Raw genomic sequence first — 115,343 nt, 5'->3', positions numbered from 1 at the left:
CGCCATCGCTCCCGCGCTCGTCATCCCGAGCCCGGCCGCCGGCGTAGCGGCGCCGAAGGTCGGCTTCGTCTCGCTTGGCTGCCCGAAGGCGCTGGTCGATTCCGAGCAAATTCTCACCCAGCTGCGCGCCGAAGGCTACCAGACCGCCAATTCCTATGACGGCGCGGACCTGGTGATCGTCAACACCTGCGGCTTCATCGACGCGGCGGTGCAGGAATCGCTGGATGCGATCGGCGAGGCGCTGGCCGAAAACGGCAAGGTGATCGTCACCGGTTGCCTGGGCGCGAAGAAGGATGCGGACGGAGCAGACATCATCACCAAGGTGCACCCGAAGGTGCTGGCCGTGACCGGCCCGCATGCGGTGACCGAAGTGATGGAATCGGTCCACCTGCACCTGCCGAAACCGCAGCACAATCCTTTCCTCGACCTGGTGCCGGATACCGGCGTCAAGCTGACCCCGAAGCATTACGCCTACCTGAAGATTTCCGAAGGCTGCAACCACCGCTGCAGCTTCTGCATCATCCCGTCGATGCGCGGCGACCTCGTGTCGCGCCCGATCCACGAGGTGCTGCAGGAAGCCGAGAATTTGTTCAAGGCCGGCGTCAAGGAACTGCTGGTGATCTCGCAGGACACCAGCGCCTATGGCGTGGACGTCAAGTTCCGCCTGGGCTTCTGGAAGGGCCGCCCGGTCAAGACTCACATGACCCAGCTGGCCGAAGCCCTGCGCGAGATGGCGCGCGAGCACGGCGCCTGGGTGCGCATGCACTACGTCTACCCGTACCCGCACGTCGACCAGGTGATCCCGTTGATGAGCGACGGCCACCTGCTGCCTTACCTCGACATCCCGATGCAGCACGCCCATCCGGATGTGCTCAAGCGCATGAAGCGCCCGGCCAGCGGCGAGAAGAACCTCGACCGCATCCTGGCCTGGCGCAAGATGAACCCGGACCTGACCATCCGCTCGACTTTCATCGCCGGTTTCCCGGGCGAGACCGACGAGGAATTCGAATACCTGCTGGACTTCCTGCGCGAAGCCCAGATCGACCGCCTGGGCTGCTTCGCCTATTCGCCGGTGGAAGGCGCGACCGCCAACGAGCTGGCCAACCCGGTGCCGGAAGCGGTGCGCGAAGAACGCCGCGCCCGCGTGATGCTGCTGCAGGAAGAAATCTCCCTGAAGCGCATGCAGGCCAAGGTCGGCCGCACCATGCGCGTGCTGGTGGACGAAGTCGGTGCGCGCGAAGCGATTGCGCGCTCTAGCGCGGATGCGCCGGAAATCGACGGCGTGGTCCACATCAAGCGCTCGCTCACCCCGGGCAAGGCCAAGCCGGTCGTCGGCCAGTTCATCGACGTCGTGATCACCCGCGCCGACGCCCACGACCTGTGGGCCAGCGTCGCCTGATCAAGCACTAATCAACCGAAGCCGCGAGGGCGCAGCCGCATGAAGAAGAAGTCGGTCCAGACCTCCCTGATCCATAGCGATTACACTCCTCCCGCCGGCTTCGACGCCTTCCCGCCCGGCATCCACCACGCCTCGACCGTCCTGTTCGAGAACGTGGCTGCGATGCGCTCGAGCCAGTGGAAGGACAAGACCGGCTATACCTACGGCCTGCACGGCACCCCGACCACATTTACGCTGGAAGCGCGCCTCGTCGATATTGAAGGCGGCAGCCACTGCCTGCTCGCGCCTTCGGGCCTGGCCGCGATCGCGATGGTCGACTTCGCACTGCTGAAAAGCGGCGACGACGTGCTCCTGCCCGACAACGTATACAACCCGAACCGCGAACTGGGGCGCTGGCTGTCGCAGGACTTCGGCATCACCGCGCGCTTCTATGACCCGATGATCGGCAGCGGTATCGCGGGACTGATCGGGCCGAACACGAGGCTGATCTGGGCCGAGGCGCCCGGTTCGGTGTCGATGGAAGTGCCGGACCTGCCCGCGATTTGCCAGGCCGCGAAAGAGAAGGGCGTGCTGGTCGCGCTGGACAACACCTGGGCCGCCGGCCTGGCGCTGCGTGGGTTCGATGTCGGCGCCGACATCGTCATGCATGCACTGACCAAGTACCAGTCGGGCGGGGCGGACCTGTTGATGGGCGCGGTGATCACGCGCGACCGTGCGCTGAACGACAGGCTGGCGCAGGCGCACATGCGGCTCGGTTACGGGGTCGGCGCCGACGATGCATATTTGGTGATGCGCGGGCTGCCGACCATGAAGCTGCGTTTCGATGCGCACGATGCTGCTGCCCGCGAGATCGCCACATGGCTCAAGGCGCGTCCGGAGATCACGAAGGTGCTGCATCCGGCTTTCGCCGATTGTCCTGGTCATGCAACCTGGAAGCGCGATTTCAGCGGCGCCGGCGGTCTGTTCTCGGTGTTGTTCGACGCGCGCTATTCAGAAGAGCAGGTCGACCGTTTCGTCGACGCGCTGCAGCTGTTCGGCATCGGCTACAGCTGGGGCGGACCCAACAGCTTGGTGATGCCTTACCGGATCCGCGCCATGCGCTCAGGCTGGAAAGAAGCCGGCGTGCTGGTGCGGCTGAACATCGGCCTGGAAGCTACCGGCGACCTGATCGCCGACATCGGGCAGGCGCTCGCCAGCCTCGCGTAATTTTTACCAATTGGCAAAAAAGCCACCTTCGGGTGGTTTTTTTTCGTCTTTACGCAACAGTTGGCCCCGGCTGGAACAGGGGAGTGTGGCCATTGTGCATAGTCATTTCCATGTGGAAACTTTCATGTTACTATTTCCCAATAGTAAGTTAACTTGCGTTTTGGAAAAGCCTGTCAGAGGCTCAACAAGGAAAAACATGACCACCACTACCGCTTCCGTCACCACCACGCTGAACTCCGTCACCGATGACCTGGTACTGACCGGCACTGCCGACATCAACGGTACCGGCAATTCGCGCAACAACGTGATCACCGGTAACTCGGGCGCCAACGTCCTGAACGGCCTGGCAGGTGCGGATACCCTGGTTGGCGGCGAGGGCGACGATACCTATATCGTCGACAGCGGCGCCGACGTGGTGGTGGAAAAGGCGGGCGAGGGCACCGACACGGTCCAGGCGAGCGTCAGCACCACGCTGTCCGAGAACGTCGAGAACCTGGTCCTGACGGGCAACGCCAGCACTGCCGGCAGCGGCAATGCGCAAGACAACAGCATCACCGGCAACAACGGCAGCAATGCCTTGAACGGCGGCGGCGGCAACGATACCCTGGTGGGCAATGGGGGCAACGATGCGCTCGACGGCGGCAGCGGCGCCGACAGCCTGCAGGGCGGGACCGGCGACGACAGCTATGTGATCGACGACGCCGGGGACGTGGTGAGCGAAGCGGCCGGCGCCGGCAACGACACGGTCCGCTCCAGCATCAGCTACGGCCTGACCGACAATGTCGAACAGCTGATCCTGACGGGCGACGCGGCCATCGACGGCACCGGCAACGCCCTGGACAACGTCTTGACCGGCAATATCGGCAACAACAGCCTGAGCGGCGGCGCCGGCAATGACAGCCTCATCGGCGGCCAGGGTGCGGACCAGATGGATGGCGGCACTGGCAACGACAGCTATGTGGTCGACAACGCCGGCGACCTGGTGATCGAAGCGGCGGGTGCCGGCACCGACACCGTCCAGTCGAACATCAGCTACACCCTGACCGGCAACGTCGAGAACCTGGTGCTGACCGGCCTGCTGGGCATCGACGGCAGCGGTAACGAACTCAATAACAGCATCAGCGGCAACGGCGCCTCCAACACCCTGTATGGGCTGGACGGCAACGACAGCCTCGACGGCGGCCTCGGCGCCGACAGCCTGGTGGGCGGCAGCGGCGACGACACCTATGTCGTCGAGAACGCGGGCGACGTGGTGGTGGAGAACGACGGCGAAGGCAGCGACAAGGTGATGGCAAGCGCCAGCCACACCCTGGGCGCCTTCGTGGAGAACCTGACCCTGACCGGCGCCGCCGCGATCAGCGGCACCGGCAACGAACTGGATAACACGATCACCGGCAACGGCGGCAGCAACGCCCTGCTTGGCGGCGCCGGCAACGACACCCTGGTCGACAATGGCGGCAACGACACCCTCGACGGCGGCCTGGGCGCCGATACCATGCAGGGCGGCCTCGGCAACGACGTATACGTCGTCGACGACGCGGGCGACCTGGTGGTCGAAGCCTTCAATGGCGGCCTCGACACCGTGCAGTCGGGCATCGACTACGTGCTGACCGAAGGCGTCGAGAACCTGGCCATGACCGGCACGCAAGACCTGAAAGGCGCCGGCAACGCGCTCAACAACACCATCACCGGCAACGCCGGCAACAACACGATCAACGCCGATGCGGGCGTGGATACGGTCAATGCCGGCGAGGGCGACGACACGGTCAACGGCGGCGACGGCAACGACCTGATCAATGGCGAAGGCGGCAACGACACCCTGTACGGCGACGCCGGCAACGACCGCATCGACGGCGGCCTGGGTGCTGACCGCATGCTTGGGGGCATCGGCGACGACACCTATGTCGTCAACGACGGCGGCGACCTGGTCGGTGAAGACGAAGGCGCGGGCATCGACCTGGTCGAGTCCAGCATCACTTATACGCTTACCTCGAACACCGACAACCTGACCCTGACCGGCACTGCCGAATTGAACGGCGCCGGTAATGTCCTGAACAACGTCATCAACGGCAATGCGGCCAACAACAGCCTGGATGGCCTGGAAGGCAACGACACCCTCCACGGCAATGCAGGCAACGACAGCCTGGTCGGCGGCGAAGGCAACGACTTCCTGAATGGCGGCACTGGCGCCGACAGCATGGCCGGCAACACCGGCGACGACACCTATGTGGTCGACAACGCGGGCGACGCGGTGAACGAAGCCGCTGGCGAAGGCCTGGACACCGTCCAGTCGAGCATCGACTACAGCCTGACGTCCGAGGTCGAGAACCTGACCCTGACCGGCAACGCGCTGGTCAGCGGCACGGGCAACGAGCTCGACAACACCATCATCGGCAACATCAGCAGCAATGCGCTGTATGGCGGCCTGGGCAACGATACGCTGACGGATGCCGCCGGTAACGACCGCCTCGACGGCGGCCTCGGCGCCGACAGCATGTCCGGCGGTGCGGGCAACGACACCTATGTGGTCGACAACGCGGGCGACCTGGTCACCGAAGGCGTGAACACGGGCGTGGACACGGTCGAATCGAGCATCGACTACACGCTGGCGGCCAACGTCGACAACCTGGTCCTGACCGGCTCCAGCGACCTGGTCGGCCACGGCAATGCGCTGAACAATGTCATCACCGGCAATAGCGGCAACAACATCACCAGCGCCGGCGCCGGCATCGATACGGTCAACGCAGGCGAGGGCAACGACGTGGCCAGCGGCGGCGACGGCAACGACGCGCTCAACGGCGAAGCGGGCGACGACCAGCTCGACGGCGATGCCGGCAACGACCTCCTTAACGGCGGCCTGGGCAGCGACCGCATGGCCGGCGGCCTGGGCGACGATACCTTCGTGGTCGACAACGACGGCGACATCGTGCTGGAAGCCGGCACTGCCGGCACCGACGTGGTCAACTCCAGCATTACCTACACCCTGACCGACAATGTCGAGAACCTGGTCCTGACCGGCGCGGCCGACATCAACGGCAGCGGTAACGAACTCAACAACATCATCAACGGCAACCTTGGGGCCAACGTCCTCGACGGCAAGGCCGGCAACGACACCATCAACGGCAATGTCGGGGCCGACACCCTGGTCGGCGGCGAAGGCAACGACGCCCTGAGCGGCGACGCGGGCGACGACGCACTCAATGGCGATGCCGGCAACGACGTGCTCAATGGCGGCGTTGGCGCCGACACGATGGCCGGCGGCAGCGGCGACGACACCTATATCGTCGACAGCGCCGCCGACGTGGTCAATGAGCTGGAAGCCGAAGGCCTCGACACCGTCCAGGCCGGCGTCAACCACACGCTGGCCGACAACGTCGAGAACCTGGTCCTGACCGGCACCGTCAACACCAATGGCGCCGGCAATGCGCTGGATAACGTCATCACCGGCAATGCCGGCAGCAACCAGCTGAATGGCGGCGCCGGCAACGATACGCTGCTGGCGGGCATCGGCAACGACACCCTGGACGGCGGCACTGGCGCCGACAACCTGCAGGGCGGCGCAGGCAACGATGGCTACGTCGTCGACGAAGCCGGCGACGTGGTGCTTGAAGCGCTCAACGCGGGCACCGACACCGTTACCTCGAGCATCGACTACGTGCTCGGCGCGAACCTGGAGAACCTGGTCCTGGCCGGCCTTGACGACCTGGACGGCACCGGCAATGCCCTGGGCAATATCATCACCGGCAATGCCGGCGCCAACCTGATCGACGGCGGCGCGGGCGCCGACAGCATGAGCGGCGGCGCCGGCGACGACACCTTCATCGTCGACGTCAGCAGCGACCTGGCCAACGAGGCAGTGGGCGGCGGCACCGACACCGTCCGTGCCGGCGCCAGCTTCACGCTGGGCGCCAACGTCGAGCACCTGGTGCTGACCGGCACTGCCGCGAGCAACGGCACCGGCAACGCCCTGGACAACACCATCACCGGTAACGACGCGGCCAATACCCTGGCCGGCGGCGCCGGCAGCGACACCATCAACGCAGCCGGCGGCAACGATACGGTCGACGGCGGCCTCGGCGCCGACGCCATGAGCGGCGGCACCGGCAACGACAGCTACGTGGTCGACGACGCGAACGACACGACCATCGAAATCGCAGGCGAGGGCCTTGATTCGGTACTGGCCGGCATCAGCCACAGCCTGGCTGCGCATATCGAGAACCTGACCCTGACCGGCACCGGCGCCATCGACGGCAGCGGCAACGAACTGGATAACGCCGTCACCGGCAACGCCGGCGCGAATGCGCTGCTTGGGGGCGCCGGCAACGACACCCTGGCTGGTGCGGCCGGCAACGACACCCTGGCGGGTGGCACGGGCGACGACACCTACCGCTTCAATCGCGGCGACGGCGCGGACCGCGTGAATGACACGCAGGGCGCCGACGTGCTGCGCTTTGGCGCGAACATCGTCCAGGGCGACCTGGTCGCCACCCAGTCGGGCAACGACCTGGTGCTGGGCATCAAGGGCACCGCCGACAGCGTGGTGCTGACCGGCTGGCTGGGCCAGACTGAAGGCGTGAACCGCATCGTGTTCGACAACGGCAGTTCGCTCGACCGAGCCGGCATGGTCGGCCTGCTGGGCGGCGTGCCGGTGGCGCTCGCCGACAGCGTGACCGCGCGCGAAGATGGCGGCGTGGTGCAGATCGCCGCGGCTGACCTGCTGGCCAACGACACCAACCCGGCCGCGCGCCTGGTCTCGGTCGGCGCCTCCACCCTCGGCGCGACCGTGGCGCTGGCTGGTGACACCGTCCAGTACGACATCGGCGCCCGCTTCCAGGAACTGGCGCAGGGCGAAGTCCTGAAGGACAGCTTCACCTATACCGTCCGCGACAACCTGGGCCGCACCTCGACCGCGGTCGTCAACGTCCAGGTCACGGGCAGCAACGACGGCCCGGTGGCCACGCTCGACAAGGCCACCCTCGACGAAGCCCAGGCCAAGGCCGTGAACGGCAATGTGCTGGCCAACGACACCGACATCGACAAGGGCACCGTGCTGCAGGTGGCGAATGCCGGCAGCTTCACCGGCGCCTACGGCACCCTGGTACTGGCACAGGACGGCAGCTATACCTACACCCTCGATGCCTCGATCGCCACGGCGCCTGCCGGCGGCGTGCTGACCGAGCGTTTCGACTACACCGCCACTGACGGCATCGCCACTTCGGCCTCGACCCTCGAAGTCAAGGTCACCCGCGCCAACCAGGCGCCGGGCGCCGGCGTCGATGCAGTCCAGGTGCTTGAGGACGGCGCGGCAACCGGCGGCAACCTGCTCGCCAACGACAGCGATGCCGATGCCGGCACGACCCTGAAGATCGCGGCCCCGGGCAGCTATGCCGGCACCTACGGCACCCTGGTGGTGGTGGCCGACGGCAGCTACAGCTACACGCTGGACAACGGCGATGCGCGCGTGCAGTCGCTGGCCCAGGGCCAGCAACTGGTCGAGACCTTCGGCTATGCCGTCACCGACGGCGTCGCCAGCACCGGTTCCACCTTGACGGTCACCATCGCCGGCACCAATGACGCCCCGGTCGTGACCGCGGACGTGGCGCAGGCCCTTGAGGGCGGCGCGGCAGCCAGCGGCAACGTGCTCGCCAACGACAGCGATGTCGATGCCGGCACGGTCCTGGCGGTTGCGGCGCCGGGCAGCTATGCCGGCACCTACGGCAAGCTGGAGATCGCGGCCGACGGCAGCTACAGCTACACCCTGGACAGCGGCAACGCGCAGGTACAGGCGCTGGCCCAGGGCCAGCAGTTAGAGGAGAGCTTCGGCTTTGCCGTTACCGACGGCATCTCGGCTACCAGCTCGTCGCTGAAGATCACCATCGCGGGTTCCAACGGCGCGCCAAGCGTGACCGCAGATGCCGCGCAGGCCAGCGAAGACGGCCCGGCAGCCAGCGGCAACGTGCTGGCCAACGACAGCGACATCGATGCCGGCACGAGCCTGAAGGTGGCGGCACCTGGCAGCTACGCCGGCGCCTACGGCACGCTGGAGATCGCGGCCGACGGCAGCTACACCTACATCCTGGACAACGGCGCTGCCGCCATCCAGTCGCTGGCCCAGGGCCAGCAGCTGCTGGATACCTTCAGCTACGCCGTCACCGATGGCATCGCGAACACCGGCTCGACCCTGCAGGTCACCATTGCCGGCACCAACGATGCCCCGGCCGTGACTGCCGATACGGCGCAGGCCAGCGAAGGCAGCGCTATCGCCAGCGGCAATGTGCTGGCCAACGACAGCGACCTTGACGCAGGCAGCAAGCTGGCCGTCGCCGCACCAGGCAACTACACCGGCACTTACGGCGTTCTGGAAATCGCAGCGGACGGCAGCTATGTCTACACCCTGGACAGCGGCGACGCCAGGATCCAGGCGCTGGCCCAGGGCCAGCAGCTCGAGGAAAGCTTCGGCTTCTCCGTCACCGACGGCATCGTGGCGACCGGCTCCTCGCTGAAGATCACCATTGCAGGCAGCAATGACGCCCCGGTCGTCAGCGCGGATACCGCGCAGGCCAGCGAAGACGGCGCCGTCGCAGCCAGCGGCAATGTACTGGACAATGACAAGGATGCGGACGCCGGCGCCCAGCTGGCCGTCGTCGCCCCCGGTACCTACGAAGGCGCCTACGGCACCCTGGTGCTGGCCCTCGATGGCAGCTACACCTACCGCCTGCACAACAATGACGCAAAAGTGCAGTCGCTGGCCCAGGGCCAGGTCGTGGTCGACAGCTTCAGCTACGCCGCCACCGACGGCAGCATCGCGAAAGAGGCAGTCCTGCAGGTCACGATCACCGGCGCCGACGACGCGCCAAGCGTGAGTGCGGATGCGGCAGCCGTCGCCGAAGACGGCGCAGTCGCCGCCACCGGCAACGTGCTGGCCAACGACAAGGATGCGGACGCCGGCGCCCAGCTGGTGGTGGGCACGCCGGGGAGCTACGAAGGCGCCTACGGTACCCTGGTGCTGGCCGTCGATGGCAGCTATACCTACAGCCTGCACAACGACGACGCGAAAGTGCAGTCGCTGGCGCAAGGCCAGTCGGTAGTCGACAGCTTCACCTACGCCGCCACCGACGGCGCCGGCTCGACCAGCGCCGCGCTGGAATTCACGATCACCGGCGCCAATGACGCTCCGGTCGTAAGCGCCGACGTGGCGCAGGTCGCCGCAAACGGCGCAGTCTCCGCCAGCGGCAACGTGCTGGCCAACGATACCGACCGCGACGCCGGCGCAAGCCTGGTCCTGGCCGAAGCGGGCAGCTTCGCCGGCACCTACGGCAGCCTGGTGCTGGCGCAGGACGGCAGCTACACCTACACGCTGGACTCGGACGGCGCCGCGGTACGCGCGCTGGCTGCGGGCCAGTCGGCCGTCGACAGCTTCGCTTACGCGGCGACCGACGGCATCGCATCGATCCTGTCCAGCCTGGCGATCACCGTGAACGGCGCCAACGAAGCACCGGTCGTGGCCCTCGACACGGCAGCGGTCGCGGCAGGCGGCCCTGGCGCCAGCGGCAACGTGCTGGCCAACGACCGCGATGCCGACGCTGACACCCAGCTCAGGGTCGCCACCGCCGGTACCTACGCGGGCAAGTACGGCAGCCTGGCGCTGGCCGCGGACGGCAGCTACACCTATGTGCTGGATAGCGCATCGGCCCGCGTGCATGCGCTGGCGCAGGGTGAGTCGGTGGTCGAATCGTTCAGCTATACCGCTACCGACGGCGTGGTGCAGGTCGTGTCGGGACTGGATATCACGGTCACCGGCACCAACGATGCCCCGGTCGTGGTGGCCGACGCAGGCCAGGTCGGCGCCGGCGGCAAGGCGCCGGTCACCGGCAACGTGCTGGCCAACGACCGCGACGTCGATACCGGCACCAAGCTTACGGTCTCCACCGCAGGCTCGTACGCCGGCATCTACGGCACGCTCGAACTGGCGCAGGACGGCAGCTACAGCTACGTGGTCAACAGCGAGAACGCGGTCGTCAAGGCGCTGGAACTTGGCCAGTCGCTGGTCGAGACCTTCCTCTACAAGGCCAGCGACGGCATCGTCAGCAAGGCGGCAAACCTGGAAATCACCATCAATGGCGAAGCCCAGAAGCCGGTGCTGCAGGCCGATACCGCATCCATCACCGAAGACCAGTTCATCATCCTGGGCAATGTGCTGTCGAACGACAGCGGCAAATCGCTGAAGGTGGTGACGGACGTCGATTTCGGCAACTACGGCGTGCTGACGGTGCTGCCGAACGGCAGCTTCGTCTACGCACTGGCGAGCCTGACCGACAAGGTGCAGTCGCTGGGCCGCAATGCCTCGGTGGTCGATCATTTCGACTACACCGTGATGGATGGCCGCACCGCGATCGCCTCGTCGATGGACGTGACGGTACTGGGGCGTAACGATGCGCCGGAACTGGCGAAGGCGCTGTCCGACAAGTACATCAACTTCAACAAGGCCTTCTCGTTCCAGCTGCCGGCCAACAGCTTCACCGATATCGACAAGGGCGATACGCTGACCTACTCGGCCAAGCTGGCCAATGGTGCGGCCCTGCCTTCGTGGCTGAAGTTCGATGCCGCCACCGGCACCTTCTCCGGCATGGCGCCCAAGACGACCAGCACGATCGAGGTGCGCGTCACCGCCACCGACAAGGTCGCGGCAACCGGCAGCACCGCCGGCAGCATGTCGGTGTCGGACGTGTTCAAGCTGTCGGTCAGCCATGGCAACAACGGCTGGGGCAACGGCGAAGACGCGCCGCCACCAGGCAAGGATACCGACAAGGACGACTTCGGCGGCCTGGCGGACCTGTGGGTCAACCTGCTGGGTGGTTCGAGCAAGCTCGAGGTGTCGCTGCCGGGCCAGGATGCTGCGGGCAGCGGTACCGATGGCCAGGCTGCGATGCTGGTGGGTGTGCAGGCCCAGGACGGCTTCGGCTTCCCGGTCTATTAAGCACAGGGCCGGTCCGGTTTCCGGGCTGGCTGTCGCGGCAAGCCTGACGAAAAACGGGCGCGTCACCCAGGTTCATTGCCTGGATGACGCGCCCGTTCTTTTGGCGCGTGCTTGACGATCTGCTGCCTTACACCGGCATCGGCTTGTTGCTGTTCAGGTCGAGGAAGCCGCGGATGATGCGGTAGGCCATCCACAGCCAGGCCAGGGCCCAGATCACCATCGCGATCGGGATGCCGATCAGGGTGACCCACAGGACACCGCCCGCGACCATCCACACCAGGTACCACCAGAAGGAACGAATCATCCAGGTGTGGTGCGAATAGACGATCGTGCCATGGGTGTCGGGGCGCTTGACGTAGTTCACGATCAGCACCAGGATCGACAGGGTGCCGACCGAGAAGAAGAAGGTGAGGGCGTGCGCGATGTACAGGATGCGTGCGAACTGCTTGGCATCCTCCACGTTGCGGTCCAGGACGAGTTGCTGGGACATTGCGTTCTCCGGTTAAAAAGTAAGTAAGAACCGTGGGCGAGCTGGCCTGCAGTTGCTCGAATGATAACCCAAGAGCGCTAGCCGTGGGGCAGTTGTGCCTGCACCCAGGCGGCGATGCCCCTGGCATCCATCGCCCCGGCCTGGCGCGCGATTTCGCTGCCGCCCCTGAACAGTGCGATGGTCGGGATGCTGCGGATCGCGAAGCGCGCCGACAGTTCCTGGTGGCGCTCCGTATCCACCTTCAGCAGCCGCACCGCCGGCTCGAGCTGCGCGGCCGCCTGGGCAAAGTGGGGCGCCATCATCTTGCACGGCCCGCACCACGGGGCCCAGAAATCGACCAGCACCGGCAGGTCGTTGCGCGCGACGTGTTTCGTGAACCGGGCACTGTCGACCTCGAGCGGCTGGCCTGCAAACAGCGCCTGCGCGCATTTGCCGCAGACCGGCGCATCGCGCAGCCGCTGCTGGGCCAGGCGGTTGACGGCGTCGCACTGGGGGCAGACGACATGGATCGGGTCACTCATCGGGTACTCCTTCGTTCTGTGGCAGTGCGATTATTCTAAGCCGATCGCCGGTTTGCCGCAGTCTGCCGTGGCCAGCCATGCGCCGCGCCGGCGGGGTAACTCTTAGAATCAGCGCATTGTCACTTTGAACACCCACATGACGAAACACGATTTCTCGACCCCGCGCCTGCTGGCCGGCTGCGCAGGCTGGAGCCTGCCCAAGGCCTCGGCCGGCTCCTTCCCCGAAGCGGGCAGCCACCTGGAGCGCTACGCCGCCGTATTCCCGGCGGTGGAGATCAACTCGTCCTTCTACCGGCCGCACCGCCCGGCCACCTACGCCAAATGGGCCGACTGCGTGCCCGAGGATTTCCGCTTCGCGGTCAAGGTGCCGCGCGCGATCACGCACGATGCGCGCATGGAGAATGTCGAGGAGCAGCTCGTGCAGTTCGCGTCCGAGGCGGGAGAGCTGGGCGAGAAGCTGGGCTGCCTGCTGGTGCAGCTGCCGCCCAAGTTCGGCTTCGTCGACGAGACCGCGCGCGAGTTCTTCCGCCAGCTACACGGGATCTTCGGCTGCAGCGTCGCCTTCGAGGCGCGCCATCCGGGCTGGTTCTCGGAGGCGGCCACCGAGCTGCTGCTCGAGAGCCGCGTGACGCGCGTGATCGCCGACCCGGCGGCCGGCCAGCCGGGCCCGCACGTGCCGACCAGCAGCGATGCGGTTTACGTGCGCCTGCATGGCACACCGCGCATCTACTATTCGCGCTACACGCCGGAATACGTCGAGTCGGTACGGCGCGCCCTGGCGCAACGCGCCGCCGCCGGCAGCACCTGCTGGTGCATCTTCGACAATACGGCGTCCGGCGAGGCGACCGCCAACGCACTGGAACTGGTGCACGGCCCGGCGGGGCTGCAGCTCGACGAGGAGGCCATCCGGAACCCGCCATGGTGAGCGCCACCTTTCGTTTCTACGACGGGCTGAACGACTTCCTGCCGCGCGGGCGACGTGGCCGCGACATCACGGTGGCATGCGCGCGCGACGCCACCACCAAGCACATGATCGAGGCGCTTGGCGTGCCGCATACCGAGGTCGAGCTGATGCTGGTCAACGGCGAATCCGGAGGCTTCGACCACATCCTGCGCGAGGCCGACCGCGTTTCCGTGTATCCGGCCTTCGGTACGCTCGACGTGCAGCCGCTGCAGCGGCTGCGTACATGGCCCGCGCGGCGCCTGCATTTCGTGGCCGATGCCCACCTGGGCGGCCTGGCGCGGCTGCTGCGCATGGCCGGCTACGACACCCTGTACGACAACGGCTTCCATGATCAGGAGATCGAGCGGATCGCGCGCGAAGAAGGCCGCGTGCTGCTGACGCGCGACCGCGAACTGCTCAAGCGCCGCACGGTGGAACTCGGTTGCTATGTCCACGCGATCGACCCGCCGGGGCAGCTGCGAGAACTATTTTCCCGCTTGCGGCTGGGCGGCGGGGTACGTGCGTTTTCGCTTTGCCTGCACTGCAACCTGCCCTTGCGCGCGGCCGCCATTGAAGAGGTGCTGCAGCGCTTGCCGCCGCGGGTGGCGGCCACCCGCGACGAGTTCACCACCTGCGACGCCTGTGGCCGTGTCTACTGGAAGGGCTCGCACTACGAGCGCATGCGCAGCCTGCTCGGCGGCCTGGGCGCTGATGTAGAATTGGCCGCAACTCCCGGCTGCCCGGCTCCCGGCTCCCCGACCTTAGGCCCTCATTGTTGACAGCGTGACCGATCCCGTTTCACCACCGGCTTTTCCCATCCGCACTCAGTGCCCGCCGGGCGCCTGCGTGTGCGGCCGCGACCGCGTGCTGGCCGACCCGCAGGCCGACCAGCGCCCGCTGGCCCTGACGCGCCTGCAGGAACAGAAACTGATCGAACGCATCGAGCGCATCGAGACCTATGACGACCTGCGCCACGTGCAGGCGCTCATCCACAAGAACCTGGGCGCCGAGCTGCGCATCGAGCCGGGACCGAACGAGGTGCGCACCGTGCGCGGCATCATCGTCGTGCTGGAAGATAAGCCGGGGCTGTGCAAGAAGACGCGTCAGAACGTGCCGGCGGCGGTCAGGCGCTGCCTCAACGGGCGTCCCGAGATCGCCTATGCGCTGCTCGATGCGCACGACCTGTTCGGCGCGTCCCGTCCCGGCTGAGCACACGGTCCGGGCCCAGCCCACGCGTTCCCCCCCGTTCTTATAAAATCAGCACGACGCGGCGCTCGTCGTATACCTTGAACCATTGGGAGCACAATAATGTCGGGCTATAGCATCAATATCGAACAGAAGACCCTCGCCGGCAACAATTTCCGCGAGGTGCTTTATACCACCCAGCGCAGCCAGCTTGTCATCATGACCTTGCAGCCTGGCGAAGAAATCGGGATGGAGCACCACGAAGGCCATGACCAGTTCATCCGCGTGGAAGCGGGCCAGGGCGTGGCGATCCTGGACGGCGAGAAGCACGCGCTGGAAGACGGCGTCGCGGTCGTGATCCCGGCCGGCACCGAGCACAATGTCATCAATACTTCCAGCAGGGAGCCGATGCGCCTGTACACCTTGTACACCCCGCCGGAGCACCCTGACGGCATCGTCCATGCCAACAAGGCTGAAGCGGACGATTACGAACGCTCGCATGGGCACTGACCGGGCACTGAGGGGTCATTTAGCCGCGGTACGGACGAAAAAAAAGGCCGGCAATTGCCGGCCTCGCCGCATCAACGGCGGTAATGGAAGGGGAAGCGGGTCCCGATATGGCCGCCCCAGCCGCGATGGTGTCCCCAGCCGCGCCCGAAGTTGAAGCCGAGGCCGATCGAGACCGGCGGGTAGTAATAGCGCGGCTGGTACACCGGTTCGGGCACGTACACCGGCTGCGGCACATACACCGGGTTGGCGCCGTACACTGGTTGAGCTCCATACACCGGCTGCGCGCCATACACCGGTGCGCGCTGGGCATACACCGGTGCGCTGCTGTAGGTGGTGCCGGTCTCGCCGGCTGCGGCGGCGCGGGCGCCGGTACCGACCGGTACCGGCGTCACCGACACGACTTGCCACTGGCCGGGATCGGCAGGCTGGCCATAGCTACGGCTGCCGTACGGGTTCGGTCCCGGCGCGGCGCAGCCGGCCAGCACGGCCAGCGCTGCGGTAATAAAGATGAGTTTTTTCATGGCGGTCCTCCTGATTCCTCCATGATAAAAAACTTCGCCCAGATGTGCCGCGCGCTATTACAGAGTGTTACACACCGCGCGCGACCGGAAGCACCGCGCCGCGCGCCCGCCGTCAGACGATGAAGTTCGCCAGCTCGTCCAGCGGCACGGCGCCGGCCATGGCCTGGTAGCCCGCATCGTTCGGGTGCAGCCAGTCGCGGCTGTTGAAGGCGGGGTTCAGGCGGTCCGGCGCGTCGGGGTCGCGCAGCGCCAGGTCCCAGTCGATCACCGCATCGAATTCGTTCGATGAGCGCAGCCAGTTGTTGGTGCCGATTCGCACCGCTTCGCGCGCCGCGTTGTAGTAGACGAAGCCGTTCATCGGCGGCATGGTGGCCCCGAACATGGCGACGCCGCGCGCGTGGGCGCGCGCGATCAGCTGGCGGTAGCCGCCGACCAGGTCTTCCACCCTCACCAAGGTGGAGCCGGAACTGTAGACGATGTCGTTGATCCCGATGAGCATGATCACGGCCCGCACTCCGGCAGTGGCCAGCACGTCGCGATCGAAGCGCTCCAGCAGCTCGCGCCCCGGCAGCAGGAAATTCGGGTCGTCCGCCAGCAGGCGGTTGCCGGCAATCCCGCGGTTCGCCACGCCGATGCGTCCGAGTGAGCCGAGTTCCGCCTGCACGCGGCGCGCCAGGTAGTCGGGCCAGCGCCGGTTCAGGTTGGTCGAACTGCCCTGGCCGTCCGTGACCGAATCGCCGAGCGCGACGATGGAGGGCGCGCCGCCGTCGACGTCGACCTCGGTGAGGAAGGGCCAGGACGCGATGGTGCGCCCGACCGTGAACGCGGTGCTGGCAGCGAAGTTGCCGGTGGTGGACACGTAGCTGGCTTGCCAGGCATCGCGGTGGATGGTGGTGCCGCTGGCGGTGGAGGGGAAGTACAGGCTGATCGCCAGGTCGGCAAACGGCGTGACCTGCATGAACACCGGGTCCGACAGCACGGGCGATCCGGCCGGGATCGTAATCGAGGTGCGGCCGCCGAAGGTGAGCGGGTGGTTCGACCCGGCCACCACGGCAACACCGCTGTTGCGCCGGCCGATCTGGGCCGAACCGATCGTCAGCGGGGTGCTGCCCATTTCGTTCGACAGCCTGACCCGGACCCGGTTGCCGCCGATGCTGGCGCGGACGATCAGGCGCACGGTCTGGCCGCTGAAACTCATGGTGCTGCTCGAGGGCGGCGGCCCGGCCGGGGCGCAGCCCCAGGTTGCGCACCAGCCTTCAGAACGCCAGGACTGCGCGGAAACAGACGAGGGCGCGAGGGCGAGTGCGCCCGCCAGCGCCGGCACGCCGAGGAGTACGCGTCGACGGCTCGGGTCCAGCGCCGCACCATCGATGCGCGTCTGGAGGCGGGCGTCGGGAGGGATAGGCGACGACGCGCGGAAGGCCGGGTTAGTCATGGCAGGCTCCTGTCGATTGGATGCGACCGCGACGCGGCCGCACCGTCAACATAGCCCACCAGCGGGGCGCGTCCAATCGTGCGCCGCACGAGGTTTGCGCTGCGTCTGAGCTCTTTCTGTCTCCCTAGATTGCCAAATTGCGCGCCGTGTTTCCTTCAGTTCAGGGCAATGTCCTGAAAGCCCTGATGCGAAGAACGGTGACGGATGCAGCGGCCTGTGAATGGAGCTGCCTAGGCCTGCGAAAGGATGGTGAGCAGGCCGTCGAGGCCCGAGAAATTCAGCGCCACATTGGCCTGGCTGCGCACCACCGGCTTGGCGCGGAAGGCCACCGACAGGCCGGCGATGCCCATCATCCTGAGGTCGTTGGCGCCGTCACCCATCACGATGGCCTGGCGCGCATCGATGCCCAGGCCGGCGCACACGCGCTGCACGGTGCGCATTTTCTCTTCCGCATCGACGATCCCGCCCAGCACGCGGCCGGTCAGCTTGCCGTTCGCCACTTCGAGCACGTTGGCGTGGGTGTAGTCGAGCGCCAGGCGCTCTTTCAGGCGATCCGTAAAGAAGGTGAAGCCGCCCGAGACCAGCAGCGTCTTCAGTCCGGCCGCGCGCACCGCTTCCAGCATCGCCTCGCCGCCGGGCGAGATGCGCAGGCGCTCGTCGTAGACGCGCTGCAGGGCCGAAGCATCGAGTCCTTCGAGCAGCGCCACGCGGCGCGCCAGGCTGGCGGAGAAATCGAGCTCGCCGCGCATCGCCGCCTCGGTGATCTCGGACACCTGCGGTTTCAGTCCCTGCATGTCGGCGATCTCGTCGATGCATTCGATGGTGATCAGGGTCGAGTCCATGTCCATCGCCACCAGGCCGAAGTCCCCGAGCGAACGCCCGGCTTCGATGAAGCAGGCGTCGACCCCGGCCGCGAAGGCGGCGGCTTCGATGTCCTGCTTTACCTGCGCGGAAAACGCGACGTCTTCGCAGCGCAGGGCGTGGCCATCGACCTGCACAACGCGCGCTGCCCCGGCCAGTTGCGCGAGGCGTTCGAGCGTTTCGAGCGGGGCCTGCGGCCCCTGGAGTACCAATGTCATGGTCATGGAGTGGTCGATCGGCTAGGCAAGCAGTTGTTTGATGGTCTGTTTCAGTTGCGTTACGCGCGCGGACAGGTCCGGCATGCTGGCGGTGATGCGCAGCTTGTCCTGGCCGGCCAGCTTGATGTGGCGGTTCTTCTGGATCAGCGTGATGATCCTGATCGGGTCGATCGGCGGCTTTACCATGAACTGCAGGTTGGCCGCTTCGCCGTGGGCATCGATCTTGACGATGCCGACCGACTTGGCCGCGATGCGCAGGCGGTGGGTCTCGATCAGCGCCTTCACCGGCTCCGGCAGCTTGCCGAAGCGGTCGATCAGTTCTTCCTGCATGCCGTCGATCTTGTCCTGGCTTTCGCAATTGGCCAGGCGCTTGTAGATCGACAGGCGTTCGTGCACATCGCCGCAGTAGTCGGACGGCAGCAGGGCCGGCACGTGCAGGTTGATCTCGGTGGTGGTCGACAGCGGCGCGGCCAGGTCCGGCTCCTTGCCGGCCTTGAGCGAGCGCACCGCCTCGTTGAGCATGTCCGAATACAGCTGGAAGCCGATCTCCAGCATCTCGCCCGACTGGTTCTCGCCCAGCACTTCGCCGGCGCCGCGGATCTCGAGGTCGTGCATGGCCAGGTAAAAGCCGCTGCCCAGTTCTTCCATCGCCTGGATCGCATCCAGGCGGCGCTGCGCCTGCTTGGTCAGGGTCATCACGTCGCTCACCAAAAGGTAGGCATAGGCCTGGTGGTGCGAACGGCCGACCCGGCCGCGCAGCTGGTGCAGCTGGGCCAGGCCGAAGCGGTCGGCGCGGTGCATGATGATGGTGTTCGCGGTCGGCACGTCGATGCCGGTCTCGATGATGGTGGTGCACAGCAGGATGTTGAAGCGCTGCGCCACGAAGTCGCGCATCACCTTTTCCAGGTCGCGCTCGTGCATCTGGCCGTGTGCCACGCCGATGCGCGCTTCCGGCAAGAGTTCCTGCAAGGTGGCGCGGCGGTTCTCGATGGTCTCGACTTCGTTGTGCAGGAAGTAGATCTGGCCGCCGCGTTTCAGCTCGCGCAGGCAGGCCTCGCGAATCACGGAGCCGTCTTCGCTGCGGACAAAAGTCTTGATCGCCAGGCGCTTTTGCGGCGCAGTGGCGATAATGGAAAAGTCGCGCAAGCCTTCCAGCGCCATGCCGAGGGTGCGCGGGATGGGCGTGGCGGTCAGGGTCAGCACGTCGACCTCCGCGCGCAGGGCTTTCAGCGTTTCCTTCTGGCGCACGCCGAAGCGGTGTTCTTCGTCGATGATCACCAGGCCCAGGCGGGTGAACTTTACGTCCGGCGAAAGCAGCTTGTGGGTGCCGATCACGATGTCGAGGGTGCCGTCGGCCATGCCCTTGATCGCGTTGTTGATCTCCTTGCCTGTGCGGAAACGGGACAGCTCGGCGATTTTTACGGGCCAGTCGGCGAAGCGGTCGGCGAAGGTCTGCGCGTGCTGTTCGGCCAGCAGCGTGGTCGGCGCCAGAATAGCCACCTGCTTGCCGCCCATGACCGCGATGAAGGCTGCGCGCAGCGCGACTTCGGTCTTCCCGAAACCGACGTCGCCGCACACCAGGCGGTCCATCGGGCGGCCCGAGGTCATGTCCTTGATGACGTTGTGGATGGCCTCGGCCTGGTCCGGGGTTTCGTCGAAGCCGAAGCTGCCGGCGAAATTCTCGTAGTCGGTGCTCGAATATTCGAAGGCATGGCCCTGGCGCGCGGCGCGGCGAGCGTACAGGTTGAGCAGCTCGGCGGCGGTGTCGCGCACCTGTTCCGCGGCCTTGCGCTTGGCCTTTTCCCACTGGGCCGAGCCGAGCGAGTGCAGGGGCGCGTCCTCGGGCGAGCTGCCCGAATAGCGCGAGATCACATGCAGCTGCGATACCGGCACGTACAGGGTGGTCTCCTTGGCGTACTCCAGGTGCAGGAACTCGGTCTCGCCTTCGCCCAGGTTCATGCTCATCAAGCCCATATAGCGCCCGATGCCGTGGTTGATGTGGACCACCGGGTCGCCGATCTTCAGCTCGGACAAGTCGCGGACCATCGATTCGACCTGGCTGGTGGCTTCCTGCTTCTTCTTGCCGGCACGGCGGCCCGACCCTGCATACAGCTCGGTCTCGGTAATGAAGACCATTCGCCCGGCCTGGCTTTCGGTCAGTTCGAAGCCGGCCTGCAGCGGCGCCACGCCCAGCGCCAGTGTCGCCTCGGTGGCGCGCAGGCCTTCGAACCCTTCGACCGGCGCCAGCTCCAGCCCGTATTCGTGGAAGTACTGCTGCAGTGTCTCGCGGCGGCCGGCCGAGTCGGCGCAGATCATGACGCGCGCGCTGCTGGCCTGCAGGAAGGCGCGCAGGCTGGCCAGCGGGTCGTCGAGGCGGCGGTTCACCGAAATGTCGGGGATCGGCGCGCTCAGCTCCGAGGCCGGCAGGGCCGGGTCCCGCGAGATGGTCCAGCGCCCGTGCGGCTTGGCGCAGGTGAAGAACTGCTCCGCGCCCAGGAACAGCTCGCGCGGCTCCAGCAGCGGGCGTTCGCGGTCGCTCTTGAGGAATTTATAGCGCGATTCGGTATCGACCCAGAAGCGCCCGATGGCCGCCTCGATATCGCCCACCAGCGCCAGGGTCGCTTCTTTCGGCAGGTAGTCGAACAGGTTCGCGGTCTCTTCGAAGAACAACGGCAGGTAGTACTCGATGCCGGCCGAGGCGATGCCGCTGCCGATGTCCTTGTAGATCGGCGAGCGCGATGGGTCGCCTTCGAAGCGTTCGCGCCAGCGCCCGCGAAAAGCGGTCCTCGCCGCTTCGTCCATCGGGAATTCGCGGCCCGGCAGCAGGCGCACTTCCTTGACCGGGTAGAGCGAGCGCTGGGTGTCGGCGTCAAACGTGCGGATGGTCTCGATCTCGTCGCCGAACAGGTCGAGGCGGTAGGGCAGCACGGAACCCATCGGGAACAGGTCGATCAGGCCGCCGCGCACCGAGTATTCGCCCGGCGACATCACCTGCGACACGTGCGAATAGCCGGCCAGCGTCAGCTGGGCCTTGAGCCTGGCTTCGTCGAGGCGCTCGCCCTGGCGGAAGAAGAAGGTATAGGCAGCCAGGAAGGAGGGCGGGGCCAGGCGCAGCAGCGCGGTGGTGGCCGGTACAATCAGGACGTCGCACTGCCCGTTGCGGATCTCATGCAGGGTCGCGAGGCGCTCCGAGACCAGGTCCTGGTGCGGCGAGAACGCATCGTAGGGCAGGGTTTCCCAGTCGGGCAGCAGGTGGCAGGCCAGCTTGCCGTCCGCGAACCAGGGGATCTCATCGAGCAGGCGCTGGCCGTCGGAGGCATTGGCCACGATCACGGTCAGCATTTGCCCCTTGGCTTTCAGGGCCAGCGCGGCGGTGGCGAGCGCATACGAATCGCTCGAACCGTGCAGGTTGGGCAGGGCGAAACGGGTTCCGGGCTTCGGGAGGGTTTTCTGGAGGTCGAAAGGCATTGAGCGCGCGTGGATGCTTGCAAATAGGTTCGCAAAAGGGGCTGTCCATTATAGACGAAGGCGCCTGGAGCCGCCGTGCGCTACGCCCCGGCCGGGCCGCCCGTCCTAGGACAGCTCGGCAGCGCGGCGGTTGGCAATCCCGAAGGGCACGTGCACCATAGGGATGGTGCCGCCCGGCCCGGATTTCAGGTGGGTCAGCTGGTCGTCGAAGAAGATGTGCGGCCGGAATACCGACAGCACGCGCGCCTTGTCCATCCCGCCCAGGAAGAAGGTCTCGTCGGCCGACACGCCCCAGCTCTTGAGCGTGGTGACGACCCGCTCGTGCGAGGGCGCGCTGCGCGCCGTAATGATCGCGATGCGCACGATCTTGCGGTAGGACGGATCGCGGCGCTGGGCTTCGTCTTCCAGCCGCTGCATCATCGCCAGCTTCTGGAACATGTCGGCCAGCGGTCCTGGCTGGTGCGGGCGCGCCATGTGCAGGCGCTCGTGGGCGTGGAATTCGTCCAGGCCGTTCTGCTTGAATACCGTCTCCGATTCGTCGTCGGCCAGCACGCCGTCGAAGTCGAAGGCGACCCGCAGCTCGGCGTCGTCCTCGTCGTCGGCGATGCGCGAGGGCAGTACCAGCCCGGCCGGGTAGTCGATCGCGATCGCGCGCTTGACGTCTTCCTCGTGCGCGCTCAGGAACAGCGAGGCATTGAAGGCCGGCAGGTAGGAATAGGGCGTGCCGCCATTCATGAAGGCCGCGCGCGAGATATCGAGCCCGTAGTGGGCGATCGAGCGCATCACGCGCAGGCCGGTTTCGGGCGAATTGCGCGACAGGAGCACGACTTCGACCGGCGCCTCCTGGGGGAAGCAGCGGTTGATGTTCAGGAAGCGGCGGATGAAGGAAAACGCCACGCCCTTGCCGAGGATGACATCGAGGTTGCGCTCCTGGTAGCCGCGGTAGGCGTCCGGTCCCTCGTCCACATACACCTGGTGTGACTCGGACAGGTCGAACAGCGCGCTCGACGCCACCGCGATGACCAGTTTCTGCTCGATCTGGAACCCCATCAATCCTCCGCCTTGCTTAGTTTGTCGAAGATGCGCGCCTGCTCGCCGGTCAGCGCCGCGGCCGCCTCGTGCGCACCGTCCACGCCGGCGTCCAGCAGCAGGCGTAGCCTGGCCAGGCGGTCACCCTGGTAGAGCGCCTGCGCCAGCGGCGGCACGTCCAGCTGGCCGGCCTGCAGGATCGCCATGCTGACCGGCGGCGGCAGCTCCCACAGGGCCGCGATCCGCGCCGACAGGGTGCGCGCGCTGTCCTGCAGGGCCTGCGCAAATTCGTCGGAACGCGGCAGCGCGCCTGGGCCGGCCACCTGGTCGACCAGCCGGAAGGCGACGATCAGCCCGACATTCTGCATCAGTCCCGCGAGATAGGCTTCGAAGGGATCCGCCTCGAGTCCCGGCGCCGCCATCCCGGCGGCCTGTGCGCAAAGTTCGGACTGGCTCCAGATGTGCGGCGCCACCTGGCGTGCCAGGCGCCCGGTCTGGGCACTGATCACGGGACGGAAGGCCACCCGCGCCAGCAGCATGCGCAGGCCGTTCTGGCCGAGCAGCATGAGCGCTCCCTCGATCGTGCGCACCGGGGCGGTTGGCCGGTGGTAGGGGCTGTTGACCTCGCGGATGACTTCCGCCACCAGGGTCACATCCTGCGACACCTGGCGCGCCAGCTCGGCAGCCGACACGCCTTCGTCGCGCAGGCTGCGCAACAGTTGCGGGATGACGGCGGGTACGCGCGGCACCAGGCCGGCGGCCGACTCCGGCTGGCGTACCAGGCGCGCCAGCTCATCAAGGATCAATTGCTCCGGCGCTTCGCCGGCGTGCACGATGTCCCCGGACAACCAGCGATAAAACGCGACGTCGAGATCGAGCGGTGGTGGCGGATTTACAACGCCTTGATCCGCCGCGGCGGGAACATGCGGCGACCCATGGGCCGGCGCATCAACAGATAGCACGGGGGGCGCGGCCTGGCCAGGACGGGATGGACCGCCGAACCAGCGCGCAAACCAATTTTTCATAGAGGGAAGAGAGTCAGGCCAGTGGGCGTGACGATTCTACCCGAGTGCAGCGGCAGCAGGGACTTGCCGGGCAGGCGATGACGTCGCCGCCGGAGCCGGCAGGGAGAGCGGGGGCAGGGGCGATAGAGCAGGCGGGACGCCTGGCAGCGGGTTCGGGAGGAGCACGCGGATGGCTGCCACGGGGCAATGCCATCGCGCGTGGGGCTTGGACTCCCTACCAGCGTTTATCCGTGCCGGTGGGCGGCGGCGTGGTTGCTTGTGGCGTTGTGGTGGCAGGCGGAGGCATCGGGGCCGGCGTGGGGCTCATGACCTCGTTCGTGGTGCCGGTATTGGTGCCGCTTGCGCCCGCAGCGCCAGTGCTGCCAGAGCTCATCGACGAGCCGGTAGTCGAACTGCCGGTGGTCGTATCGGGATTGGTCGATGTGCATGCGCCCAGCGCCAGGGCCGTGCAGCCCGCCAGGAGGGCGCCTTGGAATGTGTTCTTCATGTGTTTTCTCCTCAGTTTGGATAGTGTCTCATCATGCGAGGAGGCTCCAACGAGCGAAATAGGAACACAGCGTTGTCGAATGTAGGACAGGGCGTACACTCACATGCGAAACATGCCTACAGCTGAGCTCGATTTGAGGGCAGGCCGTTTGGGGCTGGGTACGCACAGACGCGCTACGGCACCGGCAAGCGCAGGGGGGAACCCAACCGAGCGCTAACGGGGCTGCTCAGGCAAGGGCCTCCTGGTGGCTGGCCAACCAAGCCAGCAGGTCCCCAGCAGGCAGGGGCCGGCTAAAGAAATAGCCCTGGCCCTTGGCGCAGCACTGGGCCCGCACGACGTCGGCCTGCGACTGGGTTTCGATGCCCTCGGCCACCGTCTTCATGCCCAGGCTCTGCGCCACCTTCACGGTCGCCTCGATCAGCACGCGGTGATGGTGGCTGGTGTCGGCCTGGCTCACGAAGGAGCGGTCGATCTTGACCGTGTCCACCGGCAGCAGGTGCAGGCTCGAGAGCGACGAATAACCGGTGCCGAAGTCGTCGAGCGCGAGCTGGATGCCGAGCGCCTTGAGTTCGTGCAGGCGTTGCTGGATACCCTGGTCCTGCGCGGCCAGGCTTTCGGTCACCTCGAGCTGGAGCTGGCTTGGTGGCATGCCGGTCAGGTCCAGGATGCGGCGAACGCTGTCGATCCAGCCGGGCTGGCCCAGCTGGGCGCGCGACAGGTTCACCGCGATCAGGCGCGGGGCGGCTTCACCCAGGCGCGCCTGCCAGTCCATGAAGTCGCGGCAGGAGCGCTCCAGCACGAAGTCGCCGACCGCGCCGATCAGGCCGCATTCCTCGGCCACCGTGATGAACTCGATCGGCGGCACCACGCCGCGCTGCGGGTGGCGCCAGCGCACCAGCGCCTCGACGCCGGCCGAGTGGTCGGTGCCGCCGTCCGGCAGCAGGCCGACCACCGGCTGGTAGACCACGAACAGCTGCTCCTCGGCGATCGCCTGGCGCAGTTCGGCCTCGATGCCGGCACGCTGCGCTGCGCGTTCGCGCATGGTCGATTCGAAGACCAGGTGGCGCGCGCCGCCGGCGCGCTTGGCCTCGGCCATCGCGATGCTGGCGTCGCGCAGGACTTCGTCGGCGTCGAGTGCGCCGCCTGCGCCCCAGGCCAGGCCCAGGCTGGTGCCGCAGACCACTTCGTGACCCTGCACGCGGTAGGGCAGCGCGAGCGTGTCGAGCAGGCGGCCGGCGACGCGCTCGGCGTCCTCGCGCGAGCGCAGTCCATCGAGTACGACGACGAATTCGTCGCCACCGACGCGTGCGGCCAGCTGGCCGGTACCGCCGCGGGTCTCGATGCGGTCGCTCGGCGGGCGCAGCGCCCCGCGGATGCGTTCGCCGACCTGCACCAGCAGGGCGTCGCCCGCGGCCTGGCCGAGGGTGTCGTTGATGCGGCGGAAGCGGTCGCAATTCATGAACAGCACCGCGAAGCTCGATGCCGGCTGTTCGGCGCCCGGCGCCGGCCGCGCGATCATGCGCTCCAGCTCTTCGCGCACCGCCTCGCGGTTCGGCATACGGGTAAGAAGATCGGTGCGGGCCGCGTTGCGCAGGCGGCGCGACAGGGTTTCCTGCTCGCGCTGCACTTCGAGCGTGGCATCGGCCACCACCGCCATCAGGCGGTGGGTGTCGAGCTTCATCAGGCTGATGGCCAGCACCTGCGGGGCGCCGGGTGCCGTCATGGCAGGCGGCAGCACGGCACGCAGGCCTTCGCAGATCACGCCCGAGGGCCCGGCGAAGTCGCGCGCCAGCTGCGGCAGCTGGGGTGCGATCGGCGCGAGCACCGCGAACAGGTTGTCGAGGCCGCATTGGTTACCCGGCGCGCGAGCGAGCGGCATCAGGAGGTTCGAGGCCATCGGGTTAAGCATATCGACCGTACCCTCGAAGTTCATCTGGGCCAGCCCGATCGGGGCGCGGTACAGGAACTGCACCAGGGCTTCGTAGGCGTCACTCGGGTCAGGCATCATCGCTGGTTCCTTCAGGCTGCGGCAGGGGCCCGGGTGTGCGCGCGGGTGTGCCCTCCAGCTCCGGACGCCAGCGTTCGACACGGTTGCGGCCGGCGCGCTTGGCAGCGTACAAGGCCTGGTCGGCGCGCTTGAGCAGCAGGTCGATGCCGCCCTCGCCGTTGTCCACGCAGGCCACGCCCGCACTGACGGTGTAGCGGATGCGGCTGCCGTCGAAGTGCACGACCTGGGAGGCGATCGCGGAGCGCAGGCGTTCGGCCACCACTGCCGCGCGAGGCAGGTCGGTAGACGGCAGCAGCACGGCGAATTCCTCGCCGCCGATGCGCGCGACCACGTCGACTTCGCGGAAGGTTTCGGCCAGGATCGCGGCCAGGTGCTGCAGCACGGCGTCCCCGCCCGGATGGCCATGGCGGTCGTTGATGGCCTTGAAGTTGTCGGCATCGAAGGTGATCACGGAGGTCGAGCGCGGCACGACCCGGCTGCGCCCGAGCTCCTGTTCGGCAGCCTCAAAAAAGGCGCGGCGGTTGGCCAGTCCGGTGAGGTAGTCGCCAAAGGCTTCGCGCCGGCGCCGTTCGCTCGCTTCGCGCTTGTCGGTGATGTCGCGCAGGATCAGGCAATAGGCCGGGCCGTCCGGTTCGCGGTCAGGCAAGGGGGCAATCAGGGCGCTGCCCCAGAAACTGCTGCCGTCGGCGCGCGTGCGCTTGCCCTCATCCAGGCTCCAGCCGTCGTTGTCGGCCTCGCGCAGGCGGTCGAGCAAGCGTTCCGGCGTTATTGCGTCTGGCGGATAGAAGATGGAATACGGCTGGCCGACGGCGTCCTCGCCAAAGCCGGTGACGCGGCCGATGCTCGGGTTCCATTCGGTGATCGCGCCCTCGGCGTCGATGCCTGCAAGGGCATAGTCGGTGATGCCGGTCAGGATGGCGTTGAGCCAGGCGTCGTTCTGGCGCAGTTGGCGCTCGCGCCGCACCTGCAGCGTCACGTCGTCGATGACGGCCATCAGGCGCTGCGCGTCGAGCTTGAGCAGGGTGATCGCCAGGATTTGCGGGGTCTTTTTCCCGGTCTTGCCGGTAGACCCCGCGTTCAGGTGCACGTGCAGGCCGTCGCATATCTTTCCGGTCGGGCGGTCGTAGGCAAGGCACAGGTGGCGCAGGTCGGGCGCCACGCTTTCCAGCGCCGTGAACAGGTTATCCAGCCCGCCGCAGCGCGACAGCGGCATCAGCAGCTGGGCCGAGATCGGGTTCATCATGGCGATCGCCCCATCGATATCGGCCTGCACCAGGCCGACCGGCGCCAGGTACAGGAACTGGATCAGCGCCTCGTGCTCGGCGCGCAGTTGCTCGTTCTCGCTCACCTGGTCACGCACCGTCATCAGCGCGGCGCGCGCTGCACAAGCACGTAGCGGTTGGCGCTGCCCGGGCTGGCCAGCAGGCGCAGGGCAACCTTCACCGGGCGCATGCGCAGGGTCAGCACATAATCGATGGTGTCGTCCAGCACGCTACCCTCATCGTTAGCGTCGTCGAAGCGCTGTGCGACCATGAAATTATTCATGCAGGGCGCCACATTGGTAAACAGCGGCTGGCCGAGTACGCGCTCCGGCGACAGGCCGGCGGCCTGCGACTCGAAGGCGTTGTAAAGACGGACATTGGTCTCGGCATCGAACCCGATCACGCCGAAGTCGAGCTGGTCGAGCTGTTCAGGGGTGCAGTTGTCGAGTTGCGATGCCAGGTTGGCGGACGAAAACGACAGGGTGGCTGCATTCATGAATAGCTCCGGATGGGTGGGTTGATTTGAGGAAATTGATGTTGACATAGCGTCAGGGAGCTTGTCAATTAAATGCGCGGCGATTTGACACTTTCCGTTGTCGGATATCACTTTTGGCGGAAGTTGGGCGGAGGCATTGACAGCAGCAGGCCCGTGTGAACCAAGGGCGGCGGGCGCGGCAGGAGTGGCGGGCTTCGTCGGGGCCGTGACTGGTACGGATCTCGTCAGATTGCGCAGTTCCGCCTGGGGCATCCACGGACGCACGCATGCCGGGCGTGGATGCAAGTGCGGGTGGCTAGAGATCGACGATCATGTCGAAGCCGCCGTAAACCATGCGCTTGCCGTCGAAGGGCATGGCCTCGGGCTTCATGAGGTCCGTCATGCGCGGATCCTTCATGACCTTGTCGTTGACCTCGTCGCGCTTCTCGCGCGATTCGTAGACGATCCACGAGAAGATCACGGTTTCGCCGTCTTCCAGGTTGACCGCCTGCGGGAACGAGGTCAGCTTGCCCGGCTTGACGTCTTCGGCAATGCACTCGCGGAACTGTAGCGCGCCATGCTCGCGCCATATCTCGCCGCAGCGCGTGGCGACTTCGCGGTATTTCTCGATGTTGGATTTTGGAAGGGGAAGGATGAAACCGTCGACATAGGCCATGCTGATCTCCTCAGGTTATGTGGAACGCGAACCGCCCAATAACAGACCCGGGGGTGGCCCGCGGGTTCCCGCAAGCTCGATAAAGCGTGCGCAAGTCTTGCTGGAACCCGGTCAGGATAGCCTAGAAAAGCGGCGAGGGCGCGGGCGGTGGTGGCGATGCAACAGGTGCGACAGGTGCTGCAGGCGCCGGTACATTCCCGGGCTCTTCTCCTGGTTCCAGCTCATCGGGTTCTGCAGTGTCTTCCGGCGCCGGCTCGATGTCGATGGTGTGCAGGTCGGGCCGCTCCGCGAATTCGGCAAGGATCCAGTCGTCGTTCTCGCGTATCACGCCTTCCGGCTCGAGCCGCATTTCTCCTTCCTGTTGCGCGGGCACCTTGGGCAGCGCGACCCGCATGTAGTCGATCCAGATCGGCAGGGCCAGGGTGGCGCCGAATTCGCGCCCGCCGAGCGAACGCGGCTCGTCATAGCCCATCCAGGCCACCGCCACCACCTTGCCGCCGTAGCCGGCGAACCAGCCGTCGATCGCGTCGCTGGTGGTGCCGGTCTTGCCGGCGATGTCCGTGCGGCCCAGCTTCTGCACGGAGGCAGCACCGGTGCCGTAGCGGGTGACGTCGCGCAGCATGGAATCGAGGATGAAGGCATTGCGCGCATCCAGCACCCGGTCGCCGTCCTGCTTCGCGGCCGGCTTGTTTTCCAGGATGATACTGCCGTTGCCGTCGCGGATCTGCGAGATCAGGTAGGGTTTGACCCGGTAGCCGCCGTTGGCGAAGACCGCATACGCGCCGGCCATCTGCAGCGGGGTGACAGCGCCGGTGCCCAGGGCCAGGGTCATGTTCCTGGCGTGGCGCGGCAGGTCGAAGCCGAAGCGGCCCAGGTAATCGTGGGCGTAGTCGACGCCCACGGCGCGCAGCAGGCGCACGGTGGTCACGTTCTTCGAATGCGCCAGCGAATAGCGCATCGTGACCGGTCCGCTGAACACGCCATCGTCGTTCTGCGGCGACCAGGTGGCGCCGGCGTTCTCGCCCGGCATGTCGAGCTGTTCGTCGAGGATGCGCGTGCCCGGCGAGTAGCCCTTGTCGAGCGCCGCCGCATAGACGAAGGGCTTGATCGCGGAGCCGGGCTGGCGCCAGGCCTGGGTCACGTGGTTGAACTTCTGCAGGTTGTAGTCGAAACCGCCGACCAGCGCGTGGTAGGCGCCGGTATCGGCGTCGATGGCGACGAATGCAGCAGCGACCTGGGGCACCTGGGTGATGGCCCAGCCGTCTTTTCCACGCTTGCTGATGCGGATGACCGCGCCTGGGGCGATGGCGAGCGATTCCTTCGCCGCCGGCGCGAGGCCGCGCGCCGCAAATTTCAGGCCGGCGCCCTCGATCGTCAGCTCGTCGCCGGCCAGGGTTTCGACCCGCACCGCCTTGCTGGACGCGGCCAGGACCATCGCCGGCACCAGGCCGTCGCTCGAGGGACGCTTCTGCAGGGCCTCGACGATGGCTTCCTCGCGTTCTTCCGGGTCTTCCGGCAGCTCGATGCGCGCTTCCGGGCCGCGGTAGCCATGGCGCTGGTCGTAGTCCAGCACGTTGCGGCGCACCGATTCGTAGGCCGCATCCTGTTCGGCCTTGAGGATGGTGGTGGTCACCACGATGCCGCGCTCGTAGGCGGCTTCGCCGAACTGGGCGAACACGGCCTGGCGCGCCAGTTCGGCCACATAGTCGGCTTTTGTATCGAAGGCCTGGCCCCCGCGCTTGAGGCGCAGCGGTTCGCCAAGGGCCTGGCGGTAATCCGGCTCGCTGATGTCGCCCAGCTCGTACAGGCGCTTGAGCACCGCGTGCTGGCGCAGCTGCGCGCGCTTTGGGTTCACTACCGGGTTGTGGCGCGACGGGTTTTGCGGCAGGCCGGCCAGCATCGCGGTCTCGGCCAGGCTCAAGTCGTCGAGCGACTTGCCGAAATAGCTGCGCGCAGCGCTCGAGAAGCCGTAGGAGCGGTTGCCGAGGTAGATCTGGTTCATGTACAGCTCGAGGATTTGCTCCTTGGTCAGCGCATCCTCGATGCGGTAGGCGAGGGCGATTTCGGTGAGCTTGCGCGAAATGAGCTTTTCGCGCGACAGGAAGAAGTTGCGCGCCACCTGCATCGTGATGGTCGAGGCGCCCTGGCGGAAGCCCCCGCGCAGGTTGGATCTCGCGGCGCCGGCCGCGCGGATCCAGTCGATGCCCCCGTGTTCGTAGAAGCGCGTGTCCTCGATCGCCAGCAGGGCCGATTTCATCAGGGGCGGCACTTTCGCGATCGGTACGAACTCGCGGTGCTCGACGCCGAATTCGCCGATCAGCACATTATCGGCCGTATAAATACGCAGCGGGATCTTGGGCCGGTAGTCGGTCACCGCGTCGATGCTTGGGACGTTCGGCAGGATTGCCGACATCACGTAGATCGCGGCGCCCGCGATGATCAGGACCAGGGCGGCGAGCATCAGGAGGATGAATCCGCGGAGACGGCGGAGGCGCTGCGCCGGTAGCCGGGCGCTGTCGTTTGCATGCTTGGTCACTACTTTGCTCTCGATGCTGTGCTCTCGATATTAGGCCGGTGCTGCTACTGGCAGTCGGCAGTGATTCTACCCCGGCATTCTAAAACTAAACCGCTTTCATTCCATTTCGGCATGTGCGATAGTCACGGATTCAGTCCCTCCTAAGTATGCATTCCGAAGGAAGCCCATGCCTTACGATCCACCTCCCGATCACGCCGCGGCCGCGTTCAAACCCTATATCCCGGCCAGCGCGCAACTGCCTGAAATGACGCTGCGCGCCCTGGTCATGGGCGTCGTGCTGGGCATGATCTTCGGCGCCTCGTCGCTTTACCTGGTCCTGAAGGTCGGCCTCACGGTCAGCGCCTCGATCCCGGTGGCGGTCATCGCCATCACACTGTTCCACACCGCGAAGAAATTCGGCGCGCGCGAATCGACCATCCTGGAAAACAGCATCACGCAAACGGCCGGCTCGGCCGGCGAATCGCTCGCCTTCGGCCTGGGCGTGACCATGCCGGCGATCCTGATCCTCGGCTTCGACCTGGAGATCTCGCGCGTGATGCTGGTGGGCGTGCTGGGTGGCCTGCTGGGCATCCTGATGATGATCCCGATGCGCCGCACCATGATCGTCGACGCGCACCGCGAACTGAAATACCCGGAAGGCACGGCCTGCGCCGAAGTGCTCAAGGCCGCCGCCACCGAGACCTCGCGCGAAGCGGCCGGCGAAGTGCGCGAAGCCGGCTCGGATGCTGCCCGGGACGCCAAGCGCCGCGCCATGATCATCTTCGGCGGTTTCGGCATAGGGCTGCTGTACAAGACCCTGAGCGTGTCGTTCAAGGGCTGGCGCGATTACGTCAACTTCGAATTCGCGGCCCCGCTCAAGGGCGGTTCCGCCGGCGCCGAAGTCTCGCCCGAACTGCTGGGCGTGGGCTACATCATTGGCCCGCGCATCGCCTTCACGATGGCGGCCGGTGGGGTGCTGTCCTACCTGCTCATGATCCCGATGATCAAATTCTTCGGCGAGCTGCTCACGGTGCCGCTGTCGCCGGGAACTACCTTGATCCGCGACATGGGCCCGGACGATATCCGCAACGCCTACGTGCTGTATATCGGCGCCGGCGCAGTAGCCGCGGGCGGCCTGATTTCGCTGTTCCGCTCCATGCCCACCATCTGGAAAGGCCTTACCGGGGGCCTGTCGGGCATGGGCAAGGGCAAGGCCAACGCCGCGGGCGCTGCCGGCGGCCCGGTCCTGCGCACCGACCTGGACATCCCGCTCAAATGGGTGGTAATCGGCTGCCTGGCCATCATCGCCATCATCACGGTGGCCACCCCGCTGCACATGAATCTGCTGGGCGCGCTCTTGATCCTGGTGTTCGGTTTCCTGTTTGCGACCGTGTCCTCGCGCCTGACCGGCGAAGTCGGTTCGTCCTCGAACCCGATTTCCGGCATGGCGGTGGCCACGCTGCTGTTCACCTGCCTGATCTTCCTGCTGATGGGCTGGACCGGCGGCCAGTATTACGTCACCGCGCTATCGGTCGGCGCGATCGTCTGTATCGCCGCCAGCAATGCCGGCACCACCTCGCAAGACCTGAAGACCGGCTACCTGGTCGGTTCCACGCCGCGCATGCAGCAGTACGCGATCCTGTGCGGCGCCTTCGCCTCGGCCCTGATCCTGGGCCCGATCCTGCTCAAGCTGAACGACGCAGGCACGGTCTACGTGCCGGCGGCCCAGGTCGCGCCGGGATTGACGGTCGATGCGTCGAAGCTGACCCAGCTTGATAAGCTGCAGGGCCCGCAGGCCGCGACGGACACCAACACCTACAAGGTCTGGCAGAAGCGCGATACGGTCGGCGGCCCGGCTGGCAAATACCTGGTGACCGACGACGGCAAGCTGGCCTACCTGGTCGACCCGGGCATCAACGGCACCCACAAGACCCGCCCGGACGGCACCGAGGTGAAGAAATACGACGCGCCCAAGGCGGTCCTGATGTCCTACATCATCAAGGGCATCCTCGACCAGGAATTGCCATGGACGCTGGTGCTGTTCGGCGTGATGATCTCGGTGGTGCTGGAGATGGCTGGCGTGCACGCGCTGGCCTTCTCGGTCGGCGTCTACCTGCCGCTGATCTCCACGCTGCCGATCGCCGTCGGCGGCATGGTGCGCTGGCTGGCCGACCGCGGCAACAACAAGCTGCCGCAATACCAGAAGCTGAACGATGAAGAACGCCAGGCCGCGGGCGACCGCAGCTCCGGCACGCTGCTGGCCTCCGGCTATATCGCCGGCGGCGCACTGGCCGGCATCATCATCGCCATCACCGCCGGCGTGCTGACCGATTTCGACAGCACCATGGTCAAGTGGGCCGAGGCCTCGAACCCGTTCTTCGCGGGCGATAGCGCGAACGTGCTGACCCTGATCCCGTACGCACTGATCATCGCCGTCCTGTACTGGGTGGCGCGGGAAAAAGCGAAGCGCTAAATGAAAATGGCCCGGATCTCCGGGCCATTTTTACATCGCGAACATTCCTGCTCCTCGTAGGGTGGGCAGGTCCTCCTGCCCACGCGGTCAGACGTATGCCAAGTCGTGATGCCGGATGACGTCCTCCATCCACTCGTCGGTGTGCCCGAACCGATACCCCAGCGCCTTCGCCCGCGACGTATCCAGCACCAGCGGTTCAACGAAATCAAACGGCGACAATACCCCCGGCTGTACAGGCCCAGCCACCTTGACCGCCCGCGGCACGTCATCCAGCACCCGCGCCACCCGCGCATGCAAATCGAGCGCCGACAGCGCCCCGTCATCGCCCGCATTCACCGCCCCGGTGAACGCCTGCGCCCCCGCCCACACCAGGAAATCAGCCGCCCCCGACGCCTCCATGAACGACACCTTGGCCGCAGCATTCGTATAGCTCAAGAAAGCCCGCATCCGCACCAGGTCCACGTAATGCGCCAGCCGCCCGGTAAAGTCCTCCGGCCCGCCCAGCACATGCGCCAGGCGCACGGTCGCCAGCGGGAGACTGCCGTCGCGCACCAGGTAAGCCTCTGCCTGCACCTTGCCCGCGACATAGCTGTCGATGGCCAGTGCCGGGTCGTGCCACGGGTAGGCGCTGTCGATCGCCTGTGCCTGCACCTGCAGCGCGTCTTCCCGGAAGGCCAGGTCGCTTGGGGCCAGGCCGCGGTAGGCATCGATGGTCGAGGTCATGACATAGCGGCCCACCTTGCCGGCGAAGACACGCACCGAGATGGCGGCGTCCGGCGGCGAATAGCACATCTGGTCGTAGACAATGTCGAAGGAGGCGTGCCGGAACGCGTTGCGCATCGCATGCTCGTTGCGGCGGTCGACGCGCACGCGCGCGAATTGGTCGCCAAAGCGGTCGCCGAACGGATCGGGCGCATAGCCGCGCGTGGCGATGGTGACCTGGTGGCCGGCACGCAGCAGGCGCTGGACCAGGAGTTTGCCGAAAAACCGGGTGCCGCCGATCACCAATATATTCTTGCGCATGACTTTTTCCTTATAGGATCGAGTATATTTTCTGCAAAGCAGCAAATTTCATCAACCGAGAAAAAGCGTTGGCGTTGAATAAGAAAAACTTATGCATGGAGGGGTCATGAAACCCTTGCGCAGCCTCTCGGGGCTGATCGACTTCGATTGCGCGGCACGCTGGGGCAGCTTCAAGCTGGCCGCGCGCGAGCTGCACAAGACCCCGGCGGCGGTCAGCCTGCAGGTCAAACAGCTCGAGGAGAACGTCGGCTTTCCGCTGTTCGTGCGCCATCCGCGCCATATCTCGCTGACCGAGAAAGGCCAGGAACTGGCGATTGCCACCGGCCGCATGCTGGCCGACCTGCGCGCCAAGGTCGCGGCGCTGCAGCGTGGCGACGAGGAAGCGGTGCTGCGGATCTCGACCACGCATTCGTTCGCGATCAAGTGGCTGGTACCGCGCATGCACCGCTTCACCAAGCTGTATCCGGAACTCGACATCCGCATCGATTCGAACGACGCCCCGGTCGACCTGCAGGCCGACAGCACCGACGTGGCGGTGCGCTACGGACCGGTGAGCGACGGCGACCCGACGGTGCTGTTGCGCGAGCGCCTGGTGCCGGTGTACAGCCCCGAGCTGCTGGCGCCCGGGCAGGACGCCTTGAGCCTGGCCGACCTGCCGCAGCACAGCCTCCTGGTGGTGCAGTCGCCGGAAGCCTGGCTGCAGCTCTTGAACGAGAACCGCGCGCTCAAGGGCAAGTACGATTTCTCGCGTGGCTATACCCATTGGGGCGTGCTGGTGCAGGCAGCGGTGGCGGGGCAGGGCGTGGCCCTGGTGCCGTACGGGATCGCCTTCCAGGACATCGAATCGGGCGCGCTGCGGCAAATCTCCTGCAAGAGCGCGCCGTTTGCGAACGGCTACCGTTTCCTGGTCAACCCGCACAAGGAGCACATGCTCAAGGTGCAGCGCTTCAGGGAGTGGATGGTGGCAGAGATGGATGCCTTGCGGGCGACGATGGAGCGGGGTTGAGTTCCGGGTCATACACGCAAACCTGGATCCCCGCCTGCGCGGGGATGACGGAGCATAGTGTGAGGTGGATGGATAAGTACTTACTGCTCAAAGACCGTCATGCCCGCCACTGGCGGCCATGACTCCCGGCGAAGGCGGGAACAATGCCACTGGCATCGCTCCCTCCAAGTCCGTGGCACTCACGCAGCACACAAACAAAAACGGCGGCCCGCAGGCCGCCGTTTTCATTGGTACGTGATGACGCTTACTTCACGCCGTGCATCAGTTTCTGGATCAGCGGTGCGAGCAGGAACAGCAGCACGCCGCCGACCAGCAGGATCCAGAAGCCCGAGGTGTAGCCGTCCAGGGCCGAAGCCACCGACATGCCGGCATCGCCCGAGACGTGCGAGGCGAAGATGCCCGACAGGTTGTTGCCGATACCGGTCGACAGGAACCAGCCGCCCATGCCCAGGCCCACCAGGCGGGTAGGAGCCAGCTTGGTGACCATCGACAGGCCGATCGGCGACAGGCACAGCTCACCGATCGACTGGATCGTGTACACCGCCAGCAGGGTCCAGGCCGGGATCTGGCCGACCGGGTCCAGCAGCTGCGACAGCGCGTACATCAGCAGGCCGAAGGCCAGGCCGTTGATGATGATGCCCAGGCCGAACTTGCGCGGGATCGACGGGTTGGCGTTGCGCTTGCCCAGCATCACCCAGACGGCGGCGATGAGCGGCGCGAAGATGATGATCGCCACGGCGTTCACCGACTGGAAGTAGGCAACCGGGATCGAGAAGCCCAGGAAGTCGCGGTTGACGATCTGGTCGGCCAGGAAGGTGAACGAACTGCCGGCCTGCTCGAAGAAGCACCAGAACAGGATGTTGAAGAAGAAGATGATCATCATGGCGATGGTCTTGTCGCGCGCGACCTTGCCTTCGCGGACGCCTTCGACGATCAGCATCAGCGCCAGGATCACGAACATCACCGACAGCACGATCTGCAGCGTGGCGGCGCCCAGGCGCAGCAGCATGTAGACGACCGGGATGACGACCAGCGAGCCGACGATCACGCCGATCAGGCGCTTCGGGCTGGCCAGTTCGCCGACCGGCGCGCCGATGCCCTTGAGCTGCTTGCGGCCGATGAAGAACCAGACCAGCGCCAGCAGCATGCCGACGCCGGCAGCGGCGAACACGACCTTGTAGGCAGGGGTCGAGCCGTCGCCGAATTCCTGCGCCAGCAGGCCGGTGACGATCGGCGCGAAGAAGGCGCCGGCGTTGATGCCCATGTAGAAGATCGTGAAACCGGAATCGCGGCGGGTGTCGTGCAGCGAGTACAGCTGGCCGACCATGGCCGAGATGTTCGGCTTGAACATGCCGTTACCGACGATGATCGTGGCCAGGCCGAGCTTGAAGACATCTTCGTTCGGCAGCGTGATCATGAACAGGCCGGCCGCCATGAAGACAGCCCCGACCAGGATCGAGCGCTGGTAGCCGATGACGCGGTCGGCGACATAGCCGCCGAAGACGGCGCCGGCATACACCAGCGCGAGGTAGGAACCGTAAATCAGGTTGGCGTCGGCCTGGCCGACGGCGTCGCCGCCGTGGAACTGGGCGACGATGTAGAGCACGAGGGCCCAACGGATGCCGTAGAACGCAAAGCGCTCCCAGAACTCCGTCATGAACAGCATCCACAATGGCGCCGGATGGCCCATGATCTGTTTGAACTCTGGAATGGCCTTGTTGCCAGGTGTAGCAGCTGCACCGCTCATGCGGGTCCTCCCGAAATAGTTATCTGAATAGACGTTTTTTTAATGGAGCCATCGGTCGCCCGAAAATTCCAACTGGCACGCATTTTAGTGTAAATCGGTCATCGCAAGCGAACTTTTTCGGGTTGTGGTATTGACGATCGAAATTGGTGCGGGCCCTGTCGGGATATGCCCTTGTGCGGTGCTCCCGTATTGCCCTTATCGTGGGGGCAAAACCTTGGACTTTGGCGTATATTGGTAACCAGCCATACCGTTTCATCGCCAGATAGGGAAAACAAAATCATGACCCATGAAGTAGTCGATATCCTCATTTCTCCGGAAGGCCGCCTCGAAGTCCTGTCGAAAGCAGAAGTCACCAAGCTCCTGGACACCAGCAAGGGCGGTTTGTACGATATTTTCCGCAAGTGCGCACTTGCGGTGCTCAATAGCGGCAGTTCGATCGACGATGGCAAGGAGCTGCTTGAACGCTACCGCAGTTTCGACATCAGCATCCTGCAGCGCGAGCGCGGCATCAAGCTCGATATCCGCGGCGCCCCCGCAATTGCCTTCGTCGACGGCAAAATGATCCGCGGTATCCACGAGCACCTGTTCTCGGTGCTGCGCGATATCGTCTATGTCCATTTCGAAGTCACCGACAATCCGCGCTTCGATTTGAATCGCCCGGATGGCATCACCGACGCCGTATTCCATATCCTGCGCAATGCGAACGTGCTGCAGCCGCAGCGCAGCCCGAACCTGGTGGTGTGCTGGGGCGGACACTCGATCAGCCGCATCGAATACAACTACACGAAAGAAGTTGGCTATGCGCTGGGCTTGCGCGAGCTCGATATCTGCACCGGCTGCGGTCCGGGCGCGATGAAAGGGCCGATGAAAGGCGCGGCGATCGGCCACTCCAAGCAGCGCATGAGCGGCGGGCGCTACCTCGGCATTTCCGAGCCGGGCATTATCGCGGCCGAATCGCCCAACCCGATCGTGAATGATTTGGTGATCATGCCGGACATCGAGAAACGGCTGGAAGCCTTCGTGCGCACGGGGCACGGCATCATCGTATTCCCGGGCGGCGCTGGCACGGCCGAAGAGATCCTGTATATCCTCGGTATCCTGCTTCATCCGGAAAACGCAGAAACGCCCTTCCCGCTCATCTTCACGGGCCCGTCCACCTCGCGCGCGTATTTCGACCAGATCGACCAGTTCATCGGGCTGACCCTCGGCCCGGCGGCGCAGCGCCGCTACAAGATCATCATCGACGATCCGGCGCAGGTGGCCAGGGAGATGTCCGCCGGGATTGCCGAAGTGCGGTCCTTCCGCAAGGCGCACAGCGATGCGTATTACTTCAACTGGCGGCTCAAGATCGACCCGGAATTCCAGAAGCCGTTCCGCCCGACCCATGAAAACATGCGCAACCTGAAACTGCACCGCAACCAGGATGGGCACGTGCTGGCCGCGAACCTGCGGCGCGCGTTCTCGGGCATCGTTGCCGGGAACGTCAAGGAAGAGGGCATCCGCGCGATCGAGCAGTTCGGCAAGTACGAGATCCAGGGCGAAAGCGCGATCATGGGACCGATGGACGCGCTGTTGGCGTCGTTCGTGGAGCAGAGCCGGATGAAGTTGCCGGGCAAAGCCTATACGCCTTGCTACACCATCGTGCAATAACGATTATCGGTGCGCTCGAATATGCCGCGCATTGTAGGGTGGGCAAGTCTCTTGCCCACGCGTTCAAATCCCCTGTGAGCAGTCGCACGGGCTATTCATACGCAGGTTGAACGCGTGGGCGGCATAGCCGCCCACCCTACAAAAAAGGCGGCTCTGCTTTACGCACGCCGCCTTTTTTACGAGCATTCGAAATGCTTAGTCTTCTTTGCGCAAGTGCGGGAACAGCAGCACGTCGCGAATATTCGGCGAATCGGTAATCAGCATCATCAAACGGTCGATGCCGATGCCGCAGCCACCTGCCGGCGGCATGCCGTATTCCAGGGCGCGGATGTAGTCGGCGTCGAAGAACATCGCTTCTTCGTCACCGGCATCCTTGGCGGCGACCTGCGCCAGGAAACGCGCAGCCTGGTCTTCCGGATCGTTCAGCTCCGAGAAGCCGTTGGCGATCTCGCGGCCCACCATGAACAGCTCGAAGCGCTCGGTGATCCCTTCGCGCACGTCCGAGGCGCGTGCCAGCGGCGAGACTTCCACGGGATAGTCGATGATGAAGGTCGGCTCCCACAGCAGGGCTTCGGCAGTCTCTTCGAACAGCGACAGCTGGAGCGAACCCAGGCCGGCGGTGGCGAAAGGCTTGACGCCGAATTTCTTCAGTTCCGCCTTGATGAACTCCGGGTCGTTCAGCTGCTCCGGCGTATAGCCCGGCGCGTACTTGTCGATCGCTTCGACGATGGTCAGGCGCTGGAAAGGCTTGGACAGGTCCAGCTCACGGCCGCCATAGCTCAACACGGCGCTGCCGTTCGAATCGATGGCCGCCTGGCGGATCACCTGCTCGGTGAAGTTCATGATCCACTTGTAGTCGGTGTAGGCCGCATAGAATTCCATCATCGTGAATTCCGGGTTGTGACGGACCGACACGCCTTCGTTGCGGAAGTTGCGGTTGACCTCGAACACGCGATCGAAACCGCCCACCACCAGGCGCTTCAGGTAAAGCTCCGGTGCGATGCGCAGGTACATTTCCATGTCCAGCGCATTGTGGTGGGTGACGAAAGGCTTGGCCGCGGCGCCGCCCGGGATCGGGTGCAGCATCGGGGTCTCGACTTCCATGAAGCCGTTCTCTTCCATGAAGCGGCGCATCGACGACATCGCGGCGGTACGCGCCTTGAAGGTGCGGCGCGTGTCTTCGTTCATGATCAGGTCGACGTAGCGCTGACGGTACTTGGTTTCCTGGTCGGCCAGGCCGTGGAACTTGTCCGGCAGCGGGCGCAGCGCCTTGGCGATCAGGCGCAGCTTGCTGACCTTCACGGTCAGCTCGTCGACCTTGGTCTTGAACAGCGTGCCTTCGATGCCCAGGATATCGCCCAGGTCATAGGTGCGCAGCGCATCCATGGCTTCTTCGCCGGCGGAATCCAGCGTGACGTAGATCTGGATGCGGCCGCTGGCCGACGGGCCCGAACTGTCCTGCAGGGTGGCGAAGGCCGCCTTCTTCCCGGCTTCGCGGCGCAGCATCATGCGGCCCGCCATCACGACAGGAATCGGCTCGGCTTCCAGCTCTTCGCGGGTCTTGGCAACAAAGCTGGCCACCAGGTCGGCAGCCTTGTGCTGGGGGACGAAGTCGTTCGGGAAGGCGATGCCCTGCTGGCGGATGGTGGCCAGCTTGGCGCGGCGCTCGGCCATGATCTTGTTTTCATCGAGCGCCGGGACTGGCGACTGGTCTTGGTTTTCCGTAGTCATGATTGGATAGCAGTTCTAGTTTTGTTATTTAGGCGAAGAGCAGGTCTGCCGGCAGTGCGGAGAAGTCTGCTGCGATGGCGATGACGTTATCGAATTCGGCGAAGCTCGAGGCAGGCAGGGTGGTGGTCAAGACCACGCAGCGCATGCCTGCACGGCGCGCCGCTTCCACGCCCAGCGGCGCGTCTTCGAACACGATGCAATTCTCGGGCGCGACGCCGCACAGTTCGGCCGCCTTCAGGAACACGTCCGGATGCGGCTTGCCGCGCGCGACATCGGCGGCGCCGACGACCACGCCGAAGTGGCGGCGCAGGTCGAGGCCATCGAGGGTGAACTCGATGTTCGCCGGCGGGGCCGCGGTGGCCACGGCCAGCGCGATGCCATCGGCCTGCGCACGGGCGATGAGCGCATCGAAGCCAGTGACCGTCTTGCGGTGCGGTGCGTAGATTTCGCGGTAGACCAATTCCTTCTCGTGGTTGAGCAGGGCGACTTCCTCGTCATCCAGGTGCTCGCCCATCTCGGCGCGGATGATCTCCTTGCCCTGGCGGCCGGCGGTCGTGCGGAAAAATTCGTCCGCATCTACGCCCAAGCCGCGCCGCTCGAAGAAGGTGATCCAGGACTTCGTGTGGAAGTCCATGTTGTCGACGATGGTGCCGTCCATGTCGAAGATGAACGCACGCTTCATTTCCATCATGCGCCGACGCCCTGCTTGAGCGAGGCCGAAATGAAGTCGTCCAGGTCGCCGTCCAGCACGTTCTTGGTATTGCCGGTCTCGAAGCCGGTACGCAAGTCCTTGATGCGCGACTGGTCCAGCACGTAGGAGCGGATCTGGTGGCCCCAGCCGACATCGGTCTTCGAGTCTTCGAGTTTCTGCTGCTCGCTCATGCGGTTGCGCATCTCGAGCTCGAACAGCTTGGCGCGCAACATGTCCCAGGCTTCGGCCTTGTTGCGGTGCTGCGAACGGTCGTTCTGGCACTGCACGACAATGCCCGACGGGCCGTGCGTCAGGCGCACCGCGGAGTCGGTCTTGTTGATGTGCTGTCCACCGGCCCCGGACGCGCGGTAGGTGTCGATGCGCACGTCGGCCGGGTTGATCTCGATCTCGATCGAATCGTCCACTTCCGGATACACGAACAGCGAGGTGAACGAGGTGTGGCGGCCGTTGGCCGAGTCGAACGGCGACTTGCGCACCAGGCGATGCACGCCGGTCTCGGTGCGCAGGTGGCCATAGGCATACTCGCCATCGACCTTGATGGTCGCGGTCTTGATGCCGGCGACTTCACCGTCGGACTGTTCCAGGATCTCGGCCTTGAAGCCCTTGCGTTCGCAATAGCGCAGGTACTGGCGCAGCAGCATCGAGGCCCAGTCCTGGGCTTCGGTACCGCCGGCACCGGCCTGGATGTCGATGAAGCAGTTCGCGTGGTCCATCGGGTTGCCGAACATGCGGCGGAATTCCATCTGCTCGATGATCTTGCCGACCGCGTCGATGTCCGCGCTGACCGCTTCGATGGTGTCGTCGTCGCCTTCTTCGCGCGCCATGCCGAACAGGTCGGCGGCGTCCGCGAGGTCGGCCTTCGCTTTTTCCAGCGTGTGCACGACGCCCTCGAGGGCTTTTTTCTCTTTACCGAGATCCAGCGCCCGTTTCTGGTCGTTCCAGACGGTCGGATCTTCGAGTTCTTCGTTGACCTGCTCTAGTTTCTCTGACTTCCGATCGAAGTCAAAGATACCTCCGAAGTTCGGCCTCACGACCGGTCAGGTCGTTCAGCAGGGCGGAAATGGCGTTGATGCGTTCAGCTTCCATGGTCTCGGCAGTCTAGTGAGTGGGTTAAATCGAACCTTCGATTATACCCCAGGTGCGCCCCGGTCCGGCAGCACGGGTGGTCTCGCCGGGTGTATGCCTTGCTCCATCGCCGGGCGCTGCCTTATCATCGCCCGATTCTCCCATTCCAATCTGCCATGGCCACCTCCCTGCGTTATCAAATCTGCATCGCGCTGCTCCCAACGCTCATCAGCATGTCCGCCCTGGCCGCAAAGAGGCCGGCAGCCGGCACCTCCGCGACGCTGGCCGTGCTGGAGACCACCGACCTGCACGCGAACGTGGTCGGCTACGACTACTACAAGCTGGCGGCCGAGCCCTCGCATGGACTGGACCGTACCGCCACATTGATCCACCAAGCGCGCAAGGAATTCCCCAACACGCTCCTGCTCGACAATGGCGACACGATCCAGGGCAATGCGCTGGCCGACTACCAGGCGCAGGTAAAGCCGCTGGCTTGCGGCGAGACCCTGGGCATCTACAAGATCATGAACCTTTTGCGCTACGACGGCGCGGCGGTCGGCAACCACGAATTCAATTACGGCTTGCCCTTCCTCAGCCAGGTTACCGGCAGCCGCTTCCAGGTCGCCGGCGTGGACCAGCCGAAGCGCTGCGCCGGCCCGACCTTCCCGCTGGTGCTGGCCAACGTCTACAGCGTGAAGACGAAGAAGCCGCTGTTCAGCCCTTACACGATCATCGATAAACAGGTCAGCGCCGTCGACAAGGACGACAAGCCAGTGACCGCAAGCGTGCGGGTCGGGATCATCGGCTTCACGCCGCCGTCCATCATGTCCTGGGACAAACGCTGGCTCGCGGGCCGTGTGTACACCACCGGCGTGCGGGAAGCCGCGCAGAAGTACATTCCGGAGATGCGCGGGAAGGGCGCCGACCTGGTCATCGCCATCTCGCACGGCGGCCTCGATGCCGCTCCGTACACGTCTTCGATGGAAAACGCCAACTGGCACCTGGCGCAGGTGCCGGGGATCGACGCCATGCTGCTCGGGCACTCGCACCAGCTGTTCCCGAACGCGGCCAGCACGGTCCCGCAATTCCAGCTGCCAGGCGTGGACAAGGCCAGGGGACTGGTGCACGGCGTGCCGACGGTGATGGCCAACCTGTGGGGCAAGCACCTGGGCGTGGTCCAGCTGCACCTGAAGCACGACGGCAGGCGCTGGATGGTCGAGAAGGACAATACGCGCGTCGAAGCGCGTGCCGCGCAGACGGGCGACAAGGCCTTCGTCGATGCCGATCCTGCCGTGATGGCGCTGGTGAAGGACGAGCACGAGGCAACCATCCGCTACGTCAAGACGCCGGTCGGCTCGACCGGGTTCCGCATGTCGAGCTATTTCGCCGACGTGGGCGATGTCTCGGCCATCGAGGTCGTCAACCAGGCGCAGACCGACTACGTCGCGAACTATGTCGCGGCCAACCTGCCGCAGTACAAAGACCTGCCGGTGCTGTCGGTGTCGGCCCCGTTCAAGAGCGGCGCGGCCGGCCCGGCCGACTACACCGACGTGAAGCCGGGCGACCTGGCGCTGAACAATGCGGCCGACCTCTACCTGTATCCGAACGCGCTGTATGCCGTGAAGGTCAATGGCGTCCAGCTCAAGGCCTGGCTGGAGAAGTCGGCGCAGCGTTTCAATACCATCGATCCCGCGAAGCCTGAAGTGCAGCCGCTCGTCAATCCGGCGGTGCCGAGCTACAACTTCGACACCATCACTTCACCCGACGTGTCCTACGAGATCGACGTGACGCGCGTCCCGGGCGAGCGTATCCGCAAGCTGTCCTGGCGCGGCAAGCCGGTGGACGACGGGCAGGAGTTCCTGGTCGCGACGAATAATTACCGCGCCAGCGGCGGCGGTAATTTCCCGGGACTGGACGGCAGCCGCACCGTGATCGCTTCGCCGGACAATAACCGCGATGCCTTGATCAACTACGTGCGCAAGGTCAAGGGCTTGACCCGCGCGGCGCATGGGGCGGCACGCAGCTGGCGCTTTGCGCAGGTCAAAACCGCGGGCCCGGTAGTGTTTTACTCGGCGCCCGGGATGGTGGGCCTGGCGCACGAGGCGGGGCTGCACAACGTCAGCCAGATGGCGGCGGACGACGGCCGTGGCAAAGGTACCGCCCTGTACGCGGTCGACCTGTCGAAATGAAGCGTTTATTGATGGCCGCGCTGGCGGCGCTGGTGCTGGCCCAGCCCTCCATGGCCCAGCATGGGGATGAGGGCGATAGCGCGTTCCGGCGTGGCCTGGCACATCGCAGTGGCGACCCTGCGCTGGCGGTTCACTGGCTCGGCGTTGCCGCCTCGCGCGGCATGCCCGAGGCCATGTTCGTGCTGGCGAACATGCTGCTGGACGGGGAGGGCGTTCCGCGCGACGAAGCGGCGGCGCGGCGCTGGCTGGAAGCCGCAGCCGAGCTGGATTATCCGGAAGCCTGGCAGCAGCTGGCCTTGCTTGAACCCGATCCGCAACGGGCAGCCCAGCTCATGCGGCGGGCGGCGCATGCGCTCACCCATCGAAAATAGTTCCGGAATTCGCCGGTGCTTCGATTGATCGTTCGCGTCATCCGGCCGGGTCGCGGGAAGTACGCTGGGTGTTCCAGCCGGCTTGACTACCGTCAAAGTTAGGCTCACGCCTTAGGCTAATGATTTCAAGGACTTGGCTTGTGTGAGCCCAATAGGTCGAAGTCGTTTCGCCACAGTTAGACTCACAAATGTGGAGCGGGACCCTTCGCGCTAAATAGCGCCATCGGTTACTTCGCAGCAGAGCTCAAGTGAGGTACGTATTCAGAGCCAAGTATTGAAACGTCTGGCCTACGCGAACCGTGTGCAAGGTGATTGACGCTCCTGCAGTGCCTTTTATGGCTAGTTCAAGCGGCCATCAAGCCAGCGCGAGCGCCACAATGCCAAGCTGCTGCGAGCTATCGAAGATCGTCATGAGGCAAAAAGGCCTATGGATCGCCACGCGTTATTCGCGAGTATTTGATGCTGGACTGGCGTGCATTGAGAACCGCGTGACACGCCTTGTCAAGGCGGCAGGAATCCACGCCGAATTTGCTAGACCGGCAGCTTAAAGCGACTGCGCGCAGCTGGGGGAAGGCGCTGAGTCGTTCATCTGGCTCTGGCCCGGGTGGGACGTGCCTATGCTCAGCGCACGCAGTGCCGAATTAGCTGCTCTCCGAACCCGGGACCGGTTTGACCAGGCCGCGCGAAACGGCTTCATTGAAGAGGTCGCGCACGGTTTTGCCCACGGCGCGGTTTTCGGCCTCAAGCTGCTTGCCAATACCCCTCGTCTTTTTGCCCAGCGCGGCGAGCTGGCTGCTTGCGTCCTGTAGCTGCACGCCTGTCGATTCCGGACGCGCGCTGGCCCGTCCAATATCGCCCACAACTTTTCTGCTTGCGCAAGGTCTTCGCTCGGGATGCGCATGGCCGAAAGTAAGTTCAAGAGGTTTTCCAGCTCGATCCGGCAGGGTAGGTTCGACGCTGGTATATTGGAAATGAATTATCAACATACCAGCTATATAAATGCTTAATTTGCGAAAACTTGACCTGAACCTGCTGGTGACCCTTGACGTCCTTTTAACTGAACGTAACGTCACCCGTGCAGCACGGCGCCTTAACTTTTCTCAGCCATCTGTCAGCGTTCATCTCGCCAAGCTGCGAGATATTTTTGGGGACCCGCTTCTGCTACCCGGGCCGCGGGGAATGCAGCCCACCGCACGAGCAGAGGAATTGCTTGAGCCGTTGCGGCAAGCGTTAGAATCGCTCGAGCGCGCAGTTGCGCCAACCCGCCCTTTTAACCCGGCAGCGTCTGACCGTACATGGCGTGTCGCCGCTTCGGATTCGAGTGCATCGACTATCCTTCTACCTGCGATGGCCACCATCCGCTCGGTGGCCCCTTCAACTCGGCTCGCAGTGCTCGACTTAGTTCCTTCACATATTGCGAAGCAGGCGGAACAAGCCGAGATAGATATTGCCTTGCATACCGGCGAAGGTTCCCCGCTCCGACTTCGCCGCCGTACACTTTTCGCGGAGCGTTACGTACTTGCTGGCAGGGTGGACCATCCGCACCTGAGGCCGCAACTTACGCTTGCGCAATTCTGTGAGCTTGAGCACGTCATCGTGTCACCCGACGGCGGCGGCTTCTATGGAGTGACTGACGATGTCCTCGCCAAAGCTGGCTTGAAACGCAAGGTGGTTCTTTCTGTTCCAAACTTCTTGTTTATGATGTCCGTCCTGGCCAGTACAGACCTTGTCGCCATGTTGCCCTCGCGACTAGTACGCAGTACGAAAATGCTGCAGATTATCGAGCCGCCTGTAGATGTTCCCGAGTATGAAATGGTCATGCTTTGGCACGAGCGTTCCCATCGCGATCCTGCTCACCAGTGGTTGCGGGAGACGATCGCAACGTCGGTGTGAAAACTTGCCTGTCAAAAATCCCAGCGGAGCTGGCTGCATCGCGCATCGAGTACGAAATCGGTTCGCATCGAACTGCTGACGCGCCAGCCAACGATTTATCGAGGAACGATGTCGATCACGAAGGCTACGTAGGCGAAGCCTCGCCAAATCGAGAGGTAGGTAAAATCACTGACGCAGTAGTTCCGTCGCTGTGCGTTTGAACAGGCGGTTGACCCGGTCGAGTGGAATGTCGCCTTCGCATTGACTACTGCACTGCGCACGACCTTGCCACGCATGACACCGCGCGATGCGGCTTTGCGCATCAGACGCTCCACCCTGCAGCGAGCTCGTTCCATTTCCTCAAGCTGCAGCCGGCGCCGTACCTTATTTGCCCCCGTCGACCGGCAGGTTCGCCTGCCAAACCCGCAAGATGTCCGTGTTCAGCGCGTCGTCGCGCTGAACACGGACATAGCGCAATGCTGGGTTGCTCCGCCGGGAGGCGACAGTGGCCCGACGGCGCGACTTGAATCAACAGCGTAAGCTTGGCGGTACTGGTCGACAAATGCCCCGCGGCTTAACTGGCGACCGAGTTCGGCCAGGGCGAAAAAAGCACTCGCCAAGCGCGGTATCTCGTTTGCTTCGCGCAGCTCGCGCATTTCTCGCCCGAGCGCCTTAACGTGTTCTCTTCCTCGCCGGTAGTCGCCCTGGACGCTGGCAGGTATCACACTCCGCTGCGTACCCAGCCACGCAGCGTTCCTGCCGTGCAGCCGATCTTGGCCGCGATCTACACGATTGCATCCCATTGCAATTTGTTCGGCCTGCAGGTTCGTGGAACCGCTCGCGCGTTTCCTGAATTAAGAATCTTAATAGGTCGTATGTGGATAATTCATTTCCAATATACCAGCGTCGGACCTATTCTGCTCCCTCCCGCTTACATCGAAAGACCCAGTTATGAACATACTTCTCGTCCATGCGCATCCAGAATCGGTATCCCTAAACGGCGCGCTGAAGGATTTCACCGTGCAACGGCTGCAGAGCGCTGGACACTCAGTAAAGGTGTCTGATCTGTACGGAATGCAATGGAAAGCGGCTGTAGATGCTGACGATACCGCCCAACGGCTGTCCACGACCCGGTTCGATGTTGCCTACGAGTCCAAGCACGCTTTCGAAAATGGCTATCAAAGTGAAGACATCACGCGCGAGCAAGAGAAGCTGGTGTGGGCCGATGCAGTGATTCTTCAGTTCCCTCTATGGTGGTACTCCATGCCAGCGATTCTTAAAGGCTGGGTAGAGCGGGTATATGCATTCGGCTTTGCCTATGGCGTTGGAGAGCATTCCGATACGCACTGGGGCGATCGTTTCGGTGAGGGCACATTAGCCGGGAAGAGAGCTATGCTAATGGTGACCGCAGGTGGTTGGGAGTCCCACTACGGTCCACGGGGCATCAACGGTCCGATCAACGACATGCTCTATCCTATCCAGCACGGTATCCTGTTCTATCCGGGCTTCGATGTGATGCCGCCGTTTGTGGTGTATCGAGCTGGCAGCACAGATGAGAGCAGGTTTGCTCACCTTTGTGACGAACTGGGACAACGACTCGATACGCTCTTCAGCGCAGATCCCATCGCGTTTCGTCCTCAAAACAAGGGCGATTACGAAATTCCAGCGCTTACCTTGCGGCAAGACATTCTCCCTGGGCAAACCGGCCTATCGGTACACGTCTCGGATTTCAAGCACAAGAATCTGAAGTAATCCCGCATCCTGCAGTGGCCAGCGATCTGCTAAACACGAAGAAGGCAGAACAGGCAAAGAGGAATGCCCCGGCCACTGCCGCGGCCAAGAACACCGCCACGTTGGCGCTAAATACCGCCAAGAAGTAAGGACATGGAACTTCTCACGCTTCTTCGTCGACAAGCGGGTCTTCGCGGTCGTGCTATCGGTGATCGTCTTTGTCGGCGGCCTGATCGCGATTTTCCAGCTGCCGATTTCCGAATACCCCGAGTGGTACCGCCTTCCATGGTAGTGCGCGCCCAGTATCCCGGCGCGAACCCGAAGGTCATCGCCGAGACCGTGGCGGCGCCGCTGGAGAGCAGATCAACGGTATCGAGGACATGCTCTACATGAGCTAACAGAACACTTCAGACGGCGCCCTGACCCTGACCCTGACCTTCGCGATCGGCACCGATATCGACCGCGCCGAAAGCCAGGTGTAGAACCGGAGTGCGCTGAGATGAAAAACCAAGCGACGTGCTCACGGAGAGACTTTTGCCCCGGACACACGGGGTATTTACGGGCATAGATAGCCATGCACAATCAGCGTATGCAGCGCGCAAGACTATGACCGTTGTTATCGTTTTCAATAGTAGGCAACACCCTCCGCCAATTGATCAGGTTAATAGTCCGTATTTCAATAATTCATTTCCAACAAACCTATTTCGGACTTATTCTCCCGAACTTGCCTGCATGATCTACATATAATCGAGGACGTACTGATGACTGTTATAGAAAACAAAAACCTTATAAACCTTTTTCTCGGCCACTTTGAGAAGGGTAGTGTTGACCAAATTCTTGAAACTATGAGTGATGATTCGACTTGGTGGGTCAACGGCAAACCGCACTTGTTTCCGTTTGCCGGATTGAAAACCAAGGCGGAAATGCGGCCCGTCTTAAAAGAGCTTTTCACTATGTTTAATGGTGAACTGAAAATGGACTTGAAGAGCTCAATTGGCGAAGGCGATGCGGTAGCCGTGGAAGCACGCTCGCGAGGAGTAACTAGTAGCGGAAAAATATATGAGAATGAGTACCATATGCTATTCAGACTTCGCGATGGGAAAATTACTGAGGTTCGCGAGTACACAGATCCGATGCATGCGGTAGAGGTGATGGATTGAATAGTCATATTACTCGATGCCGTGGAAATAGCGCTAATCGGCGAACGCACGGAAATGCGAAAAAGTAAATCCAAAGATTTAGAAACTGATGTGCAGTGGTCCACTGAGCAGCTGCGGTTCTGATCAGGCGCTGCATGACTTATCGGTCGTGCGCCTAATAAACCTTAGGCAACACTAGACCCGCGGCAACCGCATGTCGAGCGCAACTTGCAAGGCCACGTACGTCTATGATGGCGCGGGCCGGCGTGTGAGTACGGTAGGTACCGATGGCGTCAATATATTTCCGTAAAATTTGCAGTTGCCAGAGTGGCTTAATTTCCGATCTCGGAACTTGATGCCATGATGGCGCAATGTTGCGCTGCTACCGTCGTTGCTGTTCGCCTTAGCATTTTGCCCGCCTCGGTTCGACCCCAGGATAGGAGATGGTGCGCCTCCGTAGGGCGATCATCTCCTATACGAGCCTGAAAGGTGTACAGGATCGCGCGGATTACCGGCCCGGCCGCGCTGTTCACGTGCGCGCGTTCTTTAAAAAACTCTGATGGGAAATTCATGGCATTCACTGCTGTATGCGTTATCTCCCTAATTTTTTGGACTTGTGTCTCAGCAATCACTGGGGTTGCGGAACCATGGGACCTGGCTACTTATTGGACCATCATTTATCCCGCAGCGCTTGCTTTGTCAGTGATCATGGGGGCGGTGCTTAAGCGTTCACAGTGGTCCGCAGGCGCCATTGTCATGTTCGCTCAAATCCCGGTGACTCTAGCGTCTTCGGGTGCTGCCGCAATGTTGGGCGCAGGAATCTTTTATGCCGCTATTATCTCAATTCCGGCTATTGCACTGTCATGGTTCGCAGGTAGATTACGGCAGGCTCACAGCAGTAAATGACTGCCAATTCTCTGATTGTAGGTCATGCGGAAGGGCTGCACAGTTGATTGTCACTAAGGGCTTGTCCTTGCGCCGGCTCCGGCTGTGAATGGCGCGGGCAAAGCGTTCCTTGCCGACGCCAGTCTCGCCCGACAGCAGCACGGTGACGCTGGTTTCAGCGGCGTTCTCGACCAGGCGATAGGCTTGCCTGAAGCTTGGCGACTCGCCGACCATGTCCTCCAAGCTGCGGTCTTTTTTGAGGCTGCTGCGCAGCGTCTCGACCTGGGAAGATAATTCCAGCAGCTGGCTCACAATGGATTCGGGTTCAAAGTAGGACGTATGGTCCTCTGCGTCGGGCCAATTCTCAACCGGCTTCCCGACGATCCTGCATTCGTCGTGCGAACAGCCGATGCACCTCTGGGAATGTAATCAAGTTGTTTCCTTATGCATCAGTCGCAGGGCAACTGAAAAGTTGTCCGTATTGATGATCTTAATTGTTTGGTGAACTGATCTGGACGCGAAAAGGAAAATTTACCATTTAATAGACGCGTCATCAGCGAAAAAGCTCACGGTTCATTGCGCCAAGAACTGTCCTTCTTTAAGCCGGTTTAAAGGCTTCATGAATTTGCTGCGATGCAGTATTCCGGCGTGTTTTGGGTCCTTGCCGGGGACTGGCACGCCGCTTGCAATATTGGTGTATGAAAGCGGCAGGTGCCGCGGACGTCCCGCGAGATTCCAGCATATCCTGGGCTCTCCATTCACCAACGAAAGGAATGATCATGAAATCCATTGCCACCATAACCGCCAGCGCCGCACGGCACACACTTTCCGCCACCGTGTTGTCGCTCAGCGCCGCAGCGCTGTTAAACCCAGTCGTGGCCATTGCACAGCCTGCAAGCAAGAGCGCCGCGCACCGCGAACCGGTCGCGGTTGTTAAGGAGTTTCTTGAAAACACCGCACCAGATAAGGTCGACGCGGCGGCCAAGCGCTTGGTTGCGCCGGACGCGACCTATATTTCGCTGACATTCGACAATCCCGAGCTGAAGAAAATCGAGCCGTGGGCGGGTAAGTCGACGGGGCCGGAAGGTTTTAGCACAACGTTCAAACGCGTCGCTAAGTACTGGAAGATCGAGGACTTCAAGGTGACGGACATGTTCGGAGCGGGAGAGAACGTCGCCGTGTTCGGAACGTTCACATACCGCTCGGTCGCTGTTGGCACGTCTTTCAGTTCGCCATTCTCCATCCATGCGAAGGTGAAGAATGGAAAGATCGCGTACTTCCAGTTCATGGAGGACACCTATGCGTCGGCCGCGTCCTTCAGGCAAAGCGGCAGCTGGACGGTGAAGACCGATCCGGATGCACCTGCGTTCGAAGTAGGCAAGGGCAAGTAAGGCCCAGGCCAGCGTTCCATTGGGAACGCTGGCGAATCCAACCACAAGATCGGCACCAATAGCGCAAGGCCGGCAACGCAGGCCCCAACTCTGCTTACTATACTGTCTACATCGCTGGGCATTAGGCGATCAGGAAACATTACAACATGGAGAAAGACATGGAAAACGGATATAGCAATGCTGGCGCTGCGCCCGTCAAGGCACCGCAAGATGGCGCCGCCTCAGCCGCAGTGTTGTTGCGGCGCGGCCTGAAGACCTTCCTGGCCAAAGACATCAAAGGCTTTGTCGAACTGTGCGATGTGAACGTCGTGTTCGGGTTTCCTTTCGCGCCTGACGAGGCGTCCAGAAAGATTGTCGGTCGCACGGCTATTTACGACTACCTAAAAGATTATCCCTCCATCATTGATCTGAAAAAGACGCGCACGATGACTATCTACGCCACCGACCATCCCCAACTTGCGATCGCCGAGTGGAGCGTCTCGGGTCAGGTGATCGGCAATGGCAATCCCTATGAAATGAGTTACGCCACCTTCGTCACTTTCAACAATGGCTTGATCGTTAATTACCGCGAGTATTGGAATCCGGCGGCCTTTATGGCTGCGATGAACGGCACGATGTTCTAGCAAATTGCCTGTGCAACACGGGTATCAGCAATGGAGGAAGGTATGAGCCAATTCAATTCAAACGACATTGCCGCTGCGACGACCCCGCGCCGAATTACGCACCGGACGCGCGGCTTCTTCCACGGTCCGATCACCCGGTTGATGAGTCCTGGCGATCTGGGCCAGACCCTCAAACCATTCGTCTTCCTCGACCTGTTCGAGCTGGATTTGCACGATTCGCGCACGCAGATGCCGATTCATCCGCATTCCGGACTGGCGACGATTACGGTGATTACGGAAGGAGACCTGCGCTTCGACGACCCTGCAGATGTATCGGGTTACATCGGATTCGGCGGCTTCGAGTGGATGCGCGCCGGCGGCGGTGTGTGGCATGGCAAGGAAATGTCAGCCGGGAATTCACCCACGGTCCAGGGCTTCCAGCTTTGGATTGCGTTGGGCCCGGAGCTCGAGCTCGAGGCGGTCGACAGTCAGTACGTCGAAGCGCAAAGCGTGCCAACCACCGGGCCCGCGCACGTGATCCTGGGTAGCTATGACGGCATGCGCAGTCCGGCGCGGTCGCCCGATGGCATTACCTATCTGCTCCTCAGGCTGCCAGTTGGTAGCCAATGGACCTTCGTGCCGCCAGCGCAGCAGACGGTGGCTTGGCTTGCGGTGGCACGCGGCGAACTGGAAGGGGATATTGGCGCCAGAGAGGGCGAGATGCTTCTCTTCGAGCAATCCGAACAAGCATTCAAAGTGCAAGCGTCTCCGAATGGCGAGGCGGTCATCGTCATCGGCAGTGCGGTCCCGCACGCGCATGAGCTTCACCTCGGCCGGTACTCCGTTCATACCTCTGCAGAGTCGCTCGTCACGGGCGAAGCCAACATCGAGCGCCTGCGCACACTGTTGGTCGAAGCCGGCGACCGCCGTCAGCAGGGCGGCAGTGTTCCGGTGTTTAAAGGCTGAGCTCGATGGCGGTGGGACCTGAGCTCGGCCGCGAGCCTGTTTAATTTTTTTCTAAAGGGGATCATCATGATTCGCAGACTACTGATCACATTGATGGCGGCGTTCGGCGTGACCGTCGCCCACGGGCAGGTCAAGCCAAATGCGCCCGGCGCAGACCTGATTGTTCACAACGCAAAAATTTTTACTGGAAATCTGGCGCAGCCCGAAGCATCGGCACTGGCTGTCAAGAATGGCCGCATTTATTCGGTCGGTACCGACGCCGAGATTCTGGCCTTGAAAGGCGCCAGTACCCGCATCATCGATTCGCGCAGCCGTCGGCTGATTCCAGGGATTATCGACTCCCATACCCACGTGCTCAACGAGAGCGGGTACAACTACAACGTGCGCTGGGACGGCGTGCCGACGCTGCGCCAGGCCCTGGCGATGCTGAGCGAGCAGTCCAAACGCACGCCTGAGGGGCAGTGGGTCAAGGTGATCGGCGGCTGGTCGCCTTACCAGTTCAAAGAGAATCGCTTCCCTACCATGGAAGAGCTGCGCAAGGCCGTTCCCAACCATCCACTTATCGTGCAATACGCGTACAACCGCGCATTTCTGAATCAAGCTGCGATGAAAGCTTTTGGCGTAGGCACCGACAAGTTTCCCGCTCTGCCCGGCACCGAATTCGAGAAAGACAGCAAAGGGAACTACACGGGTATCGTTGATGGCTACACCTTCACCTACATCGCAATGGAAACCATGGTGCCGCAGCTTACCCCCGCTGAAGAGGTGAGTTCGCTGATCCAGGTCGTCCACAATATGAATCGTTTCGGGGTCACGTCAGCCGTCGATGCCGGCAACAGGGGTTATCCACGGCTTCAGGCCAATGTCGATATCCTGGCCCGCGACAACCGGTTCAACCTGCGCATGCCGTTTGTCGACATGCAGTTCGGCGACGGCACGCCGATGAACATGGTCGATGCGCAAATTAATGCCATCACCAAGACCGCGCCGATCAGTCCCGGAGACAACCTGCATCCGACGCTGGCCCATGGCCTGGTCTATCGCGGTGCCGGCGAAGTGCTGCATCTGGATGTCCACGATCATGAGAACTTCGACCGGCCTGCGGTCATCATTCCGCCAGAGAAATGGCGCGAACTGGTCGATCAGGATGTGACCAAGCTGGTCCAGCGGCGCATTCCGTTCCGCTTGCACATCAGTTACGACGAGAACATCACGTCCTTCCTCGACGCCTTGGAGGGGCTGAACAAGAAAACGCCGCTCAACGGTTTGCGGTGGAGTATCGAGCATGCTGAGACGATCAGCGCGGCGAATATCGCCAGGGTAAAGGCGCTAGGCGGTGGCATTGCGCTGGACCCCAAGATGGCCTTGCATGGCGATGGATTCATCAAGACGCACGGCCGGGAAAAGGCACTGCTCACGCCGCGCCTGCGCAAGCTCGTCGATAGTGGCGTCAACGTGGCCATGAGCACTGACGCGTTCCGTGCCGCCACCTTCAACCCTTGGGTCGGCATTAGCTGGATGGTGTCTGGCAAATCGGTGTCCGGGTCCGAAGTCCTGGCAAAAGACAACCGCCTTACTCGGTCCGAGGCGCTGGACTTGTTCACGCGCCGGGCGGCCTGGTTCATGCACGCGGAGGACGAACTGGGCACGATCGCTCCAGGGCAACTGGCGGACTTCGCGCTGCTGGACAAGGACTACTTCACTGCGCCGGAAAATCAGATCAAGTCCATTGCATCGGTCCTGACGGTCATGAACGGCAAGGTGGTGTTCGGTTCGCAGGATTACAGCAAGCTTGCCCCGACGCTCCCCGCGATCCTGCCGGCCTGGTCCCCTGTGAAATATTTTGGAGGATATTACGAGGCCAAGTAAAAGCCTGTGCCTGATTGGCGGCCGAGTCCACCACTCAGGCGCGTGGATCTCGCGTGGTTCAAGCCCTGACGAAAGCATCAAATGATCACTCCTCGCCAACGTCGAACTCTGCGTCGATTCGCCACTGTCTTCTTGCTCGCCAATACCCCCGTTGCTGTCCAGGCGGCGCAGGTTGACGACAAGCCTGTCATGGCGAGCGCGCCCGGGACCAATGTCGATCGCGCCCCGACCTTGACTGTCGAGCGTTACCCGGAGGACTGGTCGCATCTCGCGCGTATCGGCGAGGGAGCAGGGCGCTGGACGGAACCGCTGAAGTACATCCCGTTGCGCGAGGATGGCGCGGTCTACCTCACGACGGGCATGGAGGCGCGGTCCCGTTATGAAGCATATCAGAATACAAACTGGGGATCGGCGCCCGACGATGGCTATGCCTGGCATCGGTTCATGCCCTATGCGGATCTGCATGCCGGCAGCATCAGGGTATTCGCCCAGCCAATCGTGACCGCGATCTCCGGCGCACACAGTCGCCCAAGGACGCCTGTCGATACCACGGGCGCCGATATGCTGCAGGCGTTCGCCGAAGTCGAAGCAGAGGTCGCCGAGGGGACGACGCTGCGGGTGTCCGTCGGCCGCAAGCTACTGTCGCTGGGCGCGGGACGTTTTGTCAGCACGCGCTACGGGCCCGGCATTCCCCAGGCGTTTGATGGGGTCGATGCGACGGTGAAGGGGCCGCGCCGCGAGGTAACGGCTTTCTATCTTCGCCCTGTAGATACTTCGCCAGACGATTTCGACGATCGGGGATCGCGCCAGAAGTCGACCTGGGGCTTCTACACGACGCACTGGCTGGGTGGCGGGCGCTCGTTCGGCGTCGATGCCTACTACCTTGGTTTACGGGATCGCAAAGCGGTCTACGACCAGGGGGCTGGAAAACACATCATCCATACCTTTGGGACCAGAGCTTTTGGCGACACCGGTTCCTGGCACTGGAACGTCGAGGCTGCTGTTCAGAGAGGGACATTCGCCGGCCAGCGCAGTCTGGCCTGGGGCGTAGCCACCGAGGTCGGCTATCGTTTTGCCACCGCGCCACTGCGGCCTGCTTTGCACCTGGCGGCCGACATCGTCTCTGGGGACAGAGACCGCGACGATTCGCGGCTGGGAACATTCAACCCGATGTTCCCGAACGGGAAGTTCCTGGGCGCATTGACGCCCGTTGGCCCGAGGAACCTGGTTCACGTCAAGCCGTCCTTCGCCATCCATCCTCGCGCCGACATGGCGGTCTCGCTTGCCGGCGCGGCCTTCTGGCGACAGAGCACGGATGACGGCGTCTACTCCGTCCCGGGCCAGCTTCTACGAGGCGGGAGCGAGAGTGACGCGCGCTTCATCGGCAAGCAGCTCGAACTGGCCATTGCCTGGCAAGCCACGCCAGAACTCAACCTCTCCGCGTCGGCGAGCGTGTTCGATCCAGGCAGCTTTATTCGCGACACGGGCTCATCGCGGCCAATCAGGATGGTCAGTGCGATGGCGAACTTCCGGTTTTGACAGGAGCACATTGGAAGGAGCGAAAATGGAAATCGAAATCGAAATCGACATCGACATCGACAGCGTCGCGGCCATCGGCCTTCCAGCGCGCATTCATAAATTGATGTAAATTTATTTACCTACAACCACATGGATCACATCATGTCCATCACCGTCACACGCGACCTGGCGCAACCCATGCGCCTCGTTGTTCACGTCAGAGCCCACGAGTTCGCCGTCGACGGTAGCCTTGCCGAGGGCGGTGGGGACACTGGTCCTGACCCTCACGACCTTTACGACGCCGCGGTCTCGGCCTGCAAGGCGCTGACCATGGTCTGGTATGCGCGCCGCAAGGAGATCCCGCTGACCGATGTGCGCATTGTCACAGAACGGGATAACAGCGAAGAACGCAAGGGCGTGTACCGCCTGCATACCGTGCTGCACCTGTCAGGCGACTTGCGCGAGGACCAACGACTGGACCTGCTGGCCGTTGCTGAAAAATGCCCGGTGCACAAACTGATGACCACGGTCACCACCCACATCACCACTTCACTCGCGTGACGCCATGACTATTTCTACTTTCTTCAAGTCCCACGAAAAAGACCTCGGCGGCGGCCTCAAGGTGCGCCGCGTGCTGCCCGCCGCGGCCAAGCAGGCCGTCGGTCCGTTCATTTTCTTTGATCACTTCGGTCCCCTGGATGCCCCGGCGGACGCCAACCATGATGTGCGTCCGCATCCGCACATCGGCCTGGCCACCGTGAGCTACCTGTACGAAGGCGCCATGGAGCACCGCGACAGCGTCGGCTCGGTGCAGCGCGTCGAACCGGGTGCGATCAACTGGATGACGTCCGGCAGCGGCATTGTCCATTCCGAGCGGGTGCCGGCCGATCTGGCCGGCCAGCCGCGCCGCAGTCATGGCCTGCAACTGTGGGCCGCGCTGCCCAAATCGCACGAGGAAGTGGCGCCGAGCTTCGCGCATACGCCAGCGAGCGCCATTCCGTCTGTTCGTTTCGACGGGGGCCATGCGCGCGTGTTGATCGGCTCGGCATTCGGCCTGACGTCGCCGGTGGTGACTTTCAGCGAGACGCTGTACCTCGACATCCGGCTCGATGCAGGGGGCGACCTGGTGCTGGCTGACCTGCCCGAGGAAGCGGCCATTTACGCGGTGGGCGGTGCAATCGACATCGACGGTGCGCCCCTGGCCGCGCATACGATGGCCTACCTCGAACCCGGCACGGGCGCGCGCATCAGCACCGAGGGCGGGGCGCAGTTCGTGGTCATCGGCGGTGAACCGCTGGACGGCCCTCGCTTCATCTTCTGGAATTTTGTTTCGTCGAGCAAGGAACGCCTGGCGCGGGCGGCCGACGACTGGGAACAGCAGCGCTTCGACAAGGTGCCGGGCGAAACTGAGTTTATTCCCCTGCCGAAACCGCCGCGTTAAACGAGAGGTCTTCCATGGAACTGACACTCACCAGTCCTGCATCCTTCCATCCGTACGCCGAGGAGGAGATCGACGTGGTGAGCATCCGCCTGTGGAACGCCAGGAACGCGACTGCCGTGCTCAGCGATTTCCACAGCACCGAACGTGTCCTTCTCGCGTGGGCGCAGGACGGCGCTTGCGGCGCGGTGCGCTTTGAAGTGAGCTTTGTCGACGGGTATGTGCTGCAGGGATGCCACGAGTTTTTCCACAACGGCAAGCGGACGTGCACCTTCAGTACGCACTGCGCCGCATGATGAAGCGCATGGCGGACCACGAGGAACTGTCCTACCTGCCGCCGACCCGGGATGTGTCCCGCTATGTCATCACGGCTTTCTGAACTGACGCATGTTGAACAGTCCACTGCCGCTGCTTGATTTCGCGGAGTATCAGTTTCAAGCCATCGCTTAGTTGCAGCGGCGTGGGTAGCGTCCAGCCTCGCGGTCCTTTTTCGCATCGCGGTCGCACTGGACCTTGCGGGTCATTTCCTGGCTGTCCTTGGCAATCTGGGAGGTCAGGGCAGTTTGCTCAAGCGAATTGCGTTGCTTGTTGTCGCGCCGGGTCTGCTGCGTCAGCATGCATTCGGTGTACGCGGTCGTACCCGGACGCGCACCAAATTCGGCGCAGGTTGAGCCGTCCTCATAGAGGTTGGCCTGGCGGCGCTGCTCTGGCGCCACACATGCACCAAGGCTGGCGCTCAGTACGACGGCGATGCCCAGCGCCAGGGCGGGTCGGCGCATTGCGGTGAAGTAAGGTTTAATCATCGATTGTTCTCCTGTAAAAATTTCCGGTTCGCGACCGTGCGGTCGCGGGCGAACGTGTCGCCCTGGAAGACAGTAGAACAGATCAGGATTGCGTGATCATGGGGTGTTCAGCGGTAGCGGCCCCATCGGTGGAAATTCAACCCGGGCAATCGTGCCGCCGCCGGCCGCGCCCAGGATGGACACGCGGCCGCCGTGGCGTTCGACCACCTGCTGCACCAGGTGCAGGCCGAGGCCGCTACCTGTCGAGCGCGGCCGCAAGCGATGGAAAGGCTCGAATACGCGCTCGCGCTCGTCAGGCGGAATGCCCGGCCCATCGTCCTCGACCTCGAAGGCTGCGCCCTGGACGCGGATGGTCACGTGGCGCCCGCCATGGTCGATGGCGTTCTGCACCAGGTTCGTTGCCACCCGTTCAATCGCACTGGCATCGCCGCGGACCGGCTGCGCCTCATCGACAATCACCTCAATCGACCGATTGCCAGCGATCAGAAGCGGCGCCAGGTCGCCGGCCACGCGGCGCAGCAGCGAGGCAAGGTCGAACTCCTTGTCGGTCCAGGTGGAATCGAGGCGCTGGAGATCGAGCATCTGTTCTGCCAGGTTGGCGAGGCGCTCGATATCGCTGCCCAGCCTGCGCGTCGAGGCTTCCTGCGCCGCGTCGACCTTGACGCGCAGGATGGCGATGGGCGTGCGCAATTCATGGGCTGCGGAGGCAATGAAGCGGCGCTGCCGCTCATAGCCTTCGTCGAGGCGGCCAAGCGCATCGTTCACCGCGCGCACCAGCGGCGCAATCTCCCTTGGCACCTGTTCCTCGCTGAGGCGAACGCCGCGTCGGCCTGCATCGATCCGCTTGGCTTCGTCAGCGATCCGCGCCACGCCCGCCAGAGAGCGCTTGACGATCCAGGGGATCGCGAACACCGCTACCAGCGCCATCAGCGCGAGGATCGGAAGAGCGCCGAGGGTGGAAGCCAGCATGATGGTGAAGGTCAGCTCGTTCAGCTTGCCATGCCCCATGATCGTCAGGGGGCCGACGGGGGACTGCTCGCGGCGGATGACGGCGGTCAATGCGTAAGGGGGAAGGCGGTCGCGCACGTGTCCATAGGCGAGGTTACGCAACAGGCCGGTAACGCGGGCATATTGCGCCGGCACCTGGCCGTAGCTGACGCGGCGGCCGCTGTCGTCCTCGGCCATGAACCACATGGCCGGCGTCTCGGCGCGCAGGGCTGCCAGCTGTGGCGTCGACCGCACCGCGAGGCTGCCGTCGGCGCTACGCACGATGGCATCGGCAATGACCGGGGTGATCGTCTCGTCGGTGTATGGCCCGCCGCTGTCGGCGCGGGTCGCTACTGCGACCGTGATGGCGACGCTGGCGGCCACGATGGCGAACTGAAGCAGCAATGGCTGGATGATCAGTGGCCATTTCAGTGATGGCCGCTTGCGGCTCACTCGCGTACCTGCAACAGGTACCCGACCCCTTTGATGGCGTGGATCTCGACGCCCGCGTTCGCCGCGGCCAGCTTGCCGCGCAGGCGCGAGATATGGGAATCGAGCGTGTTTGACTGGATGGCGTCGTCGAAACCATACACGCCCTGGGCGAGCGATTCGCGCAGCACCGTGCGGCCACGGCGTTTGACCAGCGTTGACAATACCCGCAGCTCGCGGCGGGCCAGCGTCAGGCGCACCCCGTTGACGCTGGCCTCGTCATTGGCAACGTCGAAGACGAGTGCGCCAACGTGGATCTCTTCGGGGCCAAGTTCCACCGGGCGGCGCCGAACCGCGCGGATACGCGCGAACAGCTCATCGAGCGCGAAGGGCTTGACCAGGTAATCGTCCGCCCCCTCGTCGAGGCCGTTGACGCGGTCGGCTACTTCGCCGCGCGCAGTCAGGACGATGACGGCAATGCCAGGATGCGCAGCCCGCAGGGAAGGCAGCAGCGACAGGCCATCGCCATCGGGCAGGGTGCGGTCGAGCAGGGCAAGGTCATACACATTCCAGCGGCACGCCTCGGTCGCCAGTGCCAGGCGGTCGACGTGGTCGACCACGTACTTCTCGCGCGCGAGCGCGCCGCGCACCGTGTCGGCAAATTCGATCTCGTCCTCAACCAGCAAAATTCTCATTTCAGCATCTTCCATGGCCAGGTTCGCCAAGTGGCGGGCAGGTACAAGCGTAAGAATAACTCCGCGGCATTGTGGGAATATGGCGGGCCCTACCGTCTCGCAGGCCTGTCCAGGCCGAAATTGTAAGGGAAGCGGGGGCAGAATGGACGATGGGACGTTGCTGCGGGCTGAGGCGCGACAGAACCGCGAGCGGATCATTGCCGCCGCTGAGGAAATGTTTGGCGAGCAGGGCGGCGCCGCGTCGCTTGAGGCGATTGCAAAGCGAGCTGGGGTCGGAATCGGCACACTCTACCGGCGCTACTAGACCCGGGAAGAGTTGCTTGCGGCCACCTACAGTGATCGGTTGATTGGGCTGGCATCCAACTGTCGCGAGAAAGGGGCTCAGCTGCCTGAACTGGAGGCTTTGCCCCTTTATGTCGAGCAGCTTGTGGTTCTCATCAATACCTACCGTGGACTGGCCTCATCGATCGGCACTGTATTACATAGCGGTACCCCTGGCTGCATGGCGGTCGCTGAACTTGGCTCCACGCTTCTGTCGCAAGCGCAAGAAAGCGGAATTGTCCGAAATGATGTTTCGTTCGACGACCTGGTCTGTGTTATTACGGCCGTCTCCCTCAGTATCGATCAGAGGAATTTGACGAGCTCTTCAATCGATCATCTGGTGGATATTTTTTTCGGTGGTATGCAATGCCGTCGATAAATTGCTGCGTGAAATGCTCCATGATATGAAACGCGTGTTGCGCTTCTACTATTGGGGCTGGTCCTATTGCTAGGAGAGCGCTGATTAATTCCGAAATGCAAGTTTTGCCACCTTATAAATCAAAGAGTTAGAGGCGAGTTCAGCTGCAAAAAGTCGAACTTATCAGTGGAGAAATTAATTCTTATAATCGCGTAAAAGCAGACCCGGCTTATTGGTTTTTCCGCAATTTTTGCATTACACTCCAATACGTGCGACAGGCAATGCATCTATATTGATCGGCTCGCCACGTACCGTTTTGCCGAAGCGTAACCAGTACGCCACTGCCGACCGCAACCATTGCTCATGCCAGCATCAGTGACGGCTGTATTGATTGCCTCCGGGGGTTATATGGAAACGTTAATGGAAGCGGGCCGTCCTACCGTCGAGGAACCGCCCGCTAAAGACTGCGAGTCGCTCGAATGCACAACACGGGCCCTGCGCACCCTCAGTGCGGTGATTCGCACGCTGCTGAGGGCACAGGACGAGCCTTCATTACTGACAGACATGTGCACGGCGATCGTCGAGAGCGGCGGGTACCGGCGAGCCGGTGTTGCACTCGCCCTGAATGACAGCGCCAAGACAATCCGATGGGTGGCCTGGGTGGGCCTGGTCGACGGTAAGCCAGAGCCGCTTGACATGGAGTGGATTAACGATAGGGGATTCACCTACGCCGACACGCCGGCCGGGCAGACCGCGGTAGGCGTCGCGATGCGTACCCGGACCCCGTGCGTTGTGCACGATATCCCGAACAACCCGCGTTACGATAATCCGCAGTTCGCCATACTTCGACAGCATTCTCTCCGCGATGGATACGCATCGCTTACCGCTTTCCCGCTGATCCACGATACCCAGCTGTTCGGCGCGTTGTTCATGGCTGCCCCGGAGCCTGATGCATTCGACACCGGCGAACTGGGCCTGCTCGGCGAGATGGCAGATGACCTGGCGTTTGGCATTGCCGGTTTGCGGCTGCGCGAACAACATCGCCAGGCGGAGGAGACCATCTACCGCCTGGCCTATTTCGACAGCATGACGGGGTTGGCCAATCGCACCCGGCAGATGGATATGTTAAAGGGTTATCTGGACCGCCCCCAGGCCGGTACGCATGCCTTGTCCCTTGTCCACATTAACGTTGGCCAATTCGCTGAAGTATGCAATGCATTTGGCCAGCAGGTGGCAGACCAGCTGATCATCGAAACGGCAAGGCGGCTTCAGTCACGCATTCCGGGAGACCTGGAGCTTGCCAGGGTGGGTGAGGCAATCTTCAGTATTATCATCCCTGCCAATTGGGAAGATGATCCTGTCGCTGTTGCACGCCAGCTTATCCAGGGGCTGAACGCGCCGATTGAAGTGGCCGGAATGGCCGTGGATGCCCACGTCCACGCCGGCGTAGTCTCCGTCTGCGACGATGCAAACGATGCGGAAATCCTGTTCCGTCGTGCCAACGCTGCCTTGTTCCATGGCGAGTCGCTGGGCGACGGTATTACCGGTTTTGCGGGTAGCAAGAACGCCGAGCAGATGTCGCGCCTTGCGCTGATGGGAGATCTTCGCCTCGCGGGCCAGCGCGATGAACTACGTGTTTTCTGTCAACCGAAGATAGATATGAAAACGGGGCAGATCGTTGGTGCGGAAGCCCTGATCCGCTGGCAGCATCCCACACTGGGAATGGTATCGCCAACGCATTTCATCAAGCTCGCGGAGCAAAGTGGACTCATCATTGATCTCACCAAATGGATGCTGGAGCGCTGCTTTTCCTGGCTTCAAAAGTGGAAGCATGACGGCATCAGGGAAACCCTCGCCATTAACTTGTCGCCACATGATCTGCTGAGTTCATCGATTGTCTGCGACATTGGAAAATGGATGGAGCAGTGGAAAATCTGTCCGGAGGCAGTCGAGTTTGAACTGACCGAAAGCGCCTTGGTCGAGGACCCGTGCGCTGCTCTTGATGTGCTCACGCGTCTGAAAGCGATTGGCGTGAAACTGCTCCTTGACGATTTTGGTACCGGCTACGCCAGCCTGAGCTATCTGCAGCGCTTTCCTTTTGATGTCATCAAGATTGACCAGTCTTTCATTCTGCCGATGCTGGAGAATGCCGATTCGGCAGCCATCGTTCGATCGACAATTGAACTAGGCCATATTCTCGGGCGACATGTGGTTGCCGAGGGCGTTGAGAGCGAAGACGTATGGAGGTGCTTGCAGGAGCAGGGCTGTGATCTGGCCCAGGGCTATGTCATCAGCAAGCCGCTACCGATCGAACAGTTCCAGGGATGGAAAGCCGAGTGGCAGGCTGCGCACCTGGTGTGAAGGGCCGAATCCGCTACGACTTCTTGTGCGCACCGTACCGCAATCCATCGATCAGCAAGCGGATCATCCGTTCGGTGTGCTTGATACCATCGTCGTTGGACGATACCGACAGCTCGCCAATGGCCCGCTAGAAGCGTACGTGATCGATATTGATGCTCGCTGATGTCTCTGACCTGCGCCGGCCTTCCTGATGGTTGAAGGCCGGCGTCCGTGGCAGTCTGCGGTCAGGTACGATCGTACGCCCACGTACCGGCGGTCCCCAGCGCCTGGAGGAAGGCATCCCGGCCGGTGTGGCCAAGCCAGTCGCGCACCGATTGCATCTCGGGATTGATCTTGCGCAGTGCTTCGAGGTCGGCACGCCCGGCGAGTGGTCCTTCGTCCATCAGCGCGGTCAGTTTCGCCAGGAACGGGCTTGCCGCCAGGACCTCGTCCGAGAACCGTGCGTAGGGAATCGGGCGTCCTGCCGCTTCGCTGAACAGCGCCTCGAGTTCCTTCCCGGTGACCTCATCACTGGCAATGTCGAAGGTCTGCCCGCCGAAGCGGTCGGGGTCGGCGAAAATCGGTTCGACAAACTTGCCGATGTCCTCGACCGCGAGCAGCTGTATCGACTGATCGGGCTGCATGAAGAAGTTAAAGCGTCCTTCATCCAGTCCAAACCCCGGCATGACGAGCATGTCGATGAAGGCGACCGGACGAATAATGGTTGCCTTGATCGGCAGCGAACGGACATGCGCCTCGATGCGCATCTTGCTGTCGAAGTGGCCCATGCCGGTCGGCTTGTCGCTCACGGCGGCCCCCGAACTGTAGACAAGGTGCGTGACACCGCACTCGACGGCAAGATCGGCGATCGCCTTGCCGAAGCGGACTTCCTCCTCATCGGTCACCTGGCCGCTGGGGGAACTTTGCTGGACGCTAAAAACGCCGTGCGCACCGCGCATTGCTGCCCGGATCGCATCGCTGTCGGCGTAGCTGCCTTGAACCAGTTCGGCCCCGGCGTCACACAGCGCGGTTGCCTTCGCAGAAGTCACGTCGCGCACCATGGCTCGCACAGGCCACCCGGCAGACAAGAGTGCTTTGGCAACTGATCCACCCTGCTGACCCGTCGCACCAAAAACGACGATTGGTTGATGGCTGTTCGACATAAAATTCCTCATGTATTGGTATGAGTTACCAATATATACTGCTGAAAGATGAACCGGAAGACGGCACATTTTTTAACCTCAGGCACAAGGATGGTACTGGTGGAACAAAACATTTACGGACGCCCGTATGTGCAGACGACCGACGGCCCGCGCTTTCGGCCTTGCGCGCCACATTCGGTGCTGGCGCGGCTCGGCGACAAGTGGACGATCCTCGTGATGTCGCATCTTGCTGTCGCTGACGGCTATCGTCTGCGCTTCTCCGGCCTGAAGAACGGTATCGAAGGAATCACCCAGCGGATGCTCACGCTGACACTGCGCAATCTCGAGCGCGACGGGCTGGTGAAGCGGTATTACTATCCTGAAGTTCCGCCACGGGTCGAATACGAACTCACCGAGATGGGCGCCAGCATGTTGCCTGCACTTGAAGGCTTCACGTCATGGATCCGCGAGAACTGGCCTCGCATCGAAGAGTGTCGGAAAGCCTTTGACGAAGCGGCCGCCTGAATGCCATCCCGAAAAGGCGTTGACATATCGGGAAATGCATATATACGTCCGGCCATGGAACTACTCGACATTTTCAAAGCCCTCTCGAACCGTACCCGCCTGGACATCTTCAGAGCCTATCGGTCGAAGCTCTTGAGCGCGATGTAACGGCCTCTTTACAGTGAGCGTCCTGACGTATTAGGCCACTGCCGACGTACATTGCTTTCCAAGCTGGCATGATTCTGCTGACGGTGGGCGCAGGGCGATTGCGCTTGGATGGCAGCGTCTACATCCCATGCTCACGGAGTCTTCCGGCATCGCAACGCGGCGCTGGCCTCAACGTGGGTTCGGGCGGTAGGGAGTCGAAAATCGTCGATATCTACGGGCCGAAATGCACGGCTTTCGTTTTCCCGGACGCTTATGAACGACGCCGCCAATAAAGGTGCTCATCCCTTCCTTCAAGAGGGGGAAATCGATCCAGTGTTTGGGAAGAAAGTGAAGCTGCTGATCCTGCAGAGCGCTTCGCTGTTCGTCTACATCGATGATCGCCTGGAAATCCAGTGGATATGGACCCGACAGTCGGGTTCGCAAACAGATTTCGGGAAGGTGCTCAATCGCCAGGCTTAGCTGGAAAGCAAGGCGCGTTTCATCACCGACGAGAAGCGGAACCTGCACATCCAGCGCATGATCGTCGAGGGGGTCGCACGCTATATGGATTCCCTGCCCCTGGAGCAGGCCAAGGAAATCCATGACATCGTCGCGGGCGAGATCAGGGAATGCAGCATCCGGATGTCATGGCAATGGTATTTCAATGCCGCCTATTCGCTGGTGACCGCCTCGATGTTCCTGATGATGCTGGCCTGGACGGTCCGCACTGAATTGCGGGATGTGATCGGGGTAGCGGCATTCGACGTCGTGTTCGGTACGCTGATGGGATCCATCGGCGCGCTGCTGTCGATTGCGTCGCGCGGCGACCGGCTCACGCTCGATGCGAATGCAGGCGCGGTGCTGCACCGAACGGAAGGGCTGGCGCGCGTGCTCGTGGGAATGGCCGGCGCCCTGCTGGCTGCGCTGGCCTTCAAGGGCAGGCTCTTGCTGAACAGTTTCGATGCCAAGGGGAGCACGCTGGCGACGCTCTTATTCCTGCATTTCGTCGCCGGCGCCAGCGAGCGGCTGGTGCCGAGCCTGATCGCCAAGGTCGATGCGGCGCATGCCGAAACCAAGCAGAAAGACAAATGACCGGCCAGGCCCCTGAGCGGGAATACCTAAAACCGGCCTGCGTGGCTTAATGCAGCTGTTTTTTCTCGGGCTGCACCAGCACGAACGGACTCACCACCGAGGCCCATACGGTCGCATCCGCAGCGGTCCAGGTCTGGGCCTGCAGGTCGCTGACCTTGGCCACCGTGCCCGCCGCCATCCACGCGGTAATGCTGTCCTTGTCGTCGTGCGCGACCCGCAGCGCCACCTCGATCAGGTCGAGTTCCTCGCTCACGTAAATCACCGAGCCGCTGGCGAAATGCCGATCCAGTTCGCTCCATTTGACGCGGCCGGTTTCGCGGTTGATCTTGTCGTGCAGTTCGGTGTCTTTTTCTGGATTCGTCTTCATACGTTTACATTGCTAGATGATCTCGACCGCCGGTTGCGGCGAACCCGCCCATGTTAACCGATAGGTCTGCGCCTTGCGCACATTCCCGACCAGGGCGGGTCGGAAGCAGGCCAGGTTGGTGCCGCCCGGATGGCGCACGCTCGGGTAGATGATGCCCATCGAGCCGGCCTCCAGCAACTGGCTGGCCAGTGCCTGCGAGGCGATATAACTGTCCGGATCGAGGCAGGCCTTGTGCGCATCGACCCCGCGCAAGTCGTGGAAAGCGGCACTGAAGTCCGCCAGCAGCGACTGGTAAGTCACGCTATCGTCGAAACGGTTGATTTCCTGGTATTCCACGGTCTTGTGGAAGATGACTTCGCACAGTGCCGTTTCGGCCCCGAAGGCGCAATACCAGGCCCCGCGCTCGCCGTCATTGAAGCGGCTGCCTTCCGGGCGCGCGTAGGTAAAGGCCGCGTTGATGATGCGGAAGTTCGGCAGGCCGAATACCAACTCGTCCATCCCGATGCCGGGCAGCAGGCCGGATTCGCCGCGCAGGCGCTCGTTGGTGGCGTTGTCGAGGTCGAACAGGTCGCGCAGGACATCGTTGTTCTCGGCCAGCGGCGCAAGGACGGAATCCTCGACGTCGGCGAAGCGCGACGGGATCAGGCGGCAAGTATCGAACTGGCGCAGTTGGGTCAGTTTATGCAGCACCGGCAAGATCAGAGGCCTCCGCGGCGCGCGTCCAGCAATTTGCGCACTGTCTGCATGGCGATCAGGCCGCCGGCGAGCATAAAGGCCAGCGGCGTGCGGCCGGCGAAGACGGGATTGGTATTCGGGAGGTGGATCCATTCGTCGGCAAGCTTGTCGCCGTACAGGATGTGCAGGGCCTTGTAGATGCCGAGCAGGTAGGACACGCGGGTAATGCGGTCGACTTCGAGCACCCGTTCGGGGTGCTTCTTCCAGTCGTAATAAGAAGAGGAGGACAGGCCGCCAAGCAGTTCGCGCGCGTCATCGTCGCGCACGCCCCATGCGGCTGTCAGCTTGAAAAAGCCTTTGAGCGCGGAGCTGGAGAGCCGCTCGCGCTCGCTGCGCGAATTCAGGTCGACCAATACCGCCGTTTCAAACCGGCTCTTGGGGTAGCAGTAGGCTAGGCTCATGGTATCCTCCGTAATTGGACTCTTTATACTCCGATTTCACATTCCTCGCAACTACCGGTTGTCAGGCGTGTGCACCCATGACAGAATTATTAATCTTGCTAATTGGAAATGCATAGAAACGGATTAACCCATGCGCCTGCGTTTGCTTTCTCTTCTTTCTGCCTATCTGATGCTGGCCGCGACCACGGTGGCTTATGCGCGCGAATCCAACAGCGACCTGAAAAAACAGGTCATGGAGGCCGAGCGGGCCTTTGCCGCGACCATGAAAACCCGCGATATCGACGGCTTCGCCCGCTTCCTGGCGGATGAAGCGATTTTCATGTCGGCGCAGGGGAATTTGCGCGGCAAGGCGGCGATCGTCAAGGGGTGGCGCCAGTTCTATGCGGGGCCGCAGGCGCCGTTCTGGTGGGAGCCGGAAGAGGTCGAGGTGGTGGATTCCGGCACGCTGGCGTACAGCGGCGGGCCGGTGTTCGATGCCGCGGGCAAGCGCATCGGGCGCTTCAATTCGATCTGGCGTTTAAAGGCGCCGGGACAGTGGGAAGTGGTATTCGACCGCGGATCGGATTTCGGTCCGCCACCACCCAAGAGATAAATCGACAGTCGCGCCGCTGCCTAAGCCGGTCAGTTAGTGAAAACCGAAGGGTGGGCGGGTTTCCCGCCCACGCGGTGATAGTTGCGATGTAAACAGCCGCATGGGCTGCAGCAAGGTGGATTGAACGCGTGGGCAGGAGACCTGCCCACCCTACGACTAAGCGGCGGCTCTTAGGTGACGGGCATCAGGCCGACGCTGACATGGGGCTTCATGTCGTGATTCAAGCCGATTCCGCATGTTCTACCAATAGCTGCACCTTGGTCACGCCGTTATATTCGTTCGCATCCAGCCGGAACGCCACCCGCGCCCGGTCCGCCAGGCTGTCGGTATGGCCGAACCAGATCGCGTCATATCGCCGGCCATTCTTTTCCAGCAGCAGCTTGAGGTGCCGCTCCTTCAGGATACGCTGGCTCACCACGCGGAATTCGTCGCAGAACACCGGCGGCGCAAACCCTTGGCCCCAGACCTGTCCATCCATCTGCTCGATGAACTGGGTCGAGTAGTACTCGTCCTCGAGCGGACCGTCGGTTTCGACGATGCGCTCGAGCTGCGCCTGGGTCAGCCAGGCACTGCCGACCTCCTCGAAGGCTTGCGAGAAGGTGTCGAAATGGTCGGCGCGGATGGTCAGGCCGGCCGCCATCGCATGCCCGCCGAACCGGTCGATCAGGCCCGGCACGCGCTTGGACACCAGGTCCAGTGCGTCGCGCAGGTGAAAGCCCGGGATCGAGCGGCCCGAACCCTTGATCCAGCCCTCGTTACCGGGTGCGAAGGTGATGGTGGGCCGGAAGAACTTCTCTTTCAGGCGCGAGGCCACGATGCCGATCACGCCCTGATGCCAGCCCTGGTCGAACACGCTGATGGTGCTGCTGCTGGCCGGCTCGAAGCTGTCGAGATGGAGCAGGGCGGTGTCCTGCATGTCGGCTTCGATCTCGCGCCGTTTCAGGTTGATCTCGTTGAGCTGCTGCGCGATCGCCCAGGCGCGTCCCAGGTCGTCGGTGACCAGGCATTCGATCCCGAGCGACATGTCTTCCAGCCGGCCCGCGGCATTCAGGCGCGGCCCGAGTGCGAAGCCCAAATCAAAAGGCGAGGCGGAGCGCGCTTCCCGTCCCGCCACCCGGAACAGGGCCGCCACGCCGGCATGCATGCGGCCTGCGCGCATGCGCTTGATGCCCTGGGCGACCAGGATGCGGTTGTTGGCATCGAGCCGCACCACGTCGGCCACGGTGCCCAGCGCCACGAGGTCGAGCAGGCTGTCGAGCTTGGGCTGGCCCTGGGCATCGAACACGCCGCGCTTGCGCATCTCGGCGCGCAGCGCCAGCAGCACGTAGAACACCACGCCGACACCGGCCAGGTGCTTGCTCGGGAAGCCGCATTCGGGCTGGTTCGGGTTGACGATGACACGCGCCGGCGGCAAGGTGTCGCCCGGCAGGTGGTGGTCGGTCACGACGACTTCGATGCCGCGCCGGTTGGCCTCGAGCACGCCCTCCACGCTGGCGATGCCGTTATCGACCGTGACGATGATGTCCGGGGACTTTTCCCGCGCGGTGAGTTCGACGATTTCTGGTGTGAGGCCGTAGCCGTGCACGACCCGGTCGGGCACGATGTAGTCGACGTTCGCACCCATCATGCGCAGGCCGCGCAGGGCGACCGCGCAGGCAGTGGCGCCGTCGCAGTCGTAGTCGGCGACGATGGTCATGCGCTTGCCGGCGGCGATGGCGTCGGCCAGGAATGCGGCGGCGGCGTCGACCTGCATCAGGGCGCCGGGTGGCACCAGCGACGCCAGTTCGCTCGACAGCTCGCGCACATCCAGCAGGCCGCGCGACGCATAGATGCGCGCGAGGACCGGGTGGATCCCGCCCTGGCGCAGCATCTCGGATGTGCGGAAAGGGCAGGGGCGCGTGGTGATACGGGTCATGCTGCTGTTGTTAATATTCAAATCAGTCGATCCAGGGTCGGCCGGCGCCAGAACTTGCGTTGGGCCATGGCGGTAGTCGTAAATTCGGCAAGGCCGTCGCGGCTGCTCAGCACCAGGCGCAGCTTCGTGACGCGGCCCTGCACCAGCGCCGCATGCAGGGGCGCGAACAGCTTGTCTTCCAGCTGCTGCACCTGATGCAGCCAGGTGCCCCAGTCGGCGGCGAGCGCCGAATCGGCCAGGTTGCCGACGTAGAGCAAGCCATCCTGGGCCAGCGCGCCCTTGATGTCGTCGAGCGAGTCGGCTTTGCGCTGAGATAAGGCCCGGATCCAGCCCGGCGCCTTGAAGCTGGTGACCTCCCCGGCGGGGCGCGTGCCGCCCGCGGCAGCTCCCCAGAGCCAGAAGGCGTTCACGGCCGGCAGGCGTTTTGCCTCGCGGGCGGCATTCACCGGGTGGGTGTACCAGGCCATCTGCACTTCGTTCTGCAGCTTGCGGTAGGCCAGCGCACGCGGGCCGCGCGGCACGAAGTCGGTCAGGTCCATGCCGGCAACGGTGTCCGGGGTGGCGGTGTCGATATGCCCCCAGTCGTCGGCGCGCAGGAACCAGGTCTGGGCGTCGCCGTAGCGCAGCGGGCGGCCGATCTCTTCGCAGAGCGGGCGCGCCGCCTCGAACAGGGCGCGGCCTTCGTCCTCAAGCAGGCCGAGGTGGCGCAGGTCGGCCATCATCGAATGGCTGCGCGCGATCTGGACGTGGGCCGGGTTGACGATGAACCAGGTGCCGTCCTCCGGGTCGAGCCCGAAGCCGCGCATCGCCGCGGCCGCAAAGGCCGGCTCCCCATCGGGCGCCAGGCCGAGCGCGCGCGCCAGCCACTGCTCGTGCGGCAGGGCGCGTGCGGTATCCACCGCCATGCTGCGTTCGTGGGCGTTGGTGCGGGTGAGCAGGGAGGCCAGCATCGGGGCCTGCAGGGCTCGGACCAGGTCTGGCGCGAATTCAGGAAGCGGGAGCAGGTGGGGCAGGACAAGCGTAATCTGGGACATACCGCCATTTTAAGGCAAATACGCCGGTGGCGAACGGTCGCGCGCCGGCTCGAGCCGGCGGCACTCGAGGCCTGGCACACGTTTTTGCGACAGGATGCGCGGATGTCTGGCAAACTGTCGGGTTGGCAAACCAACAACCGGATTTCATGAGCCTCACCCACAAGCTGCCCTACGAGTGGCAGGTCGGCCTGCGCTACACCCGCGCGGGCAAGCGCAGCGGGCGCAACAGCTTCATTTCCTTCATTTCGATGGCCTCGGTGGCCGGCATCGCGCTCGGCGCGGCCGCGTTGATCATCGTGCTGTCGGTGATGAACGGCTTCCAGAAGGAAGTGACCGCCCGGATGCTGTCGGTGCTGGCCCATGTGGAAGTGTTCGAGGCCAGCGGCGCCATGCCGGGCTGGCGCGCATCGAGCCAGGAAGCGCTGCGCAACCCTGAAGTGCGCGCCGCCGCGCCTTTCGTCGAGACCCAGGCCATGCTGCTCAGCGACGGCGTCATGAAACCGGTGCTGTTGCGCGGCGTCGACCCGGGGCAGGAAACCACGGTATCGGACGTGGCGAAACACATGCGCGAAGGCCGCTTCGACGCCATCGCACCGGGCTCCTACAACATCATCATCGGCCGCGCGCTGGCGAAATCGCTCGACGTCGGCGTGGGCGACCGCATCACGCTGCTGATGGCGTCTTCCAATGACGGCGCCATTCCGGGGCAGGGCGCCGGCACGATGCCGCGCACGCGGCCATTGACCGTGGCCGGCATCTTCGAGGCGGGCCATTTCGAGTTCGACTCGACGCTCGCATTCGCCAATATCGTCGATGCCCAGGAACTGGCCGGCGTGTCTGCTCCCGGCGGCCTGCGCCTGCGCCTGGCCGACATGCAGCGCGCCCCCCAGGTCGCAAGCCAGCTCCAGGCCAGCATGTCGGGCGACCTGTTCATCCGCGACTGGTCGAAGGTGAATGCGATGTGGTTCGCCGCCGTGCAGTCGCAGAAACGCATGATGTTCATCATCCTGACCATGATCGTGGCGGTGGCGGCCTTCAACCTGGTCTCGACCCTGGTGATGACGGTGCGCGACAAGCAGTCCGACATCGCGATCCTGCGCACCCTGGGCGCCTCGCCGCGCTCGATCATGACCATCTTCATGGTGCAGGGCACGCTGGTCGGCGTGCTCGGTGCGCTGATGGGCGTGGGGCTGGGCGTGCTGGTTGCGCTCAATATCGACGTGATCGTGCCCTTCATCGAACGCAGCTTCAACGTCCAGTTCCTGTCGCAGGAGGTCTACCTGATCAGCGAGATCCCGTCCGAGCTGCGCTGGGGCGATGTCGGCTGGATCGGCGGCGTGGCCGTGCTGCTGGCCTTCCTGGCCACGCTCTACCCGAGCTGGTCGGCGTCGCGCACCAGGCCGGCGGAGGCGCTGCGCTATGAATAAGCCCCCGACGAACCCTGTCGTGAAAACGGCTTGTGTGGCACACTGCGGCCTCGAAAAACAAGGCTGCACAGCATGAGCATGACCCAGAACCTGCCCTATGAATGGCTGGTCGGCCTGCGCTATACGCGCGCCGGCAAGCGCAGCGGCCGTAACAGCTTCATTTCCTTCATCTCCCTGATTTCCGTGTCCGGCATTGCGCTCGGCGTGGCCGCGCTGATCATCGTGCTGTCGGTGATGAACGGCTTCCAGAAAGAAGTCACCGACCGCATGCTGTCGGTGCTGGCCCATATCGAGGTGTTCGACAACCGCGGCAGCATGCCCGACTGGCGTAACGCCGCCCAGGCAGCCGCGCGCAACCCGGCCGTGCGCGGCGCCGCGCCCTTCGTCGAGACCCAGGGCATGCTGGTCGGCGAAGGCGTGATGCGTCCTTCGGTCATCCGCGGCATCCTGCCGGGCCAGGAAGAGCAGGTATCAAGCATCGCCAAACAGGTCAGGGCGGGCAGCCTCGATGCCTTGAAGCCGGGATCGTTCAACATCGTGCTGGGCTATGCGCTGGCGCGCTCGCTCAACGTCGGCATCGGCGACAAGGTCACCATGCTGCTGGCCAAAGGCCAGGTCACACCGGCCGGGCTGCTGCCGCGCAGCCGCAGTTTCACGGTCGCCGGTATCTTCGAGGCCGGCCATTTTGAATTCGATGCGGCGCTGTCCTTCATCCACATCCAGGATGCCGAGCGCATGGAGCGACTCGATGCGCCGATGGGCTTGCGGCTGCGGGTCGAGGACATGCATGCGGCGCCGCTGGTGGCCCTCGAACTGAAGAAGAGCATGCCGGGCGACCTGGAAATGCGCGACTGGTCCAAGCTCAATGCCAACTGGTTCGCTGCCGTACAGACCGAAAAGAAGATGATGTTCATCATCCTCACGCTGATCATCGCGGTGGCCGCCTTCAACCTGGTGTCGACGCTGGTGATGACCGTGACCGACAAGCAGGCCGACATTGCGATCCTGCGCACCCTGGGCGCTTCGCCGCGCTCCATCATGAAGATCTTCATGGTGCAGGGCGCGCTGGTCGGCATCCTCGGCACCGTGCTGGGCGTCGGCGGGGGCGTGCTGGTGGCCCTGAACATCGATACCATCGTCCCGTTTATCGAACATCTGTTGGGAGTGCAGTTCTTGTCGAAAGATATCTACCTGATCAGCGCCGTGCCGTCCGACCTGCGCTGGCCGGACGTAGCCAAAATCGGCGGCGTCTCCGTGCTGCTGGCGTTTGCGGCCACCATCTACCCCTCCTGGTCCGCTTCGCGCGTGAAGCCGGCGGAGGCGCTGCGTTATGAGTAATCCAATGAATGATCCGATAAATAATCCGTCCACTAACGGCGCACCCGTCCTCTCCTGCCGTGGCCTCGGTAAAACCTTCAGGCAGGGCGACTACACGGTCAAGGTGCTGGACGGGATCGACTTCGAGATCCATCGCGGCGAGCGGGTCGCCATCGTCGGCGCCTCGGGCTCGGGCAAATCGACCCTGCTGCACCTGCTGGGCGGGCTGGATACGCCATCGACCGGCGCGGTCGCCCTGCTGGGCGAAGATTTCGCCACGCTGTCGGAAACGCGGCGCGGTGACTTGCGCAACTCGTCGCTGGGCTTCGTCTACCAGTTCCACCACCTGCTGCCGGAATTCTCCGCGCTCGACAACGTCATGATGCCGCTGATGATCCGCCGCGAGCCACGCGAGGCGGCGCTGCAGAAGGCCGAGGCGATCCTGGGCCGCGTCAACCTCGGCAAGCGCGTCGTGCATCGCCCGGGAGAACTGTCGGGCGGCGAGCGCCAGCGCGTGGCCCTGGCGCGGGCCCTGGTGACGCAGCCGGCCTGCGTGCTGGCCGACGAACCGACCGGTAACCTCGACCACAGCACCGCCCAGACCATTTTCGATTTGATGCTGGAGCTGTCGCGCACCCTCGGCACGGCCTTTGTCATCGTCACCCATGACATGGAACTGGCGCGCCGCTGCGACCGCGTGCTGCGCCTGACCGAACACGGATTGCAGCCGGCCGAAAGCTGACCATGTGGATCGACACCCACTGCCACCTCGATGCCCACGAATTCGGCGCGCAATCGCTGGATGTGGCGGCGCGGGCGGCAGCGGCAGGGGTGTCGGTGATCATGGCGATGGCGGTCGAACGCGGCAATTTCGGTGCGGTGGCCGCCCTCGCTGCCAGGGCGCCGAACGTCACCTATGCGCTCGGCATCCACCCGATTTGCGTGCCCCAGGCCCAGGACGAAGATCTCGACGTACTGCGCGCCGCGGTGGAGACGGCGCTGGACGACCCCAATTTCGTCGGCATCGGCGAAATCGGGCTGGACTACTTTATCCCGCTGCTGTGCGAACCGGCCATGCGCGAGAAGCAGGAGCGCTTCTTCCGCGCCCAGTTGCGGATCGCGCGCGACTTCGATTTGCCCGTGATGACCCACGTGCGGCGCTCGCAAGACCAGGTGCTCAAGCACCTGCGCCAGATCCGCCCACCTGGCGGCATCGCCCACGCCTTCAACGGCAGCTTCCAGCAGGCGCAGGCCTTCATCGGCCTGGGCCTGCACCTGGGCTTCGGCGGCGCCATGACCTTTACCCGGGCGCTCCAGATCCGCCGCCTCGCCACCGAGCTGCCTTTGTCATCCATCGTGCTCGAGACCGACTCGCCGGACATCGCCCCGAGCTGGATCCACCCGGGCCGGAATACCCCCGACCAGCTGCCGCGCATCGGGACCGCCCTGGCGGAACTGCGAGGCATTGGCGAAGCCGAGCTGCGCGAGGCCGTCCACCGCAATTCGCTGGCCGCGATTCCGCGCCTGGCAGCCTACCTGGCCAGCTAAGCGGCTGCCCCGACCGGGGCCGACCGTCGCTTCTCCGCTTAGTTCATTTTTGCTAATGATGGGCCGCAAGGCTGTGGCCCTGCCGTTCTGCCAATATGCATTCTTCGCTGCGACCGCGGCCACGAAAACAGGGAGACGGACTTGGACAGTGCGAGTGAATTCCTGCGGATGCTCAGGCACGAGAAATCGCTGACGACGGCCCACCGGCCGATCCGGCTGCGCCTGGGCCATGCGGACCATCTCGCCGACGAATTGCTGCTGCCCCAGCGCGTGCAGGGGCACGAATCCGTCTGCGGCGGCTTCGAGTACGTCATCACCTGCGTGGCCGATACGCCACGCCTCCCGCTCAAGGAACTCATCGCGCTGCCCGCCGAACTCCAGATGGTGACCGACCGCGGCCAGCTGCGCAGCATCTGCGGCATCGTGGCCGAGGCCCGCGCCGGCGACCATGACGGCGGCCTGGCGGTCTACCAGCTGGTGCTGCGCGACGCGCTGGCCATCATGGAAAAGCGCGTCAACAGCCGCGTGTTCCGCTACCAGAACGAGCTCGAGATCGTGCAGGTATTGTTCGACGAGTGGCGCCAATCCAACAGCGTCATGGCCAGCGCCTTCGACTACGAACTCGACCCGCTGTTCGACATGCGCCAGTTCCCGCCGCGCGAACAGACCATGCAATACAACGAGTCCGACGCCGCGTTTGTCAGGCGCCTGCTCAAGCGGCGCGGCATCGCCTGGACCTTCCGCCCCGGCCGCGCCCGCGCCGGCGCCGCCGACAGCGAGTCGGACGACACCCCGGTCCATACCCTGCTGCTGTTCTCCGACGGCGCCTCGCTGCCGCGCAGCGCCGCCGGCAGCGTGCGCTACCACCGCGACGACGCCACCGAACAGCGCGACACCGTGGTGTCCTGGTGCGCCGCGCGTCGCCTGCAGCCGGGCAGCATCACGCGCCACAGCTGGGACTACCGCAACCCGCTGGGTGTCCAGTTCATGACCACCACCGCGCGCGGTATGGCCGACCAGGGCCGCAGCGGCAATGCGCTGGCCGCCACGCTCGACGACTACCTGGTCGAGATCCCGCACGCCGGCAACGACGTCGAAGACCACTGGCGCCTGGGGCAGGTGCGCATGAACCGGCACGAATTCGACACCAAGTGCTTCCACGGCGAAGGCAGCGTGCGCGACCTGTGCGCCGGCGAATACTTCACCCTCACCGGCCACCCCGAGATCGACACCCACCCGGAAGCCGAACGCGACTTCGTCGTCACCGCCGTCTGGATGGAAGCCGAGAACAACCTGCCGGCTGATTTGTCGGCGCGGGTACGCCGCCTGATGGGGCCCTACAGCCCCGACCGCGCCATGCTTGCGCCGAACGAGCATCCTGTCGCCGGAGACGGCGTGCGGGTGCGCATGCGCTTCGACGCCGTCCGCCGCGGCATCCCGCTGGTGCCGGCCTTCGACCCCCGTGCCGACCTGCCGCATCCCGAGCTGCAAAGCGCCATCGTCACCGGCCCCCCGGGCGAAGAAGTCCACTGCGACGCGCTGGGGCGCGTGAAAGTCCGCTTCCCGGGCATGCGCACGGCCGACCACAAGCATGCGCATGGCGCCGGCGTATCCGACACCCCGGCCGACTCGGCCTGGGTGCGGGTATCGTCGAGCTGGGCCGGAGCCGGTCCCGGCTCGAAGCAGCAGTGTGGAACACTCGAGCTGCCCCGAGTCGGCACGGAGGTTCTCGTGGCCTTCCTGGGCGGCGATCCCGACCGTCCGGTAATCCTTTCCCAGGTCTTCAATCAACGCGGCGAACCGCCCGCACTCAGTACGAGCGGCGGCCTGCCGGCGAACCGCTGTCTCGCGGGCACGAGGACTCGTGAGATCGGCGGCCAGCGCGGGAACCAGCTCCGTTTCGATGACACCCGTGGGGAGATCAGCGCGCAGCTGTCGAGCGACCATGGCGCGACGCAGCTGAACCTGGGCTGGCTAACCCAGCCAAGGGCCAACGGAAGCGGCGCGCCGCGCGGCGAGGGTGCGGAACTGCGCACCGAACAAGCCCTGTCGATCCGCGGTCGGAAAGGGGTCCTCGTAACAGCCGAACCTTCAGCGGTCGACGAGGGAACCCAGTTATCGCGTAGCGGACTCGTAAGTATTGCTGAGCTTCTTCACAGCGTCGTCGATGAAATGACAAAGATGGCGAACCAGCATACCGGTGACGAGGGAAGCTCGCGCCGGCTCGCAGAGTTGTCCGACAAGCTGAAACGCTGGGATGGAGGTTCGAACCTTGCCCCGGGCGAAAGCGGAGGCGAGCCGATGGTCGCCATATCTGCGCCTGCCGGTATCATGATGGCCAGTCCAGCCAATGTCGCGATCGGCTCCGAAAGCGAGGTCGATGTGGTGAGCGGCGGGAATGCGCAAACGACCGCTGGCGGGAGTCTGTTCTTGCGCGCAGCACGCGGCATCAGCGCCTTTGCGCAGTCGCTTGGCATCAAGCTTGTCGCCGGCAGTGGCAATATTCTGGTTCAGGCGCACCAGGGTGCCGTCGAGGTCAAGTCATCGAAGAGGATCAGCTTGATATCTTCCGAGGCGATTCATATCGAAGCACCCCTCGTCCGGATCGTGTCCAAGGGTGCCCAAACTGAATGGGGCGATGGGAAGATTACCCAACGGAGTACCGACGAACACGTCATCAAGGCGAGGACGGTCGTGCACGTTGCGCCGGCCGGCGCAGATCCGTCGGAACTCGATCTTGTCTTTGGAAAACTGAATACAGACGAACGTCTTGTATTACGGCACTTACAAACACGCGAACCTATTCCCGGTCAACGATACATCGCGCACTTAGAAGACGGCAGGACTGTCGAAGGAACTAGCGACGAGCATGGGCGCACGGCGCTGGTCCAGAGCGACACCTTGGGCCCCGTTCGCTTCGAACTTCTTCCATAACTTCACTGAAGAGGCTATGCCGTCATGAGTGAATCGACCAGACCACTCCCATCGCTTATTCCGTTGTCGCACGGCGGGTGGCAAGTAAATTCGTTCATGTCGTCGGTAGAGTACACGTTGCGGGGGCTAGGGCTTGTACCCCCAAATAAGATCGTTCCCGTCATCGTTGTACCTGGCATCATGGGTACGAATCTGAGGGCCAAGCAAAAACCACGCTTGGGCCGAGTAGAAGACGAGCGCAACCAGATCGTCGGCCCCGGCCTGCCTGTATGGCGTCCTCCTAACGGCGACAGCGAGGGGCTCAAGGCCGCCAAAATCTGGGACAAGTACACGCCGCGAGAGCGCCAGCTGCTGTTTGACTCTGCCACTCTGGAAGTGGACCCCGGCGGACCTGTCGTCATACCGGAGTCCGAGGACGGTTATGTTCTGACTGAGCGTGAGCTGCGGGAACGCGGGTGGGGCGAAGTGCATGCGGACTCATACGGCGGACTTCTCTATGGCCTGCAGACTCGCCTGAATCAGACGTTCGGGTTTGACGAGCAGGGCAAGAAGCGCTTCGTCCAACAGCATTGGAAGGACGTGATGGCCTGTGACCCTCAGCGATGGGGGCTGCGCCAGTTCGCGCCGCTAACGGAAGACCACCTCGTGAAGCACGCTCAGTACTATTTCCCAGTGTACGCGGCTGGATATTGTTGGTTAAACGACTGTAAGACGTCGGCGGAGCTCCTGGAGAAGCGCATTCTTCAAATCATCGCATCGTGGAAGGGAGCAAAGCGGCAGTGTTCCAAAGTTATCCTGGTAACGCATTCGATGGGAGGATTGGTTGCCAGAGCGTGTGCCAAGCGCATTCCAGACAAAATTGCTGGTGTGATCCATGGCGTCATGCCGGCACTGGGCGCGCCCGTTGCCTATCGCAGGCTTGCATGCGGAACGGAGCCTTTTTCCCCGAATGGCTCCCCTCTCAAGAAGTTTGCAGACTCCAGGGTGGCAATGATCTTGGGGAACAGCGCTGATAAAACGACGCCTGTTCTAGCGATATCGCCCGGTGCGCTCGAGCTTTTGCCGAATCATCTATATCCGCAACCTTGGTTACACGTCCGTGTATTCAGGTTTGTCGGCGGATCGCAAGCAACGAATCATGTTGGGAAGGATGCGGCATATGGATACCAGCCCAAGATATATGACGCGCTGTCCTTTCCCAATGCGAACCTGCAGAATCCCTACGATTTGTACCGTGACATGAAATTCTGGTTTCGCTTGATTAATCCGGAACTTGCCGATCCGGCTGGCAAATATGTCAATAGTAAGCGAGGCGGCGTGGTGTCTGCAATTAAGAAGGCAGCCAATACTGCCGAGACGTTCCACAGAACACTTGGGGACTACTACCACCCTAATACTTATGCTTTCTATTGCGACGATAAAGAGCAGCTCACATACGGGATGTTACGGTGGGTCGCCCTTCAGCAGACTGGTTCGGCAACGGCACTCACACCGGCGAATCTCACCGCCGCGCGATATATCGGTCAGTCTGAAACAGGGCAGCGGCGCGTGCTCGTCGAGGGAAAGACCGAGCTTCGTTTCGCGCCTGATCAGCAGGATGCACGAGGCGACGGGACAGTACCGCATCAATCCGGCGCTGGGCCGGGAGGTAAAGTAAAACAAGTGTTTGCGACGGCGGGCTACAACCACCAAGGATCGTATAACAATGAGCACATGCTCATGTTAACGCTCCGATTGATCACCAAGATTGTCCAGGAGATCTCGTGAAGAATTGGCTCCGGAGCAAGCCGGCAAGAATGCTGGCCGGAGCGCTGTGCGTGGGATTAGTCGCCACATGGGCGGTGGGCAAAGCATTGGATAAACGCGAAGAAAACCGGCGAGACCAACACGAGGTAGCTCGAATGACCGACAAAATGAAAACAGTATGTGTCGGCAGGTTCTTGATTGACGTGCCGGAAGAGGCGGAGATTGAACTAAGGCAAGCGCGTATCGATGGCTTCAATATTGCGTCGTTCAATGAAACCGAAGAGGAATTTCAGAAGCGTGCTGCAGACCGTGAGGCGCAAATCAAGGCTAAGCCGGACTACCTTGGTGGCAGTACGAATATGGAGTCGGCAAGGGAGGTCAGGACCAGCAATGGTCTAGTTGGAACGATCTTTATACATAGCCGGACGCTCGAAGAAGGAACTCAGGGCAACGGTCTGGGTGGGGTGGAGCGCTATCGCGATGAAGGCATCACGGCGGAAGCCCTGGTGCACGGCCATGGCATTAGCATCGACCTGTTCTTTGAAGACAGGAACCCCGACTTAATCGAGGATCTGCCCAGGCTGGTTAATCAGCTTGTAGCGAACCCAGAGAACCGTATTCCTACCGAACCAGGATTCTGCATGGATCGCGTCTATGTTCGGGATCCACTCACCGCCGATCAGCGCGAACAAATCATGATGTTCCTCCGGCTGCCAAATCATCCGGATGTCGAGTTCATGTTCATTGTTTCGGCCGGAGGGAAACCCGAGACGCTTGGCGTCCTGGCAAGGAATGAGGCGTCAGACGAAGGGCTGTCGATGGCTGAGCGGATGCGTATCACGAGATTACGGGCGGCGCCCCGGGAGATTGGCGGCCTCGATGGGGAAGAACTGGTGGAGCTGGTGGTCGAGGAAAATGAAGCACGTGGCCACAGTTTCTGGTGGGAGGTAAGTGGCACCGAAGACAACGTCTTTGTCCCACACGTTGTATTCAGAATGAGTACCGGGAACGGCAATGGAAAACCGGTTCCATCCTCGCTATCGGACGGAGCCGCACTCGGTTTGTGGGACAAGATTTCGTCCAGTATTCGCCTGCGGTCGGCTGAACCTGCGGCGAGTAGCCGAGTTGAAGCGCCGACTACACCGCTCGGCACATACGCTTCAGCAGGCGAACGCTGCCCTGAAAGCGGCTGGTGGCTCTGTGGTGACGGGGGCAATGGTATCGGCGTTCTGGGCGGTCAACGACAATACATCAAGAAGGAGGATCTGATGCCCCAGGCACTGCTACTTCCGCCCCGTTCCCTGTGGGACCAGGTGCGCGGCATCCAGGCTAGCTTTGAAGCGAAGAACCGAACATTCTGGAAGCTTGTCGATAAGCGTGTCCAAAAGCGTGTGCCACCGCCTTTGCCGCTAGCTTTGCCTCTTGCCCCCACAACGACGGCCGTCGCGAACCGCAGCAGCAATGTGAACGAGCAAAACCACGTCTCCGTTGGCAGTTTTTCTGTCACGGGGGCGCCGTGCCCAGCAAGTGGCTGGTGGCGATGCGAACAATCCCACGCGTTGGACGGAACCCGCTGGTTTGCCCAAGGCAGCTTGCTACCGTCTGCGACATTTGCTGTCCCGCCTGGAGTTTTCGGCGGCTCGACCAACGCGCCAAAATCGATCCATCGCCGCGGCGAATGGCGGCTGGTCCGGCTCGCTGACGAGGCAGAACAACGTTATCCCGACGGCCAGGCGTCCGGAAAGGGTACAACTACTCCACCAACTCGGGGAGCATAGCTCTACGACCAAAAGCGATTGTGCCGCTGCAATGTTCGCCTGACCAGCTCGGTTAGATTCCAGATTTCGCTAACGATAAGGCTGCGATGAGTTACCGGCGTTATTACATCAAGGTGGGAGCGGTGACCACTGCCGACAGCGTCGTCCGTGCCTCCAGCGATTTCAGCCTCATGAGCGGTTCTGCACTTGCACGGGATGGGGATCCGGTGGACTGCCCAGCCTGCGGAACTCAAGGGGTCATCAGGTGAACAGGGCCGCGTTTGTCAGACAGTTTTAAAGGTAAGGAATATGCGCTGAGCGACGGTCTTTGTGTCTGCAGCTGCAGCCCTCCACCGAAGCTCATCGCTGACCAAAATGATGACTTCCAACTTGTTTCCTCCTCAACATCATTGAGCCAGTCGTAGCGCCCGGGGAAAAACCGCATGATCAGCCTGCACCTTCCAAATACACTGGCCGTGAGCCTCACGGCAGGATTACGTGTTCATGAAAACAACCGTACGTTGTCGCAGTCGCTAGAGCCTGTGTCGAAGGCAGTGCGCCTGTTTCGTGAACATACATGGCGGGACAAAAGCTCCAGCTGGTTGCAAGACTGTAAAACGTCAGCGGAAATGCTGGAAAAGCGCATTCATCAAATTATTGATTCATGGACGAATGCGAAGCGGCAGTGCTCAAAGCTTATCCTCGTTACGCATTCGATGGGGGGACTGGTAGCCAGAGCGTGCGCAAAACGTATTCCGACCAAGCTCGCTGGCGTAATCCACGGCGTGATGCCCGCCCTGGGGGCACCTGTGGCTTATCGGGCCGGAGATCTGTGCCCTGAAAGCGGCTGGTGGCTTTGCGGCGAGGGTGGTAACGGAATCGGCGTACTGGGCGGCCAGCGACAGTACATCAATAAGGGAGAGGTGATGCCGCAAGCCTTGCTGCTGCCTTCACAGACCATCTGGGAGAAATTGCGAGGGGTGCAACCGAGCCTGGAATCGAAGTCCCGAATATACTGGACACCGGTCGACAAGCGGACGCTTCAACGTCTAATGCCCCCACTGCCGCTGGCGCCTCCGCTTTCCCCTTCGCGGCACAGTCAGCGACTGCAATGGCCCCGGCTTCCAAGAGGGCAGGCACGTGCCCCTTGGAAGTTTTGCTTCTACCGGACTTCCGTGCCCAGCGAGCGGCTGGTGGCGTTGCGAGGAGTCGCATGCGCTGGACGGTACACGTTGGTGCCCAAGGCGTTCTACTCCCACCTGCTATGTTTGCCCTCCCACCGGGTGTCTTTGGACGCTCTTCCAACTCGCCCAAGTCGGTCCAGCGTCGCGGCGAATGGCGCCTTGTTCGAATTGCAGAAGCTTCGGAGCGCGGTAGCGCTTAAAGCATGACGCCGGGGCTGTGTGCAAGCCTTGACGGAACGGGGATTCGACAAGTGCCTGCTCCGTTCCACCGATTTTCAGGAGAGTTAATGCACCGCACTTGGCCTGTGGGACAAGATCACCTCCAGCATTCGATTGCACGCAGCAAGACCTCAGGATATTGGCCAGGGCGAGCGCCCGTCAGCCCAGCGCGGGAGAGGGCTAGACCGGTAGGCAGCGACCGTTCAGCCAGCCGCTAATGCGCAGCGCCTCCCTAACATTCCTGACCGGCGCCTGTCTGCTCCAGATAGCCCCCGAACTTCCGGCACCCAGGACGATCCTCGCGGCAGCCGCGATCGCCGTCCTGCTATTCGCGCTCCGTGGCCGCATCATAAACCTGCTTGCCGCCGCGCTCCTCGGCGCGACCTGGGCCGCATTCATCGCAAGCCTCGCGCTCGCCGACGCGCTGCCGCGCGAGCTCGAAGGCAAGGACATCGTCGTGGTCGGCACGGTCGCCAGCCTGCCGCACGAGTTCGACGGCGGCACGCGCTTCAATTTCGAGGTCGAACGGGTGCTCACGCCGGAAGCCACGATCCCCCAGCGCATTGCGCTGTCATGGTACGGCCGTATGACGGGTCCGGCCGGGGCGGCGCAGGTCGAACCCGGCGAGCGCTGGCGCCTGGTGGTGCGGCTCCAGCGCCCGCACGGCAACGCCAATCCGCACGGCTTCGACTACGAAGCCTGGCTGCTGGAACAGGGCGTGCGAGCGACCGGCTACGTGCGGCCCGCTGGCAGCGCCAACCGGCGCCTCGACGGCTTCGTACCATCCGTTGGCCATTTGGTCGAGCGGGCCCGCGCAGCTCTGCGCCGCCATATCGGGACCGAGCTGGAAGGCAAGCGCTATGCGGGCGTCATCGTGGCGCTGGTCATTGGCGACCAGCGCGGCATCGACCAGTCGGACTGGGACGTCTTCAACCGCACCGGAATCAGCCACCTGGTCTCGATCTCCGGGCTGCACGTGACCATGGTGGCCGGCCTGGCGGCGTGGGCGGTGTCGGCGCTGTGGCGCCGCTCCTTCTTCGTCGACGGCGCCGCGCTGCCGCTGGTCCTGCCGGCGCAGAAAGCCGCCGCCGTGGCGGGCGCACTGGCCGCGCTGCTGTACGTGCTGCTGGCAGGCTTCGGCGTGCCGGCCCAGCGCACCTTCTACATGCTGGCCGCCGTCGCGTTTGCGCTCTGGACCGGTCGTATCGCCACGCTGTCGCAGGTGCTGTGCCTCGCGCTTGCGGTCGTCGTGATCATCGACCCGTGGGCCGTGCTGTCGGCCGGCTTCTGGCTATCGTTCGGCGCGGTAGCCGTCATCCTGTACGCGAACCTCGGACGCGTGCAGCCTGCGAAAGGCTGGCGCCGCAGCCTGCGCATGGCTGCCCAGACCCAGTATGCCGTCACGGTCGGCCTGGTGCCGCTGACGCTGTTCCTGTTTTCGCAGGTGTCGATCGTCAGCCCGCTGGCCAATGCAGTGGCGATCCCGGTCGTCAGCCTGGTGGTCACCCCGCTGGCGCTGGCAGGCGCGCTGCTGCCCGCGCCGCTGGCGGGATGGGTGCTGGGGCTGGCGCACCTGCTGGTCGACTGGCTGGCGCACGCCATGGCCTGGCTGGCCGCCGGCCCGCTTGCGGTGTGGAGCGCGCCCGCGCCCCAGCCCTGGATCCTGGCCCTCGCCCTGGCCGGCACCGCGTGGATGCTGGCGCCGCTCGGCTGGCCGCACCGGTGGGCCGGATTGGCCGCCTGGGCGCCGATGCTCACCCAGCTGTCGACCACGCCCGACGGCGGCAGCTTCACCGTGACCGCCTTCGACGTCGGCCAGGGCATGGCGCTGCTGGTGGAGACGAACGGGCACCGGCTGCTGTACGACGCCGGCCCGCAGTACGCGCCCGGCGCCGACGCCGCGGGCCGCATCATCCTGCCTTACCTGCGCGGGCGCGGCATCCGTGCGCTCGATGCGCTGGTGGTCTCGCACAGCGATACCGACCATGCCGGCGGCGCGCGCACCCTGTTGCAGGGAATGGAAGTGGCAAGCGTCCATTCTTCGCTGGCGGCCGCACATCCCGTGGTGCAGGAGGCGCGCAGCCACACGCGCTGTACGGCAGGCCAGGAATGGAGCTGGGACGGGGTGCGCTTCGAGATGCTCGGTCCCGCGCCCGGCTCGTATGCGGACGCGGGCCTGAAGGCGAATGCACGCAGCTGCGTGCTGCGCGTCAGCGCGAGCGGAAAAGCCATCGTGCTGGCCGGGGATATCGAGGCAGCCCAGGAAGCGCAGCTGGTGCAACAGCGGCCAGCGTCGCTGCGTGCCGACGTGCTGCTGGCCCCGCACCACGGCAGCGGCACATCGTCGACGACCGGCTTCCTTGCGGCCGTCAATCCCGGCATCGGCATCTTCCAGGTCGGGTACAGGAACCGCTACCGCCATCCGAAGCGTGAGGTATATGAGCGTTATCGCGCACGCGGGATCCGCCGCATCCGCACCGACGAAGCCGGCGCGGTGACGATCAGCTTTGGCAGCTCCATAGAGCTGACCGAATACCGCGCCAGCCACCCGCGCTACTGGTACGGCCGTTGAGGTATCAAGCCTCCAGGGGCAGGCTCACCGTGACTTGCAGCCCGCCGCCGTCGCGGTTGGCCGCGCGAATCTGGCCGCCATGGGCCAGCACCACGCGCTGGGCGATCGCCAGGCCGAGTCCGTGACCGTCGACGTTGGCGCCCGGGTTGGAGCGGAAGAAAGGCTCGAACACCGAGGCCAGGTCGGCCGGGGCGATGCCGGGGCCACGGTCGAGCACCTCGATCTGCGCCGACCGTCCGTCGCTGCGCAGCACCGCCCTGACCTTGCCGCCGCTGCCGCCATGGCGGATCGCATTGCGCACGATGTTCTCCAGTGCGCTCCACAACAAGTCCGGATCGCCCTGGACGATTACGGGGCCGGGCGCCTCGACGTTCACGCTCGGCGACGCATCGCCCGGCAGGCCGCTGCCATTCTCGAAGCGCGCATCCGCCACGATCTCGTCCATCAGTTCGGCCAGGTCGACCTGTTCGCGCTGCGCGATGGCCGGCGTCGCTTCCAGGCGCGACAGGGTCAGCAGGCCGCCCACCAGTTTGTCCATGCGCATGCTCTCGCGCTCGATGCGGTCGAGCGAGGAGGCGATCTTCTCCGGCTGCTGGTGGGCCAGGCCCACCGCCGCCTGCAGGCGCGCCAGCGGCGAACGCAGTTCGTGCGACACGTCGTGCAGCAGGCGGCGCTGGCCGTCCATCAAGGCCCGCAACTGCGCGCTCATGCGGTCGAAATCCCGTCCCAGGTCGCTCAGCTCGTCGCCGCCACGTGCGCCGCCGCGTCCCTTGCCGGTAAAGCGCGGGGCCAGGTCGCCGGCGGAAGCTGCCTCGAAGGCGCTGCGCAATGCGCGGATCGGGCGCGAAAAATACCAGGCGAGGAGGGCGGCAAACAGCAGGCTGGCGAGGGTGCCGGCGACGATGCCGAAGACCTGCCCGACCGTGCGGCTGAAACCACCGGGCCCGAAACCATGCGGCGGCCGGCCGCCCGTGCTCACCAGGGCAGGTGAGGTGGCGACGCGCGCCGCCATGCCCATCCTCAGGTTGGGACGCTGCACGAATGCGAGATAGCGTACGCCTCCGGGGCCGGTGAGATACCGGATGCCGCGCAGCGGCTCGCCCGAGGCCAGCTTGCGGTCGACCTCGGCCAGCAGTTCAGGTGGGACCGGGCGCCCCAGCAGCTCGCGCCGGCGCGGGTCGAGCAAGAAGATCTGCGGGCGCTTCATTTCGCTGACCATGCCGCGCAGCGCCGGCATGCCGCCGTGCTTGAGCGTGGCGGCGGCGGCGTCGAGGGCGACGAAGGCCGGTGGCCCGGTATCGAGTTCGGCGGCGCGGCTGCGGGACTGGTCGCGCAGCCAGAACGCGCCGCCGATACCGATGGTGGCGGCCACCTGGGCCAGCAGGATGCAAAGGAAGAACTTCCAGAACAGGCGGCCCATGCTATTCCCGGATCAGCTGGTAGCCCTGGCGGTAGATCGTCTGCAGGCAGGAGCGGCCGTCCGGGAGGGGCCCCAGCTTGTGGCGCAGGCTGCTCAGGTGGACGTCGATATTGCGGTCGAAACGCGCCAGCGGCCGGCCGAGGCCCTGTTCCGACAGTTCGTTCTTGCTGACCGGGCGGCCGGCCTGGCGCGCCAGCACTTCCAGCAGGTTGAATTCGGTACTGGTCAGTTCGACCGGCACGCCGTCCCAGGTCACGCGGCGCTGTTCCGGGTACATCGCGAGTTTGCCGACCGTAATGAGCGCGCCCGGCCCGTCGCCCTGCGTGGCCTGGGTGCGGCGCAGGATGGCGCGTACGCGGGCGGTGAGTTCGCGCGGGGTGCAGGGCTTGGCGACATAGTCGTCGGCGCCCAGTTCGAGGCCGAGGATACGGTCGGCGTCGTCGCCGCGCGCGGTCAGCATCAGCACCGGGATGCGGCTGCCCGCGCGGATCCGCCGCAGCGCCTCGATGCCGTTCGTGCCGGGCATCATCACGTCGAGGATGGCGATCGCATACTCGCCGCCCAGCGCCGCGCGCGCGCCGTCGTCGCCGTTGTGGACGCAGGCGACGCGGAACCCCTCCTGCTCGAGGTATTCAGCAAACATCCCGACGAGTTCGACGTCGTCGTCAATCAGCAGCACATGGTTCATGGAAGCAGGATAGCAAAACCGCGGAATCAGGCTGTTGTGTTAAAGGAAGATTTACCCGGATTTACATGGGATTACGACGTTTAACGGAGCCGGCCGGCGCCGCTTCAGCCGTACGGCGCGTAGGCGATCCCGCCTTCGAGCACGCCGGCCAGGGCGGCGATGTTCTCGCCGCTCTCGCTGAACTGCGCCAGCACGTCGGTGGCGCTCAGCCCCGCGTTCATGACGCCCAGCCAGTAGTCGAAACCGGCCTGGTCGGGCGCGCGGTGCAGGATGTTCTGGTAGACCTTGTTCAGGAAGTCGCCGTTGGCCGGCGCCGTGCCGTACATGCCGATGAATTCCTGCGACCCGATGAAGGCGGCGGCTACCTCGCCCAGGCCGGCGCCCAATTCCATGCGGCCGATCCAGTAGCCAAGTCCATCGAGGTCCGGCGTGCGGTTGAAGGCCGCCTGGTAGAGCCGGTAGGCCTGGCCGGCGACGCCGTCGATCTCGAGGCTCACCATGGTGTCGTCGAACTTCAGGCCTTCGATGCCGGCCAGGGTGTCGGCCTCGAGCGGCTGGCCCTTGCTGGTGACCGTGCTGCCCACCTTGCCCACCTTGACCGCGTAGTCCGCGAACCTGCCCGCATAGGTGGCGAGGTCGCGTCCCTGGCCGCCATCGAGGACGTCGCTGCCGGCGCCGCCCGACAGCGTATCGTTGCCGGCGCCGCCTTCGATGCGGTTGTCGGCCTCGTTGCCGCTCAGGCTGTCGTTGCCGGCGCCGCCGCGCAGGTTTTCGATCACGGTGCCGAAGTTGACCGTGACCTGGCCCGCCTTCACGATCGAGTCGGCCTGCTGGCCAAGATAGCCCCAGTAGCCCGGACGCAGGTCGACCGTGGCGCCGCCGGCAAACGCGCTGGCGTCGAGCGTGTCGCGCCCGCTGCCGTCGCCAATGATGTTGGCGCGCTGCGCGTCCAGCACCCAGGTGGTGTCGCCGGCGGCGACCTGCTGGGCGGGGCCGTACATGTACTGCAGCGCCGCCAGGTCGAGCGGGCTGTAGGCCAGCTGGTAATCGAGGTCGTCGGTGTTGTACGACATCAGGGTGTGGACGCCGTCATCCTCGGCACTGCTCAGGAAAGGACCGTCTCCGATATCGCCGTCGGCATCTTCGTGGCCGAACGGATGCTTGAGCCCGAGCACGTGGCCCAGCTCGTGCAGCAGGATCTGGGCGCCCGCATTGAAGGCGGACGGCGCCAGGTTGTCCCGGGTCTCGGTGTCGAGCATCAGGTGGCGGCTGCTCGCGTAGCCCGAGGAATCGGGCTGCAGGTTGTTGGCCATGACCAGCACGCCTTCGCCATCGAGTTCGGCCGACTCGCGGAACTGCACGTTCAGGACGGTGCTCACGTAATCGAAGACCGTGCGCGCAAACACGCGCTGGGCCGCGTTGAACGGCTCGAAGCCGGCCTTGTCTTCCTCGCTGAAGTACTTCGCCGGAGTCTGGGCGAAGTGATAGTCGATGATCCTGGTCTCGCCGCTGACGCGCGTTCCCGGCGGCTCGACCGCCAGCGCGGCGATCCAGTTCGGCACCTGCTTCACGCCCGGGGCCCAGGTCCAGCTCTCGACACTGCCGATCGGCAGGAACCAGTCGGCATGGATGGTGCCCTTGTCGTTGCCGCCTTCGTCCCAGATGGTGTCCAGCACGCTGCGCACGACATAGGTATCGTCGCCTTCGCCGCCGGCCAGGATGTTGGCGCCGCTGCCGCCGTCGAGCAGGTCGTCGCCGCCGTCGCCGTACAGCTCGTCGTCCCCGGCGCCGCCCAGCAGGGTGTCGCCGGCGGCGTCCCCGTAGAGCGTGTCGTTGCCGTCGCCGCCGTCGAGCAGGTCGCCGAACAGGTCGGTTTCGAATTCGTCGGTGAGCGGGTTCCAGGGCGGGCCGTTTTGCAGGGTGTCGTTGCCGGCCCCGCCCACCAGGCGGTCCTTGCCGCCGCCGCCGTACAGCTCGTCATCGCCGTCGCCGCCCAGCAGGATGTCGTCCCCAGTGGCGCCCGACAGGTTGTCGTTGCCCTTGCCGCCGTCGAGCGTGTCGCCCTTGTCGTCCTTGACCCAGGTGCCGCTCGCCGCATCGAACATCAGGCCGCTGTCGATCGTGTCGTTGCCGTCCAGGCCGGACAGGATGTCCGCGCCACCCGCGCCGATCAGTTCGTCGTCGCCGCTGTCGCCGGTGAGGATTTCGTCGATCCGGGTTCCGGTCCTCTTGAGTGCCGCAGTTGCCATCTTGGTGCCTGGTTAAATAAGCCGAGCCGAATGGTAGCACGGTGATGCTCTAGAGAAACATTCGTCCGGCATAATCTGACATGGAATGTGGACCCGCTCCACCGGCGGCAATAGGTGTTTCCCTCTAAACAAAGTTCTGAATGGGGGTTCTTTCATTACAATGGAAATCCGTTGTCAATGAAGCCAGCCCGTCCATGAGCAAACCACTGCTGCATTTCTCCCACGGGAACAGCTATCCCGCCGGCACCTACAACCGGCTGTTCCAGGCCCTCGGCACGCACTACGAGGTGCGCGCCCACGACATGTATGGCCACGATCCGCGCTTCCCGGTGGGCGATGGCTGGCATGGGCTGGTGGATGAACTGATCCATCACCTGGAGGGCTACGAGCAGCCGCCGATCCTGGTCGGCCATTCGCTCGGCGGCATGCTCAGCATGATGGCGGCCAAGGAGCGCCCGGAGCTGGCGCGCTGCGTCGTGATGCTCGATTCGCCGGTGGTGGCCGGCTGGCGCGCCTTCCTGTGGCGCCTGGTGAAAAGCCGCGGCATGGGTTCGAGCTTTTCGCCGGCAAAGTTTTCCGAGCGCCGCCGCACTACCTGGCCGGATCGCGCCGCGGCCTACCAGCATTTCATCTCGAAGCCGATGTTCCAGGCCTGGGCGCCGGGCGCGCTCGACGACTATCTCGACCACGGCCTGGTCCCGCACCCGGAAGGCGTGCAGCTGCGCTTCGACCGCGCGGTGGAAACCCTCATCTACAACACGCTGCCGCACCACATGGGCGCGATCATCCGCGAGCCGTATCCTCTGCCGATCGGTTTCATCGCCGGCACCACCTCGGAAGAACTGCGCCAGGCCGGGCTCGACGCCACGCGCAGGCTGGTCGGCGACCGGCTGGTGATGATCGAGGGCGGCCACCTGTATCCGCTCGAGAAACCGGAAACCACGGCGCGCCTGACCCATGAGATGATCGGGCGCCTGTTATCTTCGTCGCCGCAGGCCGTCAATCCCCCTGTGCTTGGGGCAATCAATTAGCGTAAAATCGCGGAATTGATCTCTTGGAATTTCGACAATGGCTATCAAAAGCGACAAATGGATCCGCCGCATGGCGGAATCAACCGGAATGATCGAACCGTTCGAGCCGCAGCAGGTGCGCGAGCTCGACGGCCGCAAGGTCATCTCCTTCGGCACCTCTTCGTACGGCTACGATATCCGCTGCGCCGACGAATTCAAGATCTTCACCAACATCAACAGCACCATCGTCGACCCGAAGAACTTCGATTCGAATTCCTTCGTCGACGTGAAGAGCGATGTCTGCATCATCCCGCCGAACTCGTTCGCGCTGGCCCGCACCATCGAATACTTCCGCATCCCGCGCAACGTGTTGACTGTCTGCCTCGGCAAGTCGACCTATGCGCGCTGCGGCATCATCGTCAACGTCACCCCGTTCGAACCGGAATGGGAAGGCTATGTGACGCTCGAGTTCTCGAACACCACCCCGCTGCCGGCCAAGATCTATGCGGGCGAGGGCTGCGCCCAGGTGCTGTTCTTCGAATCCGACGAAGTCTGCGAAACCTCGTACAAGGACCGCGGCGGAAAATACCAGGGCCAGCACGGCGTCACGCTGCCCAAGACCTGATACATATTTTCGTGCCACCCCGCCGGAATTGAATCATACCGGCGGGCTCTTCATGATGGATGCCTGCGATGTCCGACTGCTGCAGCGGCGGCTGTTCTACCGGCAAGCCGCCCGTCGATCCGCGCTACCGGCGCATCCTCTGGATTGCGCTGTGGGTCAATGCGCTCATGTTCGGCGTCGAAATCGTCGGTGGCTGGGCGGCCGGTTCGGTCGCGCTGCTGGCCGATGCGGTCGATTTTTTAGGCGACGCCGCCAACTACGGCATCTCGCTGTTCGTGCTGGCCCTGGCGCCGGTGTGGCGCTCGCGCACCGCGCTGCTCAAGGGCGCGACCATGGGCGGCTACGGCATCTTCGTGCTCGGCAGCGCCTTCTGGCACCTGCAAAGCGGCACCGTGCCGCAAGCGCACACCATGGGTATCATCGGATCTGCAGCACTGGCCGCCAACTGCCTGGTCGGCGTGCTGCTCTACGCTTACCGGAATGGCGACGCCAACATGCGCTCGGTGTGGCTGTGCACCCGCAACGATGCAATCGGCAACGTGGCGGTGCTGGTGGCAGCGCTCGGCGTGTTCCAGACGGGGAGTGGGGTGCCGGATTTGCTGGTGGCGACCGTGATGGGGCTGCTGGGACTGTCGGCGGCGCGCAGTGTGATTGTGCAGGCCCGCGCCGAGCTGCGTGTGCCCGTGGCGCCGCTGCCGGCGCCTGCGGCGCCGGTGGAACTCAAACGCCGCTAGCGCTGCGGCGAATACACTAGAAGCCCATCGAGGCCGGATATTGGCCGATGCCCGGGACCCGTAGGGTGGGCAGATTTCTGCCCACGCGTTCAACCAGCGGTAGCACGGACGCGGTGCGGTCTTCTTACGCAACCTATCACCGCGTGGGCGTAATTCCGAGCATTGCCCGAAATTACCCTGCCCACCCTACGGGTTAAGGGCAAGCACAGAAAAGGGGCCGAAGCCCCTTTCGTTTTTCTTACACTTCGTCCTGCATCACGCAGTCCACGAAATACCCCCGCTTGCCGTCCACCTCGCGCTTGACCAGCCCGTGCACGTCGGTTTCGAAGCCCGGGAAGCGCTCGTTGAAGTCGCGTGCGAAGCGCAGGTAATCGACGATGGTGCGGTTGAAGCGTTCGCCGGGGATCAGCAGCGGGATGCCTGGCGGGTAAGGCGTCAGCAGGATCGCGGTGATGCGTCCTTCGAGGTCGTCGATCGCCACGCGCTCGATCTGGCGGTGCGCCATCTTGGCAAACGCATCCGACGGCTTCATGGCCGGCACCATGTCCGAGGTATACATCACGGTGGTCAGGCGCGCCACGTCGTGCTGCTTGTAGATCAGGTGGATCTCGGTGCACAGGTCGCGCAGGCCTCGGGTTTCGTAGCGCGGGTTGGCCGCGGCGAATTGCGGCATCACGCGCCACATCGGCTGGTTGCGGTCGTAGTCGTCCTTGAATTGCTGCAGCGCCGTCACCAGGGTGTTCCAGCGGCCCTTGGTAATACCAATGGTGAACATGATGAAGAACGAGTACAGGCCGCACTTCTCGATGATCACGCCGTGTTCGGCCAGGTATTTGGTCACGATCGAAGCCGGGATGCCGGTCTCGCCGAACTTCCCGTCCAGCGACAGGCCCGGGGTGACGATGGTCGCCTTGATCGGGTCGAGCATGTTGAAGCCTTCGGCCAGCGGGCCGAAGCCGTGCCAGTCGTCGTCGGCATGGATCATCCAGTCCTTCTGCTCGCCGATGCCTTCTTCCGACAGCACGTCCGGGCCCCAGACCTTGAACCACCAGTCGTCGCCGAATTCGGCGTCGACCTTCTTCATGGCGCGGCGGAAGTCGAGCGCTTCCAGGATCGATTCTTCCACCAGCGCGGTGCCTCCCGGCGCTTCCATCATCGCCGCGGCGACGTCGCAGGAAGCGATGATCGAGTACTGCGGCGAGGTCGAGGTGTGCATCAGGTAGGCCTCGTTGAAGGCATCCTGGTCGAGCTTGACGCTCTGCGATTCGCGCACCAGCACCTGCGAGGCCTGCGACAAACCTGCGAGAAGCTTGTGCGTCGACTGGGTCGAGAAGATCATCGACTCCTTGGCGCGCGGGCGGTCGGCGCCGATCGCGTGCATGTTCTTGTAGAAGCTGTGGAAGGTGGCGTGCGGCAGCCAGGCTTCGTCGAAGTGCAGGGTGTCGATCTTCCCGTCCAACATCTCGCGCAGGGTCTCGACGTTGTACACCACGCCGTCGTAGGTCGACTGGGTAATGGTCAGGATGCGCGGCTTCTTGTTGACGGCTTCGCGCGCGAACGGATTGGCCTCGATCTTGCGGGCGATCGATTCGGCGGTGAACTCTTCGAGCGGGATCGGGCCGATGATGCCGAGGTTGTTCCGGGTCGGCATCAGGAACACGGGAATCGCGCCGCACATGATGATCGAGTGCAGGATCGACTTGTGGCAGTTACGGTCGACCACCACAATGTCGCCTGGCGCGACCGTGCTGTGCCAGACCATCTTGTTCGAGGTCGAGGTGCCGTTGGTGACGAAATAGCAGTGGTCGGCGCCATAGATGCGCGCGGCATTGCGCTCGGACTTGGCGACCGGCCCGGTATGGTCCAGCAGCTGGCCGAGTTCTTCCACTGCGTTGCAGACGTCGGCGCGCAGCATGTTCTCGCCGAAGAACTGGTGGAACATCTGGCCGACCGGCGACTTCAGGAAGGCGACGCCGCCCGAGTGGCCCGGGCAGTGCCACGAGTAGGAGCCGTCGTAGGCGTAGTTCACCAGCGCCCGGAAGAAGGGCGGCGCCAGGCTGTCCAGGTAGGACTTGGCTTCGCGGATGATGTGGCGCGCGACGAATTCCGGGGTGTCCTCGAACATGTGGATGAAGCCGTGCAGCTCCTTCAGGACGTCGTTCGGGATGTGGCGGCTGGTGCGCGTCTCGCCGTAGATATAGATCGGGATGTCCGAGTTCTTGTGGCGGATTTCTTTCACAAACGCGCGCAGGCGGGTCAGCGCGGTATCGGTCTCCTCGATGGAGCCGCTGCCGAATTCCTCGTCGTCGATCGACAGCACGAAGGCGGAGGCGCGCGACTGCTGCTGGGCGAACTGGGACAGGTCGCCGTAGCTGGTCAGGCCAAGCACTTCCATGCCTTCCTGCTCCATCGCGGCTGCGAGGGCGCGGATGCCGAGGCCCGAGGTGTTCTCGGAACGGAAGTCCTCGTCGATGATGATGATGGGGAAACGAAATTTCATGGACAGCTCCAAAGCGAAGCGCCGTGGAAGCGCCAGGCCTGTTGGGCTAGTGCGCCGGCCACGGCACCGGGAAAAAGAGGAAACGGATTTTCGCAGAAATCGCGGGCGCCGGTGCGATTATTTTTACAATCTTGTTTCACAAGCTAGTCCGAAGACTAACGGGTGCGGCCGAATGCTGGCGCACTCCAGCGGCTTATGGGCCGGTGATCAGCTTGTGAGCTTCCGTCCGAGCCGCCGGAACACCTCGGTAAGGGCTGCAGCGCCCAGCGCGGCCAGCAGCGGCACCGCGGAAAACGGCATCGGGTCGGCCTTGATCACGGCGAAGATGGCCAGCGTGATGCCGAAGGCGGCGACCGCGCAGGTGAGCGTCAGCAGCCAGGTGCGGCGCGAGAGCAGGGTGATGGCGGCCAGCGAAATCGCGATCTGCTGGGCGACCGAGGCCGCAGCCCACTGGCGGTGGCGGTGCAGCTCCTCTTCGGACAGCTCGTTCCATTTCGCCGACCCCGCCTCGAAGGCCTCGGCTTCCTTGCGGATGCCGTCCTTCTCGACGCCATAGCGGCGGATCTCGTCGCGGTAATGGGCCTGGTTCAGGCCCGGCAGGTTGGACGCGAGTTCGGCCAGGTTCTGGCGGCTGGACTTGGCCTGGTAATGGGCCCAGGCGTTGGCGGCGCTGGTCTTTTCGATGGCGGCGTTGCTCTTGTACAGGGCCGCGTTATTGTGCGAAGCGCTGCCGATGAAGCCGAACATCGTGCCCAGGGTGGCCAGGATCGCGATCAGGACCGCCACCTTGCCCGCGAAACCGTCGCCGCCGCGCATACCCGGGGTACGAATTGCCTGTTCCGTCATTTAGCGCTGCTCCTTGCGTTGATAAGTCACGAAATCGTAGCCGTAGCCCGCGTCTTCGGAAAAATGGGTCTCGCGCGCGGTTTCCTGCCACACGGCCGGATCGATCGGCGGGAAGAAGGTATCGCAGCGGAAGCTGTGGCCGATCTCGGTGACGATCATGGCGTCGGCCACTGCCATCGCTTCGGTAAACACCTGGGCGCCGCCGATGATGCTGGCCGGCTCGCCCCCCAGCAGGTCGATTGCGGCCTGCAGCGAGCCCGCCGCTTCGACGCCCTCGTGCGACCAGCCCCCGTTGCGGGTGATCACGATGTTGCGGCGCTTCGGCAGCGGACGGCCGATCGAATCGAAGGTCTTGCGTCCCATGACGATCGGCTTGCCCAGCGTGACCCGCTTGAAATGGGCCAGGTCTTCCGGCAGGTGCCAGGGCAGCTGGTTGTCGACGCCGATGCCGCGTTGGGCATCGATCGCCACCACCAGGGTCAGGTGCGGTACCGGGTTCATACGGCTACCGGCGCCTTGATGGCCGGATCCGGGTCGTAGCCGACCACCTCGAAATCCTCGAAGCGGTAATCGAACAGCGAGTCCGGCTGGCGCTTGATGACCAGGCGCGGCAACTCCTTGGGCGTGCGCGAGAGCTGCAAATCGACCTGCTCGAGGTGGTTGCTGTACAGGTGGCAGTCGCCGCCGGTCCAGATGAATTCGCCCACTTCGAGGCCGGCCTGCTGGGCCATCATGTGGGTGAGTATTGCGTACGAGGCGATGTTGAAGGGCACGCCCAGGAAGATGTCGGCGCTGCGCTGGTAAAGCTGGCAGGACAGCTTGCCGTCGGCCACATAGAACTGGAACAGCGCGTGGCAGGGCGGCAGCTTCATGGACGGCACGTCCGCGACGTTCCAGCTTGATACGATCATGCGGCGCGAGTCCGGCGTAGTGCGGACCTGGTCCAGCACCTGCGAGATCTGGTCGATATGCCCGCCATTGGGCGCCGGCCAGCTGCGCCACTGGTAGCCGTAGACCGGTCCCAGGTTGCCGTCCGCGTCGGCCCATTCGTCCCAGATGCTGACGCCGTTTTCCTTCAGGTAGGCGATATTGGTCGAGCCCTGCAGGAACCAGATCAGTTCATGGATGATCGACTTGAGGTGGACCTTCTTGGTGGTCAGCAGCGGGAAGCCGGCAGCCAGGTCGAAACGCATCTGGTGGCCGAACACCGACAGGGTGCCGGTGCCGGTGCGGTCGGTCTTGACGGCGCCATGTTCTTTCACATGGCGCATGAATTCGAGGTATTGGCGCATTGCGGTAGCTAATGGGTGCAGTGCGATATTGTAACGTAGCGCGCCCGATAATTCCGGCCTCGCAGGAGGGAAATATTCAGTCCGCCAAGGCCTGGGCAAAGCGGGCCAGCGCCGCGCGCACCTGCACGTCCGATGCAGTGAGCAGGTTATCGCCCACGTACAGCTCGAAGGAACTCGTCCCTGGCAGCGCGGCGCCGGCAATGCGGTTGAACATCCAGATGCCATGCGCTTCGGCCAGCTCGCGCCGGATCGCCAGCGCACGCTCGGTCGATACCGGAAGATGCAGGTGCAGCATGTTCGTCTGCGGCGCAGCCGGATTCACGCGGATGATGGGATGCGCGGCAAGCGCCTCGCAGAGAAAATGCGTGCGGCGCAGGTAGTCGGGCATTGCCGCCAGCCGCTCTTCGAATTGCATCGCCGCTGCCACTACGTAGGGCGAGCGATGGATGACGTTGCCGCCCTGGCGCCGGAACCACTCGGCCGCGCGGTCCACGAACTCGCGCGAACCCACCAGCATCGCGCCGCCCAGTCCGCCAATGCCCTTGTACAGCGAGACATAGGCGGAATCGAAGCCTGCCGCGACCTCGTTCAAGGGCTTGCCGTAGCCGCAAGCCGCTTCCCACAGGCGCGCCCCATCCATGTGCAGGTGGGCGCCGCGCGCCTGGCAGTGCGCCTTGATCGCTTCGAGCTCGTCCCAGGATGACAGCTGGCCGCCGATCTCGCGCAGTGGCAGCTCAAGGCCGACGGCGCCCAGGCGGTCCGGGATCGCGGCCAGGTCGGCCACAAGCCACGGGCGGTGGCGGTCGCCCGCCTGCAGCGCCTTGAAATGGCCGAGCAGCTGGTAGTTGGAACGTTCGTGCACGAAGATGTGCGAGGTCGGGTGCAGGGCCACCAGCTCGCGGCCGCGGTCCTGGCAGGCCAGGCGCAGCGCGGTGACTTGCGCCATGGTGCCGCTGATGCAGAACACCGCGGCCTCGAAGCCGAGCAGGCGCGCAAGCTTCGCTTCGAAATCCTGCAGCAGGCTGCCGGCGCCATAGACGTCGTGCTCGACGGCGTTAAGTTCGCACCAAGCCGCCATCGCCGCGAACAGTTCGGCGGGAGGGCGGGCGCGGTGGCCGGGGAAGATGGTGTGGCAGCGGCGTTGCAGTTCGGCGTCGGTCAAGGCAGGCTCCGGGGCACATCAAGGGAGCCTGCCACTCTACACCGAAGCGCGCAGCGCCGGAAGGAGGGAAGCCGGCGGGGATCAGCCGTGGGTCAGTGCCGGACGGCGCACGGGTGCCACCGCATCCGGGGCTTCGTCGCCGATGCGGAACAGGCGTACTGAACGCGCCAGTTCGGCGGCCTGGTCCTGCATCGCCTGGGCGGCGGCGCTGGCTTCCTCGACCAGGGCGGCGTTCTGCTGGGTCGCTTCGTCCATCGCATTGACCGAGCGGTTGACGTGCTCGATGCCGCTGGTCTGCTCCTGGCTCGCCGCGGTAATCTCCGACATGATGTCGGTGACGCGCGCGACGCTGTCGAGCACCTCGTTCATCGTCACGCCGGCTTCGGCCACCAGCTTGCTGCCGGCCACCACTTCGACATTGGAGGTATCGATCAGGGCCTTGATTTCCTTGGCCGCGGCGGCGCTGCGCTGGGCCAGGTTGCGCACTTCGCTGGCAACCACGGCGAAGCCGCGTCCCTGTTCGCCGGCGCGCGCGGCTTCCACCGCGGCGTTCAGCGCCAGGATATTGGTCTGGAAGGCGATGCCGTCGATGACGCTGGTGATCTCCGAAATCTTGCGCGAGGACTGGTTGATCGCGTCCATGCGCTCGATCACCTGGGCCACCGTGCTGCCGCCTTTCTGGGCCACGGTCGATGCGCTCATGGCCAGCTGGTTGGCCTGGCGCGCGTTGTCGGCGTTCTGGCGCACGGTCACGGTCAGCTCGTCCATCGACGATGCGGTGCCGGCCAGGTTGATGGCCTGCTGCTCGGTACGCTGGCACAGGTCCAGGTTGCCGGCCGAGATCTGCCCGGAGGCGCTGGCGATCTGCTCGGCGCCGTCGCGCACCTTGCCGACCACGGTCGACAGGCTTGCGCCGACCGAATTGATCGACTCGGTCAGCAGGCCGATCTCGTCGCGGCGGGTGCCGGCCATGCGTGCGGTCAGGTCGCCTTCGGCGATGCGACGGGCGACATCGCGCACCTCGGCCAGCGGTCGCGAGACGCTGCTGCGCACGACCGCGTACAGGATCGCGGCCAGCACGCCGAGCGCGAGCAGGCCGAAGCCGATGAAGCGGTTGCGCAGCTGGGTGGCCGCAGCGGTGATCTCGTCGCGGTAGGTGCCGCCGGCGATGACCCAGTTCCAGTCCTTGACGTGGGTATAGGCGACGAATTTCTGGCGCGCCGAAGCCTCGCCAGGATTCTGCCAGTCGTAGCTGATGTTGCCTTCCTTCTTCTCGAGAATTTCCTTGATGTACAGGCGGCCGTCGGCATCCTTGCTGTCCAGGATATTCGCGCCTTCCTTGGCCGGGTGGACGAGGAGGTCGCCGTAGGCCTTGCCCGGCGCCGCGTTGAGTACGTAGAAGTAGCCGGTGTCGCCGACCTTGATCGCGCGGATGCGATCCTTCAGCACCTTCAGGTCTTCGCTGATGTCGACGCCCACGTAGAGCACCGCCACCACCTTGCCCGCTGCGTCGCGCGCCGGCTCGTATTGGGTGATGTACTGCTTGCCGAACAGGGTGACCAGGCCGACATAGGTCTGGCCTGCGCGCAGCGCGGCGTAGGCCGGGCTCTTGCGGTCAAGGCTGGTGCCGACGGCGCGCTCGCCGTTTTCCTTCTTCACCGAGGTAGTCACGCGTACGAAGTCTTCGCCGTCGGCGGCGAAGATGGTGGCGTTGCCGCCGGTTTGCGCCGTGAAATTATCGGGGGGCGCGAAATCGAGGTTCAGGGCCTTGCCGTCGAGCTTGAGCGTCGGCGTGGCCTTGCCGCCGATGTCCACCGTGGTGGCGGCGTCGAGCTCGAAGGCGCCGGGCAGGGTGCCCTTGAAGATGCGGCCAAAACTCTTTGCCGAAGTGCTGACGGTCTTGTTGAACAGTTCCACCGTGTTGGCGACACTGTGCAATTCGTTCGATACGCTCTGGGCGGCGCGCTCTTCCAGCATCCGCGATGTCGAGATCGTAATCGCTGCGATCAGCGCGGCGACAATGATGCCCATCAGCGCGAAAGTGATGGCGCTAATCCGGGTGCCGACGTTCCAGTTGGCGGGATGATAGGTGGCGGACATGCAGGACTCCAGAGTGTTAACACTGGATATCATACCGAATAAACTTTCCACGCCGCAACAAAAAGAGAATAAAACCCCGTTACTGCGGGTTAATGAGCAACAGATTTGCCACAGGCTCGACGGTAATAGTATGTTCTTACTACCCCGTCTACGGGTTTATACGTAGTGCATGCCTTACCCCAGCTGTTCGGCCGGCGCGGCCGGCTGGAACTGCAGTGCCGCCAGGTTGGCGTACACGCCGCCGTGCGCCACCAGCGAGGCGTGGGTGCCCGATTCGACTACCCGGCCGTCATCCAGCACGACGATGCGGTCGGCCCGCTGCACGGTCGCCAGGCGGTGCGCGATGATGATGGTGGTCCGGCCGATCATGGCCGCTTCCAGCGCGCGCTGCACCAGGCGTTCGGATTCGGCATCCAGGGCGCTGGTGGCTTCGTCCAGCAGCAGCAGCGGCGGATTTTTCAGGAGGGCGCGCGCAATTGCGATGCGCTGGCGCTGGCCACCGGACAGGCGCACGCCGCGCTCCCCCAGGAAGGAGGCATAGCCTTCCGGCAGGCGCTCGATGAATTCGTGGGCCGCGGCCATCTTCGCCACGGCGATCACTTCTTCGTCGCTTGCATCGGGACGGCCGTAGCGGATGTTTTCCAGCGCGCTGCTGGAAAAGATGATGGTGTCTTGCGGGACGATGCCGATCGCGTCGCGCAGGGTGTGCAGGCTCAGGTCGCGGATGTCAACGCCGTCCAGCCGCACGGCGCCCGATTGCGGATCGTAGAAGCGCAGCAGCAGCTGGAACAGGGTGGTCTTGCCGGCGCCCGAAGGACCGACCAGAGCGACGGTTTCACCGGCGCGGATGTCGAGTTTCAGGTGCGACAGCGCGGCGCTCTGCAGGCGCGACGGATAGCTGAAGCTGACGTCGTCCAGGGTCACGCGCGCGCCGTTTTCGGTGCGGGGAGGCAGCTGCAGCGGCTGCGCCGGGTCCTGGATGTCGGAGCGGGCCGCCAGCAATTCCATGAGGCGCTCGGTGGCGCCGGCGGCGCGCTGGGCTTCGCCCATCACTTCCGACAGCGCGCCGACCGAGCCGGCCACAATCGCCGCATACAGGATGAACTGTCCCAGCTCGCCGCCGGTCGTGGTCCCTTCGAGCACTGCATGGGCGCCGAGCCAGAGCACGAATACGATCGACCCGAACACCAGCAAGATGGCCAGCATGGTCAGGGTGGCGCGCGCGCGGATGCGGCGGATCGCGGTCTGAAAGGCGCTGTCGACCGAACCCTGGAAGCGCCCGGCCTCGATCTCTTCGTGGGTGAAGGACTGGACGGTCGGCATCGCATTGAGGATCTCGCCGGCCATGGCCGAGGCATCGGCAATGCGGTCCTGCGAGTCGCGCGAGAGCTTGCGCACGCGGCGGCCGTACAGCACGATCGGCAGCACCACCAGCACCAGCATGCCAAGGATGATGGCGGTGAGCTTGGGGCTGGTCACGAACAGCATCACCAGGCCGCCGATGAACAGCAGGGTATTCCGGAGCGCCAGCGAAATGCTGGTGCCGACCACGCTCTGGATGAGGGTGGTGTCGGTGGTCAGGCGCGACAGTACTTCGCCGGTGCGGGTGGTCTCGAAGAACTCGGGGCTCTGGTGCACCACGTGGCGGTAGACGGCGGCGCGCACGTCGGCGGTCACCCGCTCGCCCAGCCAGGACACCATGTAGAAGCGCGCGGCGGTGGCAATCGCCAGCACCGCGGCCACGCCGAACAGCGCCAGGAAGGTGGCGTCGACGTGCTCGATGCTGGTGACCGCGGAACCGGCTCCGAAGCCCATGTCGATCATGCGCTTGAAGGCGGCGGGAATCGCCAGCGTGGCGCCGGCCGCGAACAGCAGCGCGATGCCGGCCAGTGCGAACTGGCGGCGGTAGGGCCGCAGGAAGGGAAGCAGGCCCTTGAGGGCCGGCAGGCTGCCTTTGCGGGAGGTGTCGGTATCAATATTTCCGGTGCTGCCGGTGCTGCCGTTGGAGCGTGAGGTCATCGTCTGCTTGCGCGTTCTTGTTCGGGTCTGCGTTCGTCTAAAGCTTCATCGGGCGTACATAGCCCGTCATTTCCAGGTAGCCGCGCCCCAGGCGCTTGCCGTCGCGGGTCACCGTGACTGCCCCTTCCCAGTAGACCGCGCCGGTCGAGCGGCGCGAATCCAGTTCCTGGTCCTGCTGCAGGGGACGGAGCTGCCAGCGCAGTGCGCCGGTGGCCACATCCATGGACACCGGGTACACGGCCTTGGTGCGCGGGGAAGTCCAGTGCGCGACCGGCGTAAAAACTACCTGGTCGGGCGCGTAGCGGGTGATCTTGCCCGCGGCATCGCGATGGGTAGCGTGCGCCCATAGTTTACCACCTCCCTCCTTGCGAATCTGGAAAGCCATCAGCGCGCCGCCGCCGTCGAGGTTGGCGCCAACCCAGTCCCAGCCCTGGGCGCCGGGCTGCAGCGCTTCGCTCGACCATTCGTGGTCGAGCCAGGCGCTGCCCGTGACGGCCACCGGCGCGGTGCCGGTACGGCCCACGCTGCCACTGACCTTCAGTTGCGGCTCGCTGTAGTAATGGCTGGCGTGCTGCGGGCTGGCGCCCTTGCGCGAATAGCCGCCTTCGCCCTGCACCAGCACCGGCTGGGTTGGCTGCAGGCGCAGTTCCAGCGTCAGTTCGCTGGAGCGGATGGTGACCCGGTAGCTGCCCGAGCTTTCCCTGACCATGCGCCAGTCGTCCAGCTTCAGGTCGGTGTTGCCGGTGCGCGCCCAAGCCAGGCCGAAGCCTTCGCGCGCGCTGCGCTGGTCGTGCACCAGCCGGCCCAGTTCGGGGTCGGACAGGGCGGCGTGGCCGATCACCAGCTGGCGTGGCGCGAAGGCGCTGGGGTTCTTCGGGTCGTGTTCGGTGCGGCTGCGGAAGAAGGTGACCTGGAAGCCGAGCGGCTTGCCGTCGGGCGTCTCGACCCAGCCGGTGGCATACCACCACTCGGTGCGGAATTCGGGATGGGCGCCATAGTCGCGCGGGAACGAGAGCTTGGCGCCCGGCGTGACGGCCGCGAACTGGGGCGGCTCCGCATGGCACCACTGGCAGATTAACAGCAACAATCCCAACAGCGCAGCGCGCATTACCAATCCTCCCTGACCGCGCGTACCGGACCACCCGACAGCGCATAGCGTCCCGACACCAGCGCCGTCGCCACCGACGCCGCCACCAGCACCGCCGCCACGCTGCCGAGCAGGGTCCAGGGCAGGTGCAGCTGCATGGTCCAGTGGAAGGACTGCGGATTCACAACATAAACCAGGATGAGGCTGATGACCAGCCCCAATACGAAACCGCAGGCCACGCCCAGCAGGGTGAGCAAGCCGCCTTCGAAAGCCAGTATTTGCAATACCTGCCCGCGCGTCACGCCGACATGGCGCAGCATCCCGAACTCCTTCGAGCGCGCCAGCGTCTGCGCCGAGAAGCTGGCGGCCACGCCGGACAGGCCGATCGCGATCGCGATCGCCTCCAGCAAATAGGTGACGGCGAAGCTGCGGTCGAAGATCTTCAGGCTCATGGCGCGGATGTCGCCGGCCGACATGGTCTGCAGGGCGGCGCCGAAGGGCAGGGCGCGCACCGATTGTTCCAGCTGCTCGACGCTGCCGCCGCGGGCCGCATACAGGGCGGCGTCGGTAACCTCGGCTTCGCCGGTCAGGGCGCGGTAATCCGCCAGCCGGATCACGACGGAGCCGGCCTGGTTGGCATAGTCGCGCCAGACGCCGGCAACAAAAAATGGGGCCTTGCCGCCGCCCAGGGGCAAATCCAGGGTCTGGCCGACCCGCGCGCCGTACAAATCGAGCATGGCTTCCGACACCCATGCCGGCCGCGCGCCCGGCGGCGCCGGGGCGGACGCGCCGACCATGGCCAGCAGGCGCCCCGGATCAGCCGCATCGATGTCGCGCGCTATCACGATCACATTGGGACGGTCGGGCGCCAGCGATACCGGCCGGGTGCGCAGGAACTGGACCTGGGCGACACCGGGCGTGGCGCGCAGGGCAGCCTGCTGCCCCGGCGTCAGGAAGCCGGTATTACCGCCGCTCGCGGTGCGCACGTACAAATCGGCCGGAAGGATATGGGCCATCCAGTCGTCCACCGAGACCCGGAAGCTCGACACCATGATCCCCATCGCCACCATCAGGCTGAAACTGGCCAGCACGCCGCCCAGCGCGATCGAGGCCTGGCCGGGCGCATTGGCCAGCCGCGACAGCGTCAGGGACAGGACGGGCGGCGCCTGGCGCATGCGCAGCACGGTCGCTTCCATGCGCCGGAAGGCTTCCGCCGCTAATCTCGGCATCAGCCCGATCCCGCCGACCAGCAGCAGGGCAATCGCGAGATAGCCGAACAGCGGCAGCTCGAATACCGGCGGCGCAAAGGCCAGCCCCGCCGCCAGTAGCAGGCACACCATCGACGGCCAGATGCGGCCCAGGCGCGACAGCGCGGCCTCGTCGGCGCCGGACTTGATCGCCACTGCGGGGCGGGCGCGCGCCGCCTCCAGTGCCGGCGCCAGGCAGCCGAGCAGGGCGACGCCCAGTCCCAGCGCAAAGAAGACGGCGGCCGCGACCGGCGTGAACTGCACCTGCGGCCGGATGCCGGGGAAATAGCCGGCGCCCAGGTCGCCGCCAAAGAAACGCAGCGCCAGCGCCGCGAGGCCATAGCCGGCCGCGATGCCGAGCGCGGCGCCGAGCACGCCCAGGCTCGCGCCTTCCAGAAGCACCTGGCGCAGCAATTGGCCGCGGGCCAATCCCAACACGCGCAGCAGCGCGAACTGGCCGCGCCGCCGCATTACCGACAGGGCCTGGGTCGAGAACACGAGGAAGGCGCCGGTGAACAGGGCCACCAGCGCCAGCACGGTGAGGTTGACGCGGTAGGCGCGGCTCAGGTTGGCGTTGCGATCTTCCTGATCGCTGTCGCCGGGCTGGCGTACTACGAAGCGGCCCGGGTAGGCGGTTTCCAGATCGAGGGCAAGCGCGCGCTGGAAAGCGGCGCGGTCGACGCCGTCGCGCAGCTTCAGGTCCACGCGCGAGAGCCGCCCGAGCTGCTTGAGCCGCCACTGCGCGGCGCCGATGTCCATCACCGCGATGCGCTGGCCGGCGCGCGCCCGCAGTACCGGGCCGGCCACGCGCAGCGCCACGTTGTCGGTCCCGGCGCGCAGCAGCAGGGTAGCGCCGCGCCGCTTGCCCAGCCAGCTTTCGGCGGCCGGCGACAGGAAGATCCCGTCGTCGGCCAGCACGTCGGTGATGCGGCCCTCGGCAGGAACGCCGGTCAGGTCGGGAGAAATGAAACCGGCGCGGAAAGGGTCGATGCCGACGATGCGCAGCGAGCCTGGAACGCCTGCGATGCCGGCCGACAGCTCGAGCACGGGCGAGGCCACCACGACATCCGGGTGCTGCGCCAGGCGCGGATACACCGCTTCGTCGAACAGCGGCTCGCGCGCGAGCACCTGCACGTCGGCCTGCCCCGACAGGCTCTTGACCGCGGCGGAAAATTCGTTGAAGGCGGCGGCATTGATCAGGTGGATGGCGAAGCCCATCGCCACCCCGACCGCGATGGCGGCCACTGCCAGCAGCGCGCGCACCGGATGGGCGCGCCATTCGCCGAACAGCAGCCATCGCGACAGCGTATCGATGCGCAGGTTCAGGCCGGGCATTCCACCGCCAATGCTTCACCCTGGCGCCTGGCCTTGAGGCGCGCGCGTTCCGCTTCGTCGCGGCCGGCACGCGCGATGTCTTCGTCGGCCCACTTGCGCTGCAGGCGCAGCTTGTCGCAACGGCGGCGCTCGAGCGCGGCGGCGCGCTGGCTGCGTTCGGCCTCGCCTGCCTGCTGCTCCGCCCGTGCTGCGCGTTCCTTTTCGATGCCCTGCAGCAGGGCGCGCTCGCGCGCGATGCGCTCGACTGCCTCGGCAGTGGCGGCAGGGTCGCCCGGCGCACTGGGAGCGGCCAGCACGACGGCCGTGGCGCCGCAGGGACGGTCGTTGTAGCTGACCTTGCCGCCTTCGGTGCATTTATAGATTGTTGCTGCCGAGGCCGCGCCAGCCAGTAGGCAGATTACCCCCATGGAAATGTGCTTCAGCATGACTTCCCCCTCACAGAATTTTGCCAGGGTTCATAATGCCGAGCGGGTCCAGTGCGGCTTTGACGGCACGCATCATGTCCAGTTCGACCGCGCTCTTGTAGCGCGGCAGTTCGTCGCGCTTGAGCGCGCCGACGCCGTGCTCGGCCGAGATCGATCCGCCGAAGGCGGCGACGCTGTCGTGCACGATGCGGTTGACCGACTCCTGGTGGGCCAGGAAGCTGTCGTGTCCAAGGCCCTCGGGCGGGGCAAGGTTATAGTGCAAATTACCGTCACCCAAGTGGCCGAAGCACACGAGTTGACAGCCTGGGAAGGCGGCCTGCAGTGCCGCACCGGTCTGTTCGATGAATGCGGGAATGTTCGATACCGGCAGCGAAATATCGTGCTTGATGTTCTTGCCGGCCGCCGCCTGGGCCAGCGGGATATGCTCGCGCAGCTGCCACAGCCCGAGCGATTGCGCGCCGGAGGTGGCCAGCACGGCATCGAGCGCAATGCCGGCATCGAGCGCAGCCCCGATCGAGGATTCGATCAGCTCGGCGGCATGGTCTTCGGATTCGGTGCTCGACAGTTCGACCAGCGCATATTGCGGGTAGTGGGCGGCGAAAGGTTTCGGCAGGCCCGGGAACTGGGCGGCGACCAGGCGCAGGCAGAAATCAGACATCAGCTCGTATCCAGTGAGCGCGGCGCCGCAGCGGTCCTGCATGAGCGCCAGCAGGCCGAGGGCAGCCTGCGGCGAATCCAGCGCCACCAGCGCGCTCAAGACCGCCTTCGGCTCGGGGTAGAGCTTGAGCACGGCCGCGGTGATCACGCCCAGGGTGCCTTCGGCCCCGATGAAGAGCTCGCGCAGCGCATAGCCGGTATTGTCCTTGCGCAACCCGCGCAAGCCGTCCCATACCTGGCCCTGGGCCGTGACGACTTCGAGGCCAAGGCAGAGTTCGCGGGTGTTCCCGTAGCGCAGGACGGCGGTGCCGCCGGCATTGGTCGACAAGTTGCCGCCGATGGTGCAACTGCCTTCGGCTGCCAGCGAGAGCGGGAACAGCATGCCCGCCTCGAGTGCGGCCTGCTGGATGTCGTACAGGATGCAGCCGGCCTCCACCGTCATGGTCCGGTTGGCCGGGTCGATATGGCGGATGCGGTTCAGGCGGCGCAGCGAGAGCACGATGGCCGTGCCGCTGGCATCGGGCACGCTGCCCAGCACCAGGCCGGTACGACCGCCCTGCGGCACGATCGGCACGCGCGCTGCGGCGCAGGCAGACACAATGCGGGCCACCTCACCGGTATCGGCGGGCAGCACGACGGCGCGGGCGCGTCCGGTGAAGCGGCCGCGCCAGTCGGCCAGGTAGGGCGCCATGGCGGCGGCGTCCACCACCAGGTGGGCTGCGCCGGCGATGTCTTCCAGCGCGGCCAGCAGCGGATCAGTCATGCGGTACTTTGACCTTGTCGAGCAATTCTTTCGCGAGGCGCTTGGCTTCTTTCTTGTACGGACGCAGGAACAGCAGCGCGCAGGCGAAATACACGAGCACCAGCGCCACTTCGCCCAGCGCCATCATGCGCGAGGCTTCAAGCGTGTCGGCCCAGGCCCGCACCGCGCCTTCGGCGAAATAAATCAGGATGACCATCGACGACCATTGCAGCGTGTACAGGTCGCGCTTGATCACGCCGCGCAGCGGCAACAGCAGCGGCAAGGCCTTGAGCGCGAGCAGCGACCCGCCCGGGCGCAGCGGCGCGACGAACACTTCCCAGGCCACCAGCCAGCAGATCAGCCAGATCAGGCTGGCAATGGCCCCGACGTGAAAGACTTTTGCGGTATCCATCATTGCATCCCGTGCAGTTTGACCGCGGCAGTGGCCAGGCGTTTCCCGAGCGCGAGCGCGAGCACGCGCTCGTCTTCGGTGAGGACCTTCTTGCCGTCGGCGCCGGCCCAGTGCGAGGCGCCGTAGGGGCTGCCGCCGCTGGCTGTGTTCATCAGTTCCGGGTGCGAGTAGGGCAGGCCCATTACCAGCATGCCGTGGTGGAGCAAGGGTATCATCATCGTGAGCAGGGTCGATTCCTGGCCGCCGTGCAGGCTGCCGGTGGAGGTAAACACCACGGCCGGCTTGCCCGACAGCGTGCCGTTGATCCAGTCGGCGGCGGTGCCGTCGAGGAAATACTTGACGCTGGATGCCATGTTGCCGAAGCGGGTAGGCGAACCCAGCGCGAGACCGGCGCACTCACGGAGGTCGGCCAGCTCGACGTATGGGGCGCCATTCGCCGGGATATCCGGTGCGACCGCCTCGGCCACGGTGGACACGGCAGGCACGGTGCGCAGGCGCGCCTCGGCCCCGGGCACGCTTTCGATGCCCTGGGCGACCAGTTCGGCAAGTTTGCGGGTGGCGCCGTGGCGCGAGTAGTACAACACGAGGATGGTCAGGTTGGTCGGCTTCATCATTGGTATTATAGGGCGCTTTGCTCAAATGACATGCCCCCGCCAGGGGAAATCGCCATCGCTTCTTACCGACCAGATGCTATCCAAGACCGTGCACTCGCTATCCCGCTCCACCACCGACATGTTCAACCAGGGTTTGGGCCATGCCGTCGACGGCGCCCGCTGGCTGACCCTGGGCGAGGCGCGCGACCTGGTCCGCTTCGCACGGCGCCGCCTGCGCGAAGAAAAATTGCCGCAAGTGGCCGGCAGCCTGACCTTCACCACGACCCTGGCCCTGGTGCCGCTGCTGACCATCGTGCTGGCGATCCTGACGATTTTCCCGGTCTTCGGCCAGTTGCGCAGCGCGCTCGACACCTGGTTCATCCAGACCCTGATGCCGAAGGCGATCGCCAATACCATCAGCTACAACCTGACCCAATTCGCCAGCAAGGCCAAGGGCCTGTCGGCCCTGGGCGCGATCCTGCTGCTGGTGACCACGACCACCATGATGGGCATGATCGAGCGCGCCTTCAACCAGGTCTGGGGCGTACGCCGGCCGCGGCCCTGGTCGCAGCGGGTGCTGGTCTACTGGGCCCTGATCACGCTGGGACCGATCCTGTTCGGCCTGTCGCTGAGTGTCACGACGCAGCTGTTCACCGCCACCGGCGGGCTGGCCCGCTCGCTGCCCCTGCTCGGCACCCTGTTCTACACGATGGTGTCGATCGCGCTGACCACCGGCGCCTACACGCTGCTGTACATGGCGGTGCCGAACCGCCGGGTGTCCTGGCGCGATGCGCTCTGGGGCGGCTTGGCGGCGGCGATCGCCTTCGAGATCGCCAAGCGCCTGTTTGCGCTCTTCATCCGCCAGTTCCCGACTTATGCGCTGATCTACGGCGCCCTTGCCGCGCTGCCGCTGTTCCTGGTCTGGATCTATGTGTCATGGCTGATCACCCTGGTCGGTGCGGTATTGGCGGCCGCGCTGCCGGTCGTGAAATACGAGCGCTGGTGGCACCAGCCGGTGCCGGGCAGCGCTTTTGTGGATGCGATGGCGGTGCTCAAGGTGCTGCACGGGAGCTCGCAGGCGACCGGCACGGCATTGGTGCCGGGTTCGGCGATCCGTATCCATACCCGCATCGGCTATGACGAGATGACGATGCTGCTCGAGAAGATGGTGGATGCCGGCTGGGTCGGGCGGGTGCAGGACGAACTACCCCGGCATTCGCGCTGGGGCATCGGCGGGCACGCGAACATCGACAGCTGGGTGCTGCTGGTCGACCCGGGTACGATCCGGCTGGCCGACGTGTATCGCCTGTTCGTGTTCGATGCGGCCGGCGCGGATGGTGTCAGCCGCAACGAGCCGGTGCTGGCGGTGCCGGACACGCCCCTGGCGCTCGACACCGCGGCGCTGGCGCGCCAGGTGGAAGGGGCGGTGGAGCAGGGGCTGGAGCAGACGCTGGCAGATCATTTCGGCGAGCGGGCTTGAAGCCTCATGCCAGCCAATTAGTGAGAACCGTAGGGTGGGCAGATTCTGCCCACGCGTTCAACCAGCGTTAGCACGGACGCGGTGCGGCTTTCCAAGAACAACTATCACTGCGCGGGCAGGAAACCTGCCCACCCTACGGGTGAGTGGCGGCTCTTGAGTGATCGGCATTCGCTTGAAGCGGGGCTTTACCAGCTCAGTTTGCCGGTCAACATCTGCCAGTACATCACCCAGTCGGCGCGAAACGACAGCCAGGGCTGCGAGAAGGAAGCAGGCCGGTTCTTCTCGTAGAAGAAATGCCCGACCCAGGCGCCGCCGTAGCCGCTGACCACGGCGAACAGCAGCCACCACGGGTTGAGGCTGTCGATGTACTGGGCGATCGAGGCGATCGCCGACGAGGTGCCGATGAAGTGGGCACGGCGGCAGCGGCGGTCGGCGTGCTGGGTGAGGTAGTAGGGATAAAACTCCGCAAAGCTCGCATGCCGGGCCGTCATGGCGTCTCCTCGTTGACTTTACTTGATCGAAGCGGCAAACCCGGCCAGGGCGTCGAGCACCGCATCCGGCGCTTCGGACATCATCTGGTGGCCGGCGTCCACACTGGCGATTTTGCCATGGGCGAGGGCGCCGGTCAGCAGTTTCGTCGAACGTGGCGGCGTCATCATGTCTTTTTTTCCGAACACAAACAGCACCGGACACTGTACTGCGGCAGCGGCGGCTTCGCCGTTGGCGTAGCTGTTGCAGGCCGAGAAATCGGTAAAGAACAGTTGATCCGGATTACGGGCTGACATCCGCTGCATCAGGCGGCGCGCGCCGCCCATCACCGAGAAGCCCGGCCCAGGGCAGGACGGCTTGTGCGCGATCGACGAATGCGACCAGATGTTGACCATGTCGATCGCGGCCTGCTCGTCGCTGCGCGAGGTTGCCAGCAGGGCGCTTGACACTGCCATCGGGTAGGTAGAGCCGAGCAGGGCCAGCCCAACCACCAGGCCTGGCGCGCGGTGGACGGCTTCCAGTGCGATCAGCGAACCCATGCTGTGGCCGGCCAGGATCGCGCGCTGTACGCCCGCGGCCTTCAGCAGGCCGAGGAGCCAGTCGGCCATCGCTTCGACACTGCTCAAGGCCGGGCCGCCGCTGCGGCCGTGGCCGGGCAGGTCGACCGCCAGCACCGAATAGCCGTGGTGCGCCAGGTAGCGGCTTTGCAGCGCCCAGACCGAGTGGTCGTTCTGGGCGCCGTGGATGAAGACGACGGTAGTCAGGGCCGCATCGAAGGCCTTGCCGCCGGTGTAGGCGTAGGCAGGGGCGCCATTGATCTCTACTTGCATCTCAGGCTCCCTTCTGCGCCAGCTTCAGTGCGCGCTTGAGGTCGTCGATCAGGTCGTTCGCATCTTCCAGGCCCACCGACAGGCGCATCGTGCCTTTGGTGATGCCGGAGGCGGCCAACTGCTCGGCCGGGACGCGGAAGTGCGTGGTCGAGGCGGGGTGGATTACCAAGGATTTGGCGTCGCCCACATTGGCCAGGTGCGAGAACACCTGCAGCCCGTCGGCGAAACGGCGGCCGGCGGCGCGGTCGCCCTTCAGGTTGAAGGTGAACACGGCGCCGCAGCCTTTGGGCAGCAGCCTTGAGGCGAGCGCGTGGTCGGGATGCGATTCGAGTTCGGGGTAGGACACCGAATCCACAGCCGGGTGCGACAGCAAAAACTCGACCACGCGGCGGGTATTGGCAACGTGCCGGTCCATGCGCAGGCCGAGCGTCTCGATGCCTTGCAGGATGGCGAAAGCATTGTGCGGGCTCATCGCCGCGCCGAAGTCGCGCAGGCCTTCGCGGCGCGCACGCAGCGCAAACGGGGCCACGGTGGATTCTTCGGCGAAGACCATTCCGTGGAAGCCCTCGTAGGGTTCGCACAGTTCCGGGAAGCGGCCGCTGGCTGTGTGCGCCGCATCCCAGTCGAAGGTGCCGCCGTCGACCAGCAGGCCGCCGATCGCGGTGCCGTGCCCGCACAGGAATTTGGTGGCCGAGTGGAACAGCAGGTCGGCGCCGAGGTCGAACGGACGCTGCAAGTACGGTGTCGTGAAGGTGGCGTCGACCATCAGCGGCAGGTGATGCTCGTGCGCGAGGGCGGCGATCGCCGGGATGTCCAGCACGTCCAGGCCCGGATTGCCGAGCGTCTCGCCGAACAGGATCTTGGTGGTCGGGCGGATGGCGGCGCGCCAGGCGTCGAGGTCGCGCGGGTCCACGAACGTGGTCTCGATGCCGAAACGGCGCAGCGTGTAGTGCAGCAGGTTGTGCGAGCCGCCGTACAGCGCCCTGGATGCCACGATGTGCGAGCCGGCCCCTAGAATGGTCGCCAGGCCCAGGTGCATCGCCGCCTGGCCGCTGGCGGTGGCGATGCCGGCCACGCCGCCTTCCAGCGCGGCGATGCGCTCTTCCAGCACCGCATTGGTCGGGTTCGAGATGCGCGAGTACACGTGCCCGGCGCGTTCCATGTTGAACAGCCCCGCCGCATGGTCCGAATCGCGGAACGCGAACGACGAAGTAAAGTGGATCGGCGTGGCGCGCGCGCCGGTGGCCGGGTCGGGCGTGCTGCCGGCGTGCAGGGCCAGCGTGTCGAAGCCGGGATACTGGGGACCGCTCATGGTGAACTCATCCATCAATCGTGATGGGCGGCATCGTAGCATTGATTTATGTTTGCGCAACGCCTGGCCAGCCCTGAATTGGTGCAATGCTGGATTTTTTGGTGGGCATCGGCTACAGTCGGCGTTATGCGTAATACAAATATTTCAGGCATTACAAACCAACCGGACGGGGTGGCCAATATGAAAGTATCCGAGATCCTGCAGGTGAAAGGCGAAATCCTCTATACCGTCACGCCCGATATGCCGTTGGTCCAGGCTGCCGCGACGATGGCGGAAAAGGACATCGGTTCGCTGGTCGTCATGGAATTCGGCGACCTGGTCGGCATGCTGACTTTCCGCGAAGTGATCAAGGAGCTGCACGCCCAGGGCGGCACCATCGGCGCCGGCACCGTGCGCAAGGTGATGGACGACAGCCCGATCACCGTCACCCCGGATACCGAAGTCAACGAGGTGCGCCGCATCATGCTGGAAAAGCATGCGCGCTACCTGCCGGTGATGAACGCCCGTACTTTGCTGGGCGTGATCTCGTTCTACGACGTGGCCAAGGCGGTGCTCGAGGCGCAGCAGTTCGAGAATCGGATGCTGAAGGCGTATATCCGGGATTGGCCGGCCGAGCAGGCGGCTGAGGACTGAACTGGTGGTGGGCGGATCTCGCCCACGATGCCGATTTCGTAGGGTGGGCGGGTTTCCCGCCCGCGCGTTCAAATCACATCTGCACTGCGGCGACGTTTGCTCTCCCCGAGCTACCCATTACGGATCTTTTACACGTCGCGATGACGCACCCGCTGGTTGAACGCGTGGGCAAGGAACTTGCCCACCCTGTAACAGCAAAGTAGAAATGTCCGCTTTTAGCAAAGTTAAAATGTCCGTTTTCCAAAAGTCACACTCGCTTTTGAGCGGATGCTTTCTTCGCTGCCGTGGTGCCCTGCGTGAT

At 64.2% G+C, this 115,343-nt stretch carries 93 protein-coding genes and 2 pseudogenes (1 of these 95 running past the window's edge); 45 read left to right on the top strand and 50 right to left on the bottom strand.

The window, feature by feature from the left end; all coding sequences use genetic code 11:
* The 3 genes from rimO to HGB41_RS21225 form a co-directional block, all read left to right on the top strand.
* Nucleotides 1-1,399, top strand: partial view of a 30S ribosomal protein S12 methylthiotransferase RimO gene (rimO, locus tag HGB41_RS21235; protein ID WP_171088248.1) — the 3' portion only. The gene continues 68 nt to the left of window position 1, outside the view; the window shows 1,399 of its 1,467 coding nt (coding positions 69-1,467); the start codon falls outside the window, past its left edge; its stop codon occupies nucleotides 1,397-1,399.
* A 39-nt stretch (nucleotides 1,400-1,438) separates the two neighbouring features.
* Nucleotides 1,439-2,605 (top strand): cystathionine beta-lyase, encoded by a 1,167-nt coding sequence (locus HGB41_RS21230; RefSeq protein ID WP_171088246.1) that lies wholly within the window; start codon nucleotides 1,439-1,441, stop codon nucleotides 2,603-2,605.
* Nucleotides 2,606-2,801: 196 nt separating this feature from the next.
* A complete protein-coding gene (locus HGB41_RS21225; protein ID WP_171088245.1) occupies nucleotides 2,802-11,582 on the top strand; it encodes a VCBS domain-containing protein in 8,781 nt (2,926 codons plus the stop codon).
* Between the two features lie 127 nt (nucleotides 11,583-11,709).
* On the opposite strand, the gene HGB41_RS21220 is transcribed toward HGB41_RS21225, so the two are convergent.
* Nucleotides 11,710-12,072, bottom strand: a complete 363-nt coding sequence (locus tag HGB41_RS21220; protein WP_171088243.1) for a DUF4870 family protein — start codon at nucleotides 12,070-12,072, stop codon at nucleotides 11,710-11,712.
* Nucleotides 12,073-12,149: 77 nt separating this feature from the next.
* Nucleotides 12,150-12,593: a thioredoxin TrxC gene (gene trxC / locus HGB41_RS21215; RefSeq protein WP_171088241.1), complete on the bottom strand. Its 444-nt coding sequence runs from the start codon at nucleotides 12,591-12,593 to the stop codon at nucleotides 12,150-12,152.
* A gap of 136 nt (nucleotides 12,594-12,729) precedes the next feature.
* Here trxC and HGB41_RS21210 point away from each other — a divergent pair, with 136 nt between their 5' ends.
* The 4 genes from HGB41_RS21210 to HGB41_RS21195 all read left to right on the top strand — a co-directional run bounded on the left by HGB41_RS21210 (nucleotide 12,730) and on the right by HGB41_RS21195 (nucleotide 15,231).
* Complete coding sequence (locus HGB41_RS21210; protein WP_171088239.1) at nucleotides 12,730-13,518, top strand: DUF72 domain-containing protein; 789 nt, start codon at nucleotides 12,730-12,732, stop codon at nucleotides 13,516-13,518.
* Entirely contained in the window at nucleotides 13,512-14,315 is an 804-nt protein-coding gene (locus HGB41_RS21205; RefSeq protein ID WP_171088237.1) for a Mut7-C RNAse domain-containing protein, read from the top strand. The genes HGB41_RS21210 and HGB41_RS21205 overlap by 7 nt, the downstream gene beginning before the upstream one ends.
* A 67-nt stretch (nucleotides 14,316-14,382) precedes the next feature.
* Entirely contained in the window at nucleotides 14,383-14,745 is a 363-nt protein-coding gene (locus HGB41_RS21200) for a hypothetical protein (protein WP_371868567.1), read from the top strand.
* Between the two features lie 99 nt (nucleotides 14,746-14,844).
* Entirely contained in the window at nucleotides 14,845-15,231 is a 387-nt protein-coding gene (locus HGB41_RS21195; RefSeq protein WP_171088232.1) for a cupin domain-containing protein, read from the top strand.
* A gap of 71 nt (nucleotides 15,232-15,302) precedes the next feature.
* Here HGB41_RS21195 and HGB41_RS21190 read toward each other — a convergent pair whose 3' ends face one another.
* The 12 genes from HGB41_RS21190 to HGB41_RS21135 all read right to left on the bottom strand — a co-directional run bounded on the left by HGB41_RS21190 (nucleotide 15,303) and on the right by HGB41_RS21135 (nucleotide 31,157).
* Entirely contained in the window at nucleotides 15,303-15,752 is a 450-nt protein-coding gene (locus HGB41_RS21190) for a membrane lipoprotein lipid attachment site-containing protein (RefSeq protein WP_171088230.1), read from the bottom strand.
* 112 nt (nucleotides 15,753-15,864) lie between these two features.
* Nucleotides 15,865-17,187, bottom strand: coding sequence for an SGNH/GDSL hydrolase family protein (locus tag HGB41_RS21185; RefSeq protein WP_171088228.1), 1,323 nt, complete (start codon nucleotides 17,185-17,187; stop codon nucleotides 15,865-15,867).
* A 230-nt stretch (nucleotides 17,188-17,417) separates the two neighbouring features.
* The gene (gene serB / locus HGB41_RS21180; RefSeq protein WP_171088318.1) at nucleotides 17,418-18,266 is read right to left on the bottom strand and encodes a phosphoserine phosphatase SerB; all 849 of its coding nucleotides are present in this window, start codon (nucleotides 18,264-18,266) and stop codon (nucleotides 17,418-17,420) included.
* Between the two features lie 21 nt (nucleotides 18,267-18,287).
* Entirely contained in the window at nucleotides 18,288-21,734 is a 3,447-nt protein-coding gene (gene mfd, locus HGB41_RS21175) for a transcription-repair coupling factor (RefSeq protein WP_171088226.1), read from the bottom strand.
* A gap of 105 nt (nucleotides 21,735-21,839) precedes the next feature.
* On the bottom strand, nucleotides 21,840-22,784 hold the full coding sequence (locus HGB41_RS21170) for a 5'-nucleotidase (protein WP_171088225.1): 945 nt from the start codon (nucleotides 22,782-22,784) through the stop codon (nucleotides 21,840-21,842).
* Complete coding sequence (locus HGB41_RS21165) at nucleotides 22,784-23,725, bottom strand: HDOD domain-containing protein (protein WP_371868566.1); 942 nt, start codon at nucleotides 23,723-23,725, stop codon at nucleotides 22,784-22,786. The genes HGB41_RS21170 and HGB41_RS21165 overlap by 1 nt, the downstream gene beginning before the upstream one ends.
* A gap of 277 nt (nucleotides 23,726-24,002) precedes the next feature.
* Nucleotides 24,003-24,275, bottom strand: a complete 273-nt coding sequence (locus HGB41_RS21160) for a hypothetical protein (protein ID WP_171088221.1) — start codon at nucleotides 24,273-24,275, stop codon at nucleotides 24,003-24,005.
* A 226-nt stretch (nucleotides 24,276-24,501) separates the two neighbouring features.
* Nucleotides 24,502-26,283 (bottom strand): putative bifunctional diguanylate cyclase/phosphodiesterase, encoded by a 1,782-nt coding sequence (locus HGB41_RS21155; protein ID WP_171088219.1) that lies wholly within the window; start codon nucleotides 26,281-26,283, stop codon nucleotides 24,502-24,504.
* Nucleotides 26,273-27,649, bottom strand: a complete 1,377-nt coding sequence (locus tag HGB41_RS21150) for a sensor domain-containing diguanylate cyclase (RefSeq protein ID WP_171088217.1) — start codon at nucleotides 27,647-27,649, stop codon at nucleotides 26,273-26,275. The genes HGB41_RS21155 and HGB41_RS21150 overlap by 11 nt, the downstream gene beginning before the upstream one ends.
* Nucleotides 27,649-28,041 (bottom strand): phosphonate transporter, encoded by a 393-nt coding sequence (locus HGB41_RS21145; protein WP_171088215.1) that lies wholly within the window; start codon nucleotides 28,039-28,041, stop codon nucleotides 27,649-27,651. The genes HGB41_RS21150 and HGB41_RS21145 overlap by 1 nt, the downstream gene beginning before the upstream one ends.
* A gap of 295 nt (nucleotides 28,042-28,336) precedes the next feature.
* Complete coding sequence (locus tag HGB41_RS21140) at nucleotides 28,337-28,696, bottom strand: DUF1428 domain-containing protein (RefSeq protein WP_171088213.1); 360 nt, start codon at nucleotides 28,694-28,696, stop codon at nucleotides 28,337-28,339.
* Nucleotides 28,697-28,817: 121 nt separating this feature from the next.
* Nucleotides 28,818-31,157, bottom strand: a complete 2,340-nt coding sequence (locus tag HGB41_RS21135; protein WP_171088316.1) for a penicillin-binding protein 1A — start codon at nucleotides 31,155-31,157, stop codon at nucleotides 28,818-28,820.
* A gap of 241 nt (nucleotides 31,158-31,398) precedes the next feature.
* Between HGB41_RS21135 and HGB41_RS21130 the strand changes: the two genes are divergently transcribed.
* Nucleotides 31,399-33,684 carry an OPT family oligopeptide transporter gene (locus tag HGB41_RS21130; RefSeq protein WP_171088211.1) on the top strand — a complete coding sequence of 762 codons (2,286 nt, stop codon included), beginning with the start codon at nucleotides 31,399-31,401 and terminating at the stop codon, nucleotides 33,682-33,684.
* Nucleotides 33,685-33,771: 87 nt separating this feature from the next.
* On the opposite strand, the gene HGB41_RS21125 is transcribed toward HGB41_RS21130, so the two are convergent.
* On the bottom strand, nucleotides 33,772-34,707 hold the full coding sequence (locus tag HGB41_RS21125; protein WP_171088209.1) for an NAD-dependent epimerase/dehydratase family protein: 936 nt from the start codon (nucleotides 34,705-34,707) through the stop codon (nucleotides 33,772-33,774).
* Nucleotides 34,708-34,813: 106 nt separating this feature from the next.
* Here HGB41_RS21125 and HGB41_RS21120 point away from each other — a divergent pair, with 106 nt between their 5' ends.
* Complete coding sequence (locus HGB41_RS21120; protein WP_171088207.1) at nucleotides 34,814-35,713, top strand: LysR substrate-binding domain-containing protein; 900 nt, start codon at nucleotides 34,814-34,816, stop codon at nucleotides 35,711-35,713.
* Nucleotides 35,714-35,957: 244 nt separating this feature from the next.
* Here the strand turns inward: HGB41_RS21120 and HGB41_RS21115 are convergent, their stop codons facing one another.
* Nucleotides 35,958-37,460: a peptide MFS transporter gene (locus HGB41_RS21115; protein ID WP_171088205.1), complete on the bottom strand. Its 1,503-nt coding sequence runs from the start codon at nucleotides 37,458-37,460 to the stop codon at nucleotides 35,958-35,960.
* A 279-nt stretch (nucleotides 37,461-37,739) separates the two neighbouring features.
* On the opposite strand from HGB41_RS21115, the gene ppnN reads away from it, so the two are divergent.
* Entirely contained in the window at nucleotides 37,740-39,110 is a 1,371-nt protein-coding gene (gene ppnN, locus HGB41_RS21110; protein WP_171088203.1) for a nucleotide 5'-monophosphate nucleosidase PpnN, read from the top strand.
* Between the two features lie 195 nt (nucleotides 39,111-39,305).
* Here the strand turns inward: ppnN and lysS are convergent, their stop codons facing one another.
* The 3 genes from lysS to prfB all read right to left on the bottom strand — a co-directional run bounded on the left by lysS (nucleotide 39,306) and on the right by prfB (nucleotide 42,639).
* The gene (lysS, locus tag HGB41_RS21105; RefSeq protein WP_171088200.1) at nucleotides 39,306-40,841 is read right to left on the bottom strand and encodes a lysine--tRNA ligase; all 1,536 of its coding nucleotides are present in this window, start codon (nucleotides 40,839-40,841) and stop codon (nucleotides 39,306-39,308) included.
* Between the two features lie 28 nt (nucleotides 40,842-40,869).
* A complete protein-coding gene (locus HGB41_RS21100) occupies nucleotides 40,870-41,532 on the bottom strand; it encodes an HAD family hydrolase (protein WP_171088198.1) in 663 nt (220 codons plus the stop codon).
* Nucleotides 41,529-42,639, bottom strand: a protein-coding gene (prfB, locus tag HGB41_RS21095) for a peptide chain release factor 2 (protein WP_171088196.1) whose coding sequence is annotated in 2 segments (ribosomal slippage) — nucleotides 41,529-42,557 and nucleotides 42,559-42,639 — 1,110 coding nt in all. Because the reading frame shifts where the segments join, the coding sequence is not laid out codon by codon here. The genes HGB41_RS21100 and prfB overlap by 4 nt, the downstream gene beginning before the upstream one ends.
* Before the next feature lie 155 nt (nucleotides 42,640-42,794).
* Here prfB and HGB41_RS21090 point away from each other — a divergent pair.
* Nucleotides 42,795-44,807 carry a bifunctional 2',3'-cyclic-nucleotide 2'-phosphodiesterase/3'-nucleotidase gene (locus HGB41_RS21090; RefSeq protein WP_171088194.1) on the top strand — a complete coding sequence of 671 codons (2,013 nt, stop codon included), beginning with the start codon at nucleotides 42,795-42,797 and terminating at the stop codon, nucleotides 44,805-44,807.
* A complete protein-coding gene (locus HGB41_RS21085; protein WP_171088192.1) occupies nucleotides 44,804-45,178 on the top strand; it encodes a tetratricopeptide repeat protein in 375 nt (124 codons plus the stop codon). Before HGB41_RS21090 ends, HGB41_RS21085 begins: the two co-directional genes overlap by 4 nt.
* Before the next feature lie 641 nt (nucleotides 45,179-45,819).
* Here HGB41_RS21085 and HGB41_RS21080 read toward each other — a convergent pair.
* Nucleotides 45,820-46,038, bottom strand: a complete 219-nt coding sequence (locus HGB41_RS21080; RefSeq protein ID WP_171088190.1) for a hypothetical protein — start codon at nucleotides 46,036-46,038, stop codon at nucleotides 45,820-45,822.
* A gap of 139 nt (nucleotides 46,039-46,177) precedes the next feature.
* Here HGB41_RS21080 and HGB41_RS21075 point away from each other — a divergent pair, with 139 nt between their 5' ends.
* Nucleotides 46,178-47,071, top strand: a complete 894-nt coding sequence (locus tag HGB41_RS21075) for a LysR family transcriptional regulator (RefSeq protein ID WP_171088188.1) — start codon at nucleotides 46,178-46,180, stop codon at nucleotides 47,069-47,071.
* A 98-nt stretch (nucleotides 47,072-47,169) separates the two neighbouring features.
* Here HGB41_RS21075 and HGB41_RS23645 read toward each other — a convergent pair.
* A pseudogene (locus HGB41_RS23645) lies at nucleotides 47,170-47,834 on the bottom strand (transposase domain-containing protein); the annotation flags it as partial.
* Nucleotides 47,835-48,001: 167 nt separating this feature from the next.
* Here HGB41_RS23645 and HGB41_RS21065 point away from each other — a divergent pair.
* The 3 genes and pseudogenes from HGB41_RS21065 to HGB41_RS21055 all read left to right on the top strand — a co-directional run bounded on the left by HGB41_RS21065 (nucleotide 48,002) and on the right by HGB41_RS21055 (nucleotide 49,941).
* Nucleotides 48,002-48,802: an NAD(P)H-dependent oxidoreductase gene (locus tag HGB41_RS21065; protein ID WP_171088184.1), complete on the top strand. Its 801-nt coding sequence runs from the start codon at nucleotides 48,002-48,004 to the stop codon at nucleotides 48,800-48,802.
* Nucleotides 48,803-48,980: 178 nt separating this feature from the next.
* Nucleotides 48,981-49,260 (top strand): annotated as a pseudogene (locus tag HGB41_RS21060) (efflux RND transporter permease subunit); the annotation flags it as partial.
* Between the two features lie 282 nt (nucleotides 49,261-49,542).
* Nucleotides 49,543-49,941 (top strand): nuclear transport factor 2 family protein, encoded by a 399-nt coding sequence (locus HGB41_RS21055; RefSeq protein ID WP_171088182.1) that lies wholly within the window; start codon nucleotides 49,543-49,545, stop codon nucleotides 49,939-49,941.
* Nucleotides 49,942-50,799: 858 nt separating this feature from the next.
* Here the strand turns inward: HGB41_RS21055 and HGB41_RS21050 are convergent.
* Nucleotides 50,800-51,117 (bottom strand): sigma 54-interacting transcriptional regulator, encoded by a 318-nt coding sequence (locus tag HGB41_RS21050; RefSeq protein ID WP_371868565.1) that lies wholly within the window; start codon nucleotides 51,115-51,117, stop codon nucleotides 50,800-50,802.
* A gap of 467 nt (nucleotides 51,118-51,584) precedes the next feature.
* Here HGB41_RS21050 and HGB41_RS21045 point away from each other — a divergent pair, with 467 nt between their 5' ends.
* The 8 genes from HGB41_RS21045 (at nucleotide 51,585) to HGB41_RS21010 (ending at nucleotide 58,885) form a co-directional block, all read left to right on the top strand.
* Complete coding sequence (locus HGB41_RS21045) at nucleotides 51,585-52,196, top strand: nuclear transport factor 2 family protein (protein WP_171088180.1); 612 nt, start codon at nucleotides 51,585-51,587, stop codon at nucleotides 52,194-52,196.
* A gap of 146 nt (nucleotides 52,197-52,342) precedes the next feature.
* A complete protein-coding gene (locus HGB41_RS21040) occupies nucleotides 52,343-52,819 on the top strand; it encodes a nuclear transport factor 2 family protein (protein WP_212761052.1) in 477 nt (158 codons plus the stop codon).
* 42 nt (nucleotides 52,820-52,861) lie between these two features.
* Nucleotides 52,862-53,764 carry a pirin family protein gene (locus HGB41_RS21035; protein ID WP_171088178.1) on the top strand — a complete coding sequence of 301 codons (903 nt, stop codon included), beginning with the start codon at nucleotides 52,862-52,864 and terminating at the stop codon, nucleotides 53,762-53,764.
* Nucleotides 53,765-53,830: 66 nt separating this feature from the next.
* Entirely contained in the window at nucleotides 53,831-55,633 is a 1,803-nt protein-coding gene (locus tag HGB41_RS21030; RefSeq protein WP_171088175.1) for an amidohydrolase, read from the top strand.
* Nucleotides 55,634-55,714: 81 nt separating this feature from the next.
* The gene (locus HGB41_RS21025; protein ID WP_171088173.1) at nucleotides 55,715-57,172 is read left to right on the top strand and encodes an alginate export family protein; all 1,458 of its coding nucleotides are present in this window, start codon (nucleotides 55,715-55,717) and stop codon (nucleotides 57,170-57,172) included.
* Between the two features lie 141 nt (nucleotides 57,173-57,313).
* Nucleotides 57,314-57,712 (top strand): OsmC family protein, encoded by a 399-nt coding sequence (locus HGB41_RS21020; RefSeq protein WP_171088171.1) that lies wholly within the window; start codon nucleotides 57,314-57,316, stop codon nucleotides 57,710-57,712.
* A 4-nt stretch (nucleotides 57,713-57,716) separates the two neighbouring features.
* Complete coding sequence (locus HGB41_RS21015; RefSeq protein WP_171088169.1) at nucleotides 57,717-58,592, top strand: pirin family protein; 876 nt, start codon at nucleotides 57,717-57,719, stop codon at nucleotides 58,590-58,592.
* Nucleotides 58,593-58,606: 14 nt separating this feature from the next.
* Nucleotides 58,607-58,885, top strand: coding sequence for a hypothetical protein (locus HGB41_RS21010; protein ID WP_171088167.1), 279 nt, complete (start codon nucleotides 58,607-58,609; stop codon nucleotides 58,883-58,885).
* 150 nt (nucleotides 58,886-59,035) lie between these two features.
* Here HGB41_RS21010 and HGB41_RS21005 read toward each other — a convergent pair whose 3' ends face one another.
* From HGB41_RS21005 to HGB41_RS20995, 3 genes are all read right to left on the bottom strand, one after another.
* Nucleotides 59,036-59,392, bottom strand: coding sequence for a hypothetical protein (locus HGB41_RS21005; RefSeq protein ID WP_171088166.1), 357 nt, complete (start codon nucleotides 59,390-59,392; stop codon nucleotides 59,036-59,038).
* Between the two features lie 96 nt (nucleotides 59,393-59,488).
* On the bottom strand, nucleotides 59,489-60,784 hold the full coding sequence (locus HGB41_RS21000) for a sensor histidine kinase (protein WP_212761051.1): 1,296 nt from the start codon (nucleotides 60,782-60,784) through the stop codon (nucleotides 59,489-59,491).
* Between the two features lie 44 nt (nucleotides 60,785-60,828).
* Complete coding sequence (locus HGB41_RS20995) at nucleotides 60,829-61,503, bottom strand: response regulator (RefSeq protein ID WP_171088161.1); 675 nt, start codon at nucleotides 61,501-61,503, stop codon at nucleotides 60,829-60,831.
* A gap of 13 nt (nucleotides 61,504-61,516) precedes the next feature.
* Here HGB41_RS20995 and HGB41_RS23885 point away from each other — a divergent pair, with 13 nt between their 5' ends.
* From HGB41_RS23885 to HGB41_RS20985, 3 genes are all read left to right on the top strand, one after another.
* On the top strand, nucleotides 61,517-61,807 hold the full coding sequence (locus HGB41_RS23885; RefSeq protein ID WP_308788946.1) for a TetR/AcrR family transcriptional regulator: 291 nt from the start codon (nucleotides 61,517-61,519) through the stop codon (nucleotides 61,805-61,807).
* A gap of 12 nt (nucleotides 61,808-61,819) precedes the next feature.
* The gene (locus tag HGB41_RS20990; RefSeq protein ID WP_229423154.1) at nucleotides 61,820-62,203 is read left to right on the top strand and encodes an SbtR family transcriptional regulator; all 384 of its coding nucleotides are present in this window, start codon (nucleotides 61,820-61,822) and stop codon (nucleotides 62,201-62,203) included.
* 399 nt (nucleotides 62,204-62,602) lie between these two features.
* Nucleotides 62,603-64,543, top strand: coding sequence for a bifunctional diguanylate cyclase/phosphodiesterase (locus tag HGB41_RS20985; protein ID WP_171088159.1), 1,941 nt, complete (start codon nucleotides 62,603-62,605; stop codon nucleotides 64,541-64,543).
* 224 nt (nucleotides 64,544-64,767) lie between these two features.
* On the opposite strand, the gene HGB41_RS20980 is transcribed toward HGB41_RS20985, so the two are convergent.
* The gene (locus HGB41_RS20980) at nucleotides 64,768-65,685 is read right to left on the bottom strand and encodes an NmrA/HSCARG family protein (protein WP_171088157.1); all 918 of its coding nucleotides are present in this window, start codon (nucleotides 65,683-65,685) and stop codon (nucleotides 64,768-64,770) included.
* 99 nt (nucleotides 65,686-65,784) lie between these two features.
* Between HGB41_RS20980 and HGB41_RS20975 the strand changes: the two genes are divergently transcribed.
* From HGB41_RS20975 to HGB41_RS20965, 3 genes are all read left to right on the top strand, one after another.
* Nucleotides 65,785-66,189 carry a winged helix-turn-helix transcriptional regulator gene (locus tag HGB41_RS20975; protein ID WP_171088155.1) on the top strand — a complete coding sequence of 135 codons (405 nt, stop codon included), beginning with the start codon at nucleotides 65,785-65,787 and terminating at the stop codon, nucleotides 66,187-66,189.
* 399 nt (nucleotides 66,190-66,588) lie between these two features.
* Nucleotides 66,589-66,795 (top strand): hypothetical protein, encoded by a 207-nt coding sequence (locus HGB41_RS20970; protein ID WP_171088153.1) that lies wholly within the window; start codon nucleotides 66,589-66,591, stop codon nucleotides 66,793-66,795.
* 84 nt (nucleotides 66,796-66,879) lie between these two features.
* Nucleotides 66,880-67,407: a hypothetical protein gene (locus HGB41_RS20965; protein WP_171088151.1), complete on the top strand. Its 528-nt coding sequence runs from the start codon at nucleotides 66,880-66,882 to the stop codon at nucleotides 67,405-67,407.
* A 46-nt stretch (nucleotides 67,408-67,453) separates the two neighbouring features.
* On the opposite strand, the gene HGB41_RS20960 is transcribed toward HGB41_RS20965, so the two are convergent.
* Genes HGB41_RS20960 through HGB41_RS20950 form a run of 3 tightly spaced genes read right to left on the bottom strand, consistent with a single transcriptional unit; the run spans nucleotide 67,454 to nucleotide 68,910 of the window.
* Entirely contained in the window at nucleotides 67,454-67,774 is a 321-nt protein-coding gene (locus HGB41_RS20960) for a DUF2288 domain-containing protein (protein WP_171088149.1), read from the bottom strand.
* Between the two features lie 12 nt (nucleotides 67,775-67,786).
* A complete protein-coding gene (locus HGB41_RS20955; protein WP_171088147.1) occupies nucleotides 67,787-68,470 on the bottom strand; it encodes an RES family NAD+ phosphorylase in 684 nt (227 codons plus the stop codon).
* 2 nt (nucleotides 68,471-68,472) lie between these two features.
* Complete coding sequence (locus tag HGB41_RS20950; RefSeq protein WP_171088144.1) at nucleotides 68,473-68,910, bottom strand: MbcA/ParS/Xre antitoxin family protein; 438 nt, start codon at nucleotides 68,908-68,910, stop codon at nucleotides 68,473-68,475.
* Between the two features lie 130 nt (nucleotides 68,911-69,040).
* On the opposite strand from HGB41_RS20950, the gene HGB41_RS20945 reads away from it, so the two are divergent.
* Nucleotides 69,041-69,502 carry a YybH family protein gene (locus HGB41_RS20945; RefSeq protein ID WP_171088142.1) on the top strand — a complete coding sequence of 154 codons (462 nt, stop codon included), beginning with the start codon at nucleotides 69,041-69,043 and terminating at the stop codon, nucleotides 69,500-69,502.
* Between the two features lie 220 nt (nucleotides 69,503-69,722).
* Here HGB41_RS20945 and recJ read toward each other — a convergent pair whose 3' ends face one another.
* Together recJ and HGB41_RS20935 are read right to left on the bottom strand one after the other, a co-directional pair.
* Nucleotides 69,723-71,417 (bottom strand): single-stranded-DNA-specific exonuclease RecJ, encoded by a 1,695-nt coding sequence (gene recJ / locus HGB41_RS20940; RefSeq protein WP_171088140.1) that lies wholly within the window; start codon nucleotides 71,415-71,417, stop codon nucleotides 69,723-69,725.
* 17 nt (nucleotides 71,418-71,434) lie between these two features.
* A complete protein-coding gene (locus HGB41_RS20935; RefSeq protein WP_171088138.1) occupies nucleotides 71,435-72,451 on the bottom strand; it encodes a hypothetical protein in 1,017 nt (338 codons plus the stop codon).
* Between the two features lie 146 nt (nucleotides 72,452-72,597).
* On the opposite strand from HGB41_RS20935, the gene HGB41_RS20930 reads away from it, so the two are divergent.
* The 9 genes from HGB41_RS20930 to HGB41_RS20890 all read left to right on the top strand — a co-directional run bounded on the left by HGB41_RS20930 (nucleotide 72,598) and on the right by HGB41_RS20890 (nucleotide 87,155).
* Nucleotides 72,598-73,878, top strand: a complete 1,281-nt coding sequence (locus tag HGB41_RS20930; RefSeq protein WP_171088136.1) for a lipoprotein-releasing ABC transporter permease subunit — start codon at nucleotides 72,598-72,600, stop codon at nucleotides 73,876-73,878.
* Nucleotides 73,879-73,950: 72 nt separating this feature from the next.
* Nucleotides 73,951-75,216, top strand: a complete 1,266-nt coding sequence (locus HGB41_RS20925) for a lipoprotein-releasing ABC transporter permease subunit (RefSeq protein ID WP_171088134.1) — start codon at nucleotides 73,951-73,953, stop codon at nucleotides 75,214-75,216.
* 4 nt (nucleotides 75,217-75,220) lie between these two features.
* Entirely contained in the window at nucleotides 75,221-75,937 is a 717-nt protein-coding gene (gene lolD, locus HGB41_RS20920) for a lipoprotein-releasing ABC transporter ATP-binding protein LolD (protein WP_171088132.1), read from the top strand.
* Between the two features lie 2 nt (nucleotides 75,938-75,939).
* Nucleotides 75,940-76,743: a TatD family hydrolase gene (locus tag HGB41_RS20915; RefSeq protein WP_171088130.1), complete on the top strand. Its 804-nt coding sequence runs from the start codon at nucleotides 75,940-75,942 to the stop codon at nucleotides 76,741-76,743.
* Nucleotides 76,744-76,884: 141 nt separating this feature from the next.
* The gene (locus tag HGB41_RS20910) at nucleotides 76,885-79,677 is read left to right on the top strand and encodes a type VI secretion system Vgr family protein (protein ID WP_171088128.1); all 2,793 of its coding nucleotides are present in this window, start codon (nucleotides 76,885-76,887) and stop codon (nucleotides 79,675-79,677) included.
* A 180-nt stretch (nucleotides 79,678-79,857) separates the two neighbouring features.
* Nucleotides 79,858-81,444 carry a PGAP1-like alpha/beta domain-containing protein gene (locus HGB41_RS20905; RefSeq protein WP_229423153.1) on the top strand — a complete coding sequence of 529 codons (1,587 nt, stop codon included), beginning with the start codon at nucleotides 79,858-79,860 and terminating at the stop codon, nucleotides 81,442-81,444.
* Nucleotides 81,441-83,201 carry a T6SS immunity protein Tli4 family protein gene (locus HGB41_RS20900; protein ID WP_171088124.1) on the top strand — a complete coding sequence of 587 codons (1,761 nt, stop codon included), beginning with the start codon at nucleotides 81,441-81,443 and terminating at the stop codon, nucleotides 83,199-83,201. Before HGB41_RS20905 ends, HGB41_RS20900 begins: the two co-directional genes overlap by 4 nt.
* 422 nt (nucleotides 83,202-83,623) lie before the next feature.
* Entirely contained in the window at nucleotides 83,624-84,571 is a 948-nt protein-coding gene (locus tag HGB41_RS20895) for a PGAP1-like alpha/beta domain-containing protein (RefSeq protein WP_171088122.1), read from the top strand.
* Nucleotides 84,572-84,800: 229 nt separating this feature from the next.
* Nucleotides 84,801-87,155 (top strand): DNA internalization-related competence protein ComEC/Rec2, encoded by a 2,355-nt coding sequence (locus HGB41_RS20890; protein WP_171088120.1) that lies wholly within the window; start codon nucleotides 84,801-84,803, stop codon nucleotides 87,153-87,155.
* Between the two features lie 4 nt (nucleotides 87,156-87,159).
* On the opposite strand, the gene HGB41_RS20885 is transcribed toward HGB41_RS20890, so the two are convergent.
* The 3 genes from HGB41_RS20885 to HGB41_RS23880 all read right to left on the bottom strand — a co-directional run bounded on the left by HGB41_RS20885 (nucleotide 87,160) and on the right by HGB41_RS23880 (nucleotide 91,512).
* Nucleotides 87,160-88,575 (bottom strand): HAMP domain-containing sensor histidine kinase, encoded by a 1,416-nt coding sequence (locus tag HGB41_RS20885; RefSeq protein ID WP_171088118.1) that lies wholly within the window; start codon nucleotides 88,573-88,575, stop codon nucleotides 87,160-87,162.
* A 1-nt stretch (nucleotide 88,576) separates the two neighbouring features.
* A complete protein-coding gene (locus HGB41_RS20880; protein ID WP_171088116.1) occupies nucleotides 88,577-89,263 on the bottom strand; it encodes a response regulator transcription factor in 687 nt (228 codons plus the stop codon).
* A gap of 104 nt (nucleotides 89,264-89,367) precedes the next feature.
* Nucleotides 89,368-91,512 carry a DUF4214 domain-containing protein gene (locus tag HGB41_RS23880; RefSeq protein ID WP_171088114.1) on the bottom strand — a complete coding sequence of 715 codons (2,145 nt, stop codon included), beginning with the start codon at nucleotides 91,510-91,512 and terminating at the stop codon, nucleotides 89,368-89,370.
* Nucleotides 91,513-91,706: 194 nt separating this feature from the next.
* On the opposite strand from HGB41_RS23880, the gene HGB41_RS20870 reads away from it, so the two are divergent.
* The 3 genes from HGB41_RS20870 to HGB41_RS20860 all read left to right on the top strand — a co-directional run bounded on the left by HGB41_RS20870 (nucleotide 91,707) and on the right by HGB41_RS20860 (nucleotide 93,881).
* Nucleotides 91,707-92,543 (top strand): alpha/beta fold hydrolase, encoded by an 837-nt coding sequence (locus HGB41_RS20870; protein ID WP_171088112.1) that lies wholly within the window; start codon nucleotides 91,707-91,709, stop codon nucleotides 92,541-92,543.
* Nucleotides 92,544-92,580: 37 nt separating this feature from the next.
* Nucleotides 92,581-93,147 (top strand): dCTP deaminase, encoded by a 567-nt coding sequence (gene dcd, locus HGB41_RS20865; RefSeq protein ID WP_171088110.1) that lies wholly within the window; start codon nucleotides 92,581-92,583, stop codon nucleotides 93,145-93,147.
* A 68-nt stretch (nucleotides 93,148-93,215) separates the two neighbouring features.
* Nucleotides 93,216-93,881 (top strand): cation efflux transmembrane domain-containing protein, encoded by a 666-nt coding sequence (locus HGB41_RS20860; protein WP_171088108.1) that lies wholly within the window; start codon nucleotides 93,216-93,218, stop codon nucleotides 93,879-93,881.
* A gap of 238 nt (nucleotides 93,882-94,119) precedes the next feature.
* On the opposite strand, the gene HGB41_RS20855 is transcribed toward HGB41_RS20860, so the two are convergent.
* From HGB41_RS20855 to wrbA, 13 genes are all read right to left on the bottom strand, one after another.
* Entirely contained in the window at nucleotides 94,120-96,381 is a 2,262-nt protein-coding gene (locus HGB41_RS20855; protein ID WP_171088107.1) for an arginine/lysine/ornithine decarboxylase, read from the bottom strand.
* 207 nt (nucleotides 96,382-96,588) lie between these two features.
* A complete protein-coding gene (locus tag HGB41_RS20850) occupies nucleotides 96,589-97,227 on the bottom strand; it encodes a DUF4337 domain-containing protein (RefSeq protein WP_171088105.1) in 639 nt (212 codons plus the stop codon).
* On the bottom strand, nucleotides 97,228-97,728 hold the full coding sequence (locus HGB41_RS20845) for a dihydrofolate reductase (RefSeq protein WP_171088103.1): 501 nt from the start codon (nucleotides 97,726-97,728) through the stop codon (nucleotides 97,228-97,230). It abuts the gene before it with no gap.
* A complete protein-coding gene (locus HGB41_RS20840; protein ID WP_171088101.1) occupies nucleotides 97,725-98,519 on the bottom strand; it encodes a thymidylate synthase in 795 nt (264 codons plus the stop codon). Before HGB41_RS20840 ends, HGB41_RS20845 begins: the two co-directional genes overlap by 4 nt.
* Nucleotides 98,520-98,595: 76 nt before the next feature.
* A complete protein-coding gene (locus tag HGB41_RS20835) occupies nucleotides 98,596-99,681 on the bottom strand; it encodes a threonine aldolase family protein (protein ID WP_171088100.1) in 1,086 nt (361 codons plus the stop codon).
* 81 nt (nucleotides 99,682-99,762) lie between these two features.
* Nucleotides 99,763-101,781: a methyl-accepting chemotaxis protein gene (locus tag HGB41_RS20830; RefSeq protein WP_171088099.1), complete on the bottom strand. Its 2,019-nt coding sequence runs from the start codon at nucleotides 101,779-101,781 to the stop codon at nucleotides 99,763-99,765.
* Between the two features lie 174 nt (nucleotides 101,782-101,955).
* Nucleotides 101,956-103,800 (bottom strand): ABC transporter transmembrane domain-containing protein, encoded by a 1,845-nt coding sequence (locus HGB41_RS20825; RefSeq protein WP_171088095.1) that lies wholly within the window; start codon nucleotides 103,798-103,800, stop codon nucleotides 101,956-101,958.
* Nucleotides 103,801-103,837: 37 nt separating this feature from the next.
* Nucleotides 103,838-104,908, bottom strand: coding sequence for a lipocalin-like domain-containing protein (locus HGB41_RS20820; RefSeq protein ID WP_171088088.1), 1,071 nt, complete (start codon nucleotides 104,906-104,908; stop codon nucleotides 103,838-103,840).
* On the bottom strand, nucleotides 104,908-107,469 hold the full coding sequence (locus HGB41_RS20815; protein ID WP_171088086.1) for an FtsX-like permease family protein: 2,562 nt from the start codon (nucleotides 107,467-107,469) through the stop codon (nucleotides 104,908-104,910). The genes HGB41_RS20820 and HGB41_RS20815 overlap by 1 nt, the downstream gene beginning before the upstream one ends.
* A complete protein-coding gene (locus HGB41_RS20810) occupies nucleotides 107,457-107,894 on the bottom strand; it encodes a DUF4124 domain-containing protein (RefSeq protein WP_171088084.1) in 438 nt (145 codons plus the stop codon). The genes HGB41_RS20815 and HGB41_RS20810 overlap by 13 nt, the downstream gene beginning before the upstream one ends.
* Before the next feature lie 10 nt (nucleotides 107,895-107,904).
* On the bottom strand, nucleotides 107,905-109,314 hold the full coding sequence (locus tag HGB41_RS20805; protein WP_171088082.1) for an FAD-binding oxidoreductase: 1,410 nt from the start codon (nucleotides 109,312-109,314) through the stop codon (nucleotides 107,905-107,907).
* Nucleotides 109,307-109,708, bottom strand: coding sequence for a DUF2069 domain-containing protein (locus tag HGB41_RS20800; RefSeq protein ID WP_171088079.1), 402 nt, complete (start codon nucleotides 109,706-109,708; stop codon nucleotides 109,307-109,309). Before HGB41_RS20800 ends, HGB41_RS20805 begins: the two co-directional genes overlap by 8 nt.
* On the bottom strand, nucleotides 109,705-110,316 hold the full coding sequence (wrbA, locus tag HGB41_RS20795) for an NAD(P)H:quinone oxidoreductase (protein WP_171088314.1): 612 nt from the start codon (nucleotides 110,314-110,316) through the stop codon (nucleotides 109,705-109,707). The genes HGB41_RS20800 and wrbA overlap by 4 nt, the downstream gene beginning before the upstream one ends.
* A gap of 121 nt (nucleotides 110,317-110,437) precedes the next feature.
* On the opposite strand from wrbA, the gene HGB41_RS20790 reads away from it, so the two are divergent.
* Nucleotides 110,438-111,778, top strand: coding sequence for a YihY family inner membrane protein (locus tag HGB41_RS20790; RefSeq protein ID WP_171088313.1), 1,341 nt, complete (start codon nucleotides 110,438-110,440; stop codon nucleotides 111,776-111,778).
* Between the two features lie 185 nt (nucleotides 111,779-111,963).
* Here HGB41_RS20790 and HGB41_RS20785 read toward each other — a convergent pair whose 3' ends face one another.
* Genes HGB41_RS20785 through HGB41_RS20775 form a run of 3 tightly spaced genes read right to left on the bottom strand, consistent with a single transcriptional unit; the run spans nucleotide 111,964 to nucleotide 114,409 of the window.
* On the bottom strand, nucleotides 111,964-112,269 hold the full coding sequence (locus HGB41_RS20785) for an Mpo1-like protein (protein ID WP_171088076.1): 306 nt from the start codon (nucleotides 112,267-112,269) through the stop codon (nucleotides 111,964-111,966).
* Nucleotides 112,270-112,287: 18 nt separating this feature from the next.
* Nucleotides 112,288-113,097: an alpha/beta fold hydrolase gene (locus HGB41_RS20780; protein ID WP_171088074.1), complete on the bottom strand. Its 810-nt coding sequence runs from the start codon at nucleotides 113,095-113,097 to the stop codon at nucleotides 112,288-112,290.
* A 1-nt stretch (nucleotide 113,098) separates the two neighbouring features.
* Nucleotides 113,099-114,409, bottom strand: a complete 1,311-nt coding sequence (locus tag HGB41_RS20775) for an O-acetylhomoserine aminocarboxypropyltransferase (protein ID WP_171088073.1) — start codon at nucleotides 114,407-114,409, stop codon at nucleotides 113,099-113,101.
* Nucleotides 114,410-114,589: 180 nt separating this feature from the next.
* Between HGB41_RS20775 and HGB41_RS20770 the strand changes: the two genes are divergently transcribed.
* Nucleotides 114,590-115,042 carry a CBS domain-containing protein gene (locus HGB41_RS20770; RefSeq protein WP_171088070.1) on the top strand — a complete coding sequence of 151 codons (453 nt, stop codon included), beginning with the start codon at nucleotides 114,590-114,592 and terminating at the stop codon, nucleotides 115,040-115,042.
* Nucleotides 115,043-115,343 lie beyond the last annotated feature (301 nt).

The organism is Telluria aromaticivorans (genome assembly GCF_013003915.1).
Taxonomy (GTDB): domain Bacteria; phylum Pseudomonadota; class Gammaproteobacteria; order Burkholderiales; family Burkholderiaceae_D; genus Telluria; species Telluria aromaticivorans.
The sequence above is the reverse complement of the archived record's forward strand: the minus strand, read 5'-3'. Positions and strand labels throughout refer to the sequence as shown.

What these genes read in the sequence shown, in the direction of transcription:
- ppnN (WP_171088203.1), top strand. Translation starts at nt 37,740, where the DNA reads ATGACCCATGAAGTAGTCGATATCCTCATTTCTCCGGAAGGCCGCCTC.
- HGB41_RS20945 (WP_171088142.1), top strand. Translation starts at nt 69,041, where the DNA reads ATGCGCCTGCGTTTGCTTTCTCTTCTTTCTGCCTATCTGATGCTGGCC.
- HGB41_RS21045 (WP_171088180.1), top strand. Translation starts at nt 51,585, where the DNA reads ATGAAATCCATTGCCACCATAACCGCCAGCGCCGCACGGCACACACTT.
- HGB41_RS20995 (WP_171088161.1), bottom strand. Translation starts at nt 61,503, where the DNA reads ATGAGAATTTTGCTGGTTGAGGACGAGATCGAATTTGCCGACACGGTG.
- HGB41_RS21195 (WP_171088232.1), top strand. Translation starts at nt 14,845, where the DNA reads ATGTCGGGCTATAGCATCAATATCGAACAGAAGACCCTCGCCGGCAAC.
- HGB41_RS21005 (WP_171088166.1), bottom strand. Translation starts at nt 59,392, where the DNA reads ATGATTAAACCTTACTTCACCGCAATGCGCCGACCCGCCCTGGCGCTG.
- HGB41_RS21160 (WP_171088221.1), bottom strand. Translation starts at nt 24,275, where the DNA reads ATGAAGAACACATTCCAAGGCGCCCTCCTGGCGGGCTGCACGGCCCTG.
- HGB41_RS21100 (WP_171088198.1), bottom strand. Translation starts at nt 41,532, where the DNA reads ATGATGGAAATGAAGCGTGCGTTCATCTTCGACATGGACGGCACCATC.
- HGB41_RS20935 (WP_171088138.1), bottom strand. Translation starts at nt 72,451, where the DNA reads ATGTCCCAGATTACGCTTGTCCTGCCCCACCTGCTCCCGCTTCCTGAA.
- HGB41_RS21115 (WP_171088205.1), bottom strand. Translation starts at nt 37,460, where the DNA reads ATGAGCGGTGCAGCTGCTACACCTGGCAACAAGGCCATTCCAGAGTTC.
- HGB41_RS20845 (WP_171088103.1), bottom strand. Translation starts at nt 97,728, where the DNA reads ATGAACCCGGTACCGCACCTGACCCTGGTGGTGGCGATCGATGCCCAA.
- HGB41_RS21090 (WP_171088194.1), top strand. Translation starts at nt 42,795, where the DNA reads ATGGCCACCTCCCTGCGTTATCAAATCTGCATCGCGCTGCTCCCAACG.
- HGB41_RS21010 (WP_171088167.1), top strand. Translation starts at nt 58,607, where the DNA reads ATGGAACTGACACTCACCAGTCCTGCATCCTTCCATCCGTACGCCGAG.
- HGB41_RS21135 (WP_171088316.1), bottom strand. Translation starts at nt 31,157, where the DNA reads ATGCTCGCCGCCCTGGTCCTGATCATCGCGGGCGCCGCGATCTACGTG.
- HGB41_RS20770 (WP_171088070.1), top strand. Translation starts at nt 114,590, where the DNA reads ATGAAAGTATCCGAGATCCTGCAGGTGAAAGGCGAAATCCTCTATACC.
- HGB41_RS23880 (WP_171088114.1), bottom strand. Translation starts at nt 91,512, where the DNA reads ATGGCAACTGCGGCACTCAAGAGGACCGGAACCCGGATCGACGAAATC.
- HGB41_RS21030 (WP_171088175.1), top strand. Translation starts at nt 53,831, where the DNA reads ATGATTCGCAGACTACTGATCACATTGATGGCGGCGTTCGGCGTGACC.
- HGB41_RS20870 (WP_171088112.1), top strand. Translation starts at nt 91,707, where the DNA reads ATGAGCAAACCACTGCTGCATTTCTCCCACGGGAACAGCTATCCCGCC.
- HGB41_RS20905 (WP_229423153.1), top strand. Translation starts at nt 79,858, where the DNA reads ATGGGTACGAATCTGAGGGCCAAGCAAAAACCACGCTTGGGCCGAGTA.
- serB (WP_171088318.1), bottom strand. Translation starts at nt 18,266, where the DNA reads ATGACATTGGTACTCCAGGGGCCGCAGGCCCCGCTCGAAACGCTCGAA.
- HGB41_RS21220 (WP_171088243.1), bottom strand. Translation starts at nt 12,072, where the DNA reads ATGTCCCAGCAACTCGTCCTGGACCGCAACGTGGAGGATGCCAAGCAG.
- HGB41_RS20855 (WP_171088107.1), bottom strand. Translation starts at nt 96,381, where the DNA reads ATGAAATTTCGTTTCCCCATCATCATCATCGACGAGGACTTCCGTTCC.
- HGB41_RS21040 (WP_212761052.1), top strand. Translation starts at nt 52,343, where the DNA reads ATGGAGAAAGACATGGAAAACGGATATAGCAATGCTGGCGCTGCGCCC.
- HGB41_RS20985 (WP_171088159.1), top strand. Translation starts at nt 62,603, where the DNA reads ATGGAAGCGGGCCGTCCTACCGTCGAGGAACCGCCCGCTAAAGACTGC.
- HGB41_RS20930 (WP_171088136.1), top strand. Translation starts at nt 72,598, where the DNA reads ATGAGCCTCACCCACAAGCTGCCCTACGAGTGGCAGGTCGGCCTGCGC.
- HGB41_RS21020 (WP_171088171.1), top strand. Translation starts at nt 57,314, where the DNA reads ATGTCCATCACCGTCACACGCGACCTGGCGCAACCCATGCGCCTCGTT.
- HGB41_RS21130 (WP_171088211.1), top strand. Translation starts at nt 31,399, where the DNA reads ATGCCTTACGATCCACCTCCCGATCACGCCGCGGCCGCGTTCAAACCC.
- HGB41_RS20890 (WP_171088120.1), top strand. Translation starts at nt 84,801, where the DNA reads ATGCGCAGCGCCTCCCTAACATTCCTGACCGGCGCCTGTCTGCTCCAG.
- HGB41_RS20880 (WP_171088116.1), bottom strand. Translation starts at nt 89,263, where the DNA reads ATGAACCATGTGCTGCTGATTGACGACGACGTCGAACTCGTCGGGATG.
- HGB41_RS21140 (WP_171088213.1), bottom strand. Translation starts at nt 28,696, where the DNA reads ATGGCCTATGTCGACGGTTTCATCCTTCCCCTTCCAAAATCCAACATC.
- HGB41_RS20840 (WP_171088101.1), bottom strand. Translation starts at nt 98,519, where the DNA reads ATGCGCCAATACCTCGAATTCATGCGCCATGTGAAAGAACATGGCGCC.
- HGB41_RS20815 (WP_171088086.1), bottom strand. Translation starts at nt 107,469, where the DNA reads ATGCCCGGCCTGAACCTGCGCATCGATACGCTGTCGCGATGGCTGCTG.
- HGB41_RS20825 (WP_171088095.1), bottom strand. Translation starts at nt 103,800, where the DNA reads ATGACCTCACGCTCCAACGGCAGCACCGGCAGCACCGGAAATATTGAT.
- HGB41_RS21210 (WP_171088239.1), top strand. Translation starts at nt 12,730, where the DNA reads ATGACGAAACACGATTTCTCGACCCCGCGCCTGCTGGCCGGCTGCGCA.
- lolD (WP_171088132.1), top strand. Translation starts at nt 75,221, where the DNA reads ATGAATGATCCGATAAATAATCCGTCCACTAACGGCGCACCCGTCCTC.
- HGB41_RS20980 (WP_171088157.1), bottom strand. Translation starts at nt 65,685, where the DNA reads ATGTCGAACAGCCATCAACCAATCGTCGTTTTTGGTGCGACGGGTCAG.
- HGB41_RS21065 (WP_171088184.1), top strand. Translation starts at nt 48,002, where the DNA reads ATGAACATACTTCTCGTCCATGCGCATCCAGAATCGGTATCCCTAAAC.
- HGB41_RS21055 (WP_171088182.1), top strand. Translation starts at nt 49,543, where the DNA reads ATGACTGTTATAGAAAACAAAAACCTTATAAACCTTTTTCTCGGCCAC.
- HGB41_RS20860 (WP_171088108.1), top strand. Translation starts at nt 93,216, where the DNA reads ATGTCCGACTGCTGCAGCGGCGGCTGTTCTACCGGCAAGCCGCCCGTC.
- HGB41_RS21120 (WP_171088207.1), top strand. Translation starts at nt 34,814, where the DNA reads ATGAAACCCTTGCGCAGCCTCTCGGGGCTGATCGACTTCGATTGCGCG.
- HGB41_RS20895 (WP_171088122.1), top strand. Translation starts at nt 83,624, where the DNA reads ATGATCAGCCTGCACCTTCCAAATACACTGGCCGTGAGCCTCACGGCA.
- HGB41_RS23885 (WP_308788946.1), top strand. Translation starts at nt 61,517, where the DNA reads ATGGCCAGGTTCGCCAAGTGGCGGGCAGGTACAAGCGTAAGAATAACT.
- HGB41_RS21205 (WP_171088237.1), top strand. Translation starts at nt 13,512, where the DNA reads ATGGTGAGCGCCACCTTTCGTTTCTACGACGGGCTGAACGACTTCCTG.
- HGB41_RS20950 (WP_171088144.1), bottom strand. Translation starts at nt 68,910, where the DNA reads ATGAGCCTAGCCTACTGCTACCCCAAGAGCCGGTTTGAAACGGCGGTA.
- HGB41_RS20810 (WP_171088084.1), bottom strand. Translation starts at nt 107,894, where the DNA reads ATGCTGAAGCACATTTCCATGGGGGTAATCTGCCTACTGGCTGGCGCG.
- HGB41_RS21185 (WP_171088228.1), bottom strand. Translation starts at nt 17,187, where the DNA reads ATGACTAACCCGGCCTTCCGCGCGTCGTCGCCTATCCCTCCCGACGCC.
- trxC (WP_171088241.1), bottom strand. Translation starts at nt 12,593, where the DNA reads ATGAGTGACCCGATCCATGTCGTCTGCCCCCAGTGCGACGCCGTCAAC.
- HGB41_RS21035 (WP_171088178.1), top strand. Translation starts at nt 52,862, where the DNA reads ATGAGCCAATTCAATTCAAACGACATTGCCGCTGCGACGACCCCGCGC.
- HGB41_RS20925 (WP_171088134.1), top strand. Translation starts at nt 73,951, where the DNA reads ATGAGCATGACCCAGAACCTGCCCTATGAATGGCTGGTCGGCCTGCGC.
- wrbA (WP_171088314.1), bottom strand. Translation starts at nt 110,316, where the DNA reads ATGAAGCCGACCAACCTGACCATCCTCGTGTTGTACTACTCGCGCCAC.
- mfd (WP_171088226.1), bottom strand. Translation starts at nt 21,734, where the DNA reads ATGCCTTTCGACCTCCAGAAAACCCTCCCGAAGCCCGGAACCCGTTTC.
- HGB41_RS21075 (WP_171088188.1), top strand. Translation starts at nt 46,178, where the DNA reads ATGCTTAATTTGCGAAAACTTGACCTGAACCTGCTGGTGACCCTTGAC.
- HGB41_RS21015 (WP_171088169.1), top strand. Translation starts at nt 57,717, where the DNA reads ATGACTATTTCTACTTTCTTCAAGTCCCACGAAAAAGACCTCGGCGGC.
- HGB41_RS21025 (WP_171088173.1), top strand. Translation starts at nt 55,715, where the DNA reads ATGATCACTCCTCGCCAACGTCGAACTCTGCGTCGATTCGCCACTGTC.
- HGB41_RS20820 (WP_171088088.1), bottom strand. Translation starts at nt 104,908, where the DNA reads ATGCGCGCTGCGCTGTTGGGATTGTTGCTGTTAATCTGCCAGTGGTGC.
- HGB41_RS21150 (WP_171088217.1), bottom strand. Translation starts at nt 27,649, where the DNA reads ATGACGGTGCGTGACCAGGTGAGCGAGAACGAGCAACTGCGCGCCGAG.
- HGB41_RS20960 (WP_171088149.1), bottom strand. Translation starts at nt 67,774, where the DNA reads ATGAAGACGAATCCAGAAAAAGACACCGAACTGCACGACAAGATCAAC.
- HGB41_RS20970 (WP_171088153.1), top strand. Translation starts at nt 66,589, where the DNA reads ATGAACGACGCCGCCAATAAAGGTGCTCATCCCTTCCTTCAAGAGGGG.
- HGB41_RS21085 (WP_171088192.1), top strand. Translation starts at nt 44,804, where the DNA reads ATGAAGCGTTTATTGATGGCCGCGCTGGCGGCGCTGGTGCTGGCCCAG.
- HGB41_RS21145 (WP_171088215.1), bottom strand. Translation starts at nt 28,041, where the DNA reads ATGAATGCAGCCACCCTGTCGTTTTCGTCCGCCAACCTGGCATCGCAA.
- HGB41_RS21230 (WP_171088246.1), top strand. Translation starts at nt 1,439, where the DNA reads ATGAAGAAGAAGTCGGTCCAGACCTCCCTGATCCATAGCGATTACACT.
- HGB41_RS20850 (WP_171088105.1), bottom strand. Translation starts at nt 97,227, where the DNA reads ATGACGGAACAGGCAATTCGTACCCCGGGTATGCGCGGCGGCGACGGT.
- lysS (WP_171088200.1), bottom strand. Translation starts at nt 40,841, where the DNA reads ATGACTACGGAAAACCAAGACCAGTCGCCAGTCCCGGCGCTCGATGAA.
- HGB41_RS20780 (WP_171088074.1), bottom strand. Translation starts at nt 113,097, where the DNA reads ATGCAAGTAGAGATCAATGGCGCCCCTGCCTACGCCTACACCGGCGGC.
- HGB41_RS20805 (WP_171088082.1), bottom strand. Translation starts at nt 109,314, where the DNA reads ATGACTGATCCGCTGCTGGCCGCGCTGGAAGACATCGCCGGCGCAGCC.
- HGB41_RS20785 (WP_171088076.1), bottom strand. Translation starts at nt 112,269, where the DNA reads ATGACGGCCCGGCATGCGAGCTTTGCGGAGTTTTATCCCTACTACCTC.
- HGB41_RS20800 (WP_171088079.1), bottom strand. Translation starts at nt 109,708, where the DNA reads ATGATGGATACCGCAAAAGTCTTTCACGTCGGGGCCATTGCCAGCCTG.
- HGB41_RS20915 (WP_171088130.1), top strand. Translation starts at nt 75,940, where the DNA reads ATGTGGATCGACACCCACTGCCACCTCGATGCCCACGAATTCGGCGCG.
- HGB41_RS21155 (WP_171088219.1), bottom strand. Translation starts at nt 26,283, where the DNA reads ATGATGCCTGACCCGAGTGACGCCTACGAAGCCCTGGTGCAGTTCCTG.
- HGB41_RS20885 (WP_171088118.1), bottom strand. Translation starts at nt 88,575, where the DNA reads ATGGGCCGCCTGTTCTGGAAGTTCTTCCTTTGCATCCTGCTGGCCCAG.
- HGB41_RS20775 (WP_171088073.1), bottom strand. Translation starts at nt 114,409, where the DNA reads ATGAGCGGTCCCCAGTATCCCGGCTTCGACACGCTGGCCCTGCACGCC.
- HGB41_RS20965 (WP_171088151.1), top strand. Translation starts at nt 66,880, where the DNA reads ATGGATTCCCTGCCCCTGGAGCAGGCCAAGGAAATCCATGACATCGTC.
- dcd (WP_171088110.1), top strand. Translation starts at nt 92,581, where the DNA reads ATGGCTATCAAAAGCGACAAATGGATCCGCCGCATGGCGGAATCAACC.
- recJ (WP_171088140.1), bottom strand. Translation starts at nt 71,417, where the DNA reads ATGACCCGTATCACCACGCGCCCCTGCCCTTTCCGCACATCCGAGATG.
- HGB41_RS21170 (WP_171088225.1), bottom strand. Translation starts at nt 22,784, where the DNA reads ATGGGGTTCCAGATCGAGCAGAAACTGGTCATCGCGGTGGCGTCGAGC.
- HGB41_RS20830 (WP_171088099.1), bottom strand. Translation starts at nt 101,781, where the DNA reads ATGTCCGCCACCTATCATCCCGCCAACTGGAACGTCGGCACCCGGATT.
- HGB41_RS20790 (WP_171088313.1), top strand. Translation starts at nt 110,438, where the DNA reads ATGTTCAACCAGGGTTTGGGCCATGCCGTCGACGGCGCCCGCTGGCTG.
- HGB41_RS21125 (WP_171088209.1), bottom strand. Translation starts at nt 34,707, where the DNA reads ATGCGCAAGAATATATTGGTGATCGGCGGCACCCGGTTTTTCGGCAAA.
- HGB41_RS21225 (WP_171088245.1), top strand. Translation starts at nt 2,802, where the DNA reads ATGACCACCACTACCGCTTCCGTCACCACCACGCTGAACTCCGTCACC.
- HGB41_RS21190 (WP_171088230.1), bottom strand. Translation starts at nt 15,752, where the DNA reads ATGAAAAAACTCATCTTTATTACCGCAGCGCTGGCCGTGCTGGCCGGC.